Here is a 115,343-nt window from a genome sequence, read left to right as displayed (position 1 = left end):
ACCCGACGCGGATCGGGACCGGCACCACGCCGACGGCGACGAGTTTCCAGGTAGGCGGGGCCACGCTGGGGGGCAATCCACACGAACAGGAAACGCTGGCAAACATTTCGCAGTAACAGGACCAGAGGCAGGCTCAGCTGATAGACAGAGTGCCTAGCAATAGATAGAGTGCCCGGCAAAGGCGCGCCAGGAACCCTGGCGCGCCTTCCGGCGAATCAAACAAGCAGGACGTATGCAGTTAAGGAAGTTGGAGCAATGAAGTTCGGGAAACAGCCCGCCCCCGTCGCGGACATCAACGAGGACGAGCTCTCCGTCCACAAGCCCAAGACCGAGGCGGCCGGGCTCAAGGCCGTCACGGTTGCCTTGGAACGTGCGGTGGCCCAGGCAGGCGTCACCCGCACGGCCCAGTCGCTGCTGCGGCTCAACCAGCGGGGCGGCTTCGACTGCCCCGGCTGCGCGTGGCCGGAATCGGACAAGAAACGTAAGGCGGCCGAGTTCTGCGAAAACGGCGCCAAGGCGGTGGCGGAGGAAAACACCCTGCGGACCGTGGGGGCAGAGTTCTGGGCCAGGCATTCCATCGCCGAGCTTGCCGAAAAGACCGAGTACTGGCTGGGCAACCAGGGCCGGCTCAGCGAACCGGTGGTCATCCGTGAAGGTGAGACCCACTACTCGCCGATTTCCTGGACGGACGCCTTCAACCTGATCGGCGAGCACATCCGGGCGACGACTCCGGACCGCTGCGTCTTCTACACCTCCGGCCGCACCGCCAACGAGACCGCGTTCATGTACCAGCTGTTCGCCCGCGCCCTGGGCACCAACAACCTTCCCGACTGTTCCAACATGTGCCACGAATCCTCGGGCTCGGCGCTGAACCCGACCATCGGCATCGGCAAGGGCACCGTCTCGCTGGACGACATCCACGACGCCGAACTCATCTTCGTCGTCGGACAGAACCCCGGTACAAACCATCCGCGCATGCTCTCCGCCCTGAAGGAATGCAAGGACAAGGGCGGCAAAGTAGTGGCGGTCAATCCGCTCCCCGAAGCCGGCCTCTTCAACTTCAAGGATCCCCAGACCGTCTCCGGTGTGGTCGGGAACGGCACGCCGCTGGCCGACGAATACCTGCAGATCAAGGTGGGCGGCGACCTGGCACTGTTCCAGGCACTCGGCCACCTGCTGCTGGCAGCCGAGGAACAAAACCCAGGCACCGTCCTCGACCTTTCCTTCATCGACGCGCAAACCGACGGGTTCGCGGCCTACCGGCAGGCCCGCACGGAGCTGGACTGGGACGAAACCGAGAAAGCCACCGGCCTGTCCCGGCAACAGATCGAGGACGTTGCCGGGATGCTGATCCGGTCCAAGGCCACGATCTTCTGCTGGGCGCTGGGCGTCACCCAGCAGCCGCACTCCGTGGACACCATCAAGGAAATGGTCAACGTGCTGCTCCTGCAGGGCAACTTCGGCAAGCCCGGGGCCGGCGCCTGCCCGGTCCGGGGCCACTCCAACGTCCAGGGTGACCGGACCATGGGCATCTGGGAGAAGCCGGCCGAGTGGCTGCTGGAGGCCCTCGACGGCGAGTTCGGCATCCGGTCCCCCCGGCACCACGGCTACGACGCGGTGGAGTCCATGCAGGCGTTCGAACGCAACGAGGTGGACGTCTTCGTCTCGATGGGCGGCAACTTCTCGCTGGCCTGTTCGGACACCGAGATGCTGGAGGCGGGCATGCAGCGGATCGGCCTGACCGTGCACATCTCCACCAAGCCCAACCGCTCCCACGTGGTCCACGGGCGGACCTCGCTGATCCTGCCCACCCTGGGCCGCACGGACCGGGACGACAAGCACCCCGGCGGCGCCCAGTTCCTGTCCGTGGAGGACTCCATGTCCGTGGTCCACTCCACGCAGGGCCGGCTGCAACCGGTATCCGAGCATCTGCTGGCCGAGCCGGTGATCGTGGCCCGCATGGCCGAGGCCACTTTTGGGCCGGACCACCCGGTCAACTGGAAGGCCATGGCCGAGGACTACGACGTGATCCGCGACCACATCTCCCGGGTGCTGCCCGGCTTCGAGAACTTCAACGAACGGATCCGGACCAAGAACGGCTTCGTGCTGCCCAACCCGCCCCGGGACACCCGGTCCTTCGCCACCGACATCGGCCGCGGCCGCTTCACCGTCAGCCCGCTGGAATACCTCACCCCGCCGCCCGGCCACCTGGTGCTCCAGACCATCCGCAGCCACGACCAGTACAACACCACCTTCTACGGCCTGGACGACCGCTACCGCGGCATCTCCAACGGCCGCCGGGTGATCCTGGTTCATCCGCAAGATTTGGCAGAGCTCGGCTTCCAGGACCGGGACCTGGTGGACGTGGTGAGCACCTTCCAGGGAAATGACCGCCGAGCCGAAAAGTTCCGCCTGGTGGCCTATCCCACGGCAAAGGGCTGCGCCGCTGCCTACTTCCCGGAAGCCAACGCTTTGGTGCACAAGGAGAACGTGGCCCGCGAATCCAACACCCCCGGCTTCAAGGCCATGTTCGTCCGCTTCGAGCCGCACGCGGGTGAAGCCGTGCTGGCCGTTGAATCGGCTTCCCTTGAGGCTGCCGCTGCCGGCTGAGGCGAACAGCAGAACGGCCCCGCCTCCGAAAGGAGGCGGGGCCGTTCTTGTGCTGCCGATCGGTCGCCGGCGTTCCATTCCCGGATCAACCAGCGGCCCGGCGGCGAGCGCGGCGGCTGCGCGCTGCACGCGGATACGGTTTCCTGTCCAGGAGGAGCATTGCCGTCCCGGAGGCATGGAATTAATGCCGCCGTGCCCGACGGGGGCACAGGCTATCCCGGTGCCGCCGGGCCTTTTTACACCGTCAGCGGAGTCCGTGGCTGTGCGCCAGGGCGATGGCCTCGGTGCGTGAGCCGACGTCGAGCTTCCTGAACAGGTTCCGCACATGGAACTTGACCGTATTTTCGCTGATGCCCAGCTTTAAGGCGATGGTGCGGTTGCTTTGTCCGGCGACAAGGTGCTGGAGCACTTCGAGTTCCCGGTCGGCAAGGTTCCAGGCGAGGACATCCCCCGCCGGGCGCACCGGCCGGTCCAAGGGGAGCATGACGAGGACGTCCACACCCCAGCCTGGCATGACGTCGATCTGCAGGTTTCCGGTGAGCGCCCGGACCCGGCGGTCCAGGCGGCCGATGCTCGGGGCATCGGCCGCAAGCGTACCCGGACCGTTGTCGCGTACGTTGATCAGCAGGTTTTCGCCGTCGCAGTCCCACTGCGTCCGGACTCTGCTGACGTCGGACTGTTCCATCATGGCCAGCACAAGTCCGCGGACAATGGCCCGTGCCGCGTGGGCAACTTCGCCGGGGAGGGCCCTTCCATTCAGCGGCGGTTCGATGAACTCGACCTCAACGCCGCCGAAGCGCGTAAGCGGCCGCAGGTCCTCCCGCAGGCGTTCGAAGGCTTTGGCGACGGGCTCTTCGACCAGGTCCGTCGTGCGGTCGCTGAGGGTGCGGAGCCCGACCAGTGCCTTGGCGGTGAGGTCAGTGACGGTTGAGCGGGCTGCTGCGTCGTCCAGGGAGGATGAGCGCAGGGCTGTCAGGAGGGTCTCCAAGGTCGTCGAGTGCAGATCGGTCAGTTCCGCCGTCACGCGGACGCGCTCGGCCGAGGCCGCCCGCGATTCCAGCAGGTACGACGGCGGCGCATCGGCCACTTTCTCCTGGATCCGGCGGGCAGCAATGCGCCACAGATACGTCACCAGGTCGAGCCCGGCCCTGTGCCCGGAAGCGGCCGGGTGGGGATCCGTGAGGACGAGGAGGGCATGGCTGGGGACGTGTTTCAAAGCGAGTACGGGGCGGGGCCGGCCGGCGAGCTCGGCTTCTCCGGACCAGGGTGTCTCATCCGAAAGGGCAGCGCGAATCATGTCGAGCTCGGCGATGGAGACCCGGGAAGTGATTTCTTCGTCGCCCGCCTTCTTTTGCGGCTGCCCGGTGCAGTCTTCGGTGAAGATGACCAGCGCGCTGCTTCCCATGTAGGGGAGCATGGCATCCCGTAGCCGCTCTGCTATCTGGGTCAGGGGGGCATCGGCCAATGCTGCCACGGTCTGCAAAAGCGGCCACGGCAGGTCCGGAAGGGAGGTGGCGGATTCCTTCAGGGGCTGGTTGGTGGCTGCCCCGCGAATCCGGCTTGGCACTCTATCGCGGAACACCCGCTGAACAGGGCTATGGAGAAGAACTTGGCTTCTGTGCATGGTCTTTATCCGTCTTCCTCTTGAACTTCTCCTTGCTCTGAAGCAGTTCAGATGGGGAGTGAGGTGTCCCAACAGAATTGCGGTTGTACGCATGCAGGTCAATCCGTACCGGCTCCCGTGGAGAAATCCGTGATGACCACGGATGCATGGTGTCAGTGACGCAATTCACACTGGGAAGTGTTGCAGATCCAGGTGCCAAGCCTGCGCCTGGAGCTCTTACGGAAGGGGCCCGCCAAGCCTCGAAACGCAGCGGTTACTGGAAGGAATACTGAGATGACCCGCGAAGAAGCCTACGCAAATTGCCCCGCCGACTCCTATGTGGAGTTCTACTGCGGTGAATGGCTGATTATTCCTTTTGTGCCGGTCACACAGCCGGCGTTTGCCGGTGCGCCCATCCTGGCTGCCAGCCACTGAGAGCCTCAGTGCACAGCAGGGACCGGGTCTCCACGCCACAGCCGGCGGATGGCCTGCCCCGATTTTCCCGACCGGCAGCCCTGCCCGGCCGGGCAGGGCCCGGGCCGTCGGTCGTCATGCTAAAGCCGCAGACGCCGCGCAGGCACGCATTCTCATCGGCGAATCGCTCCGCCTGAGGGAGGCGCCAGATGACCCCTTCGGAAAGGCAGGGTCCGCGGAAATCCTCGCCAGGATCCTGCTTGCCCACCCCGGGCATGCGGAACCACCCGTTTTACATCGGGCGGGAGTGGGCTTGCCCCGGAACGCAGAACTGCATCCTGGCCTCAGGCCGGTTCCTATGACGGCGGGGTGACCGCCATGCTCAGCCGGTCCACACCGTGCATTGCGTCAGCGGCCCGGACCAGAGCCAGGTGAGAAAAGGCTTGGGGGAAGTTGCCAGCCATCCGCTGTTCCTTCAGCGCGAATTCCTCGCTCAGCAGGCCCAGTTCATTGGAGAAGCCTATGAGCGTATCCATAAGGGCCCCGGCAGCGTCCCGGCGGTTGGTGCGGGCGTACTGCTCGACGAGCCAAAAGGAACAGGCAAGGAACGGATGTTCGCCCGGCTCCAGGCCGTCGATACCGGTTTCCGTCCGGTAGCGCAGCAACAGGCCTTCGTCGGTCAGCAACTCGCGCTCCAGCTGCGCCACCGTTGACAACATCCGTTCATCGTCATAGGCGAGAAAACCAACTTGCGGTATCGCGAGCAGCGCGGCGTCCACCTGCCGGCCCCCGTAGGTCTGGGTGAAGGAGTTCAGCTCCGTGTTGAAGCCCCGGTCCAGGATTTCCGCCCGCAACCGGTCCCGCAACTCGGTCCAGTGCGCGGCCGGCCCGGTAAGTCCATGGTCGCGGACCGCCCGGACGCAGCAGTCAAAGGCAGCCCACATCATAACCCTGGAATGCGTAAAGTATTGGGCCTCTCCGCGAATTTCCCACAAGCCAAAGTCCTTGTCCTCAAAATGCTCCTTCACAAATCCCAGCAGGGCCCGCTGAAGAGTCCAGGAGAACGGATCCTCCTTGCCCCCGGCCATGCGCAGGCGTTCCAGCGCCACCATCACCTCGCCCACCACATCTGCCTGATACTGCATGGCGGCAGCGTTGCCGATCCGCACCGGTCGCGCGCCCTGGTAACCGGGAAGATGTTCAAGCACCCGTTCCGGCAGCTCACGTTCGCCGGCCACCCCGTACATGATCTGAATATCTTTCGGGTCCCCGGCAATGGCCCGCAACAGCCAGTTACGCCATTTGAGCGCTTCCGTTCCATAGCCGTGCGTCAGCATTGACTCCAGTGTCAGCGCGGCATCACGAAGCCAACAAAAGCGGTAATCCCAATTGCGTGAGCCGCCGAACGCCTCAGGCAGTGATGTTGTCGGGGCGGCCACAATGCCGCCGGTCTCATAGTGCGTCAGCGCGCGGAGCACGAGCAGGGAGCGCTTGACGGCAGCCCCGTAAATTCCGTCCTGGCGGCAGTGACTGCCCCAGCGGGTCCAGTAATTCGCGGCCTCGGCCAAGGCAGCATCAAAGCTGGGTGGCGGCGGGACTACGCGGTAGGACGGAAACCATGTCAAGGCGAAGTCCTCCTCCTCGCCCGCCGAAACCACGAATTCCCCTTCATACCTGTCGCCGTGGGGCTGGGGCAGATGGCGCCCGTGCATCACCCAGGCGTCAGGTCCGGCCATGGCCAGCAGCGCTTCGCCCCCACCGTGCGAATCACTGCTGCGGGTGCGGCTCATCCACGGTGTCAGCGCCCCGTACTGGGGGCGGATGATCAGCTCCTGACGCACGGCCACCGTCCCGCTGAGTCCGGTGACCCGCCGAAGCAGGGATGACCGGCCAGGAGCGATGGGCATGAAGTCCGTGACGAGGATCTGCCCACCGCCCGAGTCCCGCCAAACCGTTTCGAGGATGAACGTTGACTCGGCATACTTGCGGCTGACGACGGCGGCGTCTGCCTGGGCGGGAGCCAGCAACCACCGGCCGTGGTCCTCCGTGCCGAGCAGCGAGGCAAAGATGGCCGGCGAATCAAAGCGGGGCAGGCAAAGCCAATCAACACTGCCCCGCTGGGAAATGAGGGGTCCGGTGGAGAGGTCTGACAGGAGCGCATAATCCTCGATGGGCGTCCGCATGGGTCTACCTAAGCACATACCTGCTCCGCAGGTCAGTCTACGTGTTTTTCCCGCTTCCAATCCTTGTGATTCACGACGTGGTGAACAGCCCGGTTTCTTCGTCAGCGAACCACGCTTGGCACCTGGTCATGTGAACGGCCCGGGCTCTGAGGCACTCCATCACCCCAAGATGACTCTGCGGCCCATTTGGCGCGGACTGCCCAGTCCCGGGTCATGAGCTCCAAGGTACAAGCAACCCGTTGGATTGCCCGAGGCCACGGAGCCGCCCGGAGGAATCCCGGGCTGGCCTTACTCCTCCGTTGCCTGTGGCCGTAGGCGAAGGAGCATTGCGGGCTGCTGTTTTATGCATGCATGTCAATCCGTACAGATTTCCGTGGAGATATCCGTAATGACCACGGATGCACAGAACCAGTGACGCAAACCACACTGAGAAGTCGGTGACGCAATCCACACTGACAGGGAAATGCTGCAGATCCAGGTGCCGAGCTTGTGCCTGGAACTCCCGTGGAAATTGAAGTACTCGCCGTCATGGGCATTGCTGCGTGACCAGCCCGTCCAGCTGAACGCCTACGCTGCGTGACCAGCCCGTTTAGCTGAACGCCTACTTATCCAGACCCTAACCAGACATGGTCTGAAGCCCTACCAGAAAAGGAACTGAACAGATGATAAGTGCAGGCTTGCTGCTCATCGGCGCAGTGCTCTTTGTTAACGGCATGGCCTTCCTGGGACACGCCGATCCTCGAAACTCAGCGATTATTAACATCTTTGTTGGCCTCTTGACGACGGCCATTCCCTTCTACCTCCTGACGACCGCCAAAGGACCTGATGACTTTCTCGGCGCCAGCCCCGTGTTTCTGTTCGGGCTTACCTACCTCTGGGCAGGGATTACCAACCTCACTCGAAATGACGCAACCGGATTTGGCTGGTACTGCATATGGGTAGCGGCCATCACCGTCGTCTTTGCCGCTGTGGCCCTTTTCCACTTCGGCGATCCCAAACAGGCCATTATCTGGCTCAACTGGGGTGTCCTCTGGGGACTCTTTTGGAGCGTGCTGGCTCGCGGCCGGGCAGATCACGGCCTGGCTGCAGGCGCGGCAGCAATTGTCATGTCCGTGTGGACGTGCACGGTTCCCGCCATCCTCACGATGCTTGGATTGTGGGCCGACCTGCCCGTGTGGCCGGTCATCGTTGCAACGGTGTTGACGCCCTTTGCCGTTCGCGCGCTCTTCAGGTTCTCGTCTTCTTCGTCGTTGGCTCAAGAGCCTCAAGCAACGATGGTCTCGTGACGGTCAACGCCTAAACAGCAGAACCGTGCCGGACCGCACGTGACCGTCCGTGACGGTTTGCCGTCGGGGAGAAGCCTGCCTGCGGGCCGGCTTCTCCCCGACGGCTCCCCCGGGTTGGAGCCCGCGGCGCGGTTTGCCCGCACCGCCGTGGGCTTCCCCAGGTCTTCCCTCATGACGGATGGCCTCCGACCCGGCGGCCCTCCCCTTAGCGGCCAATTACAGGGCAGGCCTGTCACCGGTTGCTGCCGGATGAAACCTCCGGCAGCTTTCCGCTTGCCGGAGGCCCGTTCGTAGAACCTGACGGTGAATCCCGGGTTGCGTGCGGACCTGGATTTTGTGGTCTGGCTGGCCTTTTCCCTGCCGGCCGGATACGGGGAGGGCTCGTAGTAACTCATCCGAGGTGGTTACGGTGGCGCGGTGCCTGCGCAAAGTGGCCGACCGGTTCCGGGGCTGCTCCGGTGCAGATCGTGGACAAGGCCGGCGGGAAATGCCGGTCGTGGAACACCTCGCGTCTGCCCGCACCGATGCCGGCCGGCTGTCCTGGTACGTGCCGGCCGGGACAGACCCAGCCCCGGCCGGGTGTCGCCGGACCATGGTGCGAGGCCCCGTTCCGGCACGGCGGTCGTGCAGTCCGGTGCCTCCCGGCTCCCGGTCAACGTTGCCCGGATGCCGACGCAAGGACGGCCGGACCGTGGACACGGTCACCATGCGCACCCGGGCCGCGGACCCGTCCCGGACCGACCAGCGCGCTGAACCCGCCCGGGACCCGGACAGGAACAGCCGTCAGTGGCGGGCGTATGGCTATACCGCAGGAAACTCGCGCTGCTGGGCCGGCAGATGCTGCACCGGCAGCACAACCGGGCGCTTCGACGAAGCAGGCTACGAACCGCGCCCTGGAGCCGGCAGGGCGGGAGGGGCCGCGTTACCAGCCTCCCGCCCGCCGCCCGGTTTTTCACCGGACCCGGGACGCAATCGGCGTGCACCTGACGATCGTGTCCCCCGCCCTGGCCGTGCCCGATACCTGCAGGAAAAATCAGGCGTCGGCCTGGAAAAACCCGTCCAGCTGCTCAAACCCATGCGCGCGGTCACGGCCAGCATCGGCGGACACGAATTCACCGCGCAGCCGCAAATCCCCGGCGAGGCCACAAAAGTCCTTCAAAAGCTGGAAATGCCCCGGTAACCAACCGCGTGGAACTCAGCAAGTAAGGTCATCGACGTGCGCTGCTCCATGGGCAACCGCAGCCGGGAGCTTCCGATCACACCGACCAGATCGTTGGCATCCAGGCCGATTGCCATCAAGCTCACGTCGCCTCATTGGTCATGAACGAGCGTTCTTCGTCTCCTCCACCGGAAACCCGGTGCCACCCATTCATGTCAACAGCATCCGGCGCCGAGGCGGGGTTGCCGCGAACCCTCGGGAAACTGAGGCGCTTACCTTCCGGGCAGAGGCCGATTCCGGTGACGGCTGCTGAGGTGATGCGATCGAGTCTGTCGGTCGGTTCCTGCGACCAATCACATTCGCCCAACCGGATTCAAACCTGTCGACGCGTGTTCGGTCAGCTCCGGCATAAAGGCGGCGGGCGTTTCGGGGTGGGCGTTCCACCAGGCAGCGCAGGCAGCCCGCCAGGTGTCCAGCTCGCTGCGGTCGCCGCAATAGCGGACAAGGCCGTTCTCGACCGTGGCGCTCGAGCGTCCGCACGTGTAGATTCCGTCGACGGAAGTTATCTGCGGATACGGCTTGTACAGATCGCCCAGGTTGGCCAGGAGGTAGCGCGGCCGCTCGGCTGTCCGGGCGGCCAGAACCGACTCCACGCTATCGACGCCGGTCAGCACCACGGCGGTGTCCATGCCGGCGTTGTTGCCGCCAAGAATGTCCGTGTCCAGACGGTCTCCGACAACAAGCGGAGTCTCCGCCCGCAGGCTCTGCGCCGCGGTCGTAAAGAGGGCGGCCTCGGGCTTACCGGCCACCAGCGGCGTCGCCCCAGTGGCTGTTTGGACAGCTGCCACCAGTGATCCGTTTCCCGGTGCTATCCCCTCGGCGCGGGGAATCGTCATGTCGGTATTGGTGGCTACCCAGAGTGCACCTGCTGCTATCGCGTACGATGCCTGAGCCAAATCCTGCCAGCTCAACGCAGGATCAAACCCCTGGATAACAGCGTCGGGCCGTTGGTCAGCGCTGTCCACGGGGACAAAGCCCAAGGCTTCGATCTCCTGAACCAATGTGCGGCTGCCGGTTACCAGGACCTTGGCCCCCGGCGCCACGTGCCGGGCCAGCAGGGCGGCGCCGGCCCGGGCGGAACCAAACACTTGGTCGGCCCGGGCCGGCGCACCCAGTTCCCGAAGATGGGCCGCAACCTGCTCGGAAGACCGGGACGCGTTGTTGGTGACGTAGCCCAGTTTGACGCCGGCAGCCGGCAACCTGTCGAGAGCCTCAGTCGCTCCTGCTATGGCCCCGGCGCCGGCGTAAACCACCCCGTCCAGGTCGCAAAGCAGGGCGTCGTAGCCATCTATCAACGTCGGTTCAGTCTTCGTCATGGAGCGCCTCATCATTTGCGCCCGCCCGCGAGCAGATGTGACGCCGGGTCGCGCCTCAGTAACCACATGGCAAGGCACCCAAATAGCGGACCCACGGCGAGCATCGAGAATCCGATCCCCCACCCCAAATGACTGACCACGAAGTCCATGGATTGGATCGTGACAAAGGTTACTGCGAAGCCCATGCAGATTTGGGTGGTTAGCATTGTGCCCACTGACTCTGCGGGTGACAGTTCTACGACGCATGCCGAGAACTGAGCAGAATCCGCAATGATCGATATGCCCCAAATCACGGCCACGACGAGTATGAGCAGAGGTGGCCCCCCGAAGAGCCATCCAACCGAAAGTGCGCATGCACCGCTGATTGCCATTGACGAAATGGTGACAACCGTGCGGCCATGTCGGTCGGCTAAACGCCCGCCGGCCAGTGCCCCCAGGGCGCCCGCGGCAATTACAAGGAATGTGGCTGCGGGTGCAAGCCCCGGTTGGTCAACTCCCCGGGCGTCCAAGGACGCCCGAAAGAAGATCCCGATCCACGCCCACATGGCATACAGTTCCCACATATGGCCCAGATATCCCAGGTTTGCCAAGCGGACTGGCCGTTTGACCAAAGCAGCTTTCAGCACGCGTGGGTCGAACTTTTGCGCCCGCGTAAACGCAGGCCCCAGCTTCACAAATCTAACCAGGCACGCCGCCGACAGAGCGGCGGCCGATGAGACTGCATAAACAAGTTTCCAGTTCCAAGCTTCGCCTATGGTGAAGAGATGGGGCAGAGCAGACCCAACTGTAAGTGCCCCAACCAGTAAGCCGACAAGTTTCCCCAAGTCATTGATGGCCCAGCTGGACACCATACGCATGCCCACGGGGTAAATCCCTGCCAAGGCTATTCCAGTAACGAACCTGAGAATCAGCGCTTCGTTTCCCACCGGAGACACCACAAGCAGGGCTGCCGTTGTGACCGCCGCCGCCGCTGCCGACGCTGCAAACAAATTCCTGGGGTCAAATCTGTCGGCCAAATTAAGAAAGGCGCTGAGCAGAGCGCCAACAACGAATCCGACCTGCAGCGCACTGGTCATCGCAGCCATCCGTGCACCGGAAATGGGTTCGAGGATCGCGATGCTCGGCAACGCCGCAGTCGAGGCGAACCAGACTGACAAGGTCAGGACCTGGCAAAGCAGGATCAGGCCAATTGATATTGATCTGGTCCGCTCTCGTGTAATCGGCGGTGATCCCTGTTTGAGTGTCATTTGGATCCTTAGTTATGTGACGGGAGACTTGCGCCTGGCGTTTTCAGATTCCGTGCGGGCGCTGAAACTGTTCGTCCATGAACTCGTGTCAGTGCGGTAGCTGCCGCATGCCGTTCCGGCGCATTGTTGTCTGCGGCCGGCTCTAATTCACGGACATCGAAGGCGGCGGCATGCATGGACCATCATTGGATATGCAACCGTCCCTTTTAAGGGGAGGATTTAGGCGGCCACCGGCTCATCGCCAGCCAGGGCGGATCCGGGTTTCGGATTACCTATCAGCACGCCAGCCCTGGTTATCGGCCTCTCCCCCTCGGGCGTCTCACCGGCCTGTACTGTCTGTAGCGGGTTCGACGGCCTTGAAGCGACGGCTTCCACGATCGGATCGAGCCATTCAACGCGGCCATCGAAGCGCGCGATCTTCGGCGGCTTGACCCACCTGTGCACCGAGTACCCGGGGCCAAGTGCCAACCGCCGGTGGTTGGTTTCGACCATATAGACGAAGTGGGCAGTGCATTGCGAACCATGGGACAACTCGATAGTCGGGCCGGATTGAATCGCGAGGATGTCACGAACGGTCAGACCGGTCCCTCGATGGAGCAGTTGGATGCATTGCAGCAATCCGTCATCCAGCGCGGAACAACTGTCAGCCTGGGTCGCTGATAGAAATTGCCACGGCATGCTCGCAGATGAACAATGCCCGGACTTCTTGAAGAGCCCCACTCGACCTCTCCAGGTGAGCAGAATATCGAGTTGCCTCATGCTCGTCTTCGAGTCGCCGACTTGCATCGATGGCTGGCCAGCAGGCTCAATGCGTCGGACTTGGTCAGACGCTATGGCTTGTGCGTTCATCTCATTGTTCTTGCTTGTAAGCGCTACCGGGGGTCCAAACGGCTAAATGCCGAACGATGGAACACCAGGGGCATGTGCGCATTATGGGCCTGGAATTCTTCAATCCGCAGCAGAATGAGAATGTGATCGCCGGCATCGACTTCGTTGTAGATCGAGCAGGTCAGCCAAAGGGGAGACCCGGCAATATAGAGGTCGTCCCGCTCGCCGGAAACGGTCTCTACTCCCTGGAAACGCTCGTCCGGATTGCGCGACGCGAGCTGACGACAGAGGGGGTTGTGGTCTTCACCCATAACCGACACACCGATGAGGGGGGCGTCCTTGATCTTGGGCCAGGTGGACGAGGATTTCTGAACGGAGAACAGAACGAGCGGCGGTTCTTCAGAGATTCCGACCGAGAATGACGAAGCGACGAGAACCTGCCGTTCGCCCTGGACCGTCGCCGACAGGGCTACCACGCCCGCGGGAAACTGAGAGAGGGCGTTCCGGAGGCGGCGAGTGTCCTCAGCAATTTGTGTAGTCATGGTTCTTCCTTTCAATGAGCTGGGCAAGGACGGGCCCCACGCAGCTAGCCGTTTATCCAGTGGCGGCCAACCAGCCTGTGGGGGTGCTATCAACGGTGCCGCCAAGCGCGGCAGTGTCGGTCGCAAAACAACTCAGGGCTGAACGAAGTTGACGGCTATCTGAGGTTGCGGGTGTTCGTAAGAACCTCCGGCAGTTTCAGATTCCGGATCTACAACGCTTCCCTCTCAGTGTGGGTTGCGTCACTGGCGCAGTGCATCCGTGGTCATCACGGATTTCTCCACGGGAGCCAGTACGGATTGACCTGCATGCGTACAGCCGCAGTTCTGCTGGACACCTCTTTTCCGATGCGATGCCGGGAGGGGCCGGCCTTTCGACGTTGTCGGCGTCATCCGTCCCTGCTCCTGGGAGGGAGGCGATGCTCATTCCGTTAGCGGACGGAGCGCATCTTCATCTCCACCGCGGCTTCTCTTCCAGCCTCCTCCGCATCCGGGCGGACGCAGGTCGGCGCTCGGTGAACTGCTCGATGGCCGAACGGGCGACAGCAGCGCTCACGACCATGTAAATGGGTTTCAGATCACGTTTGATCCCGCCGCAATCCCTTTTCGGGCCTGGCGGAAATTGCTGCGGACCGGATGGATGATGCATATCCGCAGCAGGGTCAGCGGCCCCGCGTTTCCCCCGACCTCGGGCAGGCCCTTGAGTCCGCCGCAGGCGCGGAAGAGGAGTCCCTTGGCCCGGCGGCCGGGGATGCCGGTGAGCCTTCATCCGGAACCTGGCGTCCTCACCGCCGGCCGTCGGACCCTTGGCATAGGGCGAAAGCACGGTCTCGCCGACCCCGTTCAGCCGGCGCCGGCGTTTCTTGACGATGACCGGGCGAACGAGCCGTCCCGGCCTGCTCCCCGCCGGGCAGCCGCCGGGCGGGTCGAGCGGGGTACACCGTTATTTATACAGTCCTTCCTTTGCCGCCGGCTGTGTCTGTTTGGCGGGCCACCACGCATGGAGTAGGGGTGGATCCCCGTAGTGAAATCAGTGTTGAGCACGGATGTCTGGCAGCGCCGGTTGAACATAGCTTTGTGGCACCGGTCACCGTCACGGTGACGCCGATTCCAACGGAGGTAGGCCATGTCGAGCTCAGTCGGTTTGCTGGTGAGACTTGAGGCGAAATCGGGCAAGGAGAAGGACCTGGCTGAGTTTCTAAAGGCTGCGCTGGACCTTGTTGCCGAGGAGCCTGACACATCCACCTGGTATGCCATCAGGATCAATGCTAATCAGTTCGGAATTTATGACACGTTTCCCCATGAGGAAGGCCGCAAGGCACACCTCGCCGGGAAGGTTGCCAAAGCCCTTGGAGCGAAGGCGGATGAGCTTCTCTCCTCCCCGCCGGAGATTCAGCCCGTGGAGGTCCTGGCCTTCAAGTAAATCTCCGGATTTTGAAATCGTTCTTCAGTGATATTTCCATTCAAAGTAGAAGGATGTAAGCATGACAAATCAGCAGAACGCCAAGAAGCGCATAATCCTGAATGCGTTCGACATGAACTGCGTGGGGCACCAGAACCCCGGGATGTGGTCGCATCCTGATGATCAAACCCACCGCTACAAGGACCTCGACTACTGGACCGACCTGGCAAAGCTCCTCGAGCGTGGGGGATTCGACTGCCTCTTTATTGCAGATGTCCTTGGCTTCTACGATGTTTATGGCGGATCACGTGACACCGCACTTCGCACCGCGGCCCAGGCCCCTGTCGGTGATCCGGCCATTCCCGTGTCGGCGATGGCGGCGGTCACGGAAAGGCTGGGCTTCGGGGTCACGAAGTCACTGACTTACGAACTTCCGTACTCTTTCGCCAAGACCATGACGACTCTGGACCACATCACCAAGGGCCGGGTCGCTTGGAATATCGTGACGTCTTACCAGGCTAGCGCGGCCCAGAACCTGGGGCTCGATGATCAGATCCCGCACGACGAGCGTTACAATGTGGCAGACGAGTTCATGGAGGTCTGCTACAAGCTTTGGGAAGGCTCGTGGGAAGACGACGCAGTGGTTATCGATAAGGAGAACCGCGTCTTCACGGATCCGTCCAAGGTCCATGACATCAAGCACGAGGGCAAGTACTACAAGGTTCCCGGGGCCCACCTCGGCCAGCCGAGTCCGCAGCGCACTCCCTTCCTGTTCCAGGCGGGCACTTCGAAGGCAGGCACGGCGTTCGCGGGGAAGCATGCCGAGGCTGTGTTCGTCATCGGCACGAGTCCCGAAGAGCTGCGGCCGACCGTGGACAAGGTTCGCCAGGCGGCCGCCGAGGCAGGCAGGGACCCCCGGAGCGTGAAGGTCATCGTGATGTTGACCCCGATCACGGCACCGACGGACGAGGAAGCTCAGCAAAAGCTTGAGGATTTCTACAAGTACGCCGACACCGACGCGGCACTGACCCTCTTCGGTGGGTGGACAGGTGTTGATCTGTCTTCAGCGCCGGCAGACCAGCCCCTGGAGAGTATGGAGAGTAATGCCATCCGGGCAATGATGGACATGCTGACCAGGGTTGACAGCGACGTCGTCTGGACCAAGGAGCGCCTTGCGAAGTGGCTGTGCATTGGCGGATTCAGCTCTTCGATCGTTGGATCGCCGACCACCATCGTCGACGAGATGGAACGGTGGATGGAGATTGCAGACGTTGACGGCTTCAACCTTGGCCGGGTTATTGCACCCGGGACGATGGAGGACTTCGTCGAGTTGGTTGTTCCCGAACTGCGCAAGCGAGGCCACGTCCCGCAGGATCCGGGCGCGGGCGGCGCCATGACGTTGCGTGAACGCCTCACAGGCGACTCCCGGCTCCCTGCGGAGCACATTGGCGCCAAGCTGGGCGCCGAAGTGGCGGGTTCCCGGGTCGGTTGAAACATCTGAGACCGACAAGCTACCGATGAGCTGAGTGGCGGCCACCGATTTGACGACCGGCGGCCGCCGCTCAGTCCAGGACCTGCTGTTCAACGACGCGGTTCGACATCTGCCGGCTCAGGAGAGGCGATTCCAGCTCCGGAGGAATCCGGCTCCAATCCAAACATGCCCAGGGCTCGCTAACGGAGTGAGTCCAAGCACGGGCCGGAATGCGCACGTCACAAAAGGCATGGCTTTGTTACCGACATCACATCGCTCGCTCCGCATGTAGTAAATTGATCCGATCAGATCGCGCTAGGCAAACAAACTACGCAGGAGACCGTTGAAGGCTTCCGGTTGATTGTGAAGTTGAGTTGCCGCACTCGGGGGTTCAGAGAGGAATCCATTCAATGCCGACAGACTATAGGCAATCGAAATCTGGATCTTTCCAGGACCGAGGTATCACCTCCAGGGAGTGGGAGGTGCTTCAGGCAGTTCTTAACCATCTGGCCAACGCCGAGATCGCTGCGCACTTAGGGATCAGCGTCCGCACGGTGGAGAGTCATGTCTCAAATCTCTTGACGAAGTTCGAAGTCTCTGACCGCTCGGGATTGGTGGCTGCCGTGCGGGCGCACGAGGACACCGGCCCCGTGCGCATTGAGGCTCCGCCTTCATTGCTACGCATGGCCAACGCGGGTGAGTTTGTGGGCCGTATTCCGGAGCTGCGGCAACTGCACAATGAGTGGGAGGAAGTAAAGGAAGGCGCACAGCGTCTTGTGCTGGTATCGGGCGATGCAGGCATCGGAAAGAGCAGGCTGGTTGCTGAGTTCGCACGGCAGATATCAGTCACTGACGACCCCTTGGTGCTGTATGGACGTTGCGATGAAGACGTCGCAGGCCCTTTTGAAGCAGTCGGCCACGCCCTGGCGCCCTATTTCCGTGCTTGTGATCCAAGTCGTTTAGCGGGGGAACTTGATGATCTGGCCGGAGAATTGGGCAGGATCATTCCAGGTTCCGGCATCCGCTTACCAAGGATTCCCGCTGATGCAATGCACTCAGATCCCAACGTTACCCGTTTGCGGCTGTTCGACGCCGTCACTCGCGTTCTCCGTCATGCATCGATGTCTTCTCCGTTGCTGCTCGTAGTTGATGATCTGCACTGGGCTCCAGAGCCAACACTCCAGTTGCTCAAGCACCTTGTGCAGGAGGAGGCGCTTGAGCGTACGCTAATAGTCTGCACTTTTCGCCCGGGAGATGACTCAGACGCCTTAATCGGCTTCCTGGGTCGGCTGCGCCGCGATGTAATGCCGGTTCAAATTCAATTGGGTGGATTGCATCGGCGCGAGGTAGCTCAGCTATTGGGTTCAGATCGTGGATCGACCCTGTCGCGAGATGGCATCTTCTCCGAAAGCCTGGCCTATGACATCTTCTCTGAAACACGGGGAAACCCACTGTATGCCGGAGAACTGATCCGTAGTCTGGGGGAAGGTAACGGCCCGAAATCAGCAGGCACTGTAGACGTGCCCCACGGAGTCAAGGACATCGTTGCTGCACGCGTTCGGCGACTCAAACAAGAGACACAGACCCTGTTGGCCATGGCCGCCGTATTGGGTCAGGAATTTGAACTAAGCGTGCTGCAACGACTTGCTGGGGTTGATGACCACACTCTCCTGGAAGGAGTGGAGGAAGCAACGCAGGCGAAGCTTTTGTATGACATCACGGGGATTTCTCCAGGCGCTGTGGAACGCTATGAATTTATGCACGCCGTCGTGCGTAGGGCAATAATTGAGAGCATATCACCGGCCCGGACGCGTCGAATACACGCCGCAGCTGCTGCTGCTCTGGAGCAGTCGTTTCCCCATGCTTTGGAAGAGCGGGCGGACGAGATCGCACGGCACCTGGTTCAAGCAGGTCCGATCACAGATCGCCAGAATATTGTGCGTTATCTTACGATGGCCGGCAGGGCTGCCCTGAATAGTTCCGCGGCAGAAGAGGCACTTCGCTTTCTGGATCAGGCCATGGAATTTGTGGATACGGCCCCGGCTGCCGACCGTGCGGAATTGTGGTTCCAGCGTGGCTTGGCGTTGCGTACGATAGGTCGCTGGCCGGATTCGGTAGCCTCGATGCGCAATGCCCTGAACATTTATGCGGAAGTCGGCGATCTTAATGCCATTTCCCGCACGAGTTGTGCGGCCAGTCACACCATGTTCTGGTCTTTCCGGATGCGCGAAGCCTGCGATTTCGCGCTTTATGGACTCAAGATGCTTGGCAGCTACGAGGGCGCAGAGCGGGGAAGGCTGCTTGGTGCGTTGTCTTTTGCCCGCGCTTGGAGCGGTGAGTATGACGCGAGTGTGGATAACATCCACGAAGAGTTGGAAATTGCGTCCCGGCTCGTGGATACGGAGCTTCGAGGCCATGGCCTGGCCATGCGGGCTATGCAGCTTCCCGCATTCCTTGAGCACTCGGAAGCGGTCTCGGCGGGATACGAGGCTTTGGAGCTACTACGCCACTCGGATGATGCCTGGACTTTGACAAGCATGCTGGGCTTCTTGAACTACACCCTTGTTGGGTTAGGTCGTCTGGATGATGCGCGCGCGGTAGGCGCAGAACTTGAGCCAATCGCGGTTCGTGTAGGCAACTACGCCGCCCTGCAACAGCACGTTCGCATGACGGCTATGATCGAGTTCTTTCAAGACGGAAGTCCGGCCGCCCTTGAGAAATTTGCGCGAAGGGACCTCGCATTCGCCGATGCCGTCGGGCTTGGATGGTCCGAGCATTCGTTTGCCTGGCTTGGGTTAGCCAAATTCCTCGCCGGGGAATGGGAGGAAGCCAAGCATGCATACTTAGCCGCCCTTGATGCAGAGACGAACACGGCCATGGTGGGATGGGGATGGTCAGCCCTGTTCGAGTTGCTCGCCTATATGGGTGACGCCCAGGCTGCAATGGCTTTGTTTGAGGAGCATCGAAACACCTTGCCGCAGCTGGATAAGGCCAATACATGCGGCTCCTGGGTGGCGGCGCTTACAGCCGTAGAAGGTTTGGCAGTTTTGGGAAAGCTGGAGCAGGCCGCCGAGTTGCTCCCTGCTATCGAACAATGTATTCAGCGTACCGGGGTCGTGTGTATTGAATTCCGAGCCGGCCGCCTCGTCAAGCGTTCAGCCGCAATTGCCGCTGCGGCCGCTGGTGATTGGATTCGCGCGGAACGGTACTTCCGTGAGGCTCGTCATGATGCCGAGAGCATGCCCCATGTCGTGGAGCATGCCCATACATTGAGATTTCACGGGAAAATGCTTCTTCAAACCGGTGAAGGATCATCGTCCGATCGGGCAAAGAAGTACCTGCAGGATGCGCGTGCGGCATACGTGAAACTCGCGATGCCTCGTCATGTTGCGATGTGTGATCTGGACCTGAAGCTGGCCCAGGTTGCGAGCTAAAGGCCGGTATCCGCTGACAACGGACTCTACAGCTTTCCAACTAATCTGATCTATGGGGAGTAGCTGCGGACGTCCTTTACTGAATGGCCAAGGCGCTTCTGAATCGCCGGAGGCGCAGACGCTGCACTGTTCGATGTGAGGTTCCAAGGAACCCGGACCCCGGAGGGATGTGACAGGAGTTCTTTATGTACAGCATCGCTAGTCAGGATTACGTCGTCGAGCTAACACTTAGTCATTTGTCTAGGAGTTTCAATTGAAAAAAGACCCAATGGAATGGAATTCTCCTTCGCGCACTTCGCCGTCAAGGCATCAGAACCACGGCTATTTCCAGATCACCGGTGTGGTTGGCCATGGAGACCAACGTGGGCGGCTGCTGGGCTTTCCCACGGCCAATATCGCTATACCGCACAGTGGCGTGCATAACGGCGTCTGGGCCGGCACGGTTCATCTCGGCCCTCAAAATCGCCGGTCGCTCTATGTTGCTGCGGTATCAATCGGCGAGCGGCCGACCTATTACGCTAGAGGCCAGAGCTTGCTGGAGGCGAACCTCTTGGACTACAGCGGCGACCTTTACGGGCAGACCGTTATGGTGACGCTGCACACCCTTATCCGTCCGCAACGCAAGTTCGCTGGTACGTCCGAGCTCGTGGACCAGATCCAGGACGACGTTGCTAGTGTTCGCAACTGGGCTGTGCAAGCAGGACTGGGCGGCTACCTCCGTGCAGAACAGGAGACCGATTACTTGCTTTCGAACCCGTCAGGTGCCGGGCGCCCTTAAAACGTTCCTGCCGGCGCCGGTCATGAGTGCCGGAAAAATCTTCACGCTGGTTATCGATGAGGCACGCAGCCGCTGCGCCGAGGCCGCCCGGGATTCCAGCAGGCGGGAGGGTGGGGTGTCGCCCGCCTTCTTCTGCGGCCGCCCTGTGCGCTCCCCCGTGAAAATCACCAGTGCGTATGCACCGGCGAAGGGCAGGACTGCCTCCCGGTACAGCTCCCCTATCGGGGAGAGCGGCGCGTGTCCGATACGGGCAATGGAATAAAGGAGCGGCCGCCGCAGCCCGGGCTCGGCCACCTTTGCGGAGGGAACGCATGCTGCAGGCCCAATCGTCCAGCCGGCGTACGGGATGATCCACGCAGCGGCGGCCTACCAAAACGGGTAGCTTAAACCACCCCAAATCAGCGTTTCCCCTACCCGCAAATGACAGGACGATGGATGTCAGCCCCACCTCTGGAGGTTGAGACCCTTTTTTGGAAAGGCAGCCCGATGCTACACACCTCAGATTCCTGTCTTGATACGTGGATGGGCCGGCAAGCCCTCGCCGAGGCCATGATTCCGGTGATTGGCCGGCTGTACCGCGAAAACAACGTGGTGACCAGCATCCATGGCCGGAGCCTGGTCAACAGGTCCACCATGGACATCCTCAAAGCGCACCGCTTCGCGCGCCGGGTCAGCAAGGAGGAATTGCGCCTGGAGGAGACTGCCCCGCTGCTGAACACTTTGGCCCAGCTGGAGCTCGGTGCGGCCACGATCGACATCGCGCGCCTGAACCAGAAGTTCAAGGAAGAGGGAAACGGGGCCACGCTGGAGGAATTCCTTCGTGCCGAGCTCGCCGGGGTCGTGGGCAAGCGCGGCGGCGACGACGGTACCAGCACCGACGTCGTGCTCTACGGCTTCGGCCGGATCGGCCGGCTGCTGGCCCGCCTCCTGATCGAAAAGGCCGGTGGCGGCCATGGCCTGCGCCTGCGCGCCATTGTCGTCCGCCGCGGATCCGACAACGACCTCTCCAAGCGCGCAAGCCTCCTGCGCCGCGACTCGGTTCACGGTTCTTTCGAAGGCACCATCCAGATCAACGAGGATGCCAACACCATCACGGCCAACGGTGTCCGGGTGCAGGTCATCTACTCGGACAACCCTGCCACCATCGACTACACGGCCTACGGCATCAGCAACGCCCTGGTAGTGGACAACACCGGCCGCTGGCGTGATGCGGAAGGCCTGTCCCGGCACCTGCAGAGCAAGGGTGTGGCACGGGTGCTGCTGACTGCTCCGGGCAAGGGCGACCTGAAGAACATCGTCCACGGCATCAACCACGGCACCATCAAAGACTCGGACCGGATCGTGTCCGCCGCGTCCTGCACCACGAATGCGATCACTCCGGTCCTGAAGGCCATCAACGACAGGTTCGGCGTGGTCCACGGCCACGTGGAAACTGTCCACTCGTTCACCAACGACCAGAACCTGATCGACAACTTCCACAAGGGTGACCGGCGCGGCCGCTCCGCCGCGCTGAACATGGTGATTACCGAGACCGGTGCCGCCAAGGCGGTGGCCAAGGCCCTGCCCGAACTGCTGGGCAAGCTCACCGGCAGTTCCATCCGGGTCCCCACCCCGGACGTTTCCCTGGCCATCCTGAACCTCAGCCTGGAAAACGGGACCACCAGGGACGAGGTCAACAACTACCTGCGGGAGATGTCGCTGCACTCGGACCTGCGCAAGCAGATCGACTACGTTGACTCACCCGAGGTGGTCTCCACCGACTTCGTCGGTTCCCGCCGCACGGGCATCGTGGACGGCTTCGCGACCGTTGCCACGGACAAGAACCTGGTCCTCTACGTCTGGTACGACAACGAGTTCGGTTACAGCTGCCAGGTGGTCCGCGTCATGGAAGAGATGGGCGGCGTGAAGCGGCCGTCCTTCCCCGCGGCGGGTGTCGTTGAGGAGGCGATGTCGGTGCTTGCCGCCTTGGGCTCGGCCTAGCATCCGTCCTCCTCCACCACTCGTGCAACAGGGCGGACGAATGGATGAAAGAAGGAGGAGGCGCAACCAGAATTTGTAACCGGTTTGTGTCGTACTCCACACCTCCCACCACACATCCAGGTGAGCTCAGCGTGGCGCTCTGCCTGTACACCTTCTCCCCAGGATTGAGCCGAAACATGAAAATTGGAATCCTCACCAGCGGTGGCGACTGCCCCGGACTGAACGCGGTCATCCGCGGCGCCGTCCTCAAAGGCATTGCCATCCACGGTCACGAATTCGTGGGTTTCCTTGACGGCTGGCGTGGCGTCGTCGAGGGCGACATCATCGACATCCCCCGCACCATGGTCCGGGGGATCGCCAAGCAGGGCGGCACCATTCTTGGCACTTCCCGCACCAACCCCTTTGACAACGGCGGCGGCCCCGAGGTCATCAAGGACCACATGGACCGGCTGGGCATTGACGCCATCATCGCGATCGGCGGTGAGGGAACCCTCGCCGCGGCCAAGCGCCTGACGGACGCAGGGCTGAAAATCGTGGGTGTTCCCAAGACCGTGGACAACGACCTTGATGCGACGGATTACACCTTCGGCTTCGACACCGCCGTGCAGATCGCCACGGAGGCCATCGACCGGCTGCGCACCACCGCAGAATCCCACCACCGGTGCATGATCGCCGAAGTAATGGGCCGGCACGTGGGCTGGATCGCACTGCACGCGGGCATGGCGACCGGTGCCCACGCCATCCTCATCCCGGAGCAGAAGGTCAGCATTGACCAGATCACCCAGTGGGTGAAGGAGGCCCACGCCCGCGGGCGTGCACCGCTGGTAGTGGTGGCCGAAGGGTTTGTTCCGGAGCACATGGAAACCCCGCACTCCGAGCGCGGCCTGGACACCTTTGGCCGTCCCCGGCTGGGCGGCATCGCGGACCAGTTGGCCCCGGAACTGGAAGCCCGCACCGGCATCGAAACCCGCGCCACCATCCTGGGCCACATCCAGCGCGGCGGCGTGCCGTCGGCCTTTGACCGGGTCCTGGCCACCCGCCTGGGCATGGCTGCCATCGATTCGGTGGTGGAGGGATTCTGGGGCACCATGGTGGCGCTGAAGGGAACGGACATCGAACACGTGGGCTTCCAGGAGGCCTTGGGCCAGCTGAAGGTTGTTCCGCAGAAACGCTACGACGAAGCCGCGCTCCTGTTCGGCTGAGTTCCCGGCTGGCCCGGTCCCGGGCCGGGCCAGCCGCCTCAGAGGTGTTTGAAGCTCGGTTGCCTGCTCCCCCGCTTACCTGGTCGCTGCGGGGAGGATACGGGGGAAGTCCTTACTTGGCTTGGGCCGCCGGCTCACCCAACCCCACTCTCCGAGTGTGTTTTGACCTTGTTGGGCGTGCGGACGGCGACTAAACCCAGTACGGAAATTGTGCGCGTTTTACCGACTACGAATTTGCGGTTTAAATTGCTCGGTGATCGGAAAATGGCGCCGTCATGGCGGAGCGCGTCGGAAGGTAAGCCCACGCTTCTGAGCACGGCCCGCGGCAGCGAAGACGCGGCGGACTGGCGCGAGGTTCCAGGGCCTCGCCCGCTTCCGCAGATCCCGCCCGGCAGGCGGCAGCGCGGGCTCGGGCCCGGCCAGGTTCTACGGAATCCGCCGGTTCCTAGAAGGTCTTGCCGGCTGAACCGAGCTGCTTGGTGGCCTCGACAACCCTGGCTGCCAGGCCGGCTTCAGCGGACGCGCCCCAGACACGGGGATCGTAGGTCTTCTTGTTGCCCACTTCGTCGTCGACCTTCAGCACGCCGTCGTAGTTGCGGAACATATGGTCCGCAATCCGGCGCGTGTAGGCGTACTGGGTGTCCGTGTCGATGTTCATCTTGATGGTGCCGTAGGAGACAGCGTCGGCGATTTCCCGGTCCGAAGAGCCGGAACCGCCGTGGAACACGAGGTCGAACGGGCTGTCCTTGCCGATCCGGGCACCCACCTGGGCCTGGATATCCTTGAGGATCTCCGGGCGAAGCTTCACGCCGCCGGGCTTGTATACGCCGTGGACATTGCCGAAGGTCAGTGCGGTGATGTAGCGGCCGTTCTCGCCGGCGCCCAATGCTTCAACCGTGGCCAAGGCGTCCTCGACGGTGGTGTAGAGCTTCTCGTTGATCTCGTTCTCGACGCCGTCCTCCTCGCCGCCCACGGTGCCGATTTCGACCTCAAGGATCATTTTGGCGGCGGCCGTGCGTTCCAGCAGCTCGCGGGCGATGCGCAGGTTTTCCTGCAGGGTCTCGGCGGAACCGTCCCACATGTGCGAGTTGAACAGGGGGTTGCGGCCGGCCTTGACCTCGGCCTCGGAGGCGGCCAGCAGGGGCAGGACGAAGCCGTCCAGCTTGTCCTTGGGACAGTGGTCCGTGTGCAGGGCGATATTGACGTTGTAGTTCTTGGCTACTTCGCGGGCGAAGGCGGCGAAGCCGAGGGAACCGGCAACCATGTCCTTGGTGGAGGCGCCGGACCAGTAGGCCGCGCCGCCGGTGGAGACCTGGACGATGCCGTCGGACTCGGCTTCGGCGAAGCCACGGAGGGTGGCATTCAGCGTCTGCGAGGATGTCACGTTCACGGCCGGAAACGCGAAGCTTCCCGCCTTCGCACGGTCGATCATCTCGGAGTAGATCTCCGGGGTTGCAATGGGCATGCTGACTCCTATGCTGGGTTTCGGCTATGTGCCCCTTCCTGCCGGCCGGGACCTTCTCCGACTTCCGTAAGGTTTTCAGCCGAACAGGAAGGCGGCTTCTTCATAGCGTTGAACGGGAACGAGCGTTTGCCTGCGGGCGGCTTCTGCGATGGTTACCGGGACGAGCCGGGTTCTCGCAGGGCGGCCATGCCGCCCGGTGCTCCTGCATGGCGAGGCCGACGGCTTGCCCTGCCGAGGCGCGATGCCGATACGCGGCCGCAGCCGCCGGGTACACCTCGTTACTCGACAACCTCCCCGGTGGCTTCATAGGTGGCGATCTTGCCGATGCGGCGTTCGTGGCGTTCGGCATTGGTGAACGGTTCTGCCAGGAATGCCTCGATCAGTTCGGTGGCTTCCCTCACGGTGTGCTGGCGCCCGCCCACTGCCACCACGTTGGCGTCGTTGTGTTGACGGGCCAGTTTGGCCGTGTCCAGGTTCCATACCAGGGCCGCGCGTACGCCTTTGACCTTGTTGGCGGCGATCTGCTCGCCGTTGCCCGAGCCGCCCAGCACTATCCCGAGGGCGTCCACGCCCGCGGCCTGGTCGGCCACGACGGCGGACGCGGCCTTGATGCAGAATGCGGGGTAGTCGTCCTCGGCGTCGTAGACGGCAGGACCGTGGTCCACCATCTCGTAGCCGCTGGCGGACAGTGCGGTGATGAGGTGGGAGCTGAGCTCCATGCCGGCGTGGTCGGTTGCGATGTGAACGCGCATGAGTGGTCCTTCAGGCTGGTTGGGGTGCGGTGTTGTTGGGGTGCGGTGTTGTTGGGGTGAAGGCGAGCCGGCCGTTCGCGCGCAGTGACTCGATGGCGTCTGCAGGCGACGGTTTGCCGTACACGGCCGATCCGGCCACGAAGACGTTGGCGCCTGCTTCCGCGGCGCGGGTGATGGTTTCCTCCGTGATGCCGCCGTCGACTTGGATGGCCACGTCCACCCCGGAACCCTCGACGGCGGCGCGGGCACGGCGGATCTTGGGCAGCATGACGTCCAGGAATGTCTGGCCGCCGAAGCCCGGCTCGACCGTCATGATCAACAGCATGTCCAGTTCGGAGAGCATGTCCAGGTACGGTTCCACCGGGGTGGCCGGGCGCAGTGCCATGCCCGCCTTGGCCCCGCGGGCGCGAAGTTCGCGGGCGAGCTTGATGGGGGCGTCGGAGGCCTCGACGTGGAATGTGACCGAGCTCAGGCCGGCGTCGGCGAACTGCGGGGCCCAACGGTCCGCGTTGGAAATCATCAGGTGGGCGTCCAGCGGCACGGGGCTGACCTTTTGCAGCCGTTCCACGACGGGCAGGCCGATGGTCAGATTCGGCACAAAGTGGTTGTCCATGACATCCACGTGCACGGCATCGGCATTGCTGACGCGGGCCAGCTCGGCCTCGAGGTTGACGAAGTCGGCCGAGAGGATGCTGGGGTTGATGCAGCATTTCAGGGGTGAAACGGGCATAGTGTCTGCCTTTCGGTAGCGGTGATCTTGGCAACCAGGGCGTGGAGACCCCGGAGGGTCTCCACGCGGCCGGCACGTATGGCGGATTCGGAGTCGGCATCGGGACCCCGCAGGGGCGCAAGTCCTTCGTGAAAATCCTGGTGGCGATACGGGCTACGACAAGTGCCGGGATGTGCTGCCCCGGTAGCGTGCTGCGCACCACCGCTGGCGTCGTAGCTGAGAGTGACCGGTGGGTTAGGACGCCGTCCGTGCGGTGCCGAGGGCGCTTTCGACGTCGGCGAGGAGTTCCTTCCAGCTGGTCACGAACTTCTCCAGGCCTTCGGATTCGAGGAGTGCGACGACCTCGTTGTAGGAGACGCCGAGGCCTTCGAGGGCGTTGAGCACGCCGTTTGCTTCCTCGTAGGTGCCGGTGATGGTGTCACCGGTGACGACGCCGTGGTCGAAGGTGGCGTCGAGGGTCATTTCGGGCATGGTGTTCACGACGCCGGCGGCGACGAGTCCGGTGACGTACAGGGTGTCCGGGTAGGCCGGGTCCTTCACGCCGGTGGAGGCCCACAGGGGACGCTGCGGGAGTGCGCCGGCTTCGGCCAGGGTTGCCCAGCGCCCGGTGGAGAACAGTTCCTCCCAGACCTGGTAGGCGAGGCGGGCATTGGCAACGCCTGCCTTGCCCTTGAGTGCCCTGGCTTCAGCGGTGCCGATGGCGTCGAGCCGCTTGTCGATCTCGGTGTCCACGCGGGAGACGAAGAATGAGGCCACCGAGTGGATCCTGGAGAGGTCGTGGCCGTTTTCCTTGGCCTGTTCCAGGCCGGCCTGGAAGGCGTTGATGACGGCCCGGTAGCGCTCCAGCGAGAAGATCAGGGTCACGTTCACGCTGATGCCCTCGGCGAGCACGGCGGTGATGGCCCCGAGGCCTTCAAGCGTTGCCGGGATCTTGATCAGGACGTTGTCCTTGTCGACCTTCTTGTAGAGGCGCCTGGCCTCAGCGATCGTGCCTTCGGTGTCCCAAGCCAGGCGCGGGTCGACCTCGATGGAGACACGGCCGTCGACGCCCTTGGTGGCGGCGGCCACCGGTGCGAACAGGTCGCAGGCGTCCGCGACGTCGGTGGTGGTGATCTCGAAGATGGTGTCCTCGACGCTGGCGCCCCGTGCGGCCAGTTCGGCGATCTTTGAAGCGTAGTCCGTGCCGGAGGTGATCGCGGCCTGGAAGATGGACGGGTTGGTGGTCACGCCGACGACGTTCTTTTCGTCGATGAGCCTCTGCAGGCTGCCGCTGGAGAGCCGTTCGCGGGAGAGGTCGTCCAGCCAGATGGACACACCGGCGTCGGAAAGCTGTGCGGTGGGTGTTGCGTTGGTCATAACTTCTGCTTCTTCCTTCGGAAATGATGGACAGTTGACACGCGGCCGGCGCCGGACGCCCGCCGGGCCGTCCCGCGGCGCCGGCCGCGTGCAGCTGAAGGGTTAGTTGCCGGCAGCGGCGAGGGAGTCCTTGGCGGCGGCAGCGACTGCTTCTGCGGTGATGCCGAACTCCTGGAACAGGCGCTTGTAGTCTGCCGAGGCGCCGAAGTGCTCAAGGCTGATGGAACGGCCGGCGTCGCCGACGAACTCCTTCCAGCCCAGGGCAAGGCCGGCCTCGACGGAAACGCGGGCCTTGACGGCGACGGGAAGCACGGACTCGCGGTAGGCGGCGTCCTGCTTGCTGAACCACTCAACGCACGGCATGGAGACGACGCGGGTGGCGATCCCTTCTGCCTGCAGGGCTTCGCGGGCCTGGACGGCAAGCTGGACCTCGGAGCCGGTGGCAATCAGGATGACGTCGGCAGGAACGGTGGCGCCGTTCCTGGATGCCTCGGCCAGCACGTAGCCGCCCTTGGCCACACCGGCGGGGGAAGCGAAGGTGTCACCCTCGGCTACGCCCTCGCCGCGGGCGAAGGTCGGAACGTTCTGACGGGTCAGCACGAGGCCTGCCGGGTTCTCATGGTTCTCCAGCATGGTCTTCCACGCGACGGCAACCTCGTTGGCATCGCCGGGACGAACAACGTCCAGGCCCGGGATCGCACGCAGGGTGGAGAGCTGCTCCACCGGCTGGTGGGTGGGTCCGTCCTCGCCCAGTCCGATGGAGTCGTGCGACCACACATAGATGGACGGGACGCCCATGAGGGCCGAGAGGCGGATGGCCGGACGCTGGTAGTCACTGAAGATCAGGAACGTGCCGGAGAACGCGCGGGTCCGCCCGTGCAGCGAGATGCCGTTCACGATCGACGCGGCGGCGTGCTCGCGGATGCCGAAGTGCAGGATCCGGCCGTACGGGTTGCCCTTCCACGTTTGGGTGGAGCGGGAGGCCGGGATGAACGAGGGCGACCCCTCGATGGTGGTGTTGTTGGACTCGGCAAGGTCGGCCGAACCGCCCCACAGTTCGGGCATGACCGGGCCGATCGCGTTCAGGACCTTGCCCGACGCGGCGCGGGTGGAGACGTCCTTCCCCGCTTCGAAGACCGGCAGGACGGCGTCGAGTTCGACCGGAAGCTTCCTGGCTTCGATCCGCTCCAACAAGGCAGCGCCCTCGGGGTTGGCCGACTGCCAGGCCTCGAACGAGGACTGCCATTCGCTACGCGCGGCGGCACCGCGTTCGACGACGGAGCGGGCGTGGGCCAGCACTTCCTGGTCCACGTGGAAGGACTTGGCCGGATCGAAGCCCAGGACCTCCTTCAGGGCCGCGACTTCCTCGGCGCCCAATGCCGACCCGTGGATCTTGCCGGTGTTCTGCTTCTTCGGCGAGGGGTAGCCGATGATGGTGCGCAGCGAGATGATGGACGGCCTGGAGGTCTCGGCCTGCGCAGCCAGGAGTGCGGAGTAGAGCTCGTGGACGTCTTCGACGTATTCGCCGGTCCTGGTCCAGTCCACGCGCTGGGTGTGCCAGCCGTAAGCCTCGTAGCGCTTCAGGACATCTTCGGTGAAGGCAATGTCGGTGTCGTCCTCGATGGAGATGTGGTTCTCATCGTAGATCACCACGAGGTTGCCCAATTCCTGGTGCCCGGCCAGGGAGGAAGCCTCGGCCGTGACGCCTTCCTGGATGTCACCGTCGGAAGCAATAACCCAGATGGTGTGGTCAAACGGGGACGTGCCAACGGCAGCATCGGGGTCAAACAGGCCGCGCATCCGGCGCTGGGAGTAAGCGAAACCAACCGACGACGCGAGCCCCTGGCCCAGCGGACCGGTGGTGATTTCCACCCCGGGGGTGTGCTTGTATTCCGGGTGGCCCGGCGTCAATGAACCCCATGTGCGGAGCGCCTCGAGGTCCTTGAGCTCCAGGCCGTAGCCGGAGAGGAACAGCTGGATGTAGAGGGTCAGCGACGAGTGGCCCGGCGACAGGATGAAACGGTCGCGTCCCAGCCAGTCCGGGTCGGCCGGGTCGTGGCGCATAAGCTTCTGGAAGAGAAGATACGCGGCCGGGGCCAGGCTCATGGCAGTGCCGGGGTGGCCGTTGCCGACCTTCTCCACCGCGTCGGCGGCCAAAACACGGATTGTGTCCACGGCGCGCTGGTCATCAGCCGTCCAGTTCAATGTTGCTGATTCAGGATTTGATACTGAACCTGAGGTGCTGAACAAGGTACGCGTCGCATTTGCTGTCGGATTCACGATTTATCCCCTTCAATTCGGTCATCGGCCTGTAGCGGCCGCACGGGTGCTTCTGGTTGATATCCATAATCCCGAACCAAACGGGTAGGGATAACACTGTTTTCTGACGGTTCTGACTACACTTTAGGATTGGGCGGAGAACAGATTTTCCGCATCCCCTTGAATTGCTCTTCGCTATGGGCGTGAGTTCCTGCTTTATTACAGGCACGAGCTATTGGAGCAGCCTCTCCAGGAGTGGTGCCCTTGGCTCCGCGCTGACCGCCGATAAGCCGCTGGCCGTGGACTCGTCCTCCTGCCGTCCGGCCTTCTGTCGATTAGCGTGTCCGGCCTTGTCGGTGCCTTAGCTCTTGCTAACGGATGCTGCCATATGGGTCAGGGACGAGAAAACGGACCGGAGCTGGTCAACGCCTGCTGCCCGGTCCGTGAGGTGCAGGCGCAGGACGGGGCGGCCGTGTTCTCTCAGTACCTGCGCGTCGCCGGCTGCCTGCGCAGCAATTAGTTCACCAAAGGTGAACCGGCGTCCGGGAATAGCAAGGTCCCGGCTCGAAACCGCCGTCACCTGCAGGAACACGCCGATCGCCGGGCCGCCCTTGTGGAACTGGCCGGTGGAGTGGAGGAACCGTGGTCCCCAGCCGAAAGTCACCGGCCGGCCGCTCGCCGCGGCGAGATCGTCCCGGATTCCTTCCAAGGGAGCGTAAGAGAGGCGGTCCAGGTAGGCCTGCACGCTCAGGTAGCCGTCTGCGCCCAGCCTGGCCAGAAGCGCCAGCACTGCGTCGGTGATCGTAGCGGCCGAACCGAGCCAGTCACCACCGCGAACTTCCACGACGCCGTCGGTGAAGGTCGGGGAAGTGAGCTCGGGGCGTGCGTCCAACAGCCCGCGGGCAGCCACTTTCGCGGCTTCAACGTCGGGCTGGTCAAAGGGGTTGATGCCCAGCAGGCGACCGGCTACAGCGGTGGCGAATTCCCACACCATCATCTGGCTGGCGAGGCCGCCGGCGATGGCAACTTCGTTCTCCCCCAATTCGACGTCGGCATCCGGGTCCACGAGCCGGACCACCAGCAGGTCTTCAGCGCCGGAGGTGACTTCCGGAGCATTTGGGCCGGCGACCACCGGCAGGACGCCCGAGCCGAGCTTGCCCGTGGATTCTGCGATAAGCTGCTCGGCCCAAGCAGGAAAGCCCGCCATGGCCGAGCCGTCCTCAACGATGACGACCTTGTTGCGCAACGGGCTGGTACGGCCGAAGGCAATGCCTAGGGCGAGACCGATGTTTTCGGCCGAATCCTTGTTGAGGATCCGGGCAGCTTCCTCGGCCTCGTCCAGGAATGCCTGGATATCGACGCCGGCCAGGCCGCATGGAACCAGGCCAAACGCGGTCAGTGCGGAAAACCGGCCACCGACGTTGGGGTCGGCGTTGAAGACCGCGCGGTAGCCTGCCTCCCGGGAAGCCAGGTCCAGGGGAGAGCCCGGATCAGTGACGGTGATTATGCGGCTCTTGGGATCGATGCCTGCGTCGCTAAACGCCTTCTCGAACACTCGGCGGTGGGAATCTGTCTCAACGGTGGAGCCGGACTTGGAGGAAACGACTATTGCCGTCTCCGCCAGCCGGACCGCCATGGCAGCGCTGACCTGTTCAGGATCAGTGCTGTCCAGCACTGCCAGCTCGACGCCGGCGGTGCCGGCAATGACCTCGGGAGCCAAGGAGGAGCCGCCCATGCCGCACAGGAGAATGCGGGAGACGCCTTCGGCGCGCAGCGCATCGCGAAGTTCCAGGATGTCCCCAACCAGCGGTTGGGACACGGCCGGGGCCTCCACCCAGCCGAGACGGATAGCCGACTCAGGCTCAGCGTCAGCGCCCCACAGCGTGTAATCCTTGGCGAAAATCCTCGTGGCGACCTTGTCGTCGACCAGGGTGGTGATGTGCTGGGCGATCGCGTGCTGTGCGGCACCGCTGGCAGCGTAGGTGAGTGTTCTCATCTTGGTTTTGAGCCCTCCCGAGCCGTCCCCTCGGGACGGTAATTACCGACGTGATGGCGAAGGTCGGGGCACTTGTGCTGAACGGTGCCCGTACCCCAGGCGATTACCGGGTTTGCTCCCGAAATAGGTCCCGGTCTTGGAATAGTCCGCCGCATTCACTCTTCCACCGGCAAGGGATAGGGAAAACTCCTCCATGAGGCAGTGGCAACCACACTTTTGGGTGGTAGTTCAGGGCCGGGGTTGGAATCCGGCGGTTACCGGCCCACGACGCCCTCGCCGGGCTGTACGGTGATGAACCAATAAGGTTTGAGGCGACGTGTATAACGATAAGGACCAAGTTTGGCTTAGGACTCCGCGACTGAGACTGTCCTGGCCAAGAGAGGACTCACGATGACTGAGGTTGCCCGCAGGCCCGGCGTGCCGGCGCCTGACACCTTCAGCCGCGGTTACCGCGGCCCGTGTCCGGCGGGGAGTTCGCCGCGTCCACGCCGTGCCCGCATCGTCCTGGGTGCCGATGCCGGCCCGCCCAGTGAAGCGGGGTGAACGATGACCGCTCGTTTTTGGTCCTCGATCCCCCGCACGTCTCACGACGTGCGGCTGGTGGTCTCCGATATGGACGGCACGCTGCTGGCCGGTGACGGTGCCGTTCCTGCGACGTTCTGGCCGCTGCTGGAGCGGATGAGCGCCCGCGGCATCACGTTCGTGCCCGCCAGCGGCCGCCAGTACGCCACCCTGGCCCGGATGTTCGCCCAAGCGCCGGCAGGAATCCCCTTCATCGCCGAGAACGGCAGCCTCGTTGTCCGCGACGGGGCCGTGCTCTCGGCCATCTGCCTTGATGCGCCCACCGTCAGAGACGTCATCCACAAGGTCCGGCACGCCACGGAATCGACCCGCGATCTCGGTCTGGTCGTCTGCGGCCGCCGCAGCGCCTACATCGAGCGGCGCGACACGGAATTCATCGCCGAGGCGGAACACTACTACGCCCGGCTCACCGCGGTCGAGGACCTGGCCACGGTCACCGATGATGTCCTCAAGCTCGCGATCTACGACTTCGCCGACGCCGAGTCCAGCGCGAAAAGCATCTTCGCTCCGCTGGCAGCCAGCCATCAGATGGCCGTCTCCGGTAGGCACTGGATCGACATCATGGCCCCGGGTGCCACCAAGGGACGCGCCGTGCAGGAGCTCCAGCAGGCCCTGGGCGTAACGGCCGCGCAAACGGCCGTGTTCGGCGACTACCTGAACGACCTCGAAATGCTCGACCACGCCGACCTGTCGTTCGCCATGGGCAACGCCCACCCGCTCGTGCGTTCCCGTGCCCGCTACCTCGCACCAACCAACGAGGAACACGGCGTCGTGACCGCCCTGTCCCACTTGCTCAGCTAACCAGGCGAGGGCGCGCCCAGGGGGTGCCCCGGGCAGCCTGCGGCCCCTTTCAACCTGACGTTCCGAGGGTTGGGTCGAGCGGCAGCGTCCGGAGGCGAGGATCCTGCAAAGGTCCGCACCCGTGGACCGATCAGGACGTATCAGCGGCTGCCGGCGGAACAAATCGGCTCAGGAGAGGGGCCACCGGGAGCTGCTGGACGATGTGCCACCTCCTGCGGCACGTTCGCGGTGACTCTGCGGGGTTGGATCCGGGCAGGAGAGCGGGCGGACTTCTTGATGGGAGGTGGGAAGCAAGGTTCAGGGAAGCAGGCCGGCGTCGCCGAGGTCGCCGACGTTATGGGCCTTGACGAGGTTGGTGGAGCCGGCCACGCCGGGCGGGGATCCGGCGGCGAGGACCACGAGCTCGCCCGGTTGTGCCAGGTCCTTCTCCAGCAGCACGCGGTCCACCTGGCGGGTCATCTCGTCGGTGTGGGCGGCCTCTTCGGCCAGCATCGGCTGGATGCCCCACACCAGGGCCAGCTGGTTGCGGACCTGCTCGGTGGGCGAGAAGGCCAGGACCGGGCGGGTCGGCCGGAGCCGGGAGAGCCGCCGGGCGGTATCGCCGGACTGGGTGAAGGCGCAGATGGTCCTGGCCTCCAGCTGCGACGCGATCTCCACGGCGGCGCGGGTGATTGCACCGGCACGTGTCCTGGGCTGGCTGCCCAAGGGCGGGATCCGGTCCAGTCCGTGCTTCTCGGTGGATTCGATGATCCGGGCCATGGTCACCACGGTCTCCACCGGATATTTGCCCACGCTCGTCTCGCCCGAGAGCATGACGGCGTCCGCGCCGTCCAGCACCGCGTTGGCGCAGTCCGAGGCCTCGGCCCGGGTCGGCCTCGGGTTCTCGACCATGGATTCGAGCACCTGGGTGGCCACGATCACCGGCTTGGCCCACCGGCGGGCCAGTTCCACCGCCCGCTTCTGGACCACGGGCACGTCCTCGAGCGGCAGCTCCACGCCCAGGTCGCCGCGGGCCACCATGATCGCGTCGAAGGCATCGATGATTTCCTCGAGCGCGTCCACACCCTGCGGCTTCTCGATCTTCGCGATCACCGGGGCCCGGCGGCCCTCCTCATCCATGATCTCGTGAACCCGGGTGACGTCGGCGGCGCTTCGGACGAAGGACAGGGCGATGAAATCGACGCCCCGGCGGATGGCCCAGCGCAGGTCCTCTTCATCTTTCATGCTCAGGGCCGGCACGCTGACGGCCACGCCGGGGAGGTTGATGCCCTTGTTGTTGGACACCGTGCCGGCCACCGTCACTTCGGCGACAACGTTGTTGGCGGTGACCGCCACGGCGCGCAGGGCCACTTTGCCGTCATCGATCAGCAGGGTGTCGCCGGGACGGACGTCCCCGGGCAGGCCCTTGTAAGTCGTGGAGCACAGCTGTGCGGTGCCCTCCACGTCGTCCGTCGTGATGGTGAAGGTATCCCCCGCCGTGAGGATATGCGGGCCGTCCGCGAAACGGCCCAGCCGGATCTTTGGGCCCTGCAGGTCCGCCATCACGGCGACGGTGCGGCCCAGCTCGGCCGCGGCCTTGCGCACGTTGATGTACGTGTTGTCGTGTACCGCATGGTCGCCGTGGCTCATGTTCATGCGGGCCACGTCCACGCCGGCGTCGATAACCGCCAGCGTCTTCTCGTAGCTCGCTACCGCGGGGCCGAATGTAGCCACGATCTTTGCTCGTCTCATGAAACCTACCTAACTGTGGTTGGAGAAGTACCGGGGTGGTCTGCGGGTTCAGCCGATTCGGCCAGCTGCTCCGGCGGCGCGAACTGCGGCGTGGGTGCGATGCTTTAGCTGCCGAGCAACCTGCCGCTGGCCAAATCGACCAGGCCGCTCTTGGTGGGGGTTCCGCCGATATCGATGCCGATGATGGAAAGAGGCACAGGGAACTCCTTGCTCGGGATCAAGGTTTATTTAGGACGTTTATTTACACTCTAATTTTAAAACCGCCGGATTGCCATGGACTCACATAAATTTCGCGGTCCGACGGTGTAGGACGAACCGCGCGGACGACGGTGTCGCAGTAACTCTCTGGTGGCTTCTTCGATCTCGTGGCCCTTATCGGCCCCCATGGCAACCCGGCCTTCGACCGCCCCGGGGTCCGGTGCATCGTGAACCTGCCGGACCAAGCCTGCGAACTCCCCCGGACATCTTGCCCGGGACCGGGGAGATGTTTTCGGGGGCAGTGCCGGCGGAGGCCCTCCGGACTTCGATGCCGAAGCGTACAAATACCGCGCGCAGCGGATCCTCCCCGCAGCCGTCCTCCGGCTCCAATAATTCACACGAGGGGCCCTGGAGCGCTCCGGCCGCTTTCCGGCCGACCGACCGTCCCGATCGTTCAGTTGAGGGCTGACCGGGCGATCTCTCGTGCGCGGTTTCGAAACCGTGCATAGTGTGAAGGCGCATCCTCAACGCCGTCCCCGAGCGCGTTGTAGAGCAGCTCGGCACGGCTGTCGTTGACCCCGCAGAATCCCGCGATGCCGATGTTGAGGTGGTGCCGGATCATCCTGTCGTAGTCCCGCCTGGCAAAGAACTCCCGACTCTCCCCGGCCAGGCCTATCCACCGGATCTTCTCTAGGTTCGCCTTCCGGCCGCCGCCATAGAAAAGGCCGTGGTTCCACACCCGGTCAATGTAGCCCTTCATGATGGCCGGAAGCGAGAACCACCAGATGGGAAATACGAAGAAGACGATGTCGGCAGCCATGGTGCGGTTTGCATGGAAGATGACTTCCCGGGAGTACGGCTTGTCCGGGTTGTTCCAGTCCGGTTCGTCCGCCTCGCGAAGCGAGGCGTCGAACCCTTCCCGATAAAGATCGAGCTGATCAACCTCGGTGCCGGCGCGGACCAGCTCCTCCACAACCTCGCTGACCACAGCCGCCGTGAGCGAATCGACCCGCGGATGCGCCCAGATGACCTGAACCCGAACCTTTGGCAAGGGAACCTCCAACCCCATGTCAACCACCTTGATCATCGGCCCGGGACACCGTTCGGCATGCGGGCCGGATACAGGCCCCGGCCGGGCCTTCGGGTATCCAACCGGGCATGGTCTTACGGATCTGGCATCCGTCAAGGAACGGCCGGGTCCAGAAACTGCTTCTGGCCCATATCGCCGGACAGCCCCCGCACCCTCGACTACGACAGGGCCTGCCGGACCCATTGCGGGTCAGACGCCGGCCTTGGCCAGGAGTGCGTCGATCATCATGAAATACCGGTCCCGGTGGCCTCCCGAGTCCGGGTCCGCCATGTACTGAAGCGCTGCGCCGTCGAAGATGGTGATGAAGGCCCGGGCCAGTTCTTTGAAGTCCAACCTGCTCTGCTCGGCGCTTTTTTCCGCCGCCGTGGAAAAGACTCTTCCCAGTTCCGCTTCGTAGGCCGGGTAGATCCTGGCAGCCAGAGGGCTCCCGGCCGAGTTGCGGGTGGCCCAGGTAACGAGTTCGACCTGCGCCAGGATGTCTTCGGGCGCTTCCTCCAGCAGGCCCCAGTAGCCCTCGGCCACGTGTTCCAGTGCCTTGCGTAGGCCCGAATCCACGGGGACATCCGTGGAGAAGCGGCTCATATGCCGCAGCCAGTGTTCGGCCGCGGCATCCATCAGTTCATCCTTGTCGTTGAAGCAGTAGTGGACGGCTGCCAGTGGCGCGCCGGCTTCCTTGGCAATGGCCCGGAGGGTGATCGACTGCACCCCCTCGCGCTTCATCAGCTCCGCTGTGGCCGAGATCAACTGTTCTTTCCGTTCCTTGGCGGGGACTCGCAAGGTCTTATCCCTCCCACTCGGTTGTGCCGGAATGTCCGCAGCGTAACAATCTTGGACGTCTTTCTCAGACTATTGACTGGGACATCTGTCCGTGTAAGAGTAACACTCGTTTTCCGTGGTGTACATCACACCGAAGCCGAGCAAATTCCCTGGGGGACGAAGACATGACGACAGACAGTTCAACACGCGACGGCCTGACGACGGACGCGGAACCGATTGATTTCCGGGCCGCCCGGCCGCTGAAAAGCATGAAGCCCGAGTGGCACCGCATGCGGACCCGGCTGATCATTCCCGACTCGCTGGACCGCTGGGAAGGTTTTGCCCTGTCCGAGTGGGAACTGGCCGGCGCGGCCTGGGAGGACTTCCACCCGCACAGTGAGACGAACTTGGTGCTGGAAGGCGAACTGCACATCGAGTGTGAAGGCCGCACCGTGGTGCTGGGTCCCGGGGATGCGGCACGGGTCAACGCCGGCCGGACCGGCCGCTACTGGGCACCTGTCTACGCCCGGATGATTGCCGTCTACGGCCCCAATCCGGACGGGCTGGAATCCGATTCCTTCAAGTATTCGGAAATCTGAGGTCTTTTCGGCCCGGAGAGCACTGCCCATTCCTGCACAAGCCCTTCATTTCCCGGAGAGGACACGCCCATGTTCACTTTTCTGAGCCGTTCCCGAATGCCGGTCCTGGCCGCATCCGCGGCGGGCCTGGCGCTTCTGCTCACCGGCTGCACCCAGGCGGAAACCTCCGCCGTAGCCGACCGTCCTGCGCCATCGGCGGCTCCGCCGGAAGCCGGCGGCATCTTTGCCGATCCATCCAAGAACACCTTTCAGTCCCTGACCAAGGCGGCAACCGCCGCCGACTGGGCCGTGCCCGTCGAGGTCATTGGCTGCAACACCCCCGGATGCGACGGGGACCGGACCGCCGGGGTCTACACTCCGCTGCCGGCCGGCAGCGCCGAGGGGAAAACCATCTGCGCCCTCGTCCCGCACGTCAAGGATCCCTACTGGCTGGGCATTGACGAAGCCCTGGTTTCCGAAGCCAAGCGGTCGGGCGCCTCCCTGCAGGTCTACGAGGCCGGAGGGTACACCGAAATCAGCAAGCAGATCGACCAGCTGTCCAACTGCGTGGCCGGCGGGGCCGACGCGGTCCTGATCGGGGCCGTGAGCAATGAAGCCCTGAACAACAAGATCGACGAAATCACCGCCCAGGGGATCCCCGTCATCGACATGATCAACGGGGTGACGACCACCAGCGTCTCCGGCCGGGCGCTCTTTGACTACTGCACCCTCGGCGGGAACCTGGGCAAGCACCTGAAGGAGGTCGGCGAACCGGTCAAGGCCGTCTGGTTCCCCGGACCGGCCGGAGTCGGATCCCTTGAACAGCTGATGTCCTGCTTCAAGGAGCAGACGGCCGGATCGGACGTCGAGCTGCTGGGCGTCCAGTACGGCGACACCGGCAAGGACGCCCAGCTGGATCTGGTGGAGAACGCACTGGAGGCCTACCCGCAGATGAACTACATCCTCGGTTCCGCCACGACCGTCGACGCAGCGACCGGTCCCCTGACCGAACGCGGGCTGAAAGACAAGATCAAGACCGCCTCCTACTACTTCACCCCCGAGGTCGCCTCCCTGCTGAAATCCGGCGGCGCAACCTGCTCCAGCGCAGGAAACGACCTGATCCTGGCCAAGGTCGCCCTGGACATGGCCGCCAGGACCCTCACGGGAGAACCCCTGGTCGGCGGAGGACACATCGGCACCCCGGCCAACGTCATCTGCGGCCCGGCCGCCGGCAAGAAGTGGAACAACCTGGACCAGCTGATCCGGGAACTGAACCTGCCCTCCGAGGGCTTCCAGCCCGTCTTCAGCGTCAACTGAGGACCACCCCGATGACAACCAACACGACAATCCGGCGGTCCCGGAATACGGCTCCCGCCGCCATCGCGGTACAGGGCGTGACCAAACGGTTCCAGGGCTTCGCGGCACTGCGCGATGTGACAATCGAGTTCCTGCCCGGGCAGGTGCATGTGCTGTTCGGCGAGAACGGCGCGGGAAAATCCACCCTGATCGGCGTGCTGGCCGGAATCCACCGGCCGGATGAGGGAACCATCCTGCTGGACGGGCAGGAGATCCAGGCGGCCACTCCCCGCCGGGCGCGCGAGCTCGGCGTCGCAGCGGTCTTTCAGGAACCGGCGCTGGTTCCGCAGCTGACCGTCGCCGAGAACCTTGCCCTGGGCCGGGAGCCGGTTACCCGGGGACTGGTGGACCGGCGCGCCCTGCAGCGCAGGGCGGCGGAGGCGCTTGCGCGCATCGGCTCCTCGATCCGGCCGGATGCGTATGCGCGGGACCTCAGCCGCGCCGAGCAGCAGATCCTCGAGATTGCCCGGGCCCTGCAGGGCGAGGCCCGGGTGCTCATCCTTGACGAGCCCACGGCTTCCCTGACCGAGGACGAGACCGGCAGGCTCTTTGACGTGGTCCGAACCCTGCGCCGCGAGGGCCTGGCCGTCATCTACATCACGCACCGGATGGGCGAGATCCGGAAGATCGGGGACCGGGTGTCGGTGCTGCGCGACGGCGCACTGGTCCGCACCTGCCCGCTCGGGGACGTCACCGACGACGAACTGGTCACCCTCATGACCGGCCGCCAGGTGGGCGCTTTGTTTCCCGACATTCCGCACCGGCCCTGGGCCGCTGCCCTGGAACTGCGGCAGGTCTGCGGCGAGGGCGTCCGGGACATCAACCTTCATGTGCGCAGCGGGGAGGTGGTCGGACTGACGGGCCTGGTCGGGTCGGGAAAGGCCGAGATCGGCCGCCTGTGTTTCGGGCTGGCCAAGGTCACTTCCGGGCAGATCCGGCTCAACGGTGAGGACCGCGGCCCCGGGTCACCGTCGAAGCGGTTGCGGCAGGGCATGGTGTACTACCCCGGCGACCGCAAGCACGACGGCCTGATTGCCTCCCGCCCCGCCCGGGAGAATGTCTCCCTGTCCGCCCTGGGCCGGTGGACCCGTGCGGGGTTCCTCAACCGCCGGGCAGAAAGACTGGAGACGGAAGCCGTACTGCAGCGCCTGTCCCTGCGGCCGGCCAATCCGGACGCACTGCCGCCGACCTTTTCCGGCGGCAACCAGCAAAAGATCGTGCTCGCCCGCGGCTTTACCCGCCCCTACGGCATCCATATCTTCGACGAGCCCACGGCCGGCGTGGATGTCGGCGCGCGGGCCGAGATCTACGAGGCCATCAAGGACCTGGCCGCATCCGGGGCGGCGGTGCTGCTCATCTCCTCGGACCTGCCGGAAGTCGTCAACCTGGTCCACCGCGCCTACGTGGTCGCCGAGGGCCGGGTCGCCGGCGAATTCTCCGGGCCGGACCTGACCGAGGAAACCATACTGCCGACGTTTTTCACCCAGCACGAAAAGGAACAGGGCGCATGACGCAAACAGACCTCAGGACCCAATCATCCCTGCGGCCCGCTGCGGCTGCTGCCTCCGGGCCCCGGATCTCCATCGGCAATCTGATGCGCAGGCAATTCATCGCCTACGGCATCCTGCCGCTGCTGCTGGTGGTCCTGATCATCATCTTCGCCGCGGTGGAGCCCCGCTTCCTTTCGCCGACCAACATCATCAACGTGGCCCGGCAGGTCAGCTTCCTGGGCATCATCGCGATCGGGCAGATGCTCTACCTGATCACCAGGAACTACGACCTGTCCAACGGCGGGACCGTGGCCCTGTCCTCGATCATCTGCGCAACGGTGATGGTCTCGGCCGCACCCGGGAACCCGGGACTGGCGATCCTGCTCGGCTGCCTGGCCGCGCTGGCCGTCGGCCTGGCCGTGGGGCTCGCCAACGCCGTCCTCATTGCCGTCTTCAAGGTCAACTCGTTCATGGTGACCCTCGGCACCGGCTTCGCCGCCACAGGAATTGCGCTGCTCGTGGCCGGAGGCGTGCCGGTGACCGGGCTGCCCCGGGAGTTTTCCCGGAATTTCGGCACCTCCGCCATCCTGGGCATCCCCTTCCCCACCTTCGTGCTGATCCTGGTGCTCCTCGGCGCCTACGTGCTGCTGAACTGGACGCGCCTGGGACGGCAGGCCTACGCCGTCGGCGGGAACGAAAACGCCGCCTACCAGGCCGGCGTCAACGTCCGGCGCACCCTGATTTCCGTCATGGTCACCGGCAGCGTCCTGGCCGCCCTGGTCGGCGTGATGATCACCGCCAGGGTCTCCACCGGCGAAGCGAACATCGGCGTCCAGTACCCGATGCAGTCCATCATCGCCGCCGTCATCGGCGGCATCGCCCTGGCCGGCGGCGAGGGACGCGTGTCCGGGGCGTTCATGGGCGCGCTGTTCATCGTGCTGCTGAACAACGGCATGGACCTGATCCGGGTCCAGGGCTACGTCCAGGACATCCTGCTCGGCGCCCTGCTTGTCCTGGCCCTGCTGGTCGACCGGATCCGGACACGGGTCCGCGTCACCGCCCCGGCCGCCAAAATACCCACCCCATCCCCGCTTACCGCGGACAAAGGAGACAAATAATGACCGGCAAACGCACCATCCGCAACTTCATCAACGGCGAATACGTCGACGCCCTCGACGGGCAGACCCAGGACCTGATCGACCCCTTTAGCGGGGAAGTCTTTGCCGTCGCCCCGGTTTCCGGGGACGCCGACGTGGACGCGGCCTACCGGGCGGCCTCCGCCGCCTTCGACAGCTGGAAACGGACCACCCCGGCAGAGCGCCAGCTCGCCCTCCTTCGGCTCGCCGACGCCGTGGAGGAACGGCAGGATGAGCTCATCGCCCTGGAATCCCAGAACACCGGCAAGCCGACGGCCCTGGTCCGGTCCGAAGAAATCACCGGGATGGTCGACCACCTGCGCTTCTTCGGCGGCGCCGCCCGGGTCCTCGAAGGCAAGTCCGCCGGCGAGTACATGGCGGACCACACCTCGTGGATCCGCCGCGAGCCGGTCGGCGTGGTCGGCCAGATTGCACCCTGGAACTACCCGATGATGATGGCCGTATGGAAAATCGCCCCGGCCCTGGCCGGCGGCAACACCGTCGTCCTGAAACCGAGCGAGACCACCCCGGAGTCCACGCTGCTGCTGGCCGAGCTGGCCTCGCAGTTCCTGCCGGCCGGCGTGCTCAACGTGGTCTGCGGCGACGGCGGCACGGGCCGGAAGGTCGTCAGCCACCCCCGCGCCGACATGGTGTCCCTGACCGGGTCGGTCGGCGCCGGCATGGACGTGGCCGCCTCCGCCGCGCCGGATTTGAAGCGCGTGCACCTGGAGCTGGGCGGCAAGGCCCCGGTCATCATCTTCGACGACGCCGATGTCGAAGCGGCAGCCGAAGCCATTGCCATCGGCGGCTACTTCAATGCCGGCCAGGACTGCACCGCCTCCACCCGGGTTCTGGCTGCCCCCGGCGTCTATGACAGCTTTGTCGAGGCCCTCACCCGGCAGGCCGAAGCAGTCGTGACCGCCTACGACAGGGGGCTGGAAGACGAAGAAGCCCTGCTGCCGCCGCTGAACAACAGCCGGCAGTTCGAGCGGGTCTCCGGGTTCATCGACCGGCTCCCGGCCCATGCCGTTATCAATACCGGCGGCCGGCGGCTCGGCGAACGGGGCTTCCACTATGCCCCCACTGTCGTATCCAACCTGCGCCAGGACGACGAAATCGTTCAGAACGAAGTGTTCGGCCCGGTCATCACCGTGCAGAAGTTCACCGACGAGGCTCAGGCTCTGGAACTGGCCAATGGCGTCCCCTACGGGCTGGCCTCCTCGGTTTGGACCCGGGATTTCGGCCGGGCCATGCGCATGAGCCGGGAGCTGGACTTCGGCACCGTATGGATCAATACCCACATCCCGCTGGTGGCCGAAATGCCCCACGGCGGCTTCAAGCATTCCGGATACGGCAAGGACCTGTCCATGTACGGGCTCGACGACTACACCCGCATCAAGCACGTCATGGCCAATATCAACAGCTAGCCGCCCCCCCTGTGCCGGCCCGTCTCAGGCGGGCCGGCACAGGCGCAGCACCCGCATGCCCACCGGCAGCACTACCCGGCCCTTCCGGGCAGTGCTGCCGACAGTCCACGATCAATCCCGTTCCGGCCCGGAACAGGACTTGGAGCAGAAAATGACTGAAACTCTTCCCAGCCGTGCCGTCACCGATACCGTGACAGCAGCCCGCGAACACCTGTGGATGCACTTCGCGCCGCAGCCGCAGAACAACGAGGATCTGCCCCTGATTGTCAGGGGCGAGGGTGCCTACATCTACGATGAGGCAGGACGCCGCTACCTCGACGGGCTGGCAGGACTGTTCGTTGTCCAGGCCGGCCACGGCCGCGAGGAGCTGGCCCGGGTGATGGCGGCGCAGGCATCCGAACTGGCGTTCTTTCCCATCTGGTCCTATGCCAACCGGCCGGCTGCAGAACTGGCAGAACGCCTCGCAGGCCTGGCGCCGGGCAACCTCGACAGGGTCTTCTTCACCAATAGCGGCAGCGAGGCCGTGGAATCGGCGTGGAAGCTGGTCAAGCAGTACTTCAGGCTGACGGGCCGCCCCGGCAAACACAAGGTCATCTCCCGAATGACCGCCTACCACGGCACCACCCACGGCGCCCTGTCCATTACGGGAGTGCCGGAGCTCAAACAGGATTTCGAACCCCTGGTTCCCTCCGCGCACAAAACCGTCAACACGAACCTTTACCGCGCCCCGCTGCACGGAGATGATCCCGAGGCATTCGGCCGGTGGGCCGCTGACCAGATCGAACTGGCCATCCTGGCCGAGGGCGCGGACACGGTGGCCGCGGTGTTCCTTGAACCCGTCCAGAACTCCGGCGGCTGCTTCCCGCCGCCGCCCGGCTATTTCCAGCGCGTCCGGCAGATCTGCGACAAATACGACGTCCTGCTGGTCAGCGACGAGGTGATCTGCGCCTTCGGACGTCTGGGCACCTATTTTGGCGCGGACAAATTCGGTTACGAACCAGACATCATCACCTGCGCCAAGGGACTGACCAGCGGCTACGCCCCCATGGGCGCGATGATCGCCTCGGGGAAACTCTTCGAGCCCTTCGCCTCGGGCCGGAACATCTTCAAGCATGGCTATACCTTCGGCGGCCACCCCGTGGCCGCCGCCGTTGCCCTGGCGAACCTGGATATCTTTGAGCGCGAAGGACTGAACCGGCACGTCCTGACCCACGAGGCGGCCTTCAGGCGCACGCTGGAGAAACTGCACGACCTCGCCTTGGTCGGCGATATCCGCGGCGACGGCTATTTCTACGGAATCGAACTGGTCAAGGACAAATCCACCAAGGAAACATTCACCCCGGAGGAGAGCCAGCGGATCCTGAAGGGATTCCTCTCCAGGAAGCTCTTTGAGAACGGGCTTTACTGCCGTGCCGATGACCGCGGAGACCCGGTCATCCAGCTGTCCCCGCCCCTGACCATCGGCCAAAGCGAATTCGACGAAATAGAACAGATCCTGCGCCATACCCTGACCGAAGCCGAACAGCTCCTCTAGGCAGCATCGCCGGCCCTCCTGCATTCCCGAAAGGACTGCCATGACCACTTCCAGCCCGACCCCGCCGGCAGAACCGGCAACGGCGCCCATCGACTTTTGGCCCGCGCAGCCGCTGGCCGCCATGCGGAAGGACTGGCCGAACAACAGAGGCCGCTTCATCATCCCCAACCACCCTCACGGCTGGCACGATTACGCCCTGTCCGAATGGGAGCTGCAGGCCTCCGCCTGGGAAGACTTCCATCCCCATGACGAAACCAACTTCGTCGTCGAGGGCGAACTGCACATCGAAGCCGGCGGCACCACCGTCGTCCTGCGGGCCGGGGACACCGCCACGGTCAGGGGCGGCCGGACAGGACGTTACTGGGCACCGGACTACGCCAGAATGGTGGCCATCTACGGCCCTAATCCCGAAGGCCTTGGATCCCACTCCTTTAAGTACTGGGACCTCTAGCAGCCACGCCGCAGGCACCGCCAGCAACCGCAGGACAGCCGCCGCCACCCCTACCACTCAGGAGCATGACCATGACGCAGGAAACCACCTTTGCCGCCGGGCACCAGTTCATTGACGGCCGATACCGCCAAGGCCGCGGCGGGGAGGCCAAACGGGTCAACCCCGCCACCGGCGAGGTGGCCGAATGCATCCGCTACGCCGACATCGGCGACGTCGACGACGCGGTGACCGCAGCCGGGCGCGCCTACCACACCTGGTCCCGGGCCACTCCGGGGGAACGGTCGGACGTGATCCACCGGTTGGCGTCCGAGCTGGACAAGCGCGCCGGGCAGCTCGCCGCCGTCGAAACGGCGCAGACGGGCAAGTCCATCCGGCTGTCCACGCGGTTCGATGTGCCCGGCACGGTGGACAACGCGTCCTTCTTCGCCGGTGCCGCCCGGCAGCTTACCGGCCTGGCCGCCGGCGAGTACGGCGCCGGCGGCACCTCGATGATCCGGCGCGAGCCGATCGGCGTGATCGGCTCCATCGCCCCGTGGAACTACCCGCTGCAGATGGCCGCCTGGAAGATCCTGCCGGCCATCGCCGCCGGCAACACCATCGTGCTCAAGCCCTCCGAACTCACCCCGGGCACCGCGCTGCTTTTCGCCGGGGCGGCCAGGGATGCCGGGATCCCGGACGGGGTCATCAACATCGTCACCGGCACCGGAGCCGGCATCGGCGAACACCTGGTCACCCACCCGGGGGTGGCCATGGTCTCCTTCACGGGCTCCACCGCCGTGGGCCGGCGCATCATGGAGCTGGCCTCGCGCAGTGCCAAGCGGGTGCACCTGGAGCTGGGCGGCAAGGCCCCCTTCGTGGTGTTCGACGACGCCGGCCTCGAGGCCGCCGCACACGGTGCGGTGGCCGGGGCGATCATCAACGGCGGCCAGGACTGCACCGCCGCCACCCGCGCCTACGTCCAGGCCCCGCTGTTCGATGCCTTCACCGCCCGCGTTGCCGAACTGATGGACCGGGTGGTGGTCGGGGACCCGGCCGATGAGGACACGGACCTGGGCCCGCTGATCAGCCATACCCACCGGGACAGGGTCGCCGGCTTCGTCGAGCGCGCCCGCGCCGCCGGCGCCAAGGTCCTGGCCGGCGGGTATGCCCCCGGCGGGGAGCTGGCCGCCGGTGCGTTCTACCGGCCCACCCTGGTCACCGGGGCACCGCAGGAATCCGAGATCGTGCGGGAGGAGGTCTTCGGGCCTGTGCTGGCCGCACTGCCCTTCGAATCCGACGACGAGGGCCTGGCCCTGGCCAATGACACCGCCTACGGGCTGGCCGCCTCCGCGTGGACGCGCAGCCTGGACCGGTCCCTGCGGGCCGGCGCGGAAATCCAGGCCGGCTGCGTCTGGATCAACGAGCACATCCCGATCGTGTCTGAAATGCCCCATGGCGGCTACAAGGCCTCCGGCTTCGGCAAGGACATGTCCGCCTATTCACTGGAGGAATACACCAACATCAAGCACGTGATGCTTGGCCGGGACAAGTCCACGCACAAGGACTGGCACGACACGGTGTTCCGGCAGCGGGCCTGACAGCAGATACCGCAGCGCCGCACGCCCTGCCACGCGACCTCCGCGTCCTCGGGCAGTCAGCCCGCAGGAGGAACGCAGAGCAGCCCGGACATAGTCACGGTTGTCGGCGCTTTACGGGTGTGAGCCGGTGCCACAGGACCTGCCGATTTCTGAATTGTCACCGGCACCCGTTTTCGACAAGTCCCGGGTTCAGACGTCCTGCAGCCGGTCTTCGTGCTGCAGGCTAGTCTCCAGGGTCTTCTTCGGCGTTCGGTGCCGTCGGGTCGTCCAGCAGTGCGGAGCGGATCAGGAAGCGCTTGCCCTCGGGGGCTTCGACGGAGAAACCGCTGCCCCGGCCCGCCACCACGTCCACGGTCAGCCGGGTGTGCTTCCAGTAGACGAACTGCTCGCGGGAGATCCAGAATTCCAGCGGCCCGCAGCCGGGCAGTTCGAACACGCCGAGGAGCACATCGGCTTCCGCGGTGATGAATTCGCCCGCCGGGTAGCACATCGGCGAGGAGCCGTCGCAGCAGCCGCCGGACTGGTGGAACATGAGCGGGCCGTGGCTGCTCCAGAGTTTCTGCAGCAGTTCCACGGCGGGGCCGGCCAGCGCCACCCGGGAGAAGTTCTCCCCGGGCAGCGCCGACGCGGCCTCGAGCACGGTGTCGGGTCCGGTCATGGTTTAGAAGAACCCGAGCCTGTTCTCGTTGTAGCTGACCAGGAGGTTCTTGGTCTGCTGGTAGTGCTCGAGCATCATGGCGTGGTTCTCCCGGCCGATGCCGGAGGACTTGTAGCCGCCGAAGGCCGCCCCGGCGGGGTAGGCGTGGTAGTTGTTGATCCACACCCGCCCGGCCTGGATCTCGCGGCCGGCCCGGTAGGCCGTGTTGCCGTTGCGGGACCAGACGCCGGCGCCCAGGCCGTACAGCGTGTCGTTGGCGATCTGCACGGCCTCGGCATAGTCATTGAACCGGGTCACCGAGACCACCGGGCCGAAGATCTCCTCCTGGAAGATGCGCATGGAGTTGTTGCCCTCGAAGATCGTGGGCGCCACGTAGTAGCCCTCCGCCAGGTCGCCGGGCAGGATGTTGCGCCCGCCGCCGGTGAGCACCTTGGCGCCTTCCTGCCGGCCGATGTCGATGTAGGAGAGGATCTTCTCGAGCTGGTCGTTGGAGGCTTGGGCGCCGATCTGGGTGTCGGTGTCCAGCGGGTTGCCCTGGATGATCTTCTCGGTGCGGGCCAGCGCGTCGGCCATGAAGGAGTCGTAGATCGAGTCCTGGACCAGGGCCCGCGACGGGCAGGTGCACACCTCGCCCTGGTTGAAGGCGAAGAGCGCGAAGCCCTCCAGCGCCTTGTCGTAGAACGCATCCTGCTCGGCGGCGACGTCGGCGAAGAAGATGTTCGGGCTCTTGCCACCCAGTTCCAGGGTCACCGGGATCAGGTTCTGGGAGGCGTACTGGCTGATCAGCCGCCCGGTGGTGGTCTCGCCGGTGAAGGCGATCTTGCGGATCCGCGGGCTGGAGGCCAGCGGCTTGCCGGCCTCGGTGCCGAAGCCGTTGACCACGTTGACCACGCCGGCCGGCAGGATGTCGGCCAGCAGTTCCATCAGCACCAGGATCGAGGCCGGGGTCTGCTCGGCGGGCTTGAGCACCACGGCGTTGCCCGCGGCCAGCGCCGGGGCCAGCTTCCAGACCGCCATCAGGATCGGGAAGTTCCACGGAATGATCTGCCCGACCACCCCGAGCGGCTCGTGGAAGTGGTAGGCGGTGGTGTCCTCGTCGAGCTGGGAGAGCCGGCCCTCCTGGGCCCGGATCGCCGAGGCGAAGTAGCGGAAGTGGTCCGCCGCCAGCGGGATGTCGGCGGCGAGCGTCTCCCGCACGGCCTTGCCGTTGTCCCACGTCTCGGCGACGGCCAGCAGCTCCAGGTTCTCCTCGATCCGGTCCGCCACCTTGTTCAGCACCGCCGCCCGCTCGGCCACCGAGGTCCTGCCCCAGGCCGGTGCCGCCTTGTGCGCGGCGTCCAGCGCCAGCTCGATGTCCTCGGCGGTGCCCCGGGCCACCTCGCAGAACACCTTGCCGGTGACCGGGGAGATGTCCTCGAAGTACCGGCCCTTGACCGGGGCCACCCATTCGCCGCCGATCCAGTTCTCGTAGCGGGGCTTGAAGCTGACCTTGGCGCCGGGGCGGCCGGGCTGTGCGTATACCGTCATGGGTAGACTCCTTCGGCGAATCGTGTGCGGACAGACGTCCTCGTCTGCCGTCCCGAGCCTAGGCCGGGCAAGGTTGCATCCAGGTTGCGCCTGCGGAAGAGTCAGCGGCCGGACAGGTCCTGTTCCAGTCCCGTCAGATGGGCGACGACGGCGGCCCGGCGGGGCGAGCGCGGCGGCAGCAGCCGCAGCGCGCAGTGCCAGGCCTCGGCGTCGTACCTGGCCTCGGGCAGTTGGAGGTAGCGCAGCAGCGTGTCCGGGGAGCCGTCCGCCAGCACCGCCTCGCGCAGGGTCATGGCCACCTCGTGGCGGTAACGGACGATGCCGGGGGCCGCCGAGCGCGGCAGCAGTTCGCCCCGGTAGTGCTCCAGCGCCTGGCGGCGGGCCCCGCGGCGCAGCTGTGCGAGCACCCGGCCGGCGTCGGTGGCCAGTTCCTGCGGCAGCCGGTAGGGCCGCGACTGCGGCACCAGTACCGGGCAGTGGGCAGCCAGCAGGCGGCGCAGTCGGACCATTTCCGCCCGCAGCGTGGTCAGTCCGCCGGCGTCGGGATACAGCAGGTCCGCCAGTTCCTCAGCCCGCAGGCCCTGCGGATGCAGCCCGAGCAGGGTCAGGATCTCGGTGTGGCGCAGGGACAGCTCCAGCCGGCGTCCGGCGGCGGTCAGCCGGCCCTGGTCCCGGCCGGTGATTTCCAGCAGGCTGCCGGCGGTCCGGGGCGCGCGGGCGGCCCGGGGGACGGCGCCCTGGAGACGGTCGATGCGCAGCTGGGCCTCGGCGGCGGCCACCGCCGCCTGGACCAGCGGCAGGGTGTGCGGGGCCACCGCCTCGCGGCCCCCGGTGATGTCCACCACGCCGATTACCGCTCCGGTATCCGGATCATGGACCGGCACCGCCGTGCAACTCCAGGGATGCACCGCGGGGCTGAAGTGCTCGGCTTCGGAGACCTGCACGCCCCGCCCCAGGGCAAGCGCCGTCCCGGGAGCGTTGGTTCCCACGGCGGCCTCCGACCAATCGGCGCCGGGCAGGAACGCCATGGACTCGGCCCGCCGGCGCTGCGCCCGGTCCCCGTCCACCCACAGCAGCCGGCCCCGCTCGTCCCCGACGGCCACCAGCAGGCCGGTGTCCCGGGCCGGCAGCACCAGCAGCCGGCGGATTACCGGCATGACGTCGGCCAGCAGGTGGCACTGCCGGTAGTCCTCAAGGTCGCCGGTACCGAGCGCCGGTCGGGCTGCGGCCAATTCCGGCGACTTTAACGCGCCCAGCGAGCGCTGCCAGGAGTCGCGCACCTCCCGGCGCACTCCGCCCAGTGAGAGGCTGCGGCTTCCGGCACCGGCCAGCAGTTCATGGGCGGCACGGGCCTGCCGCCGGTGTGAAGACAGATCAATCCCAGGTTGCACCATTGCTCCACTCGGATAACTCGTACTAGTCGCGCAGCTGTCACCAAGGATGCCACGGTTCGGACCGATTTGAACGGTGACGCGGCATCTCTACAATTTTCGCCAAGCTGCAGGACCAACGGTGAACCGTCCGGACACCGCCCCTCGGGTTGCCTGGTCCTGCCAATGCCAGGTGGGGGCAAGACTCTGGCGGATACGTTCGACCGGCAGGAAGCAACTCCGAGGTTATGAATCAGGCAGTTCCGCCGTCCCATACCTCATAGTGCTCGGCCTTCGCATAGACACGTCTGCCGGTTAGTCTCAGGTTTTCGAGCAGTCGGTGATTTCATCATTCGGCCGGATCTGGATGTGCCGGCCGGCCAGGCCGGACCAATTGTGGATAAGCGTGTAAGTCATGCCCGCAGCGTTTCCGCAGATTCTCTCAGGTTAGAAACTCGTCTGGTATGGCGGCTGTAAGTCGCAGCTTCGGGTCCTGGAGCGCCTTGTCCTGCAGGGCCCGTGCCGAGAACCGGCACGGGCCCTGCAGGACAACCTCAGTCGGAAAAGGCTGGGCAGCGGTTGCGCCCGGTGGATTGCCTTGTGCCGTTAGATCTCCCGGTCCAGCTCCAGGGCCTTGAACGCGGCACCGGAGGGGTCGGTCACCACGGCCCAGCGGCCGAAGGCGATCGGCTGGTCCTGGACGTTGACCCCGCCGCCGGCCGCAAGCGCGGTTTCGGCCGCCTTGGCCTGGTCGGCGACCACGAACCAGGCCAGCCAGTGCGGCGGCAGGACGGCCTTCATCTCCTCGTGGATGGCGTTGACGCCGCGCAGCGGGGCTCCCTGCGCGTCGCGGAAGATGCTCAGCTCGTCTTCCACGTGCTCGATCCCGTTCTGCGGGAACAGGGCCTGCTGGAAGGCGGTGGCGGCCGGCAGGTCGTGGCTCATCACGTCCACCAGGGCCAGGCGCCCGGGTTCCGGCGAGGGCACGGAGGCTTCTTCCGGCGCCACGGAGGCGATGCCGAACAGCGGACCTTCCGGTTCCCGGAGGACGACGGCGGAGCCTGCCACTCCGGCCAGTGCCACCTGGTCCTGGACGACGACGGCGCCGGCGGCCACCGCGCGTTCGACGGCGCCCGGGACGTCACCGGTGCCGAGGAAGACCTTCCAGCCAGCCTCGGCGGGGCCGGCGGCCGGGTCGATGCGCAGCCCGGCGACGGGCACGCCGTCGAGGGTGAAGACGCCCGTGTCGCCGTCGAGCAACAGGTCCCAGCCGAGGACCTGGCGGTAGAAGCCGTCCAGGCCGTCGGCCGAGGAAGCGGTCAGTTCCTGCCAGACGGTTGCTCCGGCACTGTAGGTCTTCCGGTTTGCTTCGGTAGTCATGCGGTGGTTTCCCTTCGTCAGCGGTTCAGTGTTCAGGCCTGCAGGTGGGCGGTGCCGGTGTTGACCGAGAACAGCTCGAACGTGTCCGTCCGGGTGCGGGTGGTAAGGATGTCGCGGAAGTAGCGCTGCAGCGGCGCGCCGTCGGCGCTGTTCTGGCTGCCGGCGTTGTGCAGCATCAGGTCCACGGCTTTGAAGACCAGTTCCTCGGCCACGAAGTAAACCCCGTTCAGCCGCATGGAGCGGGACTCGTCGAACGCCTCGAACCCGGCGACGGAGCGGGCTGCGTACTCTTCGAACAGGCGGGAGCTGTTGACCAGGATGGACTGGGCGGCGTCCACATAGGAGATCGCCATCCCCAGCACCCGCTGCCACTCCTCGTACTCGGCGCGCATGGCGCCGTCCTTGATCCACGGGTGGCGGGTGTTCCGGATGATCTTTTCGAATTCGTCGACGGCCGCGTAGCCCAGGCCGACGGAGGTGGCGGCCACCTCCCCCTCGGCGAAGCCGAAGAAGGTGCCGGCGTAGACCGGATTGTTGTGCAGCTTCGAGCCCACGGTCTCGCCGGAGGTGGCCGCGGTCCAGTTTTCCTCGGAAATGCAGTAGTCCGGAACGAAGGCCTTCTCCGCCTTAATGCTGTTGGACCCGGAACCGCGCATGCCGATGACACGGCCCCAGTCGTCCTGGACCTCGTAGTCTTCCCGGCGCAGGATCATCCAGACCCGCCGCTCCGGGCCCCCGGGCTCTTCCCCGGGCAGGTAGGCGGTGGCCATGAAGTGGGTGGAGTACGGGGCCCCGGAGCAGTAGCGCCAGAAGCCGCTGACTTCCCAGCCGCCATCGACCCTTTCCACCGTCATGTTCTTGCCGTTGCCGCTGGCCGGGCAGATCATGTAGCCGTTCTCGCCGAACACTTCACGCTGGGCCCGCTCCTCGAAGAAGGAGCCCAGGGTCAGCGAGTGGCCCACGGACAGCGACAGGCACCAGGCGGTGGAGGGGCAGCCCCGGGCGATCTCGGCAATTACCTGGTAGAACGCGGACACGCCGAGCTCGAGCCCGCCGAACATCTTCGGCTGCAGCATGCGGTAGAAGCCGTGCTTGAGGAAGTACTCGTGCACTTCCTGCGAGTACTGGCCGTCGATTTCAGTCTGCGCCTGGGCTTCGCGCAGGCGCGGGCGGATGTCCCGGGCGCGGGCCAGCAGGCGCTCGAGTTCGAACCGGATGCCCGGGTCCTTTTCCGTCGGGACCTGGAGGCTGAACGGGCCGGCCAGGCCTGGTTCGAAGGATACCGCCGCTGCGGCCGCGGACGCGGCCGCAGCCGCAGCGGCGGGGGCCTGGGTAGTGACGGACGCTCTGGTCATGTTGCTGTCTCCATCGTGGTCGAAGTAACGGGTTGATCGGCGTTGGATCAATTCTGGAAGTGACGGAGAGGACCAACAATGTCCCGCAGCGACAAGCCTATGGCCTGCGGTAGTACCTGGTGCACAATCGGTTGCAGAATCGGTCCAGCTTCTAGTGCATTCTGTACACTCGGACGTAACGATCTTCGTCGACACCCTAATGAGGCCTGGATGCAGGACTTTTCGGCGCGTATCCCCCGTGCCATGCCGGCGCCCCCAAACCCTGGGCCGGCAGCAGGCGCGCAGGCTGCCCCGTTGGACAACGAACTGTGGGCGCTCATCCGCGCCGCACGGCAGGGTGGCCTGCAGGCTATTGTTGCGGCCCTGCACCAGGGCACCGGGGCCAGCACGGCGCTGTTCGACCTGAACGGCAACACCCTGGCCGCCGCCCCGTCCCGCACCCTGTGGGATTACAGCCGGGTCCTGGCCATCAGCCTGGATCCGGACCCCGAATCCTCCGTCACGGCGCGCCGGGTGCACGTGGAGAACGAACCCGTGGCCATCCTGGCCGCGGCCACCATCGGCAACAGCGCCCGCCTGCTTGAGGCAGGGGTGGATCTGGTAACCCTGGAGGTCGGACGGCTCCGTGCCCGCCAGGAAGGCCGGCGGGAGCTGACCCAGCATGTCATCGAAGACCTCGTCCACAACCGGGTTAGCCTGCAGGAAAGCAGCACCCGGCTGCGCAGCCTGGGTTTCGATCCGAACCGCCGGTACCGTGTGCTGCTGGGGCAGGCCCGCATGCGGCGCGAACGGTTGATTTCCGTGCCGTGGAATATCCACGCGCTCCTGAGCAACCAGCATGAGCCGTTCATCCGCGTCGTCGTCGAAGGCCGTATTTTCATGCTGGTGCCCGACGATCCCATGGTGGACCGGATTGCCCAGTACCTCCTCAGGCACCTGCAGGAGGTCGGATCCGAGGCTTCGGTCGGGATCAGTACCGCCTACACGGGCACCGGGGGCATCCGTGCGGGCTATTTCGAGGCCCTGTCCGCGTCCGAATCCGGCACCGGCATCCAATACCCCAGCATGGTGGACCTGGGCCACCTGCTGACCCTGACTACTACCGCCGTCCCGGTCCGGGACATCGCCGCGGCGGCCCTGCGGCCCCTGCTGGACTACGATGCCGGGCACGGCACCGAACTGGTCCGCACCCTGCACGCCTTCCTTACCGCAGACCGTTCACTCAATGCGGCTGCAGACGCCCTGTTCATCCACCGCAACACCCTCAGGTACCGGCTGCGGCAGATCGTCGACCTGCTGGGCCACGGCATTGACGGCACCCGGCAGCTCAGCAACCTCTGGCTGGCGCTCCAGGCGCTTGAAACCGGTGCGCCTGCCGCGGACGGAGACTGACCGGGCCGGTGTCCGGGAACGCTGACGGGGCTCCTGCCGAACGTTCCATCCGGCAGGCGCCCCGTGCGCGTTGGCCGGACCAACCGGCTCTGGCGGCCCGCTACTGAAGGGCTGCGGACAGGTTCCGGCTGCGGCGCCGCCGGTCGAGGGCGACGCCAATGAGGAACGCAACCACCGGGAGCACCTGCAGGGCGATGCTGGTGATGGCCGGGACTTCGCCGGTCAGGATGCCGAAATTGGCATAGGTCAGCACCAGGACGAGTCCGATCACGGCCACGGCCAGGGCGGGCGCAACCAGGGTCTGCCACGGCCTGGTGTCGGCCTTGGTGCGACGGAAGTAGCGGATCACGGCAATGCTGGTGATGACGAAGAGAGCCATCACGCTGATGGTGCCGACGGCAATGTGCCAGGGGAAGACCTGCAGCACCGGGTCCATGCCCAGCAGCACCCACACGAGCAGGGCAGCCGTCACGACGCCGGTGGACACCAGGGAAGCGAAGCTGGGCGAACGGTGCTTCTCATGGACGATGCCCAGCTTGCCCGGCAGCAGTCCGGCGTTGGCCAGCGAGTGCATGTACCGGGAGGTCACGTTCTGCAGGGAGAGCACGCAGGCGAACATGGAAATGATCAGGAACACCTGGACAATCTCGGAGAAGACCTTGCCCAGGAAGGCAGCCGCCGTCGCCAAGTACAGGTCGCCCGGATTCTGTTCGGCTGCCGGGACCAGTCCGTTCACGCCCCAGGCCTGCAGCAGCGACCAGAGGGCCAGGACGTAGAAAATGCCCGTGCCGATCACGGCAATGTAGGTGGCCCGCGGAATGGTGCGCTCCGGATTGCGGGCCTCGTCGCGGAAGATTGCCGTCGACTCGATGCCCATGAAGACACCGATGCCGAACATCACCGCCAGGCCCAGGGCGGGCGTGAAAATAACCTCCGGTGCCAGCCAGGAGGTGGCGGACAGGCCTTCGGGCCCGCCGCCCTGGAGAACGACCGCGACATTGATGATCAGCACCAGCGCCGCTTCGGTGATCAGGGCGAAGGCCAGGACCTTGGCGCTCAGGTCGATATTGCGGTAGCTGAAGTAGGCGGTCACGACGATGCCTGCCGCGACGTAGGCCCACCAGGGGATTTCGGGCGCCGCGCCGCCCGTCCATTTCTGCACCAGGTCGCCCAGCATAAACCCCATATAGGCGTAGACCCCGACCTGGACGCAGAAGTAGGTCAGCATGGCGACGAAGGCCGCCCCCGCACCGGCGCGGGGGCCGATCCCCTCGCCGACGTAGGAATAGAAAGCCCCCGGATTCTTCACGTGCGGGGTCATGGCGCAGAACCCGGTAATAAAGAGGCACATAATCAGGGTGCCGACGGCGTAGGCGAAGGTAATCCCGGGGCCGTTGGAAATCAGCAGGTTGATCGATGCCCCGGCGACAACCGTGAGCGGGGCGGCCACGGCCACCACCATGAAGACAATGGAGGCAGTCCCGAGATTGCCTGTTAGCCGGTGGCCGACGTCGGGCGGCGACTCGGCGCTTACCGCGCTGTTTTGGGTCATGACGGCAAAAGCCTTTCGCATAGGAGAATCCAGGAGAATGCGCTTTGTGTTCCCCGGCACAAAACGTGCTTTGAACATTAGGCAGATTCCCAGCCCGGACCTATGTGCGCCGAGGACAACCGTCGCCAAAAGAACTGTCCCGCGTGCACGCCCTTAGCGGCTACTGGGGATACCTGGCGTTAACTTCTTCCGCGTGCACATGCACGACGTCGAACAGGGACACCAGCCGTTCGCCGTCCCGGATGTGCGCAACGCCATAGGATTCCGGGGGCAGGGGACGGCTGAGCCCGAACAGCTGCCCGAAGGGATCCTCCAGAACGGCGTACCGGTTGTAGACGGTGTTATTGGCCGGGACCACGATCCTGGCCCCGGCTTCGATCCCCCGGGCTGCCACCCGGTCCACGTCATCAACCGCCAAGTACACCAGCCATTTGGTCATGCGGCTGTAGTCGAGGGGCCCCCGGAAACTGACGATGCCGGCTGCTTCGACCGGACCGGTGTGGATCAGGTGGAAATGGTAGGGATCGTCCACCACCGCATCAGCCCTGGCATTGAGCAGGTGGGCATAGAACCCGGCCGCGGCCGGTGCGTCGGCCGTGGAGTAGTCGCAGTTGGTGGCCCCGATGGCGTCGGCGCTGTCGTTCGCGCTGTCGCTCAGCCCCGTCCAGACCCCGAACGAGTCCACGCAGTACGCCCTGGATTTTCCGTCGGGCCCCCGAAGGTCCCGGCCCTGGCCCCCGCGCTCGGCGGCGCGCTGCTGGGCCGCGCGGACGTCGTCGACGTGGAAGACCGGGATCCAGCCCGGCGGCGGGCCCTCCGGCTCGGGGACCCGGACGGAACGTACCCCGCTGCCGGACAGGCGCTGCCAGGTGTCCCACACATCGCCCTCCGAGGCACCGCCGACCAGCCAGGCATAGAACTCGGAGCTGGCTTCGGTGTCTTCGGCAATCAGCTCAAGACCGACCAGCCTGGCGGGCGACATTGCGGCACTCATACCTCGAGTATGCCTGATGGAGGTGCTTCCGGGCTCCGGAAGCACCTCCTGAAGAGCAGCCCGGCCCCGCCCCATTTCAGGAAGCCAGCCGGTGGACCGCGGCGCGGTGGTACACCAGCGGGATTTCGTCCTCCGTCTGCAGCCGGTGGACGCTCAGGAGCGCAATACAGTGGTCGCCGGCGGCGACCTCCTGCACCAGGGAGCATTCCAGCCAGGCCGACGCGCCGCCGATCAGCACCGCGCCGGACGACAGCTCGGTAATGTCCACGCCGGAGAACCGGTCGCCCCGGCCGGCCAGCTGGAAAACGGCCTTGTCCTGTGTTTCGGCGAGGATGGAAATGCCGATCCGGCCGCCGCTGCGCAGTTTCTCCCAGGTCGAGGAACCGTTCTGGATGCAGACGGACACCAGAGCCGGGTCCATGGATACCGCGGCGAACGACGACGCCGCGAAACCTGCCGGCCGCCCCTCCACCAACGCCGCCAAGGCGACGACGCCGCTGGGGAACTGGGAAAAAGCGGCCTTTACCTGCTCGCGGGTCGGCTCGGCGAGCCGGAGAACCGATTCGGGGGTGGCGAGGGCGGTCATGGCTGTCCTTTCGCTGGATTGGATGCTGTCGCGGCGGCGTGTGCTCTACTGCCGCGCTGTACCACCAGTCTGGGCTCCCAACTGATGCCGGGCGATGTAACAAACCACAAGGATGCGCGGCCGGCTTGTCCTGTGTGCACAACCGGGCAGCGGAACTGCCAGACAAGCCGCAGGGCCCGGATCCGGTGCACCACCGGATCCGGGCCCTGCAACAGGGACAGGTCTTCTGCGCCTACGATGCCGGATCAGCCGGCTTCAGGCTTCGGAACCGCAGGTTCGGAAGCTCCTCCGCGCGGGGGAAGCCCGGCGGGGCGGCCAGGACATCCGGAATGCGGCTAAGCGCAATGCCGGCGGTGGCTTCGATGCCCGGCAGCGGGCTCACGCGCAGTGAGACCGGTTCGGCCAGCGACGGGACATGCACCGTGGCGACCGCGTATTCCTCCTCGCCGGGTTCGAAGACCTTGCCGATGAGACGGACCTCGATCTGCACGCCCTCGGACGTGGCCAGGGCCGCCGTTTCCACCGAGCCGGTGACCAGCCCCGGTTCCAGGACCAGGTCCAGGGCCGGAACGGGCAGCGGAACGGACGCGACGGTGGGTTCCAGCCGCACGTCCTCGGACACCACCTGCAGTCCGGCCAGCCCGGCGATCATCCGGGCGCACTGGCGCGAGATCACGTCCTGTCCCTCATGGGCGGCGGGATGGTACTCCTCGGGCCTGACACCGATCTGCAGGATCCTGAGCAGTTCCGGGCCGAAGGCGCCGAAGTCCCCGGCGCATTCGATCTCGATCCGTTCGGCGCCGTGGACCAGGCCGGCGAGCAGGACCGGCAGCCGGGCCATGACGACGTCGTTGATCCCGGTGCCCAGCAGCGTCGCCCCGCCCGCCTTGCCCGCGGCGTCGAGTTCGGCGGCAGTGACCGGGTCGTAGTCCCACGGATACAGCGCGTCCTCGCCGATGGTGAGGACGTTGATGCCTGCCGCCAGGCATTCCTTCGCCGGGCCCAGCAGGTCCGTCAGCGCCGTCGTCGTGAAGAACAAGGCAACGTCGGCCATGCCGCGGGTGGCCGTGAAGTCCGAAACGGGGCTCACGGCCAAGCCGCAGGGGACGCGCCCGACCACCTTCCCCAGGTCCTCGCCCACGTGGCTGGACCGGGTGAAGGCGCCGACGATCTCCGCGCTGTCGTCGATCAGCGAAGCGCAGGCGGACGCACCCGCGGCCCCAAGGCCGAATATCAGGTAGCGGGGATGGCTCATGGCTTCTCCTGTTTGTTAGTCGCCCAGCAGCGCCGGCTGCTTCTCCCAGATGGACTGAAGGGATTCACGTTCGGCCTCGATGCTTTCCTTGTCGAAGCGGAAGTACGAGCGCGGCGGCAGCAGCCCCCAGACGTTGGAGGAGTGCCGGTCGTCCGGGTACTCGCGCGGTTCGTGGGTGGCATCGAGCTGCTCCATGTCGCAGTAGAGCTCGATGAAGCAGTCGCCTTCGGGCAGCCGGACGTAGCCGGCCAGGTTGCCGCCGATGCCGTGGCGCACCGGGCCCCAGGGCATGACACGGCCGTACTGGGCCAGGTGGTCGAAGGACTGGCGGATCTGGCCCCAGTCCAGCATGTCGAAGGCGATGTGGTGGAAGTGCGCATCGCCGGTGTTCACGAACGCCATCACGTGATGGTCCGCGCCGATGTGCAGGAATGCCCCGGCGTTGGCACCGAGCTTGTCGGCCAGCTTCATCCCGACCACGTTGAGGTAGAAGTCCACCTGCCGGTGGATGTCGCCGGTCAGGTAGTTGACGTGGCCGAGCCTGCGCGGGGCGCCGATCCGGTGGTTGCGGGTGGTCTGGCGCCATTCGCGGGGGAACTTGTCCTGGCCCTGCTTCGGGCGGTATTCGACGAACTGGATGCCGTTGCCTTCCAGGTCCGCGAAGGTGACCCCCGCCTCGGAGCGGGTGTACTGGACCCGGTGCTCCTTCAGGTGCTTTTCGGCCTCGTCGAGGCTGAAGCCCGGCGCCAGCTGGTACGCGGCGTGGATAATGCCCGGCTTCGCGGCCTGCTGCAGGATCAGCGAGGGGTTTTCGTAGTTGCAGGCCAGCAGGCTCTGCCTGCCTTCCCGGCCGACCTGGGTCAGGCCGAACTCGTCTTCCCACTGATGGGTGGAGGCGTCCAGGTCCTCGACGCCCATGAGCACGTGGTCGATGTCGTGCAGCTTGATCATTGTTGCTCCTTTTACTGTGTCCGGCCCCGGCAGTCCGGGTTTTTGCGCCGCAAGCTTGTTTACTTTGCTGAACGTCAATACTACTATAATCACCAACGGTTGTACCGGCAATAGTTCTCCACATGTATAAGGAAGGCGACCATGACCAGTCCCCTGCTTGACCGCGACGCAACGCGGCCGGCCTTCGACGCCGACTACCTCGACCAACTCCTGGCCCGCGGCATCCAGGTCATCCGGGTGATCCACGCGGACCTGTTCGGTCGCCAGCGCGGCAAGCAGTACCCGGTGTCCTCGCTGCCGGGCCTGGCCAAAGGCATTGCCTATTCCAAGATGGCCAATGCCGAAGACCTGCTCGGGGTCCCGGTGGACGAGAAGGAATTCCCCGCGCTGGCCAACCACCCGGACCAGCACGCCTACCTGGACATGGACACCGCCTTCGTGCCGCCGTGGGAATCCGATTCGCTCTGGGTCCTGGCCCGCCTGTCCGAGGACGGGAAGCCCTCGGCCCTGTGCCCGCGCAGCCAGCTGGCCGCGGCCACGGCCCGGCTGCACGAAGACCTGGGCCTGCGCGCGGTGGCGGCCGGCGAGCCGGAGTTCTATCTCTTCCGCAAGGACGGGACCGGCAGCCGGACGCCGTACGCGCCCGACGGCGTCTCCTACACCATGGACCGGATCACCGACCCGGACGGGGCCGTGGGCCGGATCCACCGGCAGCTGATCGAGATGAACATCGGCGTGACCGTGGTCAACCGGGAGTTCTCCCCCGGCCAGTTCGAGATCAACCTCGCCCACAACGAGGCACTGTCCGCCGCCGACTCGGCCTTCCTGCTCAAGACCGGCATCAAGGAGCTGGCCGTCATTGAAGGCCTGGAAGCCAATTTCATGGCCAAGCCCGTCACCGGCGAGGAAGGCAGCAGCCTGCACGTCCACCTGTCCCTCTGGCAGGAGGACGAGAATGTCTTTGCCGCCCCCGACGGCGCGCTGAGCCCGGCGGCGCTGGCCGCCATCGCCGGCATCCAGCAGCATGCCCCGGCCATCATGGCCTTCGCCGCCCCGACGGTAAACTCCTACAAGCGCCTGACCGGCAACGGCCTGAGCCCGCGCACCAGCAACTGGGGAGAGGACAACCGGTTCACCTTCGTCCGCGTCCCGGCCGAACGCGGAGGCGCGACCCGGCTGGAACTGCGCGCCGGTGATGCCAGTGCTTCATCGCACCTGCTGATGGCCGCCATGATCCACGCCGCCGCCGACGGCATCCGGCGCGGCCTGGTCCCGGACGAGGCCGGGAAGCCGCTGCCGCGCAGCCTGGGCGAGTCCGTTGCCGCGCTCGAGGCCGACGAGGTGCTGCGGGCCGGCTTCGGCGACGAGTTCACCGCCGTCTACGCCGCGCTAAAGCGCCGCGAGATTGAAGCCTTCGAAGCCACGGTGACCGACTGGGAGTGGAACCTGTACCGGCGCCACGTCTAAGCCGGAAGATATCCGCGGCCGCTCTACTGGCCCGCATGGGGGTGCCCGGCCCACTGCGGGCCGGACACCCCCATGCCGTTGATTCTTCGCAATCCGGCAGACTGTATCAGTGGCCATATCTCCCAGCACCTTCAAGCCGAAAGTGTCTGCATGAAATCATCGTTCCGCCGCGAAAGGGCCGGCTACCGCTGGCTTACCCTGGTCACTGTGAGCCTCGGTCTGATGCTTATCGCCCTTGACAATTCGGTGCTGTACACCGCGCTCCCGACTTTGACGGCAGAGCTTGGCGCGACGCCGTCGGACACCCTGTGGATCATCAACGCCTATCCGCTCGTGATGGCCGGCTTCCTCCTTGGCGCCGGAACCCTGGGAGACAGGATCGGGCATCGCCGCATGTTCCTGGTTGGGATCACAGTGTTCGGTGCCGCCTCGCTCCTTGCCGCGTTTGCCCCGACGAGCGGCATCCTCATCGCGTCACGCGGCCTGCTGGCACTGGGGGCTGCCGCCATGATGCCTGCGACACTGGCTCTTATCAGATTAACGTTTACCGATGACAGGGAACGCAGCGTCGCGGTGGCAACGTGGAGCAGCACGGCGTTGATCGCAGCTGCCTTTGGTCCGATGGTGGGAGGGGTGCTGCTTGAACACTTCTGGTGGGGCTCGGTTTTCCTGATCAACGTTCCCATCGTACTGATTGCCATAGGGCTGGCATCGGCAGTCGCGCCTCACGACGAGCCCAACCCGCACAGCCGCTGGAACGCAATCTCCAGCCTCCAGGCAACTGCAGCCCTCGCCGGTTTGGTATTTGCGATTAAGTCTTCTGCTGCCGCCGATCCGGTCAGCGCCTCGTGTGCCGCATGCGTTGCGGCAATTGCCGGGTGGCTCTTCGTGAGGCGGCAGCGGGTGATGGAACACCCGCTGCTTGACCTTCAACTGTTCCGGCAGCCGCAGTTCGCCTCAGGCGTCGTGGCCGCACTCATTACGATGTTCATCATGGCAGGACTCCAACTGCTGATTACGCAGCGGTACCAGCTTGCCGACGGATACAGCCCGCTGCAGGCGGGACTGCTGGTGAGCGCCATAGCCCTGGGAGCGCTTCCGGCGAGCTTCCTGGCAAGCGCACTTGCCCACCGCCAGCCGGTCAGGAGGCTGCTGATCGGCGGCTTCACTGCAGTCCTGGTTGGGTTGCTGGTGGTCCTCCTTTCGCCGCCGACACTCGTGCCTGCAGTAGCCGCTGCCCTGCTCTTGGCTGGATTCGGCGTGGGACTGACGATGACCATCGCTTCCCTCTCCATTATTAACGGGGCCCCGCCGCACCGGGCAGGGATGGCGTCCGCCATCGAGGAGGTCTCCTACGAACTCGGCGCCCTCCTGGCCGTCGCCCTGCTCGGCAGCCTGCTGGCGGCATTCCGGAGTACGGGTCCGGTGGGCCGGGACAATATTTCAGGTCTGGTAGCCGGATATTCCTGGCTGCTTGCCCTGACCTGGATTATCACGGCGTCCACCATGGTTCTGCTCGCACGAATCCTGCGCGGCAAGACAGCGGACAGCCCAGCTTCGGAAAAATCGCCGACGTCGGCCTGACCTCGAGCCGATTCCGCAGCGGCATCCAGGCCGGGATGTCGAAGACCTCGGGGCCTGGTTGGCACCGGCCGAATGCCTAAAGGCAGGAGGGAAGGGCAATCACCACCAAACTGCCTCGCAGGACCGCGCCGGACGCCTATGTGAGGCTAGGCCTGCTGACCTGCTGACCGCGGTAGTGGCCCTGCTGGTCGGGCGCGGCGCGCGGAACCGGGGCTCGTTCCGGGCTGCCGTTATTCGTTGAAGGCTGCGGCGCGGGGGAAGGTGTGGACGATCCACACGGAGGCGTCACCGTTTTCCGCCTGCCAGCGGTGCGTCCGGTCCGCCGGATAGGTGGCGTAGTCGCCCTCGGCCAGCAGCACCTCGTGGCCCACCGGCCCCAGACGGATCTTGCCGGCCCGGACGAAGACATGCTCGCGGGCCCCGGCACCGTGGGAGGCGGAGACCTCACCCACTCCGTCCTTGAAGATTTGGGCGTGGATCTCCAAGGTGCCGGCACCGATGACCTGGCTGCGCAGGATATGCCCGAAGGAGGCGGCATCCGAGATGTCCTCGCCCTCGCCATCGTGCAAGACCTCCACCGGAGCACGCTCCGGCAACGCAATCAGGTCAGGGACCGTCACGTCGAAGGTCCGGGCAATGGCCAGCATGGTCTCCAGCGTCGGATTGGTCTGGCCCCGTTCGACCTTGAACAGGGTCGCCTTGGCCACTCCTGACCGCTCCCCCAGTTCGGACAGGGACAGCCCGTGGGTTTCGCGCAGCCGCCGAACGTTAGCCGAAAGCGCCTCAATGTGGTCGTTCATGCCGTCCATTTCTGCCTGCCCTGATGAAGCCATTGAAGACCGCTACCGGCCGCGGAGAGTCCTGCGGGAGGACTGTTAGTTTTTATAGTAAACGACACGGCTGGCAAGGGAACCTAGCCCCGCCGGCGCGGCAATTGGGCTAATTGAGGCCGGCCGGACGCCTCCGGTTAATATTCCGCCCCGTCTTGACCGTGGTGCGAGTCACATCTTATATTCTTAAATCGAACAATAGTACTTTTAAAACAAACGCAGACTTCCTGGCTTGAAGGGATGCATCGCGATGAGCAGAACAGAGATCCCGCCGCTCGGCGGGCCGCGGGCCTGGCGGCTGCAGGCCTCCACACCGTGGACCGGCCCATGGACGGCGTCGGATTCCTCGATGAGCAGCCTGACTTCCCCCAGCCGGTCATGAAATAGGAAGACCGCCATGACAACGATCAAATCCCCCAAATTCCTACTCGGCGTCCTCAGCCTCGTCCTGGCGCTGGCCGCCTGGGAGGCAGTTGCCCAAACCGGACGCTTCGGAAATACCATCCCGCCGATGTGGGAGACCCTGGGGCGGCTGGGCGAAATGCTCGGCGATAAGCGGCTCTGGGCCGCGATCTGGGACACGCTGGTTATTTCCCTCGCAGGATTCTTCCTGGCCATTGTCCTGGGCGTGGCCGCCGGTATTGCCATCGGCACCTCGCACGTCCTCCATCATGCCACCAGGGCGGCCCTGGAGTTCCTCAAGCCCATCCCCGTCATCGTCATCCTCCCCGTGGTGGTGCTGGTCCTGGGCCCGAAGTTCGAGATGAGCCTGTTCCTGGTCGTCTTCGGCTGCGCGCTCCCGATCCTGATCCAGACCGCTGCGGGCGTCGCAGACACCGATCCCGTGGCCCTGGATACGGCACGCTCCTATGGGATGGGGAAGTTCGAGACCCTGGTCCGCATCATCCTTCCCTCCGCCATGGCCTTCATTGCCAGTTCGGTGCGGATCTGTGCCCCGGGCGCGCTGATGATCGCCGTCGTCGCCGGGCTCTTCGGCGGCGGGCCGGGCATCGGCAGGACGCTGCTGCGCGCGACCTCGGCGGGAGCACACACGGATGTCTTCGCCATCGTGGTGATCACGGGCCTGCTCGGCCTGGCGTTCCAGTCCGGCAGCGTGCTGCTGGAGAAGAAGATCATGCACTGGCATCCCTCGCAGCGAACGGAGATTGCATCATGACCAGCGTGCCTACCGCACAGGCTGCCGCCCCTAAGCCGGCCCGAAAGACTGCCCGGGTGCGCCGCTCCGGCCCGACGCGGGCCTTCCTGCTGGCCGTGGAAATCGGTGTCCCGGTCCTGCTCATCCTCGCCTGGTGGACCCTGTCGGCATCCTCGACCAATGCGTTCTTTCCGCCGCTGGCCGAGATCCTGGTCCGGTTCCGGGAACTGTGGCTGTTCGACCATATGCTCAGCGACGTGCTGCCCAGCCTGGGCAACCTCGTGGCCGGCTTCGGGATTGCCGTGGCCGCCGGCCTGGCGGCCGGGTTCCTGCTCGCCGGCATCAAGCCGCTGTCCTGGCTGGCCGACCCGCTCATCCACTTCTGGCGGGCGATCCCGCCGGTGGCCGTGGTCCCGATCTTTGTGGCGGTCCTGGGCTACGGCAACGAAACGAGGGTTTTCAGCATTGTCCTGGCTGCGGTCTTCCCCACGCTGATCGCCACCGTGGACGGGCTGCGCTCGGTGGACCCGCTGCTGCGGGACGTGGGCCGCAGCTACCGGCTCTCCGGGCCGGAACGGATTTTCCAGCTGAACCTGCCGGCGGCCAGCCCGATGATCTTCTCCGGCATCCAGGTGAGCCTGCAGAACGCCTTCATTGTCATGGTCGCCTCCGAAATGCTCGGCCCGTCCACCGGGATCGGGGGCCTGACCCTGCTGGCCCAGCAGTCCTTCGCCACCGCGGACATGTGGGCCGGGATCCTGCTGCTCGGATTCCTCGGCTACGCCGCCAACGCCCTGTTCGATCTCGCCAAGACCCGGATCCTGTCCTGGTACTTTGACGCCCAGAAGCTTGGAGCCTCCTGATGACACACCTGTCCGAAAGCCCCGCCCCCGCCGTTTCCCCCGCCCCGTCCGCTGTCCCGGTACGCCTGGCCGCGACCTCCCTGGCCAAGTCCTACGGCGCCGGCCCGGCGGCCGTGCCGGTGATCGGGGACCTGACCTTCGAAGTTTCCGCCGGGGAAATCGCCTGCATCGTCGGCCCGTCCGGGGTCGGCAAGACCACCCTGCTCAAGTGCCTGGCCGGCCTGCACCCGCTCACCGCCGGGCAGATCGCCATCGACGGCCGTCCCGTGCAGGGACCCCCGCCGGAAATGGCCCTGGTGTTCCAGGAGTACACCCGCTCGCTGATGGCCTGGCTGAACGTGCGCCAGAACGTGCGCCTGCCCCTGCGCCACCTGCGGCTGGGCCGGGCCGAGGAGAACGCCCGCATCGACGAGGCCCTGGCCGCCGTGGGCCTGGCCGGCGCCGCGTCCAAGTACCCCTGGCAGCTCTCCGGCGGCATGCAGCAGCGCGTGGCCATCGCCCGGGCGCTGGCCTACCGGCCCGAGATCCTGGTCATGGACGAGCCCTTCGCCTCCGTGGATGCCCAGACCCGCTTCGAACTCGAGGACCTCTGCCTGCGCATCCGCGAGCAGTACGGCATGACCATCGTCGTGGTCACCCACGACATCGACGAGGCCGTGTACCTGTCCGACCGCATCATCGTCATCGGACGCAAGCCCGCCGTCGTCACCGAAATCCTGCCGGTGGAACTGCCCGGGGACCGCAACCAGATCACCACCCGCGCCCTGCCCGAATTCACCCGGCTGCGCACCCACGTCCTGCAGCTCATCCACGACGCCCACTAGCACCTGACGAAAGGCGCCCAAAGCCACGATGGAACTCCCTGTCAACTCCAATTCCTACCTGCCGCCCTTCCGGGGCGTGATCCGGGAGACGGCCGCGGAGTCCACCCCGGACTGGCCCGGACTGCGCCGCTACGACGGCTCCGCGCCGAACGTCGTCGTCGTCCTGGTCGACGACATGGGCTATAGCGATACCTCGCCGTACGGCAGCGAAATCGACACGCCTGCGCTGGAAGAACTGGCCTCCGACGGCTACCTGCTGACGAACTACCACACCACGCCGGTGTGCTCCCCGGCGCGGGCCTGCCTGCTGACGGGGCTGAACCCGCACCGGGCCGGCTTCGCGTCGGTGGCGCACGGCGACCCCGGCTACCCGCACAGCACCCTGGAGCTGGCCGAGAACATGCCCACCATTGCCGAAAGCTTCCGGTCGGCCGGCTACGCCACGTACATGGTGGGCAAGTGGCACCTGACCAAGGAATCGAAGATGCACGACGGGGCGGACAAGTCCTCCTGGCCCTGCCAGCGCGGCTTCGACCGCTACTTCGGGTCCATGGAAGGTTTTACCCAGCTCTTCACCCCGCACCGGCTGACCCGCGACAACAGCACGGTCCCGGTGGACCAGTACCCCGAGGACTATTTCCTCACTGACGATTTGACCGGCCAGGCCCTGGACATGCTGCGCACGCTCAAGGCCTCGGAGCCGGACAAGCCCTTCTTCCTCTACTACGCCCACCACGCGGTCCACGGACCGCTGCAGGCCAAACCGGAGGACATCGGCAAATACAAGGACACCTACAACCAAGGCTGGGATGCGGTGCGCCGGGCGCGGCACGCCGAACAGATCCGGCGCGGACTCTTCCCCGCCGGCACGCCCCTGCCCGAACCTTCCGAAGCCGGCCTCGGCATCAGCCCTTGGGACCAGCTGACCGGGGAAGAGCAGGAACGCTATGCCCGGTACATGGCCATCTATGCCGGGGCCGTGGACAACATCGACCAGAACCTCGGCCGGCTCGTCGAGCACCTGAAGTCCACCGGCCAGTACGAGAACACCATCATTGTCTTCACCTCGGACAACGGCGGCTCCGGGGAGGGCGGCGGCGAGGGAACCCGCAGCTACCTCAGCCAGTTCATCGAGGTCGACCAGATCCCCGCCGGCTGGGAAAGCGACATCCCCATGGACCTGGAGGACCTGGGCGGGCCGCGCTCGGCGGTGCATTACCCGCGCGGCTGGGGCAACGTGTCCAACACCCCGTTCCGGTACTACAAGGGCCACACCTTCGGCGGCGGTGTCCGCGCGCCGCTGGTCATCTCCTGGCCGGCCGGACTGCCCCGGGCCGCAGGCGATGACGGCATCCGGGACCAGTTCGCCTACGTCACCGACGTCGGACAAACCGTCCTCACCCTGGCCGGGGTGCCGATGCTGACCGGCCGGCACGGCCTGGATGCCCCGCCGGTGGACGGTGTCTCCTTCGATCCGTGGCTGCGCGATCCGCGGCTGCCGGCAACCCGGCAGGAGCAGTACTCCGAGTTCATCGGGCACCGGTTCTTTGTCTCGGGACGGTGGAAGCTGGTCACCGAGCACGCCTACGGGGAACGGCTCAGCCATGACGAGTGGGAGCTCTACGACCTGGCCGAGGACCCGACCGAAACCCGGAACCTGGCCGGTTTTCGGCCGGACATCGTCGCCGAACTGGCGGAGCGGTGGCAGGACGCCGCCCTGCAGAACGGGGTCTACCCGATCGACGACGGCACCATGATGCACTACCGGCCGGACACGGAGCTGGCCTATGAACAGCCCGTCACCCTCGAACACGCCTCGGCCCCGCTGGAACGCTACCGGTCCAGCAAGCTGACGAACCTGCGCTCCTTCGAAATCCGCACCTGGCTGGAAGATTCCGACGCCGAAGGCGTGATCGTCTCCCACGGAGATCCCTGCGGAGGCTATGTCCTCTTCATCGAGGACAACGAACTGCGGTTCACCTACAACGAATACGGCCGCCCCCACCGCATTTCGGCTCCGCGGCCCGCCGGCCCGGCCGAGGTATCGGTCCGCTTGGACATCCTGCCGGACCTGCGCTGGCGGATCGAGCTCCTGGTGGACAGCTCCCCCGTGGCCGGCCTGCCCTCGGTCATGATCCTGTTCCAGCTGGCGCCCATGACCGGCATCAGCGTTGGAGCGGACCAGGCGGGCCCAGTGGACTGGGACCTCTCCCGGCGCCACGGCCACTTCCCCTGGACCGGCACGCCGCTGCGGGTCACCTACCTGCCGGGCCCGAAGGCGGACTACAACCCTGAGGTGCTCATCGCCGCGACCACGGACCGGGAAAGCATCTTCGACTAACCCCGCCGCAGACCGCCACGAGCAGCGGGCGCAGGACGCCGGCAGAGACGGCGCCCTGCGCCCGTCTCCGGCCCTGCCCGGGACGGACTGGAGCACGAAGGGGTAGTTACGCCCGGCCAAACAGCGGCTGCATCCGGTAACGCTGCATCCGGTAACGCAGTACGGGAAAGTTCGTCTTGGATCCGGATCCACCTGAGGTCCTTGTTGTGTGTTTTAAAATTACATATATACTCTTTTAGTGACCATCATCCATCCCCCAGTTACCGGAGGTCAGTCATGACTCAGGCAATCCGTTTTGAAACCGCCGCCGGCGAAGTCCGCCTCGGCCGCCTCGAGGGCGAAACCATCATCGACGCCGGCGCCGCGCCGGCCCTCGGCTTCGACTCCACCCCCGAGGCCTGGGAAAACGTCAAGAACGCCGCCGGCACCAGCTACGCACTCAAGGACGTGAAGGTTTTGGCCCCGGTCCGCCCGCGCAAGCTGATCGCCATCGGCCTGAACTACCAGTCCCACGTGGAGGAAACCAACCTCAAGCACCCGGACGCCCCGGTGGTCTTCGCCAAGTTCCCCTCCTCCATCACCGGCCCGAACGACGCCATCGTCATCCCGCGCGAGGAAACCCGCCCGGACTTCGAGGGCGAGGTGGGCATCGTCATCTCCAAGCGCGGCTACCGCGTGGCCAAGGAAGACGCCTGGGACTACGTCGGCGGCTTCACCGCCCTCAACGACGTCTCCGGCCGCCGTGCCCAGCTGGAGACCCCAATGAGGCAGTTCACCCTGGGCAAGAGCTTCGACACCTTCACCCCGCTCGGCCCGGTCGTGGCCAGCGTCGACTCGGCGGCGGACAAGGACGCGGTGGACGTGCAGACCGTGATCAACGGCGAGACCATGCAAAAGGGCAACACCCGGGACCTGATCTTCGACATCCCGACCCTGATCGAATACCTCTCCCGCGGCCTGACCCTGGAGCCGGGCGATGTCATCGCCACCGGCACCCCCGGCGGCGTGGGCGACGAGCGCAAGCCTCCGCGCTACCTGCGCGACGGCGACGTCGTCGAGGTCACCGTGGCCGGCGTGGGCACCATCAGCAACCCGGTCAGGAATGAGGCCTGAGCCATGGAACTCTTCGTCGAAGGCAACAAGGACTACGTCTACGGCGGGAAGTTCACCGGCCCGGTCCAGCTCGAGATGATGCTCGAGGCCCCCGACGGCACCGAGCCGGACATCGCCCGCGTGCACTTCAGCGACGGCGCCGTCACCAACTGGCACTCCCATCCGGGCGGCCAGCTGCTCTACCTGGTCAGCGGCACCGGACGCGTGGGCAACAACGACGGCGAGCACACCGGCATCGTCCCGGGCACCCTGGTGCAGACCCCTGCCGACGAGAACCACTGGCACGGGGCGGACGACGGCGCCAACGCCGTCTGGCTCGCCATCACCTGGGGCACCACCTGCTGGCACGACCACTCCCCGCTGGAGCACTCCCGGCTGGAGGTGGCGTGAGCAGCAACGCTCCGCTCATCCTGGTCGTGGCGGACCGCAAGTCCGTCACGACCGGGGCGTGGGCCAACATCCCGAACAACGCCCTGCCGCACACCTACGTCCAGGCGGTCGAACAGGCCGGCGGCATGCCGGTGCTGCTGCCGCCCACCGACATGCTGCTGGCCAATGCCGAACGCCTGCTGGACATGGCCGACGGCGTGTTCCTGGCCGGCGGGCGCGACCTGGACGCCGCGCTCTACGGGCGCGAGAACCACCCGCTGAACGACACCCCGCTGCGGATCCGGGACGACCTGGAAATCGCCCTGGCCCGCGGCGCCCGCGACCGCGGCATGCCGGTACTCGGCGCCTGCCGCGGCATGCAGGTACTCAACGTCGCCTTCGGCGGCACCCTCGAGCAGCACCTGGGCGACCGGCTGGACATGACCCCGCACCGCGATACGGTCGGCGAGTTCACCTCGCACCCGGTCACCGTGGTACCGGATACCCGGCTCGCCGGCATCCTGGGCCCGTGCAGCTTCCCCATCGCCGCCCACCACCACCAGGCGGTGGACACCCTGGGCGAAGGGCTCGTGGCCACCGCCTACGCGGACGACGGCGTCGTCGAAGCCCTGGAGGCACCCGACGACACGTTCCTTTTGGGTGTCCAATGGCACCCGGAGGAACGCCTGGACCCCGAAGGCCTGCAGTTGCTGACGGCGTTCGTCGACGCCGCCGGCCGGTATCGGGCCGAAGCCAAGACCGCGGAAGCTGCGCTGCACCCCTGACAAGATAAGGACCACCCATGACGCAGACCCCCACCCCCACCCGTACCGCCGGTTACGCGGTGACCGATCCGGCCACGGGGACCGTACTGGAAACCTTCCCCACCGCCACCGATGACGAAGTCCTGGCGGCAGTGGCCGCCGCCCACCATGCCTTCCTCCAGTGGCGCACGGTGCCGGTGGCCGAACGTGCCCGGCGCGTCAAGCGTGCCGGCGAACTGTTCGCCGAGCGGGCCGACGAACTGGCCGCGATCATTACCCGGGAGATGGGCAAGCGGCTACCCGAGGCCAGGGGCGAGCTGGGCATCGTCGCCGCGATCTTCGACTACTACGGCACCGAAGGCCCGGCCATGCTGGCAGACCAGGAATTCCCCCCGCGCAGTGGCGGCCGCGCGCTGATCCAGAAGCGGCCGGTCGGCGCCCTGCTGGGCATCATGCCCTGGAACTACCCGCTGTACCAGGTAGCCCGGTTCGCCGCCCCGAACCTGGTCCTGGGCAACACGGTCCTCATCAAGCACGCCTCCAACTGCCCGGCCTCCGCGCAGGCCATCGCCGAAGTCCTTGAAGAGGCAGGCCTGCCCTCCGGCACGTACGTCAACCTCTATGCCGCGACGTCGCAGACGGAACTGATCATTGCCGATGACCGGATCCAGGGCATCTCCCTCACCGGCAGCGAGCGGGCCGGGGCGGCCGTGGCCGAAATCGCCGGCCGCCACCTGAAGAAGGTGGTCCTGGAACTGGGCGGTTCGGACCCGCTGATCGTGCTCGACAGCGATGACGTCGCCGCGACGGCCAGGGCCGCGTTCAAGTCGCGCCTGAGCAATGCCGGCCAGGCCTGCAACTCGCCCAAGCGCATGCTCGTCATGGATACGGTTTACGAGGAGTTCGTCCGGGAAATCTCCAGCCTGGCCCGTTTGCTGGTGCCGGGCGACCCGGCCGATCCGGCCACCACGATTGCCCCGATGTCCTCGGCCGCCGCAGCGGACGAGATCGTGGAGCAGATCGCCGACGCCGTCGCCCAGGGTGCCACGCTGCACACCGGCGGCGAGCGCCTGGCGGGCCCGGGCGCCTTCGTCTCCCCCGCCGTGCTCACCGATGTCACGGACGACATGCGCGTCTTCCACGAGGAGCTCTTCGGCCCGGTGATCGTGGTCTACCGGGTGGCGAGCGAGAATGAGGCCGTGGACCTGGCCAACAACTCCGTCTACGGCCTCGGCGCCTCGGTGTTCTGCACCGACGAGCAGCGCGCGGTGGCCCTGGCGGACCGGCTGGAGTGCGGGATGGTCTTCATCAACCGGGCCCCGGACTCCGAACCCGACCTGCCCTTCGGCGGGGTCAAGAAATCCGGCTTCGGCCGCGAGCTCGGCCCCTGGGGCCTGGACGAATTCGCGAACCTGAAGCTGGTGCGGATCTAAGGCATGCCTCCTTATCGGCATAGCCAGGTCAGGCAGGTATAGAGGGCATCGCCACCCGGCACGTGAGCGCAAGCTTGTCGTACCGGGTGGCGATGCCCGCCGTTGTTTGAAAAGGGTGAAGGACTGTTCCACTGCGGCCGGCCCTTCCCGTCGCAGGCGTGGCCTGCCGACGGCCGCGGAACGGCCTGACCCGCTGCCCGTCCGAGGAGGATGCATTACAGTCTTCCAGTCATTGGAATGCTGCATCCCACTACATGGGAAGAAGGGCGTAACTGTTATGGGTTATCGGATCGGGGTTCTTCCGGGCGACGGGATTGGTCCGGAGGTCACCGCGGCGGCCTGCATGGTGTTGAGCGCAGCAGCGGAACGCACCGGTGTGCGGCTGGAACTGACAGAGTATCCGGCCGGATCGGGGCTGTACCGCGACACCGGGGAGAGCATGTCGGAGGCAACGTTTGCGGCCCTGGAGACCGCGGACGCGGTGCTGTTGGGGGCCATGGGCATTCCCTCGGTACGCCGGCCCGACGGCACCGAGGAGGGACCGCAGGTTGATCTGCGGGACCGGTTCGGGCTTTTCGCGAGCCTGCGCCCGTGCCGCCGATACCCCGGGGTGCCCAGCCGCGTGGATGCACCGGGGGTCGACATGCTCGTGATCCGCGAGACCACCGAAGGGCTGTTCGCCGGCCGCCATGACCAGGCGGAGTCCTCACCAAACTCCGCCAGTGACCGCATGACGATTACGCGGGCCACCAGCGAGAAATTGTTCGAGCTCGCCTTCCGGGAGGCGCCTCGGCGGCGTGCGGCAGGCCGGTCGCCGGGGCGGGTAACCCTGCTCGACAAAGCCAACGCGCTGCGCAGCCAGGCCTTCCTGCGCAGCATCTTCCTCGAGGTGGCCACCCGCCATCCCGGGATCGAGTCCGAATGCCTCTACGTCGACGCGGGCATGATGCTGCTGGTCACCGCACCCGAGCGGTTCGACGTCGTGGTGAGCGAGAACATCTTCGGGGACATCGCCTCCGAGGTAGCCGCCGGCGTCGTCGGCGGCCTGGGGGTCGCCCCCTCCGGGGACGTCAGCGGGACGCGGGGCGTGTTCCAGCCCAGCCACGGATCTGCCCCCGACATCGCCGGGAAGGGCCTGGCCAACCCCGTGGCCGCGATCCTGTCGGGCGCGATGATGCTGCGGTGGCTGGGACAGCGCCGCGGCGACGAGCGCCTGCTCAAGGCCGCGGCCGCCATCGATGCCGCCGTGGAAGCCACCCTGGTCCGGGGACCGCGCACACCCGACATCGGCGGCAGCGCCGGCACGCGGGAGGTCACCGAGGCGATCCGTGCCTGGCTCGACACTCCCACCGCCCTTTCCCAGGCATAGGTCCTGATTTGGAAGGGCCGGCCCGGACGCGCGCAACTCCGGACCGGCCCTTAAAGCTCCAGGTTCGCTGGTCCCAGAGCAGGATGAAGATCTTTCGCACGGGCTCGACCACTTCCACGGTTCCGCTCCAGCCCGCGGAAAGGAGGTAACCTTCACCGGCCCGAACCTCTTTAGTGGTGCCGTTTTCGTGGGTGAGGCGCAACGAGCCGTCCACGATAAAGGCCGTTTCGGGCGAGGGAAGATCCTTGTAGGAGAATCCGTCCTGGTCGCAGGTCCACGCGGCAACAGTTCCGGCTCCTTCGCCGTCACCGAAGAGGACTGCCATCTGCATCGTCGGGGAGCCGAACACTTCCGTATACGGAGGCATGGCACCCGGATCCAGATCCCCCAGGCCGATTTCATCGAAGTTTACCGCGGCGAAATGCTGCAGGTTCATGTTTGTCACCATCTCCTTTGAATGGGGTTCCGGCAATACCGCCCGAACCGGTGATACACATCAATTCATATGCCTGAAATAAAGCAGCCGGCTATTGTCGCCAGCTATAATTGGGACCGCCCGCTGGCGGTTTGAACCTCAATTGAGGATAAGCACCGACAATGCGACCAAAAGAACCCTCAGGATACCCCTTCGGGATTTGACACATTCGGCCCCTTGCCTGATCCCGGACCGCCCCGCACGGCTGTCGGCGGTAGGGTCGTTTCTGACCGATCTGGGACAGGGACGAAACGGAACATGTCATGGTAGAAGCGAAGGCAGAGGGCCCGCACCCGGAGACGCGGCAGGTCCTGCTGGAGGCGGCGATCCGCTGCGTTGCCGAAAACGGGCTCTCCAAGCTCACCTACCGCTCCCTGGCCGCCCAGGCCGGCGTCACCCATGGGGCCGTCCAGCACCATTTCGGCACGATCGACGCCGTCCTCGAGCAGGCCCTGCAGTACAGCCTTGAGCAAAGCCTGGTCACGCTGGAACCGGCGGGATCGCCGGAGGCCTGGTTTGCGTCCATGTTCGATCTGGCTGAGAAGCGCCCCTCTCTGCTGATGTTCCAGTATGAACTCATTCTCGAATCCAAACGGCGCCCGCGCTTGGTACCCCACGTGTCACGGCTCTACGCAATGTACCGTGACGCCACGCGGCGGGCGCTGAATGCCTTCGGCCTCAGCGACGAGGCGGTCGCCGAGGCGGTCCTGGCGGCCGTCGACGGGATCATCTACCAACTGGTGACGCTTGAGGAAGGCCAACTGGTGCACACCCGGCGGGCGATCCAGGGCCTGAAGTCGTTGCTGGCGGCAAACCTCTAACAGCACCCAAGCCGGGTCCGCCGTTCGGCATCGAAGTGTGTCCGCCGCGCTTACGGCCGGACCGCTTTCCGCCGACCCGCTACCAGCCAACCCTTGCGCCACGGCACATTACATATGTAATGTAACGCGCAACACACGGCTTCCTCCATGTGCTCCTAGTACTCCTAAGACTCAAAACGGAGCTATATCCCATGTCCAAACTGATCGACAGTCCGCCGGCCACCGCGCAGATCGCGATTGTGGGGAGCGGACCCTCCGGATGCTATGCCGCACAGTTCCTCCGCAAGCTGTGCCCCACGGCGCGGATTGGCCTCTTCGAACGCCTGCCCGTACCCTTCGGGCTGGTCCGCTACGGTGTCGCCCCCGATCATCAAGGAACCAAATCCGTTGACCGCCAGTTCGACCGGCTGTTCTCGCGGGGCGACGTGGATTTCTTCGGCAACGTCGAGATCGGACGGGACCTTTCCCTCGAACAGCTGCGGGAGATGTTCGACGTCGTGCTCCTGGCCACCGGCCTTGCCGGCGACAACGTACTGGATGTTCCCGGCGCCGACCTGGCCGGCGTCTACGGCTCGGGGCGCGTGACGCGATTGTTCAACGAACATCCCGACGAGCAGGACGAACTGCCGCGTTTTGGCAGCAGGATTACCGTTGTCGGCAACGGCAACGTCGCGCTGGACGTAGTGCGGCTCCTGACCAAGCCGGCGGAGGCGTTTGCCGGATCGGACCTGTCCGAAGACACCCTGCGCAGGCTCGTCCCGGAAACCGTCAGGCACATCGATGTCGTCGGGCGGTCTGCGGCATCGAACGCCAAATTCAATCCCGTCGTGATGCGCGAACTGGGCAAGGTGCCGGGGGTGCGGTTCCTTGTCACGCACCATCAATCCGGAACTCCCTCGGAGGAATCGTCTGCCAGAGCCTCCGCATTGGAATACCTGGCCGCTTTGCCGTCCGACAACCATCGGTGCACTGTCCATTTCCACCTGGGTGTGCGGCCGCTGCGTCTTGAAGGCGACGGCACGGTTGAACGCCTCGTTGTCCAGGCAACCGGCAGGGAAGGCAGCACTACGGAATTCGAAACCGACTCCGTTGTCACCGCCCTTGGATTCGGCGACGATCCGGGCAGCCCGTTCAGCCGGGATGCCTTGGCTGAGGACGGCGCAGACCTGGCCGTTGGCAGGCTTGGCCGCGGACTGTTCTGTGCAGGGTGGTTCCACCGGGGGCCCCGAGGGACCATAGCGGAGAACCGCGCGGCTGTCCGCACGGTTGCCGAGGGCATCGCAGCATCCCTCGACGCGCATGCGCCAACACAAAAGCCCGGGGCGGCCGCCCTGCCTGCTGTTATTCAGGACTGCGCTGTCCGTTATCCGCAGTGGCAGCGCATCGATGCTGCCGAGCGTGACGCCGCATCGCCTGACCGCTGCCGGAGCAAGTTCCGGGACCGGTCGGCGATGATCGCCGTCGCCCGCGGCGAACACATCCATACCCCGGCTTATGCCTGACTGCGCCGGGGCATCCTCCATAGCCAACCCTGAAAGGAATTTCAATGAAGGTGACCGTTCTCTTCGGAACTGAAACCGGCAACGCCGAGATGGCAGCCGAAGACATTGCCGAGGTTCTCGGTTCTGTCGTAGAGAGCGCGGACGTGACGGCCATGGACGACTACGACGTCCGCGGGCTCGCGGACGAGGATCTGCTGGTAATCGTCAGCTCGACCTACGGCGAGGGCGAACTCCCGGCTTCCGCACAGCCATTCTTCGACGCGCTCCAGGCGGAACGGCCCGCGCTGGCCGGCCTTCGGTTCGGTGTATTCGGCCTGGGAGACAGTTCCTACGACACCTTTAACAATGCAAGCACCACGATTGCCGGCACTCTCACCTCCCTTGGCGCAACCCTGCACGGTGCACCGGGTGTCCATGATGCCTCCGGCGGCTCGTTCCTGACCGACATCGCCGGGATCTGGGCCAAAGAGTTCGCCGCCACGCTCTAGACCGCATCGCCACCACCACACCGCCTTGAATCTTTAGTCGACCTTGAATCTGTAGCCGAAAGGATCATTCAATGACGACCACGACGCCGAATGTCTCGGAGCTCCTGCCTGTGCGGGATCCGGAATTCATCGCCGACCCTTATCCGTATTACGCACGCCTGCGGGCCGAACACCCCGTTCTCCGAGTGGAAGAGGGCCTTTATCTCGTTTCCCGCTATGCGGATGTGGCGTCCCTGCTGCGCAGCCCCTCGCTCGGGATGAACGACATGGACTTCGGCGTCAGCGAGCCTGTCAAGCATTCGGCTCTGTCGCACTTTCGGTGGTGGTGCGGCTTCCGGGCTTCCCATGATGGGGCATGGCTGATGCGAAAATGCTGGTCGGGATGCTGTTCTCGGGGTTGTCGGCGTTGGTGATCGAAGAGATCGAAGACACCGGCGAGGTGATCGTGGTTCACGCGTCGACGCGTGGCGGGGCTGTGGAGTGCCCGGCGTGTGGGACGCCGACTCGCAGGATCCATGCCTTCCATGAGCGGATGCCGGCGGACGTGCCGGTCGATGGGCGCCGGGTGCTGCTGCGGGTGCGGGTACGGCGGATGCGATGTCCGGTCACCGGGTGCCCGCGGCAGACCTTCCGGGAGCAGGTCCCGGGGTTGCTGGAGCGCTATCAGCGGCGAACGGTCCGGTTGACCGGGCAGCTGCGCGGCGTTGTTCACGAGCTTGCCGGCCGTGCCTCTGCCCGGCTGCTGCCGGTCTTGGGGATCACCGCGGGGCGGGACACCGCCCTGCGGACGCTGCTGGGCATCGCGCTGCCCGAGCGCACGGTCCCAAGCGTGCTGGGGATCGACGACTTCGCGTTGCGACGCGGCCGGGACTACGCCACGGTGCTGATCGATGCCGACACCGGCGCCCGGATCGATGCGATCCCCGGTCGGGGCGCCGTAGTCGTTGCGGACTGGCTGCGCGCGCATCCGGGGGTGCGGACCGTGTGCCGGGACGGTTCGACAGCCTACGCCCAGGCCGTGCGGGACGCGCTGCCCGCAGCGGTCCAAGTCGCTGACCGGTGGCACCTGTGGCACGGACTGGCCGAGGCCGTGGCCAAGGAAGTCGCCGCCCACTCGGCCTGCTGGGCCGGAGCGACCGGGCTGCAGGAGGGGCCACGGGCCCGCAGCACGGCCGAGCGCTGGGCCCAGGTGCACGGCCTGCTGGACAAGGGTGTCGGCCTGTTGGACTGCTCCCGTCGGCTGAACCTGTCCCTGAACACCGTCAAACGATACGCCCGCGCCGGCGTCCCTGAGCGCCTCCAACGCGTCCCGAAGTACCGGCCGACCCTCGTGGACCCCTACCGGGAACACCTGCGCACCCGCCGGGCAGAGGAGCCCGGGGTGCCGGTCCAGCAGCTGCTGCGGGAGATCCGCGGGCTGGGCTACCAGGGCAGCTCAAACCTGCTGCACCGGTACCTGAACCAGGGCCGCGCCGAGGACGACCGCTCGCACCTCTCGCCCCGCCGTGCGGCCGGGCTCCTGCTGACCAGGCCGGACAGGCTCACCGCCGCACAGCAGGAACGCCTCGGCCAGCTCGCCGCAGCCTGCCCCGAGATCACCGCGATGCTCGGCCTGGTCCAGGTGTTCGCCACCCTTCTCAGACCCGAGGAGGCGAATGCCGCCAGACTCGAGGACTGGGCCCACGCCGCCCGTGCTGCGGACCTGCCCCACCTGCATTCCTTCGTCCGCGGACTCGAGCAGGACCGCGACGCGGTCGTCGCCGCGCTCACCAAGGCGCAGCACAACGGCAGAACCGAAGGCGTCAATACTAAGACCAAGATGCTCAAGCGACAGATGTATGGACGCGCCGGTTTCACCCTCCTGCGCCACCGCATCCTCCTCGCCTGAACCCGGCGCGGTCCACCACCAAAAGTACGACAGAGCCAAGCATTCGGTGCTCGGCCAGGATCCGCCCGCCCACACGCGCATGCGCAGGATCATCAACAAATGGTTCACTCCCAAAACGGCGCGCACCTGGGTTGAGCTCACCCGCAGCACCGTAGAAAACAACCTGGACGCCCTCGGCCCCTCCGGGGAGATCGAAGCCGTCCGGAACCTGAGCATCGTCCCTACCCAGACGTCCATGTCCCGCATCCTCGACATCCCGGTGGGCGACATCGACGAGATCAAGTTCCATGGCTACAACATCATGCGGTGTCTGGCACTTGGCTTCGACGAGGAAGATTTCCGGATCGCTACTGAATCGATGCGGTGGTGCCAGCAGCTCGCCCGTAACCTGATCACGTACAAACGGGCAAACCCTGGAACGGGCCTGGCCGACGACTTCGTCGGCGCGCTGGACCGGGGCGAACTGACCGAGGCCGAGGTCGTCGGCAACCTGATCCTGTTCGTCCAGGTAGGCCACCTCGATGTCAACCATCTCATCAGCAACGGACTGAGGTTGATGATCGAGCATCCGGACGTATACGAGGCCTACCGCATGGATCCGGCCGTCCGGCCGCAGATCATTAACGAGATCGTCCGTTTCGATCCTCCGGAGCTCTCCGCAACGAGGATTGCCCTCGACGACCTGGAAGTTGCCGGAACGGCCATTCCGGCCGGATCATACGTGATGATGTCGCTGGCCTCCGCCAACAGGGATGAAACGGTGTTTCCCGACGCCGGCACCTTCGACTACACCCGCCCCGTTGCGGCAAGCCAGCACCTGAGCTTCGGTGCAGGGGTGCACGGCTGCGCCGGCCAGGCTCTCGCGCGCGCCGAGGCAGAGGCCATCTTCTCCGCCGTGGCCTCCCGATACAGCCGGCTGGAAGCTGCCGGAGATCCCATGATCCGGCACACCACCTTCCTGCGGTACATCGATTCCCTGCCGATCCGCCTCTCGTAATTGCCGCCGGCGGCTCCGGCCGCCGTCGTCCTCCTGCTCCTAAACGATCGGCAGCAGATGGTATGCCGGCCCGGCTACGCTGCCTTGCCCCGCCCCGCTCCGGCCCAGAGTGCCGACGCTACGGCGATCAGCACGGATGCGAACATCACCAGCCCCAGCAACGCTTCATTGCCGGTTCCGCCCAGGCCGACCAGCGGCGCAACCACCGCGCCAATGAGGAATTCGGCCGCACCGATCACCGCGGCCGCCGTGCCGGCGGCGCGGGGAGCCTGCTCGATGGCCAGAGCCGTGGCATTGCCCAGGATCAGGCCGAGCCCGGCGACCAGGACAAAGAACAGCACCAGCGTGCCGGCCAGGCTTCCGGCCCCCAACAAGGCGAGTACCAGGTAGGAGCCCGCCGCGCCCAGCATCAGCAGCTGTCCGGCCCCCAGCAGTGCCTGCGGGCTGACCCTGCCGGCCAGCCGGGCACTCACCGCGCTTAGCACGGCGATACCTGCCGCGTTCACCGCGAAAGCCACCGAGTACCAGCCCGGTGACAGGCCGTACAGATTCTGGAGGATGAACGGCGAGCCCGCTATATAGGCGAACATCGCTGCCAGTCCGAAGCCCACCGCCAGGCAGTACCCGAGGAACCGGCGGTTGCGCAGCACTTCGGCTGTGGAACGCAGCAGGGCGGCCAGCCCGCCGGCCTGGCGCCGGTCCGGCGGCAGGCTCTCGCGCACGAACAGCAAAGTCAGCAGCCACAGCACCACGGCCGCGCCGGCCAGTACGCCGAAGACACCGCGCCAGCCCATCAGCTCGACAACCACCCCGCCGATCAGCGGGGCCGCGACCGGGGCAATGCCCTGGATCGCCATCATGAGGGAAAACAGCCGTGCCGCCTGCCGGCCCGACGTCCGGTCCGCCAAGACGGCCCGGGCGAGCACCACCCCGGCCGCGCCCGAGGCGCCCTGGAGGAACCGCAGCAGGATCAGGATCTCCACATTCGGGGCCAGGGCACACAGCAGGGTGGCCAGGGCACAGACGGCAGAACCCCACAACATCAGACCGCGCCGGCCGAACTGGTCCGACAGCGGGCCGAACACCAGCTGTCCGGCGGCCAATCCGACCATGAAGGCGGTCAGCGTCAGCTGTACCGCGAAGGCCTCGGCCCCCAGGTCCCGCGCCAGCTGCGGTAACCCGGGCAGGTAGATGTCGATGGCCAGCTGCGGTATCGCGGAGACGGCGGCCAGCACCACCACCAGGAACAACGACGGCGGGGCCTGGACACCGTGCGTGTGACCGGCTTCTTTCTGTGGCCCGACGGCATCGACGGTTTGGCTGATACTGCCTGCCTGGTCCTTCATCATTCCACCCCCTCTATTCCGAGAGCAGGTAGAACACCTTCCGCACCGGCTCCAGGGCCTCGAAGGTCCCTGACCAGCCGGCCGGAAGGCTGTAGCCCTGCCCTGCGGAGACCTCGGTCACGGTTCCGCTGTCCTCGGTGAGCCGGGCCCTGCCCTGAAGCAGAAACGCCGACTCCCCCGACGGCAGGTTGGTATAGGTAAAGCCGTCCCGTTCGGCCGTCCAGGCCGCCATGGTCCCGGCACTTTCGCCGTCGCCGGCAAGGAGGCAAATCCTGATTTCGGGGTTGCCGTTGATCGTTGCCCACGGCGGCAGGTCACTGCCGTCCTCCAGGTCAAGGTTGGCGAACGTCTGCATATTAAAAAGGCGGGTGGGCACTAGGGCGTGTCTCCTCAGTAGATGCGTTGCGGGCCGGAGTGCCTGCAAACGCTGAAACGGTGCCGGCTATGGGTCAGAAGGACCTGTGCCGGTGATCAAGCTGTTCGGTGTAGCCGAAGGGGACCGCATCGCTGAGCCCGACGGTGAAGTGCCCGTCCCCCAGGCGGGTGACCAGGATGCCGTGCCGGCCGCCGCGCAGGGCGATTCCGATCATCCGGTCGACCGCCGCGTTCAAGCTGCGGTCCATGGCGGCCCGGTCAGCGACCCTGAGTTCGACAAGGGTTTCAGCCTTGGTGTTCACGAGCAAACCCGCACCTCTTCGCATACCGGCAGGACCGTATGGCCCTGCGCCTTCTCATACAGGGCCCGCGGTTCGACCCCCTGGGCCGCAATCCAGAGCGCCCCGGCAGCGGCGCTTACGGCCTCCACGTGACCGGTCCGGATGGTGCGCCCGTCTTTCAGGATCTGCACCTGCCGGCCGACCAGGTCCTTCCACTCTGCATGGCTTCCCATGACAATGCCTTTCGTCGTGCGAATTGTTGATGCGGTGTACGCCACAGGGTCTGTCCGTCCCGTGACGTCGCGCCGAGGCCTACAGGGGCAGGATATGGGGCCATCCTGCAGTCGCTTCAGGCGGTGGGCGGTGCCAATAAAGCGACACGTTCCAGTAGTTCCCCGTGGTTGAAGGATGGTGTGTTCCCAGCATTGTCCGGGATCGAGGCGGACTCCATGTCCACGCGGACAACGACCCCCGCCCCGGCCGTACCCTTTGCACACAATTCCGGGACGAGCCGGCAGGAACCGGATACGGCATGCGGACGACGGCGGCGCCCGGTGGGGGGCGGGCACCGCCGTCGTCCAGTCAATTGACCTATCGGCACGGAAGCGAACCGGCCGGCACGGCTTAGCCGCGCTTGAGGAAGTTGACGTCGTCCGGGCTGAACAGCTTGTTGCTGGTCCAGCCGTTGAGGTCGTACTGGTCCATGCAGTTCTCCACCAGGGACCGGGCGTGGTCCAGGGTGCCGTCCGTCCGGGCCGCCTCGTGGAGGGTCAGATGGCACAGCTCCGGCTGGCCAAAGTAATTGTGCTCGTACAACTCGTGCCGCGCACCGAACTCCGAGCCGATCGCATCCCAGAGCAGCTTCATGGTCTTGGAGCGGTCCAGGGCGGTCTTGCCGTTCGAGCCGCGCAGGTAGCGGTCCAGGTACGGACGCATCTCGGGGGTCTGGAAATCGATGGCGTTCGAGTTCAGGTAGATCAGTCCCGAGGCCACCACCGTCTCGATGATCTCGCGGATCCGCCGGTTCATGGACGAGGCCATGGACGCGTAGGCCCAGCCGTAGGCCCGGTTCGGGTCCAGCGTGCCGCCCCAGCCGACGGTGGCGTTCTCGATCATGCCGTCACGCAGGGCGTTGACGGCATGCCGGTAACCGATCACCTCGCCCAGCCCCGCCTGCACGCCGCGGAACTGCCCGGCACCGGTGATCTCCAAGGCCTTGCTCAGCGCGCCGATGAAGAAGTCCAGCTTCACACCGAACCGGGTGGACGCCTGCAGCACCGCCCGGCCCTCCCAGCCGGAAGCGCTGTCGAACTCGGCGAGCTTTTGCGGGTCGTAGATCAGGACGTTCTCCCACGGGATCAGCGCCTCGTCGAAGATCAGCACGGCGTCGTTCTCGTCCAGCCGCGAGGACAGCGGGTAGTCGAACGGGCTGGCGGCACGGGTTGCCACCGCCTCATAGGAGGCGCGCGAGATCATCTTGACGCCCTTGCCGTTGGTCGGGGCCAGGAAGGTGATGGCGAAGGACTTGTCCTTCAGCGGGGCGCCGGCGTGCGAGACGTAGACGTACTGCGTGGTCGGCGACCCGGTGGCCACCACCTTGGCGCCGCTGACGATGATGCCCTTGTCGGTTTCCTTCTCCACCCGGACGTAGACGTCCTTGACGTCCTCGGCGGCGCGGGCGCGGTCCACCGGCGGGTGCACGATGGCGTGGCCGATATGCAGGACGCGTTCCTGGGTTTCCCTGTACCAGTAGCGGGCGTTGTCGGCGAACTCGCCGAAGTACTCGGGGTTGGCGCCCAGGCCGGTGATCAGCGAGGCCTTGTAGTCCGGGGAGCGGCCCATCCAGCCGAACACCAATTCCTGCCAGGTCCGGATGGCCTCGCGGCTGGCGCGCAGGTCGTCCTTGCTGCGGGCGACCTTGAAGAACGGATGGGTCAGCCCGCCGTTGCCGGTATCCGTCGGCGCGGTCATGACCTGGCGCGTGGCCGGATCATGCAGGGCATCGTAAAGGCCGGCCAGGGACCGGGCGGAGTTGCGGAAGGCCGGGTGGACGGTCACGTCCTGGACACGCTCGCCGTAGATCCAGACCTCGCGGCCGTCCCGCAGGCTCTCGAGGAACTCGTCCCCGGTCTGCATGCGTCCCCGGTTCGGGGCCGCGACATCGGCCACCGGCTGTGCCTGGTGCTGCTCCGAGGCCAGGGTCTCGTTTTCGCTGACAGCTGTCACTGTTGGATTCCTTTCGCGAGGGCGCCGAACCGGCCGGCATGGAAGGTGAGGGGCTGGCCGCCGGCATGGGAAAGCCGGTCCACGCGGCCGATGAACAGGGTATGGTCGCCGGCCCGGTGCCGGTCCACGATGGTGCAGGACAGGTGCCCGACGGCGCCGTCGATCAGCGCCATGCCGTCCTGCCAGACGAAGCGCGGGGCCGTGCCGGCGGGTTTGCCGGCGAAATGGCTGGCGGTCTCCTGCTGGTCGTGGCCGAGGATGCTGACGCCGTAGCGCAACCCGGCCATGAGGCGGGCATGCATTTTCGCGCGCTCGCCGATGGAGACCAACACCAGCGGAGGATCCAAGGAAACCGAGACGAATCCGTTGGCTGTCATGCCGTGGACTTCACCGTCGTCGGACACGGCCGTGACGATGACTACACCGCTGGCGAAGCTGCCCAGGGTGCGGCGAAATTCCATCGGGTCGATGGCGGGAACTGGTTCGAGAAGTTGTGTACCGTTGTACATAACTTGAGATGCTAGAGAACTGTGAGGCCGAGCACAAGAGTTTGCGGGAAAGTTTTTTTGATCCCGGAATTCTGAAGGAAATGCGGCGGCGGGTTGACGCCGCAGCACGGAGTGGAACCCGACTGCACTGGCATACGGATGTACGCAAATCCCGACAGGCAACACTTTCATGCGGGAACCAAGAGCATTTATGTACATTTGACTCGTGACCTTGCAGCAAACCCGCACCAAGCGCCGCCCCAACGATCCGGCCCGACGGCAAAGAATCATCGAAGCCGCCGCCCGAGTGGTCGCCGAACACGGGGTCGATGCACTGACGTTCCGCGCGGCCGCCAGCAGGGCCAAGGTCCCGCTGGGTTCGACCACCTACTACTTTGCGGACAAGGAGGACCTGCTCGCTTCCACCGTCCGGGCCATCCGCGAACGCAACCAGAAGTCCTTCCAGGACATGCTCGAGCCCCTGATTGCCGAGCACGGACTGGCCGGCGGCCTGGCCGCCCTGGTCGAGGAAGTGACCGTGCGCCAGCGCCCCCAACTGGTCCTCGAGTACGGCCTGTACCTGAGCACCCTGCACAGGCCGGCCCTCAGGCCGGACATCACCCAATGGCTCATGGAAGCCACCGTGCGCCCCTACTGCGACGAGCAGACCGCCAGGCTCCTCGGCTTCACCCTCGAAGGCATTCTCCTGCAGTCCGTCATGGAGGACGTCATGTTCTTCGCCACCGACGTCGAACCGATGCTGGCCAAGATCACCGACGGCAAATAGGCCGCCGCGGGCCGCCCGGCCGCCTCCCTGCCCGCATGCCGCCTAGCATCCAGGACGGCAACCCACAAGGGGAAGCAGGGCCGAAACCCCTCCGGCATCCCGAATTCACATAACGCCGGACACTTTACAAGCGACGCCGGTTACTGTAATAAACATTCAGTAACGCACGTCACACCCTGCCGGGGGCCAGCCACCCCGTGCGGTTCCCAACTTCAGGAGGACCCGGTGTCCGCTTCCACAACTCCCGGCCTTGATCCGCAGTCGACGACGAACCCGCGGACGCTCACGAGCACCAAGATCATTGTCTTGATCGTGGCCGCCCTTACCCCGCTCTCAGTTGTCGTAGGAACCCTGCCGCTCGGCCTGGCCTTCGGCGGCCCCTCTACAGCGCTGATGTTCGTCGCCTCCGGCCTGATCATCGGCCTGTTCTGCGTCGGTTATGTCCAGATGGTCCGCCGGATCACCCGCCCGGGCGCGTTCTTCAACTACATCGCCCGGGGACTCGGCCGCCCTGCCGGTGTCGGCGCCGCCATGATCGCGGTCATCACCTACTGCATCGGCCTGATCGCCGTCTACGCGGTCCAGGCCTTCGTCACGCAGGAGATCCTGGCCGGCTTCGGCCTCGCCGTCCCCTGGCAGGCGTGCTTCCTGGTCCAGCTGCTGCTCGTCACCGTCCTGGCCTACCGGAAGATCGATCTGAGCGCCCGGGTGACCTTCGTGATCGTCGCCCTGGAGCTGCTGGTCCTGCTGGCGCTGGTCACAGCGATCGTGGCACAGAAGGGGCCGGCCGCCTTCCCCCTCGACGCTATTTCGCCGTCGGTCATGGGCATCGGCCAGTGGACCGTAGCCTTCGTGTTCGCCATCCTCTGCTACCAGGGCTTCGAAGCCGGCGCGCTGTACGCACCGGAGGCGAAGGATCCCGAACGCACCGTGCCGCGCGCCCTCTATGGTGCCCTGATCGTCCTGACCGCTTCCTTCGCCATCGTCGCCTGGGTGCTGACCGGGGTAACCGGTGTTGACGGCCTGCAGGAAACCGTGGGCGCGGATCCGGCCGGATTCATCTTCACTACTATGGGAACCTATCTCGGCGACGCCGGCGTCTGGGCGCTGTCCGTGCTGGCGCTGCTGGCCCAGCTTGCCTGCACCCTGGCCTACACGAACTTCACTTCCCGCTACCTCAACAGCCTGGCCAACGAGGAGCTGCTGCCGGCCTTCCTCGGCCGGAAGAACCGCCACCACTCCCCCGGCAGCGCCATCGTGGCACTGACCGTGCTGGTCATCGTCGCGGTGCTGGGGCTGTCAGCCCTGGGCGTGGACCCGTACACGGAAATCTCTCCCGTGGGCTTCGGCCTCGGTGCCCTCGGCGCCACCACCCTGCAGGCCTTGGCCTCTGCGGCCGTCGTCGGCTTCTTCCTGCGCCAGCCGGCCGCCGAACGGCACTGGTGGAAAACCACCCTGGCGCCCATCGCCGCAACCGTGCTGCTGGCCGCAGCACTGTACATTGAGCTCATTTCCTTCAGTTTCATTACGGGCAAGGACACCCCGGAAATGCTCGCGGTCCCGTGGGCCATCCCGCTGACGGCCGTGCTGGGCATTGCCTTCGGCTTCTGGCTGCGGAAGAACCGCCCCCGTATTTACCTGAGTCTGGCCGCCGGCGACACGGCCGAGGAGGCGGCGGAAATCCAGCGGCAGCGGAACCTGCTCCGCTCCGGCAGCGCCGGGGAGGAAGTCCCCGAACTGGCCGGGGAAAAGTAACCCGCGACTCCTCCCGGGTACTCCTCATGCCCGGCGGCCGGCGCCAAACGCGCCGGCCGCCGGGTGCGGCGGGCCGAAAGGGCTGCCTATGTACAGTTGATTTGTGAGCCTGCCCCAGACCCGTGCCAAGCGGCGCCCGAACGATCCGGCCCGCCGACAGAGGATCATCGAGGCCGCCGCCCGGGTGGTCGCCGAGCACGGGGTCGACGCGCTGACCTTCCGGGCAGTCGCGGACGCCGCGAAGGTGCCGCTAGGCTCGACCACCTACTACTTCGCCGACAAGGACGACCTGCTCGTCTCCACCATCCGCACCATCCGGGAGCGGAACGAAAAGTCCTTCCACGACCTGCTTCAACCTCTGGTCGCCGAGCACGGCCTGGCCGGCGGCCTCGCCGCCCTGGTCGAGGAGGTCACCGTCCGCCAGCACCCCCAACTGATCCTCGAGTACGGGCTCTACCTGAGCACGCTGCACCGGCCGGCCCTGCGGAAGGAAATCGCCCAGTGGCGTATGGATGCCGTCGCGCGCCCCTACTGCGACGACCAGACCGCCCGGCTGCTCGGCTTCACCCTTGAAGGCATTCTGCTGCAGTCCGTCATGGAGGACGTCATGTTCTTCGCGACCGATGTCGAACCGATGCTGGCCAAGATCACCGACGGCAAATAGGCCGCCCCGCCCTCCCGGCGCAATATTCCAAGTCATTTGGCCAAGTCCATTGACTCGCTTGTGATGTGCCTCATAACCTACTAAAGGATTACAGCTATCTTCTTTTAGTAGACATTCCGACTTTCGGCGTAAGGACCTGTCATGAAACTACGCAAGCTTGGCTCGCTGGCTGTCTGCGCGGCCGCCACCTTGGCCGTTGCCGCCTGCTCCGGCGGCTCCACCTCGGCAGCCGGCGGGGACTCAAGCGAAACCGTGCTGACCGTGAGCACCATCGGCTCCGTGGCCGACGCGGCCCTGCAGCTGGGCATCGACCGGGGGATCTTTGCCGAAGAAGGCCTGAAGATCGAAACCATCCCGCTCACCAACCCGCCCGCCGCGGTAGCCGCCGCCCAAAGCGGCGAGGTGGATGTCGCGTTCGTCCCTGTGGTGCCGTTCATCAACGCCGTGTCCCAGGGAGTCCCGCTCACCGCCGTGGCCGGTGCGGACGAACTGCCGGCCAAAGATACGGCGAAGTTCGACGACGGAGCCATCGTGGTGAACCCGGACAGCGGAATCGACTCCTTCGCCGACTTGGCCGGCAAGAAGATCGCCATCCCGGCGCGCAAGGGCGTCTACGAAGTCGTGACAACGGCCGCACTGGTCAAGGCCGGGGTCGATCCGGCATCCGTGGAATGGCTGTCCCTGGACTTCGCCGCCGCGCTGGAAGCCGTCAAGAGCGGCAGCATCGACGCCGCCTCGCTCAGCAGCCCCTTCAACGCCCAGGCGCTCGGGGACGGCATGAAGATCCTGGGCAAGCCGACGGCGGAGGCTTTCGGGGAAGGCCCGGTCGACATCTACGCATCCGGCCAGCAGGCCGTGGCCGAGAAGGCCGAAGCGCTCGAAAAGTTCCGCACCGCGATGCACAAGGCCAATGCCTATGCCAATGAACACGTGGACGATGCCCTTGCCACCGGCGTCAAAATGGCCGGGTTCGACATCAAGCCTTCCGAGGTGACCCCCGTCTACTGGTCCACGGAACTGAAGCCCGAAACGCTCGATGAAGTCGCCGCCACCATGACCGATCTGGGCTTCCTGAAGGAAAAGCCCGACTTCTCCAAGGCGATCATGAAGTAGCCTGCCGCCACGGTAGCGTAGGGACTGGTCCGGCATCCACCGCGGATGCCGGACCAGTCCCTTTCCCCTGGCCGGACAGGATCCATGGCATCCAACCTGAGCACCAACCTCGCCCGCAATGCGCGCCGGCTCCGCGACCGCCGCGGCCTGACCCTGACCCAGCTGGCGGACCGCTCCGGCATTGCCAAGGCCACCCTGTCGCAGATTGAGTCAGGCTCCGGCAATCCCACCCTGCACACCCTGCAGGACCTGGCCGCCGCCTTGTCCACCGATGTCGAGCAACTGCTGGCATCCGGAGACGAGGAAGGGATTATTGTGGTGCGCCGGGACGAAGGGACCGACGTCGGTGACGACGCCGTCGCGGCCAGGCTGGTCCACGCGGCCGGAACGGACGCGGCCAAGCTGGAATTCCACTGCCTGCAGATTGCTGCAGGCCACCGGGAAGTATCCGCAAGCCACGGCGCCGGCTCGCGCGAGTTCGCGATCGTGGCCGCCGGCTCCGTGCGCCTTGGCCCGATGGGCGACGAGAGGGTGCTCTCCGCCGGGGACTTTGCCAGCTACCGGGTGGACGGGCCACACCTGTGGGAAGCCGCAGAGGAAGACGCCACCGTCTGGATCGCCTTGGTCCAGCCTTCTTGACCCTTTGACTCCGGCACTCGGCCGGCCACTTCATGACTCCTGCATTCCGGGGTCTTCTGCGAAGTCCCGCTGTTCGTTATGATGGAATAAAGTTCTGTCTGAATAGAACGCGAAAGGACGGGCATCGATGTCCGCTATCGATCAATTCCTCGACTCCATCACCATTGGCCAACTGGAAGCCGACCCGTATCCAATCTGGGAACGGCTGCGCCGGGAAGCCCCGGTGGCCTGGATCCCCGCGGCGGATTCCTGGTTCATTACCCGCTATGACGACGTCGCGGCCGTGCTGCGCGGCGAACACGGCTTCGGCGGGGCGACCAACCACCAAACCATGAACCGGGTCTTCGGCCAGCCCAATATCCTCAACACCACCGGTGAGGAACACGACGAGATCCGCCAGGGCGTGGACTGCAAGCTGCAACCGGACCCGGTCCTGGCCATGGTCAACGAGTACGTCCGGCCGGTAGCCCGCCACTACCTCGACCTGATCGCCGACAAGGGCCGTGCCGACCTCGTGACCGAATTCTTCGAACCGGTCAGCGTCGAGGCACTGCGCCGCGTCATGGGGCTGGACGCGGTGGCCGACACCGCGACCATCCGGCGCTGGTTCACCGAACTGAACGGCGGTGTGGCCAACTTCGGCCAGGACCCGGACATCTACGCCGTCTCGGACCGTGCTTCCCGGGAGTTCGAGGAGGCCGTCGCACCGCTGCTGGAGCAGCTGGCCCGGCATCCGGACGACTCCATGACCTCCCACATGATGTGGGCCGGACGGGAAGGCACCACGCCCCGCCCGGTGAGCCAGATCATGCCCTCGCTCAAGGTCATCCTGCTCGGCGGCATGCAGGAGCCCGGGCATGCCGCGGCCAGCAGCTTGCACGGCCTGTTCACCCGGCCCGACCAGTGGAAGCTGCTGGTGGAGGACCCGGAGGAATGGATCCCCCTGGCCATCCAGGAGGGCCTGCGCTGGATCGCCCCGATCGGCTGCACCGACCGGCAGACCACCCGGGAGACAACCCTGCGCGGCACGGCGCTGCCGGCGGGCACCCCGGTGAATGTCGTCCTGGCGTCGGCGAACCGGGACGAGGACAAGTTCGACAGCCCGGAGCTGTTCGACATCGACCGCGCCAGCCGGGCACACCAGGCGTTCGGCGGCGGCGAGCATTTCTGCGCCGGCCACTTCTTCGGCCGCCAGGTAGAGCGGATCATGTTCGAAGAGCTGGTCAAGAGCATGCCCGACGTGGCCGCCGCCCCGGACGAGGACCCGGTGGTCACCGGATGGGTCTTCCGCGCCCCGAAAAAGCTTCCCGTTGTCTTTACTCCGGTACGGCAGCAGGAACGGATCGCCGTCTCCGGGGCCGCCACGGCGCCGCGGAACGAGCGCGAGTCGGAGCTGCTGGTCAGCGCCATGCGGCTCGAGGCCGAGAACGTCATGTCCGTGGAGTTGCAGGCCCCGGACGGCACCGCGCTGCCGGAATGGGCGCCCGGCGCCCACATTGATCTCTGGTCTTCCGAAACCCATTTCTCCAAGTATTCGCTGTGCCCGGCTCCCGGCCGCGGCTCAAGCTGGCGGATCGCAGTGGCACGCGAGGAGGTTTCAAAGGGGACGTCGAAATTCGTCCACGGTGAACTCCGGCCCGGCATGCGGGTCCGCGTGGGGCATCCGGCCAACAACTTCGAACTGGTTCCGGCCAAGTCCTACCTCTTCATCGCCGGCGGCATCGGCATCACCCCGCTGATGCCGATGATGGCCCAGGCGGCCCGCGACAACGTCGACTTCACGCTGCTGTACTGCGGACGCAGCCGCAGCCGCCTGCCGTTCCTCGAGGAACTGTCCGCCTACGGCGACAAGGTCCGGCTGTTCATCTCCTCGGAAGGAACCCGGCTCGATCTCGCCGGCGCCGTTGAACAGGCGCTCCGGGCAGAAAGCACCATCTACTGCTGCGGGCCCACCCGCCTCATGGACCAGGCCCAGCAGGTCGCCGAGCAGCACGGCGGCGAGGTGCTCTGCGAACATTTCACCGGCGTCGACGCCCTTCGCGACGGCGACCGCCCCTTCGAGATCCGGCTGGCCCGCAGCGGGAAGGCCCTGACTGTCCCCGCCGACAAGACCACCCTGGACGTGTTGCGGGAAGAGGGCCTGGACGTGCTCACCTCCTGCCAGGCCGGCAACTGCGGCTCGTGCGAAACCCGGGTCCTTCAGGGCATACCCGAGCACCGGGACGTATACCTGACCAAGGGGCAGAAAGCCCGCAACGACAGGATGATGGTCTGTGTGTCCCGCGGCGGCCCCGGGCCGATCGTCCTGGATCTCTAACTTTCTTCGATGCTCTTCTCCGCAGTCGGGCCGCCGGTCATACCGGAGGCCCGACTGCAGCACATTTCCTGCGGCACATTCACAAGGCCACCCTCAAAGCAGCTGCCGGAACCGGCTAAAAGGCCCTCCAGGAACAGCTGGACACCACCCATGAAGACGTCCGCTCCTTGGCTTTGTCCGGCGGACGGTACGGAGTACTGCCGGACGGGGATGCGAGTGATGACGTCTTCCCGCTACCGCGGCCCGGAGCCGGACTGCCGCGCGTTCCGGGCGGCAGGCTGTCGCCGGTCCGGCTTCGCCTGCTTCGATGTCCAGTTCTGCCGGTGAAGCCGCTCAAAGCCGTCGAGGAGGAGATCGAGGGCGAACCCGAACTCGAACTGGTCGTCGCAGCCGTGCCCGACCACCGAGCCGTCGTCGTGCGCCGCGGCCGCGGCGATTTCCACGATGTTCGGATACTGCCCGGCCATCTGCTGGAACATGGCGGCCTGCGCTTCCGGTGATGCCCCTGCCGGAGATTCCGCCTTCGGACCGGGCCGGTCGTCGAACAACTCCTGGGTGAACCCCCACATGCGGCTGCCGAGGGCATGCATGACGTGGTGGGTGAGATCGGCGGAGAAACCACCGGCCAGGAACATCCCGATGAACGAGTCCATGTATCCCAGGACCGCGGGCGTTTTATTGGTGCGGGATTCGAGCACCTGGCGGGCCCACGGGTGGCGCTGGAGCACCCGTCTCGCCGACAGCACCCTCCGCCGGACCGCGTTCTTCCAGCCGGCATCGAGGTCGGGAGGATCGATCTCGCCAATGATGACCTCGACCATGCCATCGAGAAGTTCGTCCTTGCTGGCCACATGTTTGTAGAGCGCCATCGGCACCACGCCGAGCTCCTGGGCAAGCCGGCGCATGCTCAATGACTCGATGCCGGCTTCATCGGCAAGTTCGACGGCGGCCTGCAGCACCCGTTCCCGGTCCAGGCGCGCGCGCCTCCCGTCCCCGCCCTGCTGAGCCATCGACCGCCTTCCCGGGACAACTGCTCCGATCCCTCTTGACAAGTGTACAACGTACACTTAGCGTTGCCGACATGAAGTGTACACCGTACACCTAGCCCGTTCGGCCGCCGCCGGGCCGGCTCCATTGGTCGAGAGGCGATCCCCGCGGGCAGGGGCCCTGCTCGGCCCCCATCGAACGAAGGCCTCCCAGTGAACCCCACCAGAAAGACCCCGATTGTTGCGGTGGTCCCGGCGCACCCCCGCCGTCCCCGGACCCGGTGGCTCGTGCCCGCCGGATTGATCCTCCTCAGCCTCGTCCCGGTGTTCTTCGGCATGGTGCGTCTTACCGAGCTGGCCGGCGGTGCCGCCGTGACCCCCGGAAACGAGCGGTTCTTTGACTCGCCCATCCCCGTGCTGATCCACGTTCCCGCTGTCACCGTGTACTGCCTGCTCGGGGCGTTCCAGTTCGTTCCCTTACTTCGCCGGGGCAGGCGCGGGTGGCACCGCGCCGCCGGACGCATCCTCGTCCCCGCCGGCCTGCTCGCTGCCCTGTCCGGCCTGTGGATGTCGGTCTTCTACGACCTCCCGGACGGCGACGGCGAGATCCTTCTCGTCCTTCGCCTGGCCTTCGGCTCAGCCATGGTGGTGAGCATCGTCCTGGGCCTCCTCGCGATCCGGCGCCGGGACTTCGCCCGGCACGGCGCATGGATGGCCCGCGCCTACGCCATCGGCGTTGGCGCGGGAACTGTGGTCCTGCTGACCATCCCCTGGGTTCTTCTGACCGGCCCGACCGGTGAGCTGAGCCGGGCGGTGCTCATGGGGGCGGCCTGGGTGGTCAACCTTGCGGTGGCCGAATACTTTATTTATCGGCGCTTCCAGGCGTCCCCGCAGGCGGCCGGTACGTCCGGCGCCAATACCCTGACCGGGCCGCGGCGAGGTGCTCCTCAAGGTCCACGCGAGTGATCCGGCCCCGGACGCCGGCGCCGGCCGGAACACACCTCAGGCTCCGGCAGCGTACCGCCAGAAGTCCCGCATCAGGTTCGGCGGTGTCGGTCCGGCCATTTCCACCTGGCTGAGCAGGATGGTGACAGCGCCGGTGGGCGGGACGATGTGCGCCGCCGTCCCGGTGCCGCCGACCCAGCCGTAACGGCCGGGCATGTTCCACGGATCGATCGGCTCGACGTCGACTGACCCGCCGAATCCCCAGCCCTGGCCCTCCAGGAACAACCTGCCGGCCTCGCGCTGGAACCGGGTCAGATGATTGGTGGTCATCTGCCGCACCGACTCGGGCGATAACAGCCTGCGCCCGCCGGCGGTCCCGCCGGCCAGCAGCATCCTGGCGAAGGCGTACAAGTCATCGACCGTCGAGGCCAGCCCGCCGGCTCCGGACGGGAACGCGGGCAGGCTGCTCCACTGCCCGCCGGGGGCATCGACCAGCTCGAGCCCGCCTGCCGGACCGGCCCGGTAGTAGCTGGTGAACCGCTCCAGCCGGTCGGCCGGCACGGCGAAGCCGGTGTCGGCCATCCCCAACGGCTCGAACAACCGCCCGGCCAGGAACTCGGGCAGCGGCCGGCCCGAGACCCTGGCGATCAGCACGCCCTGGAGGTCGGAGCAGGTGTTGTAGAGCCAGGCAACTCCCGGCTGGTGCAGCAGCGGAATGCGGGAGAGCGCCGCCATCCATTCATCCGGTGGGGCGACAAGCTGCGGCTGCGGCGGCCCCTGTTTCAGCTCGCTGAAGAGCAGTTTGACCGCCGGCAGCGAGAAGTCGGAGGGGAAGCCGTACCCGGCCCGGGAGCTGAGCAGGTCGGCCACGGTGATCGGCCGTGCGGCCGGGACGACATCGTCGACCGGGCTGGCCGGGGTGCGGACCACCCACGGCGACGCCAGCTCCGGCAGCCACGGCCGGACCGGGTCCTGCAGCCCGATCAGGCCGTCCTCGACCAGCATCATCACCGCCGCGGCGGTAATGGGTTTGGTCAGCGAAGCGATGCGGAAGACCGATTCCCTGGCCATCGGGGCGCTGCCCTCGACGTCGGCGGAGCCGGCGGCCTGAACCTCGAGCCGGCCGCCGCGGGCCACCAGGCCCACCGCCCCCGGCAACAATCCGCGGCCGACGTGCGTCTGCAGGATGTCGCGCAGATTGTCCATGGTCCGCCTTCGGCACGGGCGCCCGGCTACGCCTGCCGGCCGCTAGCCCTGGCGCCTGGCGTTGTCGGCGTACCCCTGCCAGCCGGGTTCCAAAGCGGCCCCGCCGACGCCGCCGGCCTCGGCGTTGACCGGGTCGAGCCGGCCCTTTCCGTCCGCACAGGGCCGGATTTCCTCGGGGTCGTCCGGACTCTTGCGGACCATGCCTGCCATCGGGATCTCCTTTGAACCGCGTCACGGTAGGTCCCAGTATGGAAGCGGCCCGGGAACCGGTCAATGAGCGACGGCCCGCCGAACCGTGCGCGCACGGGGAGAACAGCACCGGGCCCGGCCGGTGCCCTCAGCAGTCCGGGCCGCCGTTGATGGTCACGATGGTGCCGTTGGTGTAGCCGGAGCGCGGCGAGGCGAGGAACGCGACGGCGCTGGCGATTTCCCTGGGCGTCGCGGCTCGTCCGTAGGGCAGGCCGGCCGCGAATTCCGGCCAGCGGTCGGGGTCGCCAAACTCGCGTTCGGCCTGGGCCCGGGCACGGTTTTCATGCCGCGGCGTGGCGACCGGCCCGGGGTTGATGCCGACGACGCGCATCCCGTCCCGGGCCGCCTCCTTCCCCAGCGCCCGGGTGAAGGCCATCAGCGCGGCGTTCCCGGTGGCGCCGGCAATGTAGCCGGACGGGAAGCCTTCCCCCGCGGCGCCGATGATGTTGACGATGACACCCCGGCGCGCCGCCAGCTTCGCGTACAGGGAGCGGGCCAGGCTGATGTAGCCGAACACCTTCAGGTCCCAGGCCCGCTGCCAGGTCTCGTTGTCGATTTCCTGCAGGTTCCCCTGCGGAATGGCGCCGGCGTTGTTCACCAGCACATCGAGTTCCCCGACCGAGGACACCAGGCGCTGCCGCCCGGTCTCGACCGACAGGTCCGCAGCCAGGGTATCCACCGGCACGCCGTGTTCGGTGCGGATGGCCTCCGCAACCTCCTCCAGCCGCGCGGCATTGCGACTGGCCAGCAGCAGCCCGCAGCCCTCCTCCGCGAGCACGACGGCGGATTCCCGCCCGATGCCCTGCGAGGCCCCGGTCACCAGGGCTTTCTTGCCGTGCAACTGCAGGTCCATCCCGCCTGGTCCTTTCGTCGAATCGTCAAAAACTGTGTGGCCCGGATACGATCCTAGGCCCGCCGGCCCGGGCTTCATCCCGGGCGCCGCCTTCCTGCCCTCCGGCGACGGCGGCGCGCGCGTGACGCCGTCGTCCTCCGTCTGATTCCGGCCACCGGGGTGCGGAGGCGCCTGCCCGGCGTTCCGCATCCGCGACACAATAGTTGTTACCTGCGTCATGTTTGGCGTAAAGTATCTACACCAAGTGCTATTCGATTATCGAACGTAGTGTTCCACTATCGGACATCGGATGACGGCAGCAAAACGGTACAAAGAAGTGAGGACAGCCCGTGCAGTTTCACCACTACGGTTACGTATCCGGTGACCCGCGAATCAAGCCCGCCGCCGGTGTCGGCATCAACCGCCCCCAGGAGCTTCCCGACGAGGTCGACGTGCTCATCGTGGGCTCCGGCCCCGCCGGCATGCTGACCGCAGCCCAGCTCGCCCAGTTCCCGGACATCACCACGCGCCTCGTGGAGCGCCGCGGCGGCCGGCTGGAGCTTGGCCAGGCCGACGGCATCCAGGCCCGCAGCGTCGAGACCTTCCAGGCCTTCGGCTTCGCCGAGGAGATCACCGCCGAGGCCTACTGGCTCACCGAGATGAACTTCTGGCGCCCGGACGAGGCGGATCCCACGCGCATTGTCCGCGGCGGCCGCACCGTCGATGATGAAATGGGCATCAGCGAATTCCCGCACCTGATCGTCAACCAGGCCCGCGTGCTCGACTACTTCGCCCAGGTCGCGGCCAACTCCCCCACCCGCCTGACGCCCGACTACGGCTGGGAGTTCAGCACCCTGGAGGTAACCGACGAGGGCGACTACCCCGTGAAGGTCACCCTGGTCCGCAGCGCCGGCCCGGACGAAGGCCGGCAGCGCACCGTGCGCGCCAAGTACGTCGTCGGCTGCGACGGCGCGCGCAGCAAGGTCCGCGCCTCGATCGGCTGCACCCTCGCGGGGGACGCGGCCAACCACGCCTGGGGCGTGATGGACGTCCTGGCCAAGACGGACTTCCCCGACATCCGGACCAAGTGCGCCATCCAGTCGCACGACGGCGGGTCCATCCTGCTCATCCCGCGCGAGGGCGGCTACCTCTTCCGCATGTACGTCGACCTGGGCGAGGTGCCCGAGGACGACAAGGGGGCCATCCGCCGGACCACCATCGAGCAGATCATCGCCAAGGCCAACGAGATCCTGCACCCCTACACGCTCGATGTGCGCAACGTCGCCTGGCACAGCGTGTACGAGGTCGGCCACCGCCTCACCGACCGGTTCGACGACGTGCTCCCCGAGGACCTGGGCACCCGCACCCCGCGCGTCTTCATCACCGGCGATGCCTGCCACACCCACTCCGCCAAGGCCGGCCAGGGCATGAACGTGTCCATGCAGGACGGCTTCAACCTCGGCTGGAAGCTCGGGCACGTGCTGGAGGGCCGCAGCCCGGAGAGCCTGCTGTCCACCTACTCGGCCGAACGCCAGGTCATTGCGAAGAACCTGATCGACTTCGACAAAGAGTGGTCCACGCTCATGGCGAAGAAGCCCGAAGAGTTCGAAAACCCCTCGGAGCTTGCGGATTTCTACGTCCGCACCGCCGAATTCCCCGCCGGGTTCATGACCGAGTACGCGCCCTCAATGCTCACCGCAGAGCGCACCCACCAGGACCTGGCCACCGGGTTCCCCATCGGCAAGCGCTTCAAGTCCGCCCGTGTCTCCCGCGTCTGCGACACCAATCCGCTCCACCTCGGCCACCAGGCCACCGCCGACGGCCGCTGGCGGATCTACGTCTTCGCCGACCCGTCACCGGCCGGGGCCGCATCGCCGGTCGCCGAGCTCGCCGAGTGGCTGAGCACCGCGCCGGACTCGCCCCTGGCGGCCACCCCGCAGGGTGCCAACCCGGACGCGTGGTTCGACGTGAAGGTCATCTACCAGCAGAAGCACCAGGACATCGACATCAATGCGGTGCCCGACGTGTTCAAGCCCGAGGTCGGACCGTTCCAGCTCACCGACTACGAGAAGGTCTACGGCATCCTTAAGGACGAGGACATCTTCGACGTGCGCGGCATCTCCCGCGGCGGCGCCATCGTGGTGGTCCGCCCGGACCAGTACGTGGCGAACGTCCTGCCGCTGACCGCGACGGCCGAACTCGCCGGGTTCTTCGCTCCGCTGCTGCCGGCCCGCCAGCCGCAGCAGTAGCCCGGCACTCCTCGGGAGGACGGCGGCGCGCACGTGCCGCCGTCCTCCTCCTATTTGGGGACCACGCTTGGGAACGCCGCCGGCAGTGCGCGCCGCCGGCGGGGTGCAAGCGGCGCGGTGGCCGCCCGCCCGGTCCCCCAGACGCTCGCCGTCCTTTCGGACCCTGCCCTCCCGGTCACCATCCGCGCCTTCGAAATGCCTTTCACTCCGCCGGATGGGCGACGCCGAACCTAGGCAGCTTCATCCCCCGCGGGCTTCCATCCGAGTGCCGGGGCGACTTCCCGGGCCGCGACGGTCAGGATGCGCCGCACCACGCTGGCCGGATGGTCGAACGGCAGCGCGATCACCAGCTCATCGGCGGCCTGTATCGCGACGTCGCCGGCGAGGGCTTCGGCAATCCGGTCCCCGGTGCCGGAGGCGACCTTGCCGAACTGGAACGGGAGATCCGGGCTGCCGCCCTGGCGCTTCGCGTCGCGGTCCAGCAGCCACTGCAGTTCCGCCTGTTCCTGCGCGTTCGAGTAGGGGACGATCTGCCGGCTCACCGAGGCGTGCGACGGCCAGCCGGCCGACCGGGCATGCTCGGTCCGGTAGGCCTCGATGCAGGCCAGCTGGGCCTCCTCGAAGCCGAGCCCGGTCACTTCGGTGTTGAGCGTGGAGAGCTGCAGGCCCAGTCCCTGCCGTCCGGTGCGCTCGGCGCTGGCCAGTGATCCGGCACCGTAGGCAATCCGGCGCCTGAGTCCGGGACTGACCGGCTGGACCGGCAGCTCGGTGCCCGCCTCGGCGAAAGGGACTTGTTCGTCGGCGACGGCGACGGCGCGTCCCTCCACCGCGGCGATGAACCGCTGCACCCGCTCGTCCACCACCGCGCGCAAGCTGCCGTCGATGGGACCGTAGGCCTGCGAAAACGTGCCCTCGTTGTTGGAGTACCCGGAGCTCAATCCCAGTTCCAGTCGGCCGCCGGTCAGCAGATCCACGGTGCCCGCCTCCTCGGCCAGCCGGACGGGATCCTCGAAGCGGATGGGGGTAACGGACGTGCCCAGGCGGATCGTGCGGGTCCGCTGCGACGCTGCCGCCAGGAACGGCAGCGGAGCCGACAGGTAGTGCTCCAGGTGACGATGCCGGACGTAGCCGATGTCGTACCCCAGGTCCTCCGCAAGTTCGAAGAGCCCCAGCCCCTCGTCCAGGCCGCGGGACCGGCCCTGGCCGATTCCCGAGTGCTCAACGAAGGCGAGAAAGCCCAGGCGGAAGGGCCGGCGTGCGGTGTCGGTCATCGGTGGATCCTTTGCGGCGGGTCTGAAGCTCTGGCGTCTCCAGTCAATCACCCGTCCGGCATTCCGCAGCCCTGCGTTTCACGAAGCGCCGCCTGCGGACGGGGCGATCGCGACGGGCTTGCGCCGGGAGAGCCCGCTGAAGGACCTGATACCAGGCATCCCTCGTGCTTTCGCTAATCTGTGGTTGACTGCTGGAGATCCAGCCCGATAACCAACGACCTAGGGGACCGAAGACTCATGGCTTCTGGCGAACTCAATTACTCGTCCGGGGTCCCGCTCTATCGGCAGATCAAGGAAATTCTGCGCAGGGAGGTCGCCGAGGGAATTGTGGATCCCCGGAAGCCGATCACCGAAGCGCAGCTGCTCAGCCGGTTCGAGGTCAGCCGGGCGCCCATCCGGCAGGCGCTCCAGGAGCTTGCCGGCGAGGGGTATGTCTACAGGAAGCAAGGCAAGGGGACGTTCCCGGTCATCGGCACCCGGGTACAACGGCCGGCCGACGTGCGGTCCGGGGCCTTGTACCAATACCTCTCCGAGAGCGGACTGCATCCGACCTGGAAGGTCTCCGGCATCGAGCGGGTGGAGCCGTCCGCCCGGATGCGGGACCTCCTGGGGCTCGAAACGCACGAGCGGCTCCTGCATTTCACCCGCCTGATCTCGGTCGAGGGTATGCCTCTCGTCGAAGCCGACGTCTACCTTCGGGCGCCTGACGACTTCAGCCCCACGGCCGCGGAACTCGAAGACGAGGACTCCGCCTTCGAGCTTCTGGCGAGAAGGTTCGGCATCACCCTCGTCCGGGCCGAGCACGAGGCCTGGGCGACGGCGGCAACCGCCGACCAGGCGGGGACCTTCGGTGTGAGCGAGGGGAGCCCGCTGCTCGTCATCGAGACGATTTTCTTCACGACGGGCGACCGGCCGGCGGGGTGGCGCTCCGCGGTGCACCAGGCCGAAAAGTTCAAGTACCGATTCACCACGAACCGCTAGACCGCCTCCAGGGCCGGAAGTTCCGGGCCTGCCCGCCCCGGCATCCCGGACCGCCCGGGAGCACCCCACCTTGACTTTGACACGACATCGTGTAAACCTAGTGGACGGGTAATCAAGCTCACATTCACAGGCGGCGGACTGCGGACCCTCGGCGGACGTCAGGTCCCGGTGCACCGCCTCCTTCGGTTACTACCGCCTGCACCGAGTTCGGCGAGGAATCAATCCAGAGGTCGCGGTGCATGATCCTTCCCAGCGCGTGACGTCGACCATGGCGTGACGCTGACGAAAGGTTGTGCCAATGACGGATACAACGACTGCCACCAGCCAAACCGTCAATACGGTCCTTGGCCCCGTCCCCGCTCGTGAACTGGGTGTGGCCGCGGTCCACGAGGCCCTGCTCTCGGTGGTCCCCGGGGCCGAGCATGCCTATGACATCACCATGGACCGGGCGGAGATCTTCGAGATCCTGGCCGGCAAGCTGACCGACTTCCGCGAGCACGGCGGCAGGACCATCGTCGACAGCACGGGCATGTTCCACGGCCGCGACGTGCGCCTGTACGAGGCGCTCTCGCGCGCAACCGGCGTGCACATCGTCGCCTCCACGGGCATGGGTCCGGAGGAGGTGCTCGGCGGGTACTTCCTGACCCCGCAGACCAATCCCCCCACGCCGTGGCCGGCCGAGAAGTTCGCCGACCTCTTCGCCAAGGAGGTCACCGAGGGCATGGTGGTCCCCCGCCTCGAGCGCCGCGGCGCCGCCGGCATCGTGACCACCACGGCCACCCGCGGGGGCATGACCCCCACCGACGAGAGCCTGTTCCGCGGCGCGGCCCGGACCGCACTGGCCACGGGCGTCCCGGTCTCCATCCGCTACGGCAAGGACGCACTGGGCGACCTCGGCATCGTCCTGGACGAGCAGGTCCCGGCCGGCCGCGTGGTGGTCGGCGGGCTGGACCGCAAGGAAGCCGCCGCCGCCGGGGCGCCGCTCGAGGTCGCGCAGCGGGGCGCCTTCGTCGCCCTGGACCACGTGGGCCTGGACGACGACGACGAGTACCTCACCGACCGCGAGCGCGCCTCCCTGGTGCTGGACCTGGTCAAGGCCGGCCACGGGAACCGCCTCCTGCTCTCGAGCAACGCGATCGGCGTGGCCAAGGGACACCCGGACTACGAGCTGCCGTTCAGCTACGTCGTCTCGACGTTCGTCCCCTTCCTCAAGTCGCAGGGACTCTCCGACGAGGACGCCCGGCGCATCCTCGTGGACAACCCGCGGGACCTGCTGACCCTGCGCTGAGAACGCGTGCCCGCACATTCTTTTCTACTTTTGAGGTGAAACTCTTGTCGAGAATCAACACCGTGCTGGGGCCGGTCTCAGCCGAAGAACTCGGTCTCGTGGCCATCCACGAGCACATCGGCTACGGCATGCCCGGCAGCGAGCTGGACACCAAGTGGTGGAAGACGCCCGAGGAACGGTACGAGGAGACCGTGCCGAAGCTGCGGAAGTTCCACGAGTACGGCGGCGGGACCTTCGTTGACGCCACCGGCATCTGCAACGGCCGCGACGTCGACTACTACAAGTCCCTGTCCGCGAAGACCGGCGTGCACATCGTGGCCTGCACCGGCTTCGTCGGCGGAGACACCGCCCTGCCGTTCTTCGCCCGGGCGTCCGTGGACTACCTGGCCCGCCACTTCATCCACGAAATCACCGTCGGCATCGGCAACACCGGGTCCAAGGCCGGCGTCATCAAGGTCGGCGTGAGCCGCGGCGGACGCATGACGGAGCTGGACAAGCGCATCTACCGCGGCGCGGCGCGCGCCGCCGTCGCCACCGGGGTGCCGGTCCTGACCCACCTGGCGATCGACGCCCGGCCGGCCGTGGACATCTTCAACGAAGAGGGCCTCCCGCTGGACCGCGTGCTCTTCGGCCATGTCGACGACGGTGTGAACGCCGAGAGCACCCCGGACACCTGGATCATCGAACAGGGCGGCCGGCTGGGCTTCGACACCTTCGGATACGAGACCGAACTGCCGGACCCGCCGTTCTGGGCCCGCCCCCGGAAGGACCGCATGGACCACTTCCTCCGCTTCGTCCAGGGCGGCCATGCCGACCAGGTCCTCGCCTCGGCCGACGCCAACTGCAGCCCGCTGGGCTGGCCGGGAGTAAAGGGCCACACCGTGAACTACATCTTCGAAGTGCTCATCCCCGACCTGCGCAACAACGGCGTCGACGAGGACACGATCAACAAGATCTTCGTCCACAACGCCGCCGCCTTCCTGTCGATCCAAAACTGACACTCCGGCAAACACATCCAGCTTTTCCAGGCACGGCCTGAACCCAGAAAGAGAACGAAAAAATGAAGGCTTCGGAACTCAAGAACCTCAGGATCGCCATCGTCGGCGCCGGGTACGGCGGCGCTGCAGCGGCCAAGGCCCTGAGCCTGCTCGGTGCGGACGTCAAGGTGTACGAGCAGGCACCCCAGATGGGGGAGGTCGGCGCCGGCATCGGCCTGCGTCCTGCCACCATGGCCCGGTTCCGCCAGTGGGGCATCTTCGACGCGATCGCGAAGGTGAGCTCGCCGAGCGACTACTTCGAGATCCTCACCGCGACCGGTGAGCCGATCATGAAGGACACCTGGCCGGAGTCCGGCGACCAGAAGCAGACCTACCTGATCCACCGTCGCGACTTCATCGAGGCCCTGACCGGCGTGCTCCCCGAGGGCATGGTGCAGCTCGGCCACAAGCTGGAAAAGATCGAGGACAAGGGCGACCGCTCCGTCCTGACCTTCGCCAACGGCAAGACCGTCGAGGCCGATCTGGTCGTCGGCGCCGACGGCATCAGGTCCATCGTGCGCCAGCAGTTGTTCAGCGCCAAGGGCCCGGTGTTCTCCGGCGAGCACGCCTACCGCTCCGTGATCTCCCTCGACGACGCGCACGGGATGGTCTCCGATGACAACCTCCGGATGTACATCGGCAAGGGCACGAAGGTCTACCTGCTGCCGCTGCGCCACCGCAACCAGCTGTCCTTCGACATCACGGCGCTGAACCGGGACAGCGCCTGGGCGCCCGACATCTCGAAGGACGGCCTGCTGGCGACCGTGGAGGGCTTCGACGAGCGGATCGTGGAGATCACCCGTGGTCTGGACCTGGATTCGGTCACTATCCGTTCCGTCTGGGACATCGACCCGGTCGACACATGGCACTCGGACTCCGTCGTTATCATGGGTGATGCGGCCCACTCGATGCTGCACCACCAGGGCCAGGGTGCCAACTCGGCCATCGAGGACGCGGGCGCCCTCGCCGACGCCCTCGCCGAGGCCGGCTCCGTCAAGGAGGCCCTGGCCCTTTTCCAGGCGACCCGCAAGCCGGTGACCGACGAACTGCAGCGCATCTCGCGCCAGGGCTGGACCGAGGACGAGGTCAACGACGTCTTCCCCGGGCAGAAGCCCGCCTCGCAGCAGCCGCAGACTCACTCGGAGGCGTAACGCGGTGCCGATCCATCCCGAAATCGCCAAGGTCCTGGCCACCCTGCCGGCGCCCGAGGGCTCGCCGCTGAACCCGGAGGCCATGCGCGCGGGCGAGGCCGCGCAGGTCCCCCCGCCCGGGGACCGGCTGCCGCTGCACGCGGTCGAGGACCTTACGGCGGCGACGCCGTCGGGCGAGGTCCCGGTGCGGATCTACACCCCGGTCGAAGCGGAGGCCTACGGCCTGCTGGTGTACTTCCACGGCGGCGCGTTCTTCCTGGGCAGCCTGGATACCCACGACCACGTCGCGCGGTCGCTGGCCAAGGAGACCGGCTACAAGGTCATCTCGGTCGGCTACCGCCTGGCCCCGGAGGCCGCCTTCCCGGCCGGCCTCGACGACTGCTACGGCGTGGTCCGCTGGGCGGCCGGGCAGGGCGGGAGCCTGAAGTGGGACGGGAAGAACCTCGCCCTCGCCGGCGACAGCTCGGGCGGGACCTTCGTGGCCGCCGTCGCCGCGAAGGCCCACGATGACGGGTTCTTTGCGCTCACGCACCAGGTCCTGTTCTACCCGTCCCTGGACCTGGACTTCGACGTCGACCGCTACGCCTCGCTGCGGGAGAACGCCAAAGGGTACGGCCTGGAGACGGCGGCCCTGTTGCCCTTCAACGCCTTCTACATTGACAGCGGGGCGGATCCGGCGGATCCGCTGGTCTCCCCCATCAAGCGCGAGGACCTCGCCGGGCTGCCGCCGGCCCTGGTCATCACGGCCGAGTACGACCCGCTGCGGGACGAGGGCGAACTCTACGGCCGGCGCCTGCAGGAGGCCGGCGTGGACGCGACCATCAGCCGCTACGCGGGGGCCAACCACGGCTTCGTCGCGAACTTCTCCTGGATCCCGGAGTTCTACCGGGCCTTCCAGGAGACGGCCGAGTTCCTGAACCGGGACTGACCCGGGCCCGGCCCCCATCGCCTCGCACCCCGGCGGCACGAGCCTTCCGGCTCGTGCCGCATGCCGCGGCACGGTTAACCACCGGGAACAATTGCCATGACCACAATCAACATCAAGGACTTCATCAGCGAGGCGGGATTCAGCCGCTTCCACGCCGGAATGCTGTTCTGGGCCTGCTTCATCATCACCTTCGACATGTATGACCTCGTCGTCTACGGATCGGTCCTGCCGGTCCTGATGAAGGAGTGGTCCCTGGGACCCGTCCAGGCCGGGGCCATCGGCAGCTACGGACTTGTCGGGATGATGGCAGGTGCCATCCTGTTTGGGATCCTGGCGGACCGGTTCGGCCGCAAGCGGATGCTCACGGTCAGCATCATCCTCTTCAGCGCCGCAACGGCCCTCTGCACCATCGCCCCCCCCCCGGACCGGTCCTGTTCTCGGTCCTCCGCGCCCTGGGCGGCCTGGGGATCGGCGGCATCCTGCCCAGCGTCATCGCCATGCTGACCGACTACGCGCCGAAGAACCGGGCCAACACCATGGTGGCGATCGCCATGTGCTTCTTCTCCGTCGGCGGCATCCTGGCCGCCTGCGTCTCCCTGCTCCTGCTGCCCGCATTCGGCTGGCAGAGCGTCTACCGGGTTGCCGCGCTCCCGCTGCCCTTCCTGCCGTTCATGGCCAAGTACTTCCTCGATTCCCCGGCCGCGCTGCTGGAGAAGGGGCGGTTGGACGACCTGCGTTCGGCTCTGGCCAGGGTCAACGGCCAGGCGGAACTTCCGGCGGCGGTGGCATTCACCGCGCCCCGGGAGAAGGAACCGGGCAGCCCGGTGGGTGCGCTGTTCAAGAACCGCCGCGCGCTCGGGACACTGATGACCTGGATTGCGTTCTTCATGTGCCTGCTGATGGTCAACGGCCTGACCACCTGGCTGCCCAAGCTGATGGTGGAGGCCGGGTACGCCCTGGGCTCCAGCCTGACCTTTATGATCGTCCTGAACGTGGGGGCCATCGTCGGCACCCTGGTGCTGGGCCGGCTCGCGGACACCTGGGGCGTGAAGAGGGTGCTCATCCCCATGTTCGTGATCGCCGCGGTCTCGCTGACCCTGCTGGGGTTCGGCAGCAACATGGCGGTCCTCCTGCTGCTGGTGGCCGTCACCGGGGCCTGCACGATGGGAGCGCAGAACATTTCCTACGCCTTCGTCTCCCAGTACTATCCGTCCTTCATGCGCTCGACGGCGATCGGCCTGGCCTCGGGTGTCGGGCGGATGGGCGCGATCGTCGGCCCGACGTTCGGAGGCGTCCTCCTGACGCTCAGCCTGCCGGTCCGGATGAACTTCCTCTTCTTCGCCATCCCCGGCGTCATCGCGGCACTGGCCTTCCTGTTCGTGCCGTTCTCCCGGGGGAAGGGCCAGGCAGCAGGCAGCACCGGGGCTGCCGCCGAGGACACCGCGGCCCCCGCCTCGTGAGGCAGCGCCGCAGGACGGCGGTCTGACAAAACGGCGGCGGCACGCATCCTTCGATGCGTGCCGCCGCCGCACTCCCGGCGATGGTGCGGGAAGCACCGCAGGCGCCCCGCGCCCGGAAGGTCACTGCGCCGCGGTGAACCGCCGAAGGTAGCCGTCGAGCGTCGTGAAGAACGGAGACGGTTCCAGCGTCGGGTCCCCGGTGTAGCCGAGCTCCTCGGCCACCGGGGCGAACGGGGAGTACCCCGAACCGGTCTCCCGCAGGCCGTCCTGCAGGTACCGCCGGGCGGCCTCGGCGATGCGGGCCTCGAGGTCGAGGCTCTGCTGGAGGGCCTGCCGGGCGCGGTCCCGGTCCAGCCCGATCCCGTAGGGCTCCCCGTCCGGGCCGCGGTACGGGTGGCCCAGGAACAGACGGTTCGGCCGGACTCCGTCGCGCAGGTACTCCAGGCTCGCCCGGTAGCCGGCCGGGTCCTCGTAGCCCGGGAAGCCGTTGGCGGCGCCGTGGGCCTGCACGGCGTCGCCGACGAAGACGTCGTCCTGCCCGCCGATGACGTAGGCCACGGAGCCGGCCGTGTGACCGGGAATGTGGTGCACGGTCACGGAGACGTCCCCGCCGAGGGAGAGGACCTCCCCGCCCCGCACCAGGAGGGTCGGCTCCATCTCGCCGGAGATGGCCTGCCCGGCCATCCCGGTCTGCCTGGCCTCGCCCTCCGGGTCCTTCAGGTACTTCTGCCGCACGTCGAGGTAGTGGTCCACGTGCGCCCGCCGGGAGCGCAGCAGGTGCGCGTCGGCCTCGTGGATCACCACCTGCGCGCGGCGGCCGGTGAGCTCCCACAGGGCGTGCGCGCCGCCGAGATGGTCGATGTGGCCGTGGGTCAGCAGGATCCAGCGCACCTCCTCGATGCTGCGGCCCAGCTTCTCGAGCGCGGGGGCCATGCCCTCGACGGGCGACGAGGCGATCCCGGTGTCGACAATGGCCGGCTCGGGCGCGTCAATGAAGAAGCTGTAGAGGCCGAAACGGCCCCAAGGCGACACCAGCGGATGGACCTTCACTTCCTGCGTCATCATTCTCTCCTCAGTGGACCGCAGCGACATGTGGTCTTGCCCACAACAACTTTATTATAATAATATGCTTATGTCACGCTCTGGAGAGCATGTCTGCCAGCGGGACACCTGGCACTCGAACGTTGACAAGGAGTTGCACACGCATGACCGATTTCAGGACGTGGAATGCCGGTGGGGAGACGATTGCCATCCGCAAGGACCTCCGGGTCCCGATGCGCGACGGTGTCGAGCTGGCCGCAGACGCCTATCAGGGCCTCGAGGACAAGCCGCGCCCGGCGCTGGTGGCCCTGAGCCCCTATGGCAAGGAGCTGCAGGCGCTCGCCCTCACCACCCCTCCGCAGCGCCGCCCCAGCCCGATGTGGGACGGCTGCATCGAGGCCGGCGACATCGCCCGCATCGTCAAGGAGGACTACGTCCACGTCATCGGCGATCTGCGCGGCTCCGGACATTCCGGCGGCGAGCACATCGGCAACTACAACGCCGGCGGCGTATCCCTGGGCCAGGACGCGTACGACTTCATCGAGTGGGTTGCCGGGCAGCCGTGGTGCGACGGCAATGTCGGCATGGTCGGCATCTCCTACTTCGGCTCCATGCAGGTCCTCGCCGCGGCCGAGCGCCCGCCGCACCTGAAGGCCATCTTCGTCTCCGGCGGCCACTACGACTTCTACGAGACCACCTACCACGGCGGCATCATGTGGTTCATGCCGCGCGCCGCCCGCGAGGGCCGCGGCGGCGACTCCGGCTGGGCCTTCACCGACAGGGTCAGGTCCCGCATGATCGAGAAGTACTCCCCCGAGCAGCTGACAAAGCTCGTCGAGCAGCGCCTGCAGGATCCGGACGTCGCTGCCTGGCCGAACCTGGTGCACGTGCTGAACTACCCCAGGAACCACGAGGCATGGTTCGACATCGTGATGAACGAGCTGGACGGGGACTGGTACGAGGAGCGCAACCCCATCACGCTGGCCCCGAACATCGACATCCCGGTCTGGCTGCAGATCGACCAGGGCCGCGGCTGGACCCTGGACGGCACCATCGAGCTGTTCAACTCGCTGAAGGGACCCAAGAAGCTGGACATCGGCCCCTACCCGCCGATGCAGTCGCGGCCGTTCATCGAGGAACACGACAAGATGTTCCGCTGGTACGACTACTGGATCAAGGGCATCGACAACGGCGTCATGGACGAGCCGGCCGTGAGCGTCTTCGTGGAGGGTTCGCGCCAGGTGGTGACCGCCGGTCAGTGGCCGCCGAAGGAAGTGGAGTACAAGTCCCTGTACCTGCGCCCGCGCCACAAGCTGTCCCCGGAACCCGAGCCGATGGGCGCCGAATACGCCGCCCCGGACGGCTTCTACCAGGCCCCGCTGACGGTGACCGACAAGGTGGAGATCATCAGCTGGAGCACCGAGCCCTTCGAGCAGGACACGGAAATGATCGGCACCGGTGCCGCGCACCTGTTCGCCGAGATCGACCAGCCGGACACCAACTTCATCCTGCGCCTGTGGGACGCCGCCCCGACGGGCAGGCGCCAGCTGATCACCACCGGCTACCTCAAGGCCTCCCACCGCGAACTCGACGAGCGCACGACCGAGGGCAACCCGTACCACCCGCACACTCGTGCCGTGCCGGTGGAGCCAGGGAAGATCGAGGAGTACGTGCTGCGCCTCTACCCGTTCGCGAACACATTCAAGCCGGGACACCGCCTGGTCGTGGAACTGTCCAACGGCGAGCCGCTGGCCGACGAGCACAACGCGCTGCTGCCCCCGGATGCCTTCCACCTGCCGGTGGGCCGGCCCGTCACGCACAAGATCTACCGCGACGCCGCCCACCACTCCCGGCTGGTCCTGCCGTTCACCGCACGCAAGGCGGCGGGGCAGTAGCCGAACCGGGGACGCCCAGGGCGCCGGAAAGCGGATGCCCGCTTCCCGGCGCCCTGGGCATGTTGGGCCGGACGACGCCGGAGGCGTCACCGGTACGGGCTTCGCGCCCCGCCGGTGGCGGCGCTGCGAAGCCCCGGGGGTTATGCCTCGACGATGATGACCGTGACCACCGGCTTGCGCCGCAGCGACCGGTCGGACCAGCGCAGCAGCGCGTCGGCGATGGCCTGTTCGGCCTCCGGCCCGGTCTTCTTGCCCTTGAGCCCGGCGAGGGTCTTCTCCACGATGTCGCTGGCCTTGTCCAGTTCCTTGGCCGCGGGCCTGAACCCGACGGGGAAGAACTCGGGGTCCTCCTCGAGCTTTCCGGTGTCCGGGTTGACGATGGCCAGCACGGTGACCCCGCCGTCCTCAGCCAGGCGCAGGCGGTCCTGCAGGGACTCCTCGGTGGCGGCGCCGGGGATCATGTTCTCGACGTAGATGTATTTCGCCGGGATGCTGCCGGCCACCCGGGCCACACCGTCCTGGAGGTCGATCACGGTGCCGTCCTCGACGATCAGCGCGCGCGCCGGGTCGACGCCGGTGCGGACCGCCAGTTCGGCGTTGGCCTTCAGGTGCCGGTGTTCGCCGTGGACCGGCACCACGTTGCGCGGGCGGACCAGGTTGTAGCAGTAGACCAGTTCGCCGGCGCTGGCGTGCCCGGAGACATGGACCTTGGCGTTGCCCTTGTGCACCACGTTGGCGCCGCGCTTGGTCAGGTCGTTGATCAGCCGGTAGATGGACGACTCGTTGCCGGGCACCAGCGAGGACGCCAGCAACACGGTGTCGCCGTCGGTCAGGTCGATCTCATGGTCGCCGCCAGCCATGCGCGCCAGGGCGGCCATCGGCTCGCCCTGGGAACCGGTGCAGATGATGACGGCCTTGGTCGGCGGCATCTTGTCGATTTCCTTGAAGTCCACCAGGATGCCGCGCGGTATTTTCAGGTAGCCAAGCTCGCGCGCCGTCGTCATGTTGCGCACCATGGAACGGCCCACGAAGGCGACCTTGCGCCCGTACTTGTGCGCGGCGTCGATCACCTGCTGGATGCGGTGCACGTGGGACGCGAAGCTGGAGACAATCACCCGGCGCGGCGCCGTGCGCATCACCGTGTCGATGGCCGGCGCCAGCTCCTGCTCGGAGGCCATGAAGCCCGGGACCTCCGCGTTGGTCGAATCCGGCAGGAACAGGTCCACGCCCTCCTCGCCCAGCCGCGCGAAGCCGGCCAGGTCGGTGATCCGGCGGTCCAGCGGAAACTGGTCCATCTTGAAGTCGCCGGTGGCCAGGACCAGCCCGGCCCCGGTGCGGATGGCCACGGCCAGCCCGTCCGGAATCGAGTGGTTCACGGCCAGGAACTCCAGGTCGAAGGGCCCGAACTTCTTCCGGTCCCCCTCCTTGACGTGCACCATCTTGGCGGTGATCCGGTGTTCCTGGAGCTTGGTCTTGAGGAAGGCCAGCGTCAGCTTGGCGGAGATCACCGGGATGTCCCGGCGCTCCTTCAGCAGGTACGGCACACCGCCGATGTGGTCCTCGTGCCCGTGGGTGAGGACCAGGCCGACGACGTCGTCCAGCCGCTCGCGCAGGTAGGAGAAGTCTGGCAGGATGACGTCCACGCCCGGGTGCTGTTCCTCCGGGAACAGCACCCCGCAGTCGACGATCAGCAGCTTGCCGCCGTATTCGAACACGGTCATGTTCCGGCCGATCTCGCCGAGACCGCCAAGCGGTACGATGCGCATGGCCCCCTTGGCAAGCTGCGGCGGGCCCGCCTTCGCGGGGGCGGTCATGGCGTGGGGGTGGTGTGCAGTCCTGCTCATGCAATCCGTTCTCTGTGGTGTGCGGCGGCGGACGGCAATGCCCGGTGCCGGCTGGCCAGCGATATTGTGCTCTGAGGCCGAAACGCCCTGCGGCGGGCCGGCGGCCGGTCCCGCAGCGGAAAGCGGCGGAACGGCATACTTCCGTCTGACTTTACCACTGCACCCCCGGCGGGCCTGCCCGGGAGCGCGGATCGTAGAATTTCCGGTTGCCCGCCTCCCCCTCGATCCTGAGACTGGTGGAGTGACTTGCGGGGCCTGGAGCTGGCACCGTGGACGGCACCTGGAGGCGGGGGCGAAGTGAAGATAACGGCACCGGTGGAGGTCGGCCTGGACGAGGTCGTCGCCCGGGCTTCATCCCTGGCGGTTCCCGGTGAGCGCCGCATCCTGGGCATCGTCGGGGCGCCCGGGGCGGGCAAGTCCACCCTGGCCGGGCAGCTGGTGGCGGCCCTGGGCAGCGAGCGCGCCGTGCTCGTGCCGATGGACGGGTTCCACCTGGCCAACTCCGTGCTCGAGGAGCTGGGCCGGCGGGACCGCAAGGGTGCCATCGACACCTTCGACGACGCCGGCTTCGCCTCCCTGCTGGAACGGATCCACGCCCAGCGGCCGGACTCCGCGGAAATCATCTATGCCCCGCACTTCCGGCGCGACCTCGAGGAGCCGATCGGGTCCTCGCAGCCGATCCACGGGCGGATCCCGCTGGTCATCACCGAAGGCAACTACCTGCTCCAGGACAGCGGCGCCTGGCCGCGGGTGCGCGCCTGCCTGGACGAGGCCTGGTTCATCGCCCCCGAGGAGCCGCTGCGCCACGCGCGGCTGATCAAACGGCACGAGCACTACGGCAAGTCCCCGGAGGAGGCGCGCCGCTGGGCGCTGGGCAGCGACCAGCACAACGCGGAACTGATCGAGGCGTCCGCGGGACGGGCGGACTGGATCATCCGGCTGCGCTGAGTTCCGACCGCGGCGGTCCGGATCCGGCCGCGGAAGCGGGACGCCCCGGAACGCGGCCCCCTTCAGGGCTGCGGGGGCCGGCAGCGGACCAGCGACAGGCGGCCGTCCACGTCCAGGTCCCCGGCCGCAAACGGGACCGCCACGGTATCGCCCCGGGCCAGGGGCGAGGCCGGGGCGTTGGCCGGGGTGAGCGTGCCGGCTCCGTCAAGGACCACGAGGACGCCGAAGCCGGCGTCCAGCCGTTCGGCGGCTCCGGAAATCTTCAGCCGTTCGGCCCGGAAGTATTTCTTGCTCAGGTCCGCCAGCGTTCCGGCCCCCAGACCCTGCCGGATGACCAGCTGCCTGATCGCGTCGGCCGGCCAGCCGCGCAGGTCCGCGGCCTCCAGCGCGGTGCCGAACCCCAGCCCCAGGTGGCCCTCGGCCTCGCCGTCGACGGCAAAGCCCTTCCACTCCAGCAGGATCGACAGGTCCTCCGGTTCCTGCACCTCGGCAATGAACACCCCGGCACCGATGGCATGCGGCAGCCCGGGCGGCACGTAGACGCTGTCGCCCGGCGCGACGTCGAGCGTGTGCATGGCCTCAAGCATGGCCTCGGTGTCCTGGCCGGCCACCCAGGCGTCCAGCTCGGCGCGGTCCACGTCCCGCCGGAAGCCGAGGTGGACCGGTCCGCCGTCCAGGATGTACCAGGCCTCGGCCTTGCCGTGGCGGCGGCCCAGGTGCGCCTGCGCGAACGGCTGCCCGGGATGGAGGTGGACCGGCAGCCGCTGGCCGGCATCGAGCAGCTTGACCAAGAGCTTGGTGTCCGCACCCCAGGCGGCGACGTGGTCCGGTCCCAGCCACGCCTGCGGGTCCGCCTCGACCACGTCGATGAACCTCCGGCCGTCCGGCAGGCGGCTCAGGCCGGTTTCCGCCGCGCCGAACAGCGTCGTGGTGGAGGCGATCCAGTCTTCGGGCACCCGGTCACCGGGTGCTGCCGTGCCCCGCAGCGCGCGGATTTTTCCGCCGCCCCGATAGAAGCGGTCCGGCGGCTGGTTGCTGCCCAGGTAGACGGGGGCGGTCATGGCGTTCCTCCTGGTTCGTGACACTGCGATTGTGCCGGGTCATGCGCGGAAAGCACAGGGTTGGGCCGATTTCCTGCTCAGCCCCTCCTGCAGAGGAGGTCCGCAGGTGCTGGACGGCCTCGTCGGTCCTACCGGGCGCAGGGCCGGGACACGCCTGCGCACGCACCCAAGCGGGGGCGGCATAATCGAAGCTACGGACGCAGGGAGCGCCGCGGAATTCAACGACTTGCGCAAGGGGAGGCCGCCGGGTGCAGGAGAAGCTGTGGACCAGGAATTTCGTGCTCGCGATCGGCGCGAACCTGTTCATCTACATGGTCTTCTACCTGCTGATGACCTCCATGGCGCTGTATGCGGCCGAGCGGTTCCGGGCCGCCGACAGCGTCGCCGGCTTCGCCTCCAGCGCCTTCATCCTCGGGGCCCTGGTCTCGCGCTTCTTCGCCGGACCGCTGCTTGACGCCGCCGGCGGGCGCCGGGTCCTGCCGGCGGGCCTGGCGGTGTTCACGGCGGTGTCCCTGCTCTACATTCCGGCCGGCTCGCTGGCACTGCTGCTGGTGCTGCGCCTTATCCACGGCGTCGCCTTCGGGGTGGGCCACACCGCGGTCACCGCCGGGGTGCAGGCCCTGATCCCGGCGGCCCGGCGCGGGGAAGGCACCGGCTACTTCGCGGTGTCCACCACCGCGGCCACCGCCCTGGGGCCGCTGCTGGCGGTGCTGCTGGCGGACGGCGGCGACTATAACGGCGTGTTCCTCTTCTGCGCCGGCTGTTCGGCGGCCGCCTTCACCGTCTCCCTGTTCCTGCGCCTGCCCGAGCGCCGGCCGGCCGGGAACCCGGCCGCCGCCGGGCACGGCCCGGGCGGCAAACTGCATAGACAGCGCCGGACGCCCCGCGCGGTGCTGGCGGCGATCTTCGAGCCGGCGGTCCTGCCGATCGCCGGCGTGATCCTGGTCGGCGGCCTGGCCTATTCCGGGGTGCTCTCCTTCCTGACCTCGTATGCCCAGTCGCGCGGGAGCGCCCCGGCCGCGGCACTGTTCTTCCTCGTCTTCGCCGCGGCCGTGCTGGCCTCGCGCCTGGTCGCGGGGCGGGTCCAGGACCGCCGGGGCGACAACGTGGTGATGTACCCGGCGCTGGTGGTGTTCGCCGCCGGGCTGGGGCTGCTGGCGCCCGGGACGTCTGCCGGGACCGTCGTCGCCGCCGGCATCCTGACCGGCCTCGGCTTTGGGAGCCTGATGCCGTGCACCCTCGCCATTGCGGTCAGCCAGGTGCCGGAGCGGCGGCTGGGCACCGCCATCGCCACCTACTACCTGATGCTCGACGTCGGCACCGGCTTCGGCCCGGTGGTCCTGGGTCTGCTGGTGCCGCGGGCCGGGTTCGGCGGCATGTACGCTTCGCTGGGGGTGCTGATGCTGGCCTGCATCGGTTTGTACTACGGGGTGCACGGCAGGAAACGGCAGCCGGCAGGCCACCGCCTGGAAGTCTGACGCCACGGCCCGGGGAACCGGGCCGTGCTGCCGCAGTCAGTGGCGCCAGCGGATGACGAAGGACCGGACGAGGACGGCGGCGGCGGCTGTCCCGGCGGCCGCCCAGATGAACAGCCGCGCCCACTCCACCGCGGCGCCGGCGGCAGAACCTTCCGGATAGTGCGGCAGCAGCGCCGCCTCCACGGCCGCACCGACGGGCACGGTGAGTCCGGCCAGCAGGCCCGTCAGCCGGGGACGCCCGATCCGGCTGCCCACGGCGCCGAGGACCAGGCCCAGGACCGTGCAGGCGGCCCACCAGAACCGCAGCTCGTGCCAGAACCCGGCGAACGCTGCCTGGCGCAGGAACGCATCCATGCCGTAATACGCCGTCGTGGCCGCCGCCAGCGCCAGCACCCCGGCCACCGACCCGGCCACGCGCGTG

General features: G+C 66.3%; 97 protein-coding genes and 1 pseudogene (1 of these 98 running past the window's edge). 55 read left to right on the top strand and 43 right to left on the bottom strand.

What is annotated here, in order from left to right:
* Position 1 (top strand): annotated as a pseudogene (locus ACFQ36_RS00490) (MBL fold metallo-hydrolase) (its annotated part extends 107 nt beyond the left edge of the window); the annotation flags it as partial.
* A 254-nt stretch (positions 2-255) separates the two neighbouring features.
* Entirely contained in the window at positions 256-2,610 is a 2,355-nt protein-coding gene (locus ACFQ36_RS00485) for an FdhF/YdeP family oxidoreductase (protein ID WP_377009480.1), read from the top strand.
* Positions 2,611-2,854: 244 nt separating this feature from the next.
* Here the strand turns inward: ACFQ36_RS00485 and ACFQ36_RS00480 are convergent, their stop codons facing one another.
* Positions 2,855-4,093, bottom strand: coding sequence for a LuxR C-terminal-related transcriptional regulator (locus tag ACFQ36_RS00480; RefSeq protein ID WP_377009491.1), 1,239 nt, complete (start codon positions 4,091-4,093; stop codon positions 2,855-2,857).
* 414 nt (positions 4,094-4,507) lie between these two features.
* On the opposite strand from ACFQ36_RS00480, the gene ACFQ36_RS00475 reads away from it, so the two are divergent.
* Positions 4,508-4,648, top strand: a complete 141-nt coding sequence (locus ACFQ36_RS00475; protein ID WP_377009477.1) for a hypothetical protein — start codon at positions 4,508-4,510, stop codon at positions 4,646-4,648.
* A 335-nt stretch (positions 4,649-4,983) separates the two neighbouring features.
* Here the strand turns inward: ACFQ36_RS00475 and ACFQ36_RS00470 are convergent, their stop codons facing one another.
* Positions 4,984-6,810 (bottom strand): glycoside hydrolase family 15 protein, encoded by a 1,827-nt coding sequence (locus ACFQ36_RS00470; protein ID WP_377009475.1) that lies wholly within the window; start codon positions 6,808-6,810, stop codon positions 4,984-4,986.
* 662 nt (positions 6,811-7,472) lie between these two features.
* Between ACFQ36_RS00470 and ACFQ36_RS00465 the strand changes: the two genes are divergently transcribed.
* A complete protein-coding gene (locus ACFQ36_RS00465) occupies positions 7,473-8,096 on the top strand; it encodes an AmiS/UreI family transporter (protein WP_377009473.1) in 624 nt (207 codons plus the stop codon).
* A gap of 1,155 nt (positions 8,097-9,251) precedes the next feature.
* Here ACFQ36_RS00465 and ACFQ36_RS00460 read toward each other — a convergent pair.
* The 5 genes from ACFQ36_RS00460 to ACFQ36_RS00440 form a co-directional block, all read right to left on the bottom strand.
* Positions 9,252-9,401 (bottom strand): hypothetical protein, encoded by a 150-nt coding sequence (locus ACFQ36_RS00460; protein WP_377009471.1) that lies wholly within the window; start codon positions 9,399-9,401, stop codon positions 9,252-9,254.
* Positions 9,402-9,608: 207 nt separating this feature from the next.
* Positions 9,609-10,631 carry an HAD-IIA family hydrolase gene (locus ACFQ36_RS00455; RefSeq protein WP_377009469.1) on the bottom strand — a complete coding sequence of 341 codons (1,023 nt, stop codon included), beginning with the start codon at positions 10,629-10,631 and terminating at the stop codon, positions 9,609-9,611.
* Positions 10,632-10,642: 11 nt separating this feature from the next.
* A complete protein-coding gene (locus tag ACFQ36_RS00450; RefSeq protein WP_377009467.1) occupies positions 10,643-11,878 on the bottom strand; it encodes an MFS transporter in 1,236 nt (411 codons plus the stop codon).
* A 219-nt stretch (positions 11,879-12,097) separates the two neighbouring features.
* Positions 12,098-12,637 (bottom strand): hypothetical protein, encoded by a 540-nt coding sequence (locus tag ACFQ36_RS00445; RefSeq protein ID WP_377009465.1) that lies wholly within the window; start codon positions 12,635-12,637, stop codon positions 12,098-12,100.
* 113 nt (positions 12,638-12,750) lie between these two features.
* The gene (locus ACFQ36_RS00440) at positions 12,751-13,248 is read right to left on the bottom strand and encodes a flavin reductase family protein (protein WP_377009463.1); all 498 of its coding nucleotides are present in this window, start codon (positions 13,246-13,248) and stop codon (positions 12,751-12,753) included.
* A 1,123-nt stretch (positions 13,249-14,371) separates the two neighbouring features.
* Here ACFQ36_RS00440 and ACFQ36_RS00435 point away from each other — a divergent pair.
* The 6 genes from ACFQ36_RS00435 (at position 14,372) to ACFQ36_RS00410 (ending at position 23,512) form a co-directional block, all read left to right on the top strand.
* Positions 14,372-14,668: a putative quinol monooxygenase gene (locus ACFQ36_RS00435; RefSeq protein ID WP_377009461.1), complete on the top strand. Its 297-nt coding sequence runs from the start codon at positions 14,372-14,374 to the stop codon at positions 14,666-14,668.
* Between the two features lie 61 nt (positions 14,669-14,729).
* Complete coding sequence (locus ACFQ36_RS00430; RefSeq protein ID WP_377009459.1) at positions 14,730-16,139, top strand: LLM class flavin-dependent oxidoreductase; 1,410 nt, start codon at positions 14,730-14,732, stop codon at positions 16,137-16,139.
* A gap of 389 nt (positions 16,140-16,528) precedes the next feature.
* Positions 16,529-19,552 (top strand): ATP-binding protein, encoded by a 3,024-nt coding sequence (locus ACFQ36_RS00425; protein ID WP_377009457.1) that lies wholly within the window; start codon positions 16,529-16,531, stop codon positions 19,550-19,552.
* Between the two features lie 253 nt (positions 19,553-19,805).
* A complete protein-coding gene (locus tag ACFQ36_RS00420) occupies positions 19,806-20,330 on the top strand; it encodes a riboflavin kinase (protein ID WP_377009455.1) in 525 nt (174 codons plus the stop codon).
* Between the two features lie 486 nt (positions 20,331-20,816).
* Positions 20,817-22,310 carry a glyceraldehyde-3-phosphate dehydrogenase gene (locus ACFQ36_RS00415; protein ID WP_377009453.1) on the top strand — a complete coding sequence of 498 codons (1,494 nt, stop codon included), beginning with the start codon at positions 20,817-20,819 and terminating at the stop codon, positions 22,308-22,310.
* Positions 22,311-22,486: 176 nt separating this feature from the next.
* Positions 22,487-23,512 carry a 6-phosphofructokinase gene (locus tag ACFQ36_RS00410; RefSeq protein WP_377009451.1) on the top strand — a complete coding sequence of 342 codons (1,026 nt, stop codon included), beginning with the start codon at positions 22,487-22,489 and terminating at the stop codon, positions 23,510-23,512.
* A 445-nt stretch (positions 23,513-23,957) separates the two neighbouring features.
* Here the strand turns inward: ACFQ36_RS00410 and fbaA are convergent, their stop codons facing one another.
* The 6 genes from fbaA to ACFQ36_RS00380 form a co-directional block, all read right to left on the bottom strand.
* Positions 23,958-24,977, bottom strand: a complete 1,020-nt coding sequence (gene fbaA / locus ACFQ36_RS00405) for a class II fructose-bisphosphate aldolase (protein WP_377009449.1) — start codon at positions 24,975-24,977, stop codon at positions 23,958-23,960.
* Between the two features lie 278 nt (positions 24,978-25,255).
* Positions 25,256-25,729, bottom strand: a complete 474-nt coding sequence (locus ACFQ36_RS00400) for a ribose-5-phosphate isomerase (protein ID WP_377009447.1) — start codon at positions 25,727-25,729, stop codon at positions 25,256-25,258.
* 10 nt (positions 25,730-25,739) lie between these two features.
* Positions 25,740-26,459, bottom strand: coding sequence for a ribulose-phosphate 3-epimerase (gene rpe / locus ACFQ36_RS00395; RefSeq protein ID WP_377009445.1), 720 nt, complete (start codon positions 26,457-26,459; stop codon positions 25,740-25,742).
* A gap of 234 nt (positions 26,460-26,693) precedes the next feature.
* Positions 26,694-27,815 (bottom strand): transaldolase, encoded by a 1,122-nt coding sequence (gene tal, locus ACFQ36_RS00390; protein WP_377009443.1) that lies wholly within the window; start codon positions 27,813-27,815, stop codon positions 26,694-26,696.
* A 102-nt stretch (positions 27,816-27,917) separates the two neighbouring features.
* Complete coding sequence (gene tkt, locus ACFQ36_RS00385; RefSeq protein ID WP_377009489.1) at positions 27,918-30,065, bottom strand: transketolase; 2,148 nt, start codon at positions 30,063-30,065, stop codon at positions 27,918-27,920.
* A 370-nt stretch (positions 30,066-30,435) separates the two neighbouring features.
* On the bottom strand, positions 30,436-32,070 hold the full coding sequence (locus ACFQ36_RS00380; protein ID WP_377009441.1) for a glucose-6-phosphate isomerase: 1,635 nt from the start codon (positions 32,068-32,070) through the stop codon (positions 30,436-30,438).
* Between the two features lie 546 nt (positions 32,071-32,616).
* Here ACFQ36_RS00380 and ACFQ36_RS00375 point away from each other — a divergent pair.
* On the top strand, positions 32,617-33,453 hold the full coding sequence (locus ACFQ36_RS00375) for an HAD family hydrolase (RefSeq protein ID WP_377009439.1): 837 nt from the start codon (positions 32,617-32,619) through the stop codon (positions 33,451-33,453).
* A gap of 297 nt (positions 33,454-33,750) precedes the next feature.
* Here the strand turns inward: ACFQ36_RS00375 and pyk are convergent, their stop codons facing one another.
* From pyk to ACFQ36_RS00360, 3 genes are all read right to left on the bottom strand, one after another.
* On the bottom strand, positions 33,751-35,184 hold the full coding sequence (pyk, locus tag ACFQ36_RS00370) for a pyruvate kinase (RefSeq protein ID WP_377009437.1): 1,434 nt from the start codon (positions 35,182-35,184) through the stop codon (positions 33,751-33,753).
* A gap of 652 nt (positions 35,185-35,836) precedes the next feature.
* Positions 35,837-36,469 carry an NAD(P)H oxidoreductase gene (locus ACFQ36_RS00365; protein ID WP_377009435.1) on the bottom strand — a complete coding sequence of 211 codons (633 nt, stop codon included), beginning with the start codon at positions 36,467-36,469 and terminating at the stop codon, positions 35,837-35,839.
* 192 nt (positions 36,470-36,661) lie between these two features.
* Positions 36,662-37,216 carry a TetR/AcrR family transcriptional regulator gene (locus ACFQ36_RS00360; RefSeq protein ID WP_377009433.1) on the bottom strand — a complete coding sequence of 185 codons (555 nt, stop codon included), beginning with the start codon at positions 37,214-37,216 and terminating at the stop codon, positions 36,662-36,664.
* Between the two features lie 197 nt (positions 37,217-37,413).
* Here ACFQ36_RS00360 and ACFQ36_RS00355 point away from each other — a divergent pair, with 197 nt between their 5' ends.
* The 8 genes from ACFQ36_RS00355 to ACFQ36_RS00320 all read left to right on the top strand — a co-directional run bounded on the left by ACFQ36_RS00355 (position 37,414) and on the right by ACFQ36_RS00320 (position 46,777).
* On the top strand, positions 37,414-37,827 hold the full coding sequence (locus ACFQ36_RS00355) for a cupin domain-containing protein (protein WP_377009431.1): 414 nt from the start codon (positions 37,414-37,416) through the stop codon (positions 37,825-37,827).
* 69 nt (positions 37,828-37,896) lie between these two features.
* Positions 37,897-39,123: a TMAO reductase system periplasmic protein TorT gene (gene torT / locus ACFQ36_RS00350; protein WP_377009429.1), complete on the top strand. Its 1,227-nt coding sequence runs from the start codon at positions 37,897-37,899 to the stop codon at positions 39,121-39,123.
* Positions 39,124-39,134: 11 nt separating this feature from the next.
* Positions 39,135-40,673: a sugar ABC transporter ATP-binding protein gene (locus tag ACFQ36_RS00345; RefSeq protein ID WP_377009427.1), complete on the top strand. Its 1,539-nt coding sequence runs from the start codon at positions 39,135-39,137 to the stop codon at positions 40,671-40,673.
* Positions 40,670-41,770, top strand: a complete 1,101-nt coding sequence (locus ACFQ36_RS00340) for an ABC transporter permease (RefSeq protein ID WP_377009425.1) — start codon at positions 40,670-40,672, stop codon at positions 41,768-41,770. Before ACFQ36_RS00345 ends, ACFQ36_RS00340 begins: the two co-directional genes overlap by 4 nt.
* On the top strand, positions 41,770-43,215 hold the full coding sequence (locus tag ACFQ36_RS00335; RefSeq protein WP_377009422.1) for a gamma-aminobutyraldehyde dehydrogenase: 1,446 nt from the start codon (positions 41,770-41,772) through the stop codon (positions 43,213-43,215). Before ACFQ36_RS00340 ends, ACFQ36_RS00335 begins: the two co-directional genes overlap by 1 nt.
* A 151-nt stretch (positions 43,216-43,366) precedes the next feature.
* Positions 43,367-44,749, top strand: a complete 1,383-nt coding sequence (locus ACFQ36_RS00330; protein ID WP_377009420.1) for an aspartate aminotransferase family protein — start codon at positions 43,367-43,369, stop codon at positions 44,747-44,749.
* 40 nt (positions 44,750-44,789) lie between these two features.
* Positions 44,790-45,200, top strand: a complete 411-nt coding sequence (locus ACFQ36_RS00325) for a cupin domain-containing protein (protein ID WP_377009419.1) — start codon at positions 44,790-44,792, stop codon at positions 45,198-45,200.
* Positions 45,201-45,271: 71 nt separating this feature from the next.
* Entirely contained in the window at positions 45,272-46,777 is a 1,506-nt protein-coding gene (locus ACFQ36_RS00320; RefSeq protein ID WP_377009417.1) for a gamma-aminobutyraldehyde dehydrogenase, read from the top strand.
* A gap of 223 nt (positions 46,778-47,000) precedes the next feature.
* On the opposite strand, the gene ACFQ36_RS00315 is transcribed toward ACFQ36_RS00320, so the two are convergent.
* From ACFQ36_RS00315 to ACFQ36_RS00295, 5 genes are all read right to left on the bottom strand, one after another.
* Positions 47,001-47,435 (bottom strand): DUF779 domain-containing protein, encoded by a 435-nt coding sequence (locus tag ACFQ36_RS00315; protein ID WP_377009415.1) that lies wholly within the window; start codon positions 47,433-47,435, stop codon positions 47,001-47,003.
* A gap of 3 nt (positions 47,436-47,438) precedes the next feature.
* Complete coding sequence (locus ACFQ36_RS00310; RefSeq protein WP_377009413.1) at positions 47,439-48,962, bottom strand: aldehyde dehydrogenase family protein; 1,524 nt, start codon at positions 48,960-48,962, stop codon at positions 47,439-47,441.
* Positions 48,963-49,063: 101 nt separating this feature from the next.
* Entirely contained in the window at positions 49,064-50,356 is a 1,293-nt protein-coding gene (locus ACFQ36_RS00305; protein ID WP_377009411.1) for a GAF domain-containing protein, read from the bottom strand.
* Positions 50,357-50,938: 582 nt separating this feature from the next.
* On the bottom strand, positions 50,939-51,712 hold the full coding sequence (locus ACFQ36_RS00300; RefSeq protein WP_377009409.1) for a VOC family protein: 774 nt from the start codon (positions 51,710-51,712) through the stop codon (positions 50,939-50,941).
* Between the two features lie 32 nt (positions 51,713-51,744).
* Complete coding sequence (locus tag ACFQ36_RS00295) at positions 51,745-53,067, bottom strand: acyl-CoA dehydrogenase family protein (protein WP_377009406.1); 1,323 nt, start codon at positions 53,065-53,067, stop codon at positions 51,745-51,747.
* A 294-nt stretch (positions 53,068-53,361) separates the two neighbouring features.
* Between ACFQ36_RS00295 and ACFQ36_RS00290 the strand changes: the two genes are divergently transcribed.
* The gene (locus ACFQ36_RS00290; RefSeq protein ID WP_377009404.1) at positions 53,362-54,459 is read left to right on the top strand and encodes a PucR family transcriptional regulator; all 1,098 of its coding nucleotides are present in this window, start codon (positions 53,362-53,364) and stop codon (positions 54,457-54,459) included.
* 100 nt (positions 54,460-54,559) lie between these two features.
* Here the strand turns inward: ACFQ36_RS00290 and ACFQ36_RS00285 are convergent, their stop codons facing one another.
* From ACFQ36_RS00285 to ACFQ36_RS00265, 5 genes are all read right to left on the bottom strand, one after another.
* Entirely contained in the window at positions 54,560-56,011 is a 1,452-nt protein-coding gene (locus ACFQ36_RS00285; RefSeq protein ID WP_377009402.1) for an APC family permease, read from the bottom strand.
* Positions 56,012-56,171: 160 nt separating this feature from the next.
* The gene (locus tag ACFQ36_RS00280) at positions 56,172-57,005 is read right to left on the bottom strand and encodes a VOC family protein (protein ID WP_377009400.1); all 834 of its coding nucleotides are present in this window, start codon (positions 57,003-57,005) and stop codon (positions 56,172-56,174) included.
* Positions 57,006-57,081: 76 nt separating this feature from the next.
* Positions 57,082-57,591, bottom strand: a complete 510-nt coding sequence (locus ACFQ36_RS00275; protein WP_377009398.1) for a flavin reductase family protein — start codon at positions 57,589-57,591, stop codon at positions 57,082-57,084.
* A 232-nt stretch (positions 57,592-57,823) separates the two neighbouring features.
* Positions 57,824-58,846, bottom strand: coding sequence for a hypothetical protein (locus ACFQ36_RS00270; protein WP_377009396.1), 1,023 nt, complete (start codon positions 58,844-58,846; stop codon positions 57,824-57,826).
* Positions 58,847-58,861: 15 nt separating this feature from the next.
* On the bottom strand, positions 58,862-59,797 hold the full coding sequence (locus tag ACFQ36_RS00265) for a VOC family protein (protein ID WP_377009394.1): 936 nt from the start codon (positions 59,795-59,797) through the stop codon (positions 58,862-58,864).
* A 141-nt stretch (positions 59,798-59,938) separates the two neighbouring features.
* Between ACFQ36_RS00265 and ACFQ36_RS00260 the strand changes: the two genes are divergently transcribed.
* Together ACFQ36_RS00260 and ACFQ36_RS00255 are read left to right on the top strand one after the other, a co-directional pair.
* Positions 59,939-61,264 carry a glutamine synthetase family protein gene (locus tag ACFQ36_RS00260; protein WP_377009392.1) on the top strand — a complete coding sequence of 442 codons (1,326 nt, stop codon included), beginning with the start codon at positions 59,939-59,941 and terminating at the stop codon, positions 61,262-61,264.
* 150 nt (positions 61,265-61,414) lie between these two features.
* Positions 61,415-62,848: an MFS transporter gene (locus ACFQ36_RS00255; protein ID WP_377009390.1), complete on the top strand. Its 1,434-nt coding sequence runs from the start codon at positions 61,415-61,417 to the stop codon at positions 62,846-62,848.
* A gap of 230 nt (positions 62,849-63,078) precedes the next feature.
* Here ACFQ36_RS00255 and ACFQ36_RS00250 read toward each other — a convergent pair whose 3' ends face one another.
* Complete coding sequence (locus tag ACFQ36_RS00250; RefSeq protein WP_377009388.1) at positions 63,079-63,648, bottom strand: helix-turn-helix domain-containing protein; 570 nt, start codon at positions 63,646-63,648, stop codon at positions 63,079-63,081.
* Positions 63,649-64,075: 427 nt separating this feature from the next.
* Between ACFQ36_RS00250 and ACFQ36_RS00245 the strand changes: the two genes are divergently transcribed.
* The 9 genes from ACFQ36_RS00245 (at position 64,076) to ACFQ36_RS00205 (ending at position 73,910) form a co-directional block, all read left to right on the top strand.
* The gene (locus ACFQ36_RS00245) at positions 64,076-64,855 is read left to right on the top strand and encodes an ABC transporter permease (RefSeq protein WP_377009386.1); all 780 of its coding nucleotides are present in this window, start codon (positions 64,076-64,078) and stop codon (positions 64,853-64,855) included.
* Positions 64,852-65,697, top strand: coding sequence for an ABC transporter permease (locus ACFQ36_RS00240; protein ID WP_377009384.1), 846 nt, complete (start codon positions 64,852-64,854; stop codon positions 65,695-65,697). The genes ACFQ36_RS00245 and ACFQ36_RS00240 overlap by 4 nt, the downstream gene beginning before the upstream one ends.
* On the top strand, positions 65,697-66,521 hold the full coding sequence (locus tag ACFQ36_RS00235) for an ABC transporter ATP-binding protein (RefSeq protein ID WP_377009382.1): 825 nt from the start codon (positions 65,697-65,699) through the stop codon (positions 66,519-66,521). The genes ACFQ36_RS00240 and ACFQ36_RS00235 overlap by 1 nt, the downstream gene beginning before the upstream one ends.
* A 28-nt stretch (positions 66,522-66,549) precedes the next feature.
* Positions 66,550-68,862, top strand: a complete 2,313-nt coding sequence (locus tag ACFQ36_RS00230) for an arylsulfatase (RefSeq protein WP_377009380.1) — start codon at positions 66,550-66,552, stop codon at positions 68,860-68,862.
* Positions 68,863-69,138: 276 nt separating this feature from the next.
* Positions 69,139-69,975 (top strand): fumarylacetoacetate hydrolase family protein, encoded by an 837-nt coding sequence (locus ACFQ36_RS00225; protein WP_377009378.1) that lies wholly within the window; start codon positions 69,139-69,141, stop codon positions 69,973-69,975.
* Between the two features lie 3 nt (positions 69,976-69,978).
* Positions 69,979-70,365, top strand: a complete 387-nt coding sequence (locus ACFQ36_RS00220) for a cupin domain-containing protein (protein WP_377009376.1) — start codon at positions 69,979-69,981, stop codon at positions 70,363-70,365.
* Positions 70,362-71,129 (top strand): gamma-glutamyl-gamma-aminobutyrate hydrolase family protein, encoded by a 768-nt coding sequence (locus ACFQ36_RS00215; RefSeq protein ID WP_377009374.1) that lies wholly within the window; start codon positions 70,362-70,364, stop codon positions 71,127-71,129. The genes ACFQ36_RS00220 and ACFQ36_RS00215 overlap by 4 nt, the downstream gene beginning before the upstream one ends.
* A gap of 17 nt (positions 71,130-71,146) precedes the next feature.
* Positions 71,147-72,541, top strand: a complete 1,395-nt coding sequence (locus tag ACFQ36_RS00210) for an NAD-dependent succinate-semialdehyde dehydrogenase (RefSeq protein WP_377009372.1) — start codon at positions 71,147-71,149, stop codon at positions 72,539-72,541.
* 277 nt (positions 72,542-72,818) lie between these two features.
* Positions 72,819-73,910, top strand: a complete 1,092-nt coding sequence (locus ACFQ36_RS00205; protein WP_377009370.1) for an isocitrate/isopropylmalate dehydrogenase family protein — start codon at positions 72,819-72,821, stop codon at positions 73,908-73,910.
* On the opposite strand, the gene ACFQ36_RS00200 is transcribed toward ACFQ36_RS00205, so the two are convergent.
* Positions 73,855-74,346 (bottom strand): cupin domain-containing protein, encoded by a 492-nt coding sequence (locus tag ACFQ36_RS00200; protein ID WP_377009368.1) that lies wholly within the window; start codon positions 74,344-74,346, stop codon positions 73,855-73,857. The genes ACFQ36_RS00205 and ACFQ36_RS00200 overlap by 56 nt on opposite strands.
* Positions 74,347-74,648: 302 nt before the next feature.
* Between ACFQ36_RS00200 and ACFQ36_RS00195 the strand changes: the two genes are divergently transcribed.
* The 6 genes from ACFQ36_RS00195 to ACFQ36_RS00170 all read left to right on the top strand — a co-directional run bounded on the left by ACFQ36_RS00195 (position 74,649) and on the right by ACFQ36_RS00170 (position 80,081).
* Positions 74,649-75,206 (top strand): TetR/AcrR family transcriptional regulator, encoded by a 558-nt coding sequence (locus tag ACFQ36_RS00195; RefSeq protein WP_377009366.1) that lies wholly within the window; start codon positions 74,649-74,651, stop codon positions 75,204-75,206.
* 191 nt (positions 75,207-75,397) lie between these two features.
* On the top strand, positions 75,398-76,708 hold the full coding sequence (locus ACFQ36_RS00190) for an FAD-dependent oxidoreductase (RefSeq protein ID WP_377009364.1): 1,311 nt from the start codon (positions 75,398-75,400) through the stop codon (positions 76,706-76,708).
* Between the two features lie 44 nt (positions 76,709-76,752).
* A complete protein-coding gene (locus ACFQ36_RS00185) occupies positions 76,753-77,196 on the top strand; it encodes a flavodoxin domain-containing protein (RefSeq protein WP_377009362.1) in 444 nt (147 codons plus the stop codon).
* 71 nt (positions 77,197-77,267) lie between these two features.
* Entirely contained in the window at positions 77,268-77,609 is a 342-nt protein-coding gene (locus ACFQ36_RS00180) for a hypothetical protein (RefSeq protein WP_377009360.1), read from the top strand.
* Entirely contained in the window at positions 77,552-79,084 is a 1,533-nt protein-coding gene (locus ACFQ36_RS00175) for an ISL3 family transposase (RefSeq protein ID WP_377009358.1), read from the top strand. Before ACFQ36_RS00180 ends, ACFQ36_RS00175 begins: the two co-directional genes overlap by 58 nt.
* On the top strand, positions 79,035-80,081 hold the full coding sequence (locus tag ACFQ36_RS00170) for a cytochrome P450 (RefSeq protein WP_377009356.1): 1,047 nt from the start codon (positions 79,035-79,037) through the stop codon (positions 80,079-80,081). Before ACFQ36_RS00175 ends, ACFQ36_RS00170 begins: the two co-directional genes overlap by 50 nt.
* Before the next feature lie 74 nt (positions 80,082-80,155).
* On the opposite strand, the gene ACFQ36_RS00165 is transcribed toward ACFQ36_RS00170, so the two are convergent.
* From ACFQ36_RS00165 to ACFQ36_RS00140, 6 genes are all read right to left on the bottom strand, one after another.
* The gene (locus ACFQ36_RS00165; protein WP_377009354.1) at positions 80,156-81,430 is read right to left on the bottom strand and encodes a multidrug effflux MFS transporter; all 1,275 of its coding nucleotides are present in this window, start codon (positions 81,428-81,430) and stop codon (positions 80,156-80,158) included.
* Between the two features lie 10 nt (positions 81,431-81,440).
* The gene (locus ACFQ36_RS00160) at positions 81,441-81,803 is read right to left on the bottom strand and encodes a cupin domain-containing protein (protein ID WP_377009352.1); all 363 of its coding nucleotides are present in this window, start codon (positions 81,801-81,803) and stop codon (positions 81,441-81,443) included.
* Positions 81,804-81,876: 73 nt separating this feature from the next.
* A complete protein-coding gene (locus tag ACFQ36_RS00155) occupies positions 81,877-82,104 on the bottom strand; it encodes a hypothetical protein (protein ID WP_377009350.1) in 228 nt (75 codons plus the stop codon).
* On the bottom strand, positions 82,101-82,316 hold the full coding sequence (locus ACFQ36_RS00150; protein WP_377009349.1) for a hypothetical protein: 216 nt from the start codon (positions 82,314-82,316) through the stop codon (positions 82,101-82,103). Before ACFQ36_RS00150 ends, ACFQ36_RS00155 begins: the two co-directional genes overlap by 4 nt.
* A 391-nt stretch (positions 82,317-82,707) precedes the next feature.
* On the bottom strand, positions 82,708-84,309 hold the full coding sequence (locus tag ACFQ36_RS00145; protein WP_377009347.1) for a 4-hydroxyphenylacetate 3-hydroxylase N-terminal domain-containing protein: 1,602 nt from the start codon (positions 84,307-84,309) through the stop codon (positions 82,708-82,710).
* Complete coding sequence (locus ACFQ36_RS00140) at positions 84,306-84,818, bottom strand: flavin reductase family protein (protein ID WP_377009345.1); 513 nt, start codon at positions 84,816-84,818, stop codon at positions 84,306-84,308. The genes ACFQ36_RS00145 and ACFQ36_RS00140 overlap by 4 nt, the downstream gene beginning before the upstream one ends.
* A gap of 205 nt (positions 84,819-85,023) precedes the next feature.
* Between ACFQ36_RS00140 and ACFQ36_RS00135 the strand changes: the two genes are divergently transcribed.
* The 6 genes from ACFQ36_RS00135 (at position 85,024) to ACFQ36_RS00110 (ending at position 92,072) form a co-directional block, all read left to right on the top strand.
* Positions 85,024-85,584 carry a TetR/AcrR family transcriptional regulator gene (locus ACFQ36_RS00135; RefSeq protein WP_377009343.1) on the top strand — a complete coding sequence of 187 codons (561 nt, stop codon included), beginning with the start codon at positions 85,024-85,026 and terminating at the stop codon, positions 85,582-85,584.
* A 225-nt stretch (positions 85,585-85,809) separates the two neighbouring features.
* Entirely contained in the window at positions 85,810-87,339 is a 1,530-nt protein-coding gene (locus ACFQ36_RS00130; protein WP_377009341.1) for an APC family permease, read from the top strand.
* Positions 87,340-87,442: 103 nt separating this feature from the next.
* Positions 87,443-88,003, top strand: a complete 561-nt coding sequence (locus ACFQ36_RS00125; protein WP_377009339.1) for a TetR/AcrR family transcriptional regulator — start codon at positions 87,443-87,445, stop codon at positions 88,001-88,003.
* Positions 88,004-88,144: 141 nt separating this feature from the next.
* Positions 88,145-89,116 carry an ABC transporter substrate-binding protein gene (locus ACFQ36_RS00120; RefSeq protein WP_377009337.1) on the top strand — a complete coding sequence of 324 codons (972 nt, stop codon included), beginning with the start codon at positions 88,145-88,147 and terminating at the stop codon, positions 89,114-89,116.
* Between the two features lie 84 nt (positions 89,117-89,200).
* On the top strand, positions 89,201-89,755 hold the full coding sequence (locus tag ACFQ36_RS00115; RefSeq protein WP_377009336.1) for a helix-turn-helix domain-containing protein: 555 nt from the start codon (positions 89,201-89,203) through the stop codon (positions 89,753-89,755).
* A gap of 127 nt (positions 89,756-89,882) precedes the next feature.
* The gene (locus ACFQ36_RS00110) at positions 89,883-92,072 is read left to right on the top strand and encodes a cytochrome P450 (protein WP_377009335.1); all 2,190 of its coding nucleotides are present in this window, start codon (positions 89,883-89,885) and stop codon (positions 92,070-92,072) included.
* Positions 92,073-92,305: 233 nt separating this feature from the next.
* Here the strand turns inward: ACFQ36_RS00110 and ACFQ36_RS00105 are convergent, their stop codons facing one another.
* Complete coding sequence (locus ACFQ36_RS00105; protein ID WP_377009333.1) at positions 92,306-93,082, bottom strand: TetR/AcrR family transcriptional regulator; 777 nt, start codon at positions 93,080-93,082, stop codon at positions 92,306-92,308.
* A 189-nt stretch (positions 93,083-93,271) separates the two neighbouring features.
* On the opposite strand from ACFQ36_RS00105, the gene ACFQ36_RS00100 reads away from it, so the two are divergent.
* Entirely contained in the window at positions 93,272-94,024 is a 753-nt protein-coding gene (locus ACFQ36_RS00100) for a DUF2306 domain-containing protein (protein ID WP_377009331.1), read from the top strand.
* Positions 94,025-94,060: 36 nt separating this feature from the next.
* Here ACFQ36_RS00100 and ACFQ36_RS00095 read toward each other — a convergent pair whose 3' ends face one another.
* The 3 genes from ACFQ36_RS00095 to ACFQ36_RS00085 all read right to left on the bottom strand — a co-directional run bounded on the left by ACFQ36_RS00095 (position 94,061) and on the right by ACFQ36_RS00085 (position 96,311).
* Complete coding sequence (locus ACFQ36_RS00095; RefSeq protein ID WP_377009329.1) at positions 94,061-95,209, bottom strand: serine hydrolase domain-containing protein; 1,149 nt, start codon at positions 95,207-95,209, stop codon at positions 94,061-94,063.
* Between the two features lie 42 nt (positions 95,210-95,251).
* Positions 95,252-95,419: a hypothetical protein gene (locus tag ACFQ36_RS00090; protein WP_377009327.1), complete on the bottom strand. Its 168-nt coding sequence runs from the start codon at positions 95,417-95,419 to the stop codon at positions 95,252-95,254.
* Positions 95,420-95,546: 127 nt separating this feature from the next.
* Entirely contained in the window at positions 95,547-96,311 is a 765-nt protein-coding gene (locus ACFQ36_RS00085) for a short-chain dehydrogenase/reductase (protein WP_377009325.1), read from the bottom strand.
* Between the two features lie 329 nt (positions 96,312-96,640).
* On the opposite strand from ACFQ36_RS00085, the gene ACFQ36_RS00080 reads away from it, so the two are divergent.
* Complete coding sequence (locus ACFQ36_RS00080; RefSeq protein WP_377009323.1) at positions 96,641-98,539, top strand: FAD-binding monooxygenase; 1,899 nt, start codon at positions 96,641-96,643, stop codon at positions 98,537-98,539.
* Between the two features lie 230 nt (positions 98,540-98,769).
* On the opposite strand, the gene ACFQ36_RS00075 is transcribed toward ACFQ36_RS00080, so the two are convergent.
* Positions 98,770-99,810: an LLM class flavin-dependent oxidoreductase gene (locus tag ACFQ36_RS00075; RefSeq protein WP_377009321.1), complete on the bottom strand. Its 1,041-nt coding sequence runs from the start codon at positions 99,808-99,810 to the stop codon at positions 98,770-98,772.
* Between the two features lie 237 nt (positions 99,811-100,047).
* Between ACFQ36_RS00075 and ACFQ36_RS00070 the strand changes: the two genes are divergently transcribed.
* The 7 genes from ACFQ36_RS00070 (at position 100,048) to ACFQ36_RS00040 (ending at position 106,655) form a co-directional block, all read left to right on the top strand.
* Positions 100,048-100,791 (top strand): GntR family transcriptional regulator, encoded by a 744-nt coding sequence (locus ACFQ36_RS00070; RefSeq protein WP_377009319.1) that lies wholly within the window; start codon positions 100,048-100,050, stop codon positions 100,789-100,791.
* Positions 100,792-101,089: 298 nt separating this feature from the next.
* Positions 101,090-102,079, top strand: a complete 990-nt coding sequence (locus tag ACFQ36_RS00065) for a phosphotriesterase (protein ID WP_377009317.1) — start codon at positions 101,090-101,092, stop codon at positions 102,077-102,079.
* A gap of 35 nt (positions 102,080-102,114) precedes the next feature.
* Positions 102,115-103,077 (top strand): phosphotriesterase, encoded by a 963-nt coding sequence (locus tag ACFQ36_RS00060; protein WP_377009315.1) that lies wholly within the window; start codon positions 102,115-102,117, stop codon positions 103,075-103,077.
* A gap of 62 nt (positions 103,078-103,139) precedes the next feature.
* Positions 103,140-104,267: an FAD-dependent oxidoreductase gene (locus ACFQ36_RS00055; protein ID WP_377009313.1), complete on the top strand. Its 1,128-nt coding sequence runs from the start codon at positions 103,140-103,142 to the stop codon at positions 104,265-104,267.
* A gap of 4 nt (positions 104,268-104,271) precedes the next feature.
* Complete coding sequence (locus tag ACFQ36_RS00050) at positions 104,272-105,195, top strand: alpha/beta hydrolase (RefSeq protein WP_377009311.1); 924 nt, start codon at positions 104,272-104,274, stop codon at positions 105,193-105,195.
* 96 nt (positions 105,196-105,291) lie between these two features.
* Positions 105,292-105,699: an MFS transporter gene (locus tag ACFQ36_RS00045; protein WP_377009309.1), complete on the top strand. Its 408-nt coding sequence runs from the start codon at positions 105,292-105,294 to the stop codon at positions 105,697-105,699.
* Entirely contained in the window at positions 105,597-106,655 is a 1,059-nt protein-coding gene (locus ACFQ36_RS00040) for an MFS transporter (RefSeq protein WP_377009487.1), read from the top strand. Before ACFQ36_RS00045 ends, ACFQ36_RS00040 begins: the two co-directional genes overlap by 103 nt.
* Positions 106,656-106,775: 120 nt before the next feature.
* On the opposite strand, the gene ACFQ36_RS00035 is transcribed toward ACFQ36_RS00040, so the two are convergent.
* The gene (locus tag ACFQ36_RS00035) at positions 106,776-107,717 is read right to left on the bottom strand and encodes an MBL fold metallo-hydrolase (RefSeq protein WP_377009307.1); all 942 of its coding nucleotides are present in this window, start codon (positions 107,715-107,717) and stop codon (positions 106,776-106,778) included.
* Positions 107,718-107,860: 143 nt separating this feature from the next.
* On the opposite strand from ACFQ36_RS00035, the gene ACFQ36_RS00030 reads away from it, so the two are divergent.
* Positions 107,861-109,591 (top strand): CocE/NonD family hydrolase, encoded by a 1,731-nt coding sequence (locus ACFQ36_RS00030; RefSeq protein WP_377009305.1) that lies wholly within the window; start codon positions 107,861-107,863, stop codon positions 109,589-109,591.
* A 140-nt stretch (positions 109,592-109,731) separates the two neighbouring features.
* Here the strand turns inward: ACFQ36_RS00030 and ACFQ36_RS00025 are convergent, their stop codons facing one another.
* A complete protein-coding gene (locus ACFQ36_RS00025) occupies positions 109,732-111,357 on the bottom strand; it encodes a ribonuclease J (RefSeq protein WP_377009484.1) in 1,626 nt (541 codons plus the stop codon).
* A 375-nt stretch (positions 111,358-111,732) separates the two neighbouring features.
* Here ACFQ36_RS00025 and ACFQ36_RS00020 point away from each other — a divergent pair, with 375 nt between their 5' ends.
* A complete protein-coding gene (locus tag ACFQ36_RS00020; RefSeq protein WP_377009303.1) occupies positions 111,733-112,383 on the top strand; it encodes a nucleoside/nucleotide kinase family protein in 651 nt (216 codons plus the stop codon).
* Between the two features lie 62 nt (positions 112,384-112,445).
* Here the strand turns inward: ACFQ36_RS00020 and ACFQ36_RS00015 are convergent, their stop codons facing one another.
* Entirely contained in the window at positions 112,446-113,444 is a 999-nt protein-coding gene (locus ACFQ36_RS00015) for a class I mannose-6-phosphate isomerase (protein ID WP_377009301.1), read from the bottom strand.
* Positions 113,445-113,692: 248 nt separating this feature from the next.
* On the opposite strand from ACFQ36_RS00015, the gene ACFQ36_RS00010 reads away from it, so the two are divergent.
* Complete coding sequence (locus tag ACFQ36_RS00010) at positions 113,693-114,922, top strand: MFS transporter (RefSeq protein ID WP_377009299.1); 1,230 nt, start codon at positions 113,693-113,695, stop codon at positions 114,920-114,922.
* A gap of 36 nt (positions 114,923-114,958) precedes the next feature.
* Here ACFQ36_RS00010 and ACFQ36_RS00005 read toward each other — a convergent pair.
* Positions 114,959-115,343 (bottom strand): hypothetical protein (locus ACFQ36_RS00005; RefSeq protein ID WP_377009297.1); only part of this gene is annotated, 385 nt, incomplete at its 5' end.

Origin of the sequence: Arthrobacter sp. GCM10027362, assembly GCF_042679445.1 — a bacterium.
In the GTDB taxonomy this organism is placed as follows: domain Bacteria; phylum Actinomycetota; class Actinomycetes; order Actinomycetales; family Micrococcaceae; genus Crystallibacter.
This window is presented reverse-complemented; position numbering and strand designations above follow the sequence as displayed.

Excerpts from the sequence above, each read along its gene's own strand:
- ACFQ36_RS00265 (WP_377009394.1), bottom strand. The coding sequence starts at position 59,797 with ATGATCAAGCTGCACGACATCGACCACGTGCTCATGGGCGTCGAGGAC.
- ACFQ36_RS00165 (WP_377009354.1), bottom strand. The coding sequence starts at position 81,430 with ATGATGAAGGACCAGGCAGGCAGTATCAGCCAAACCGTCGATGCCGTC.
- ACFQ36_RS00305 (WP_377009411.1), bottom strand. The coding sequence starts at position 50,356 with ATGGTGCAACCTGGGATTGATCTGTCTTCACACCGGCGGCAGGCCCGT.
- ACFQ36_RS00095 (WP_377009329.1), bottom strand. The coding sequence starts at position 95,209 with ATGGACAATCTGCGCGACATCCTGCAGACGCACGTCGGCCGCGGATTG.
- ACFQ36_RS00355 (WP_377009431.1), top strand. The coding sequence starts at position 37,414 with ATGACGACAGACAGTTCAACACGCGACGGCCTGACGACGGACGCGGAA.
- ACFQ36_RS00070 (WP_377009319.1), top strand. The coding sequence starts at position 100,048 with ATGGCTTCTGGCGAACTCAATTACTCGTCCGGGGTCCCGCTCTATCGG.
- ACFQ36_RS00435 (WP_377009461.1), top strand. The coding sequence starts at position 14,372 with ATGTCGAGCTCAGTCGGTTTGCTGGTGAGACTTGAGGCGAAATCGGGC.
- ACFQ36_RS00470 (WP_377009475.1), bottom strand. The coding sequence starts at position 6,810 with ATGCGGACGCCCATCGAGGATTATGCGCTCCTGTCAGACCTCTCCACC.
- ACFQ36_RS00400 (WP_377009447.1), bottom strand. The coding sequence starts at position 25,729 with ATGCGCGTTCACATCGCAACCGACCACGCCGGCATGGAGCTCAGCTCC.
- ACFQ36_RS00255 (WP_377009390.1), top strand. The coding sequence starts at position 61,415 with ATGAAATCATCGTTCCGCCGCGAAAGGGCCGGCTACCGCTGGCTTACC.
- ACFQ36_RS00310 (WP_377009413.1), bottom strand. The coding sequence starts at position 48,962 with ATGACGGTATACGCACAGCCCGGCCGCCCCGGCGCCAAGGTCAGCTTC.
- tal (WP_377009443.1), bottom strand. The coding sequence starts at position 27,815 with ATGACCAACGCAACACCCACCGCACAGCTTTCCGACGCCGGTGTGTCC.
- ACFQ36_RS00465 (WP_377009473.1), top strand. The coding sequence starts at position 7,473 with ATGATAAGTGCAGGCTTGCTGCTCATCGGCGCAGTGCTCTTTGTTAAC.
- ACFQ36_RS00065 (WP_377009317.1), top strand. The coding sequence starts at position 101,090 with ATGACGGATACAACGACTGCCACCAGCCAAACCGTCAATACGGTCCTT.
- ACFQ36_RS00220 (WP_377009376.1), top strand. The coding sequence starts at position 69,979 with ATGGAACTCTTCGTCGAAGGCAACAAGGACTACGTCTACGGCGGGAAG.
- ACFQ36_RS00410 (WP_377009451.1), top strand. The coding sequence starts at position 22,487 with ATGAAAATTGGAATCCTCACCAGCGGTGGCGACTGCCCCGGACTGAAC.
- ACFQ36_RS00485 (WP_377009480.1), top strand. The coding sequence starts at position 256 with ATGAAGTTCGGGAAACAGCCCGCCCCCGTCGCGGACATCAACGAGGAC.
- ACFQ36_RS00375 (WP_377009439.1), top strand. The coding sequence starts at position 32,617 with ATGACCGCTCGTTTTTGGTCCTCGATCCCCCGCACGTCTCACGACGTG.
- ACFQ36_RS00235 (WP_377009382.1), top strand. The coding sequence starts at position 65,697 with ATGACACACCTGTCCGAAAGCCCCGCCCCCGCCGTTTCCCCCGCCCCG.
- ACFQ36_RS00225 (WP_377009378.1), top strand. The coding sequence starts at position 69,139 with ATGACTCAGGCAATCCGTTTTGAAACCGCCGCCGGCGAAGTCCGCCTC.
- ACFQ36_RS00230 (WP_377009380.1), top strand. The coding sequence starts at position 66,550 with ATGGAACTCCCTGTCAACTCCAATTCCTACCTGCCGCCCTTCCGGGGC.
- ACFQ36_RS00195 (WP_377009366.1), top strand. The coding sequence starts at position 74,649 with ATGGTAGAAGCGAAGGCAGAGGGCCCGCACCCGGAGACGCGGCAGGTC.
- ACFQ36_RS00140 (WP_377009345.1), bottom strand. The coding sequence starts at position 84,818 with ATGTACAACGGTACACAACTTCTCGAACCAGTTCCCGCCATCGACCCG.
- ACFQ36_RS00295 (WP_377009406.1), bottom strand. The coding sequence starts at position 53,067 with ATGACCAGAGCGTCCGTCACTACCCAGGCCCCCGCCGCTGCGGCTGCG.
- ACFQ36_RS00330 (WP_377009420.1), top strand. The coding sequence starts at position 43,367 with ATGACTGAAACTCTTCCCAGCCGTGCCGTCACCGATACCGTGACAGCA.
- ACFQ36_RS00250 (WP_377009388.1), bottom strand. The coding sequence starts at position 63,648 with ATGAACGACCACATTGAGGCGCTTTCGGCTAACGTTCGGCGGCTGCGC.
- ACFQ36_RS00365 (WP_377009435.1), bottom strand. The coding sequence starts at position 36,469 with ATGATCAAGGTGGTTGACATGGGGTTGGAGGTTCCCTTGCCAAAGGTT.
- ACFQ36_RS00315 (WP_377009415.1), bottom strand. The coding sequence starts at position 47,435 with ATGACCGGACCCGACACCGTGCTCGAGGCCGCGTCGGCGCTGCCCGGG.
- ACFQ36_RS00340 (WP_377009425.1), top strand. The coding sequence starts at position 40,670 with ATGACGCAAACAGACCTCAGGACCCAATCATCCCTGCGGCCCGCTGCG.
- ACFQ36_RS00200 (WP_377009368.1), bottom strand. The coding sequence starts at position 74,346 with ATGAACCTGCAGCATTTCGCCGCGGTAAACTTCGATGAAATCGGCCTG.
- ACFQ36_RS00475 (WP_377009477.1), top strand. The coding sequence starts at position 4,508 with ATGACCCGCGAAGAAGCCTACGCAAATTGCCCCGCCGACTCCTATGTG.
- ACFQ36_RS00450 (WP_377009467.1), bottom strand. The coding sequence starts at position 11,878 with ATGACACTCAAACAGGGATCACCGCCGATTACACGAGAGCGGACCAGA.
- ACFQ36_RS00045 (WP_377009309.1), top strand. The coding sequence starts at position 105,292 with ATGACCACAATCAACATCAAGGACTTCATCAGCGAGGCGGGATTCAGC.
- ACFQ36_RS00300 (WP_377009409.1), bottom strand. The coding sequence starts at position 51,712 with ATGACTACCGAAGCAAACCGGAAGACCTACAGTGCCGGAGCAACCGTC.
- ACFQ36_RS00260 (WP_377009392.1), top strand. The coding sequence starts at position 59,939 with ATGACCAGTCCCCTGCTTGACCGCGACGCAACGCGGCCGGCCTTCGAC.
- ACFQ36_RS00115 (WP_377009336.1), top strand. The coding sequence starts at position 89,201 with ATGGCATCCAACCTGAGCACCAACCTCGCCCGCAATGCGCGCCGGCTC.
- ACFQ36_RS00180 (WP_377009360.1), top strand. The coding sequence starts at position 77,268 with ATGACGACCACGACGCCGAATGTCTCGGAGCTCCTGCCTGTGCGGGAT.
- ACFQ36_RS00170 (WP_377009356.1), top strand. The coding sequence starts at position 79,035 with ATGGACGCGCCGGTTTCACCCTCCTGCGCCACCGCATCCTCCTCGCCT.
- ACFQ36_RS00015 (WP_377009301.1), bottom strand. The coding sequence starts at position 113,444 with ATGACCGCCCCCGTCTACCTGGGCAGCAACCAGCCGCCGGACCGCTTC.
- ACFQ36_RS00110 (WP_377009335.1), top strand. The coding sequence starts at position 89,883 with ATGTCCGCTATCGATCAATTCCTCGACTCCATCACCATTGGCCAACTG.
- ACFQ36_RS00150 (WP_377009349.1), bottom strand. The coding sequence starts at position 82,316 with ATGGGAAGCCATGCAGAGTGGAAGGACCTGGTCGGCCGGCAGGTGCAG.
- ACFQ36_RS00075 (WP_377009321.1), bottom strand. The coding sequence starts at position 99,810 with ATGACCGACACCGCACGCCGGCCCTTCCGCCTGGGCTTTCTCGCCTTC.
- ACFQ36_RS00335 (WP_377009422.1), top strand. The coding sequence starts at position 41,770 with ATGACCGGCAAACGCACCATCCGCAACTTCATCAACGGCGAATACGTC.
- ACFQ36_RS00275 (WP_377009398.1), bottom strand. The coding sequence starts at position 57,591 with ATGACCGCCCTCGCCACCCCCGAATCGGTTCTCCGGCTCGCCGAGCCG.
- ACFQ36_RS00090 (WP_377009327.1), bottom strand. The coding sequence starts at position 95,419 with ATGGCAGGCATGGTCCGCAAGAGTCCGGACGACCCCGAGGAAATCCGG.
- torT (WP_377009429.1), top strand. The coding sequence starts at position 37,897 with ATGTTCACTTTTCTGAGCCGTTCCCGAATGCCGGTCCTGGCCGCATCC.
- ACFQ36_RS00245 (WP_377009386.1), top strand. The coding sequence starts at position 64,076 with ATGACAACGATCAAATCCCCCAAATTCCTACTCGGCGTCCTCAGCCTC.
- ACFQ36_RS00055 (WP_377009313.1), top strand. The coding sequence starts at position 103,140 with ATGAAGGCTTCGGAACTCAAGAACCTCAGGATCGCCATCGTCGGCGCC.
- fbaA (WP_377009449.1), bottom strand. The coding sequence starts at position 24,977 with ATGCCCATTGCAACCCCGGAGATCTACTCCGAGATGATCGACCGTGCG.
- ACFQ36_RS00035 (WP_377009307.1), bottom strand. The coding sequence starts at position 107,717 with ATGACGCAGGAAGTGAAGGTCCATCCGCTGGTGTCGCCTTGGGGCCGT.
- ACFQ36_RS00425 (WP_377009457.1), top strand. The coding sequence starts at position 16,529 with ATGCCGACAGACTATAGGCAATCGAAATCTGGATCTTTCCAGGACCGA.
- ACFQ36_RS00455 (WP_377009469.1), bottom strand. The coding sequence starts at position 10,631 with ATGACGAAGACTGAACCGACGTTGATAGATGGCTACGACGCCCTGCTT.
- ACFQ36_RS00270 (WP_377009396.1), bottom strand. The coding sequence starts at position 58,846 with ATGAGCCATCCCCGCTACCTGATATTCGGCCTTGGGGCCGCGGGTGCG.
- ACFQ36_RS00320 (WP_377009417.1), top strand. The coding sequence starts at position 45,272 with ATGACGCAGGAAACCACCTTTGCCGCCGGGCACCAGTTCATTGACGGC.
- ACFQ36_RS00120 (WP_377009337.1), top strand. The coding sequence starts at position 88,145 with ATGAAACTACGCAAGCTTGGCTCGCTGGCTGTCTGCGCGGCCGCCACC.
- ACFQ36_RS00280 (WP_377009400.1), bottom strand. The coding sequence starts at position 57,005 with ATGAGTGCCGCAATGTCGCCCGCCAGGCTGGTCGGTCTTGAGCTGATT.
- ACFQ36_RS00380 (WP_377009441.1), bottom strand. The coding sequence starts at position 32,070 with ATGAGAACACTCACCTACGCTGCCAGCGGTGCCGCACAGCACGCGATC.
- ACFQ36_RS00210 (WP_377009372.1), top strand. The coding sequence starts at position 71,147 with ATGACGCAGACCCCCACCCCCACCCGTACCGCCGGTTACGCGGTGACC.
- ACFQ36_RS00445 (WP_377009465.1), bottom strand. The coding sequence starts at position 12,637 with ATGAGGCAACTCGATATTCTGCTCACCTGGAGAGGTCGAGTGGGGCTC.
- ACFQ36_RS00185 (WP_377009362.1), top strand. The coding sequence starts at position 76,753 with ATGAAGGTGACCGTTCTCTTCGGAACTGAAACCGGCAACGCCGAGATG.
- rpe (WP_377009445.1), bottom strand. The coding sequence starts at position 26,459 with ATGCCCGTTTCACCCCTGAAATGCTGCATCAACCCCAGCATCCTCTCG.
- ACFQ36_RS00085 (WP_377009325.1), bottom strand. The coding sequence starts at position 96,311 with ATGGACCTGCAGTTGCACGGCAAGAAAGCCCTGGTGACCGGGGCCTCG.
- ACFQ36_RS00415 (WP_377009453.1), top strand. The coding sequence starts at position 20,817 with ATGCTACACACCTCAGATTCCTGTCTTGATACGTGGATGGGCCGGCAA.
- ACFQ36_RS00325 (WP_377009419.1), top strand. The coding sequence starts at position 44,790 with ATGACCACTTCCAGCCCGACCCCGCCGGCAGAACCGGCAACGGCGCCC.
- ACFQ36_RS00240 (WP_377009384.1), top strand. The coding sequence starts at position 64,852 with ATGACCAGCGTGCCTACCGCACAGGCTGCCGCCCCTAAGCCGGCCCGA.
- ACFQ36_RS00440 (WP_377009463.1), bottom strand. The coding sequence starts at position 13,248 with ATGACTACACAAATTGCTGAGGACACTCGCCGCCTCCGGAACGCCCTC.
- ACFQ36_RS00030 (WP_377009305.1), top strand. The coding sequence starts at position 107,861 with ATGACCGATTTCAGGACGTGGAATGCCGGTGGGGAGACGATTGCCATC.
- ACFQ36_RS00205 (WP_377009370.1), top strand. The coding sequence starts at position 72,819 with ATGGGTTATCGGATCGGGGTTCTTCCGGGCGACGGGATTGGTCCGGAG.
- ACFQ36_RS00285 (WP_377009402.1), bottom strand. The coding sequence starts at position 56,011 with ATGACCCAAAACAGCGCGGTAAGCGCCGAGTCGCCGCCCGACGTCGGC.
- ACFQ36_RS00430 (WP_377009459.1), top strand. The coding sequence starts at position 14,730 with ATGACAAATCAGCAGAACGCCAAGAAGCGCATAATCCTGAATGCGTTC.
- ACFQ36_RS00025 (WP_377009484.1), bottom strand. The coding sequence starts at position 111,357 with ATGCGCATCGTACCGCTTGGCGGTCTCGGCGAGATCGGCCGGAACATG.
- ACFQ36_RS00175 (WP_377009358.1), top strand. The coding sequence starts at position 77,552 with ATGGCTGATGCGAAAATGCTGGTCGGGATGCTGTTCTCGGGGTTGTCG.
- ACFQ36_RS00345 (WP_377009427.1), top strand. The coding sequence starts at position 39,135 with ATGACAACCAACACGACAATCCGGCGGTCCCGGAATACGGCTCCCGCC.
- ACFQ36_RS00105 (WP_377009333.1), bottom strand. The coding sequence starts at position 93,082 with ATGGCTCAGCAGGGCGGGGACGGGAGGCGCGCGCGCCTGGACCGGGAA.
- ACFQ36_RS00190 (WP_377009364.1), top strand. The coding sequence starts at position 75,398 with ATGTCCAAACTGATCGACAGTCCGCCGGCCACCGCGCAGATCGCGATT.
- pyk (WP_377009437.1), bottom strand. The coding sequence starts at position 35,184 with ATGAGACGAGCAAAGATCGTGGCTACATTCGGCCCCGCGGTAGCGAGC.